This window comes from Hyphococcus lacteus, assembly GCF_041058985.1.
GTDB lineage: Bacteria > Pseudomonadota > Alphaproteobacteria > Caulobacterales > Parvularculaceae > Hyphococcus > Hyphococcus lacteus.
Genome location: NZ_JBEHZE010000001.1, coordinates 1,995,453 through 2,110,795 on the forward strand (window position 1 = coordinate 1,995,453; position 115,343 = coordinate 2,110,795).

General features: G+C 51.4%; 105 protein-coding genes and 1 riboswitch (1 of these 106 only partly in view). Of the genes, 76 read left to right on the forward strand and 29 right to left on the reverse strand.

What is annotated here, in order from left to right; translation table 11 throughout:
- Window positions 1-12: 12 nt before the first annotated feature.
- Entirely contained in the window at window positions 13-489 is a 477-nt protein-coding gene (locus tag ABFZ84_RS09520) for a flavin reductase family protein (protein WP_369313780.1), read from the reverse strand.
- A 315-nt stretch (window positions 490-804) separates the two neighbouring features.
- On the opposite strand from ABFZ84_RS09520, the gene ABFZ84_RS09525 reads away from it, so the two are divergent.
- The 4 genes from ABFZ84_RS09525 (at window position 805) to ABFZ84_RS09540 (ending at window position 4,554) form a co-directional block, all read left to right on the forward strand.
- Window positions 805-2,004 (forward strand): aromatic ring-hydroxylating oxygenase subunit alpha, encoded by a 1,200-nt coding sequence (locus ABFZ84_RS09525; protein WP_369313781.1) that lies wholly within the window; start codon window positions 805-807, stop codon window positions 2,002-2,004.
- Window positions 1,997-2,782, forward strand: coding sequence for a 4,5-DOPA-extradiol-dioxygenase (ygiD, locus tag ABFZ84_RS09530; RefSeq protein WP_369313783.1), 786 nt, complete (start codon window positions 1,997-1,999; stop codon window positions 2,780-2,782). The genes ABFZ84_RS09525 and ygiD overlap by 8 nt, the downstream gene beginning before the upstream one ends.
- 174 nt (window positions 2,783-2,956) lie before the next feature.
- The gene (locus ABFZ84_RS09535; protein ID WP_369313784.1) at window positions 2,957-3,919 is read left to right on the forward strand and encodes a helix-turn-helix domain-containing protein; all 963 of its coding nucleotides are present in this window, start codon (window positions 2,957-2,959) and stop codon (window positions 3,917-3,919) included.
- Window positions 3,920-4,062: 143 nt separating this feature from the next.
- Window positions 4,063-4,554 carry a VOC family protein gene (locus ABFZ84_RS09540; RefSeq protein ID WP_369314561.1) on the forward strand — a complete coding sequence of 164 codons (492 nt, stop codon included), beginning with the start codon at window positions 4,063-4,065 and terminating at the stop codon, window positions 4,552-4,554.
- Window positions 4,555-4,658: 104 nt separating this feature from the next.
- Here ABFZ84_RS09540 and ABFZ84_RS09545 read toward each other — a convergent pair whose 3' ends face one another.
- From ABFZ84_RS09545 to rpsF, 8 genes are all read right to left on the reverse strand, one after another.
- Window positions 4,659-5,912 (reverse strand): D-amino acid dehydrogenase, encoded by a 1,254-nt coding sequence (locus ABFZ84_RS09545; protein ID WP_369313785.1) that lies wholly within the window; start codon window positions 5,910-5,912, stop codon window positions 4,659-4,661.
- 190 nt (window positions 5,913-6,102) lie between these two features.
- Entirely contained in the window at window positions 6,103-6,882 is a 780-nt protein-coding gene (locus ABFZ84_RS09550) for an ABC transporter ATP-binding protein (RefSeq protein WP_369313786.1), read from the reverse strand.
- Window positions 6,883-6,884: 2 nt separating this feature from the next.
- A complete protein-coding gene (locus tag ABFZ84_RS09555) occupies window positions 6,885-7,658 on the reverse strand; it encodes an MlaE family ABC transporter permease (RefSeq protein WP_369313787.1) in 774 nt (257 codons plus the stop codon).
- Between the two features lie 22 nt (window positions 7,659-7,680).
- On the reverse strand, window positions 7,681-8,769 hold the full coding sequence (gene alr / locus ABFZ84_RS09560; protein WP_369313788.1) for an alanine racemase: 1,089 nt from the start codon (window positions 8,767-8,769) through the stop codon (window positions 7,681-7,683).
- A gap of 80 nt (window positions 8,770-8,849) precedes the next feature.
- Window positions 8,850-10,340, reverse strand: a complete 1,491-nt coding sequence (locus ABFZ84_RS09565) for a replicative DNA helicase (RefSeq protein ID WP_369313789.1) — start codon at window positions 10,338-10,340, stop codon at window positions 8,850-8,852.
- A 90-nt stretch (window positions 10,341-10,430) separates the two neighbouring features.
- Window positions 10,431-11,036 (reverse strand): 50S ribosomal protein L9, encoded by a 606-nt coding sequence (gene rplI / locus ABFZ84_RS09570; protein WP_369313790.1) that lies wholly within the window; start codon window positions 11,034-11,036, stop codon window positions 10,431-10,433.
- Between the two features lie 5 nt (window positions 11,037-11,041).
- A complete protein-coding gene (gene rpsR, locus ABFZ84_RS09575) occupies window positions 11,042-11,266 on the reverse strand; it encodes a 30S ribosomal protein S18 (protein WP_369313791.1) in 225 nt (74 codons plus the stop codon).
- 18 nt (window positions 11,267-11,284) lie between these two features.
- Window positions 11,285-11,671, reverse strand: a complete 387-nt coding sequence (rpsF, locus tag ABFZ84_RS09580) for a 30S ribosomal protein S6 (protein WP_369313792.1) — start codon at window positions 11,669-11,671, stop codon at window positions 11,285-11,287.
- Between the two features lie 859 nt (window positions 11,672-12,530).
- On the opposite strand from rpsF, the gene ABFZ84_RS09585 reads away from it, so the two are divergent.
- The 3 genes from ABFZ84_RS09585 to ABFZ84_RS09595 all read left to right on the forward strand — a co-directional run bounded on the left by ABFZ84_RS09585 (window position 12,531) and on the right by ABFZ84_RS09595 (window position 16,981).
- Window positions 12,531-15,032, forward strand: coding sequence for a TonB-dependent receptor (locus tag ABFZ84_RS09585; protein ID WP_369313794.1), 2,502 nt, complete (start codon window positions 12,531-12,533; stop codon window positions 15,030-15,032).
- A gap of 80 nt (window positions 15,033-15,112) precedes the next feature.
- Window positions 15,113-16,042, forward strand: a complete 930-nt coding sequence (locus tag ABFZ84_RS09590) for a hypothetical protein (protein ID WP_369313795.1) — start codon at window positions 15,113-15,115, stop codon at window positions 16,040-16,042.
- Between the two features lie 33 nt (window positions 16,043-16,075).
- The gene (locus tag ABFZ84_RS09595; protein ID WP_369313796.1) at window positions 16,076-16,981 is read left to right on the forward strand and encodes a glycerophosphodiester phosphodiesterase family protein; all 906 of its coding nucleotides are present in this window, start codon (window positions 16,076-16,078) and stop codon (window positions 16,979-16,981) included.
- Here ABFZ84_RS09595 and ABFZ84_RS09600 read toward each other — a convergent pair.
- Window positions 16,978-18,009 carry a glycosyltransferase family 4 protein gene (locus ABFZ84_RS09600; protein ID WP_369313798.1) on the reverse strand — a complete coding sequence of 344 codons (1,032 nt, stop codon included), beginning with the start codon at window positions 18,007-18,009 and terminating at the stop codon, window positions 16,978-16,980. The two genes, ABFZ84_RS09595 and ABFZ84_RS09600, sit on opposite strands and share 4 nt — an antisense overlap.
- A 195-nt stretch (window positions 18,010-18,204) precedes the next feature.
- Between ABFZ84_RS09600 and fabD the strand changes: the two genes are divergently transcribed.
- The 7 genes from fabD (at window position 18,205) to gmk (ending at window position 24,453) form a co-directional block, all read left to right on the forward strand.
- Window positions 18,205-19,140 (forward strand): ACP S-malonyltransferase, encoded by a 936-nt coding sequence (gene fabD / locus ABFZ84_RS09605; RefSeq protein ID WP_369313799.1) that lies wholly within the window; start codon window positions 18,205-18,207, stop codon window positions 19,138-19,140.
- A gap of 44 nt (window positions 19,141-19,184) precedes the next feature.
- A complete protein-coding gene (gene fabG, locus ABFZ84_RS09610) occupies window positions 19,185-19,922 on the forward strand; it encodes a 3-oxoacyl-[acyl-carrier-protein] reductase (protein WP_369313800.1) in 738 nt (245 codons plus the stop codon).
- A 168-nt stretch (window positions 19,923-20,090) separates the two neighbouring features.
- Entirely contained in the window at window positions 20,091-20,327 is a 237-nt protein-coding gene (locus tag ABFZ84_RS09615) for an acyl carrier protein (RefSeq protein WP_369313801.1), read from the forward strand.
- A gap of 139 nt (window positions 20,328-20,466) precedes the next feature.
- Entirely contained in the window at window positions 20,467-21,753 is a 1,287-nt protein-coding gene (fabF, locus tag ABFZ84_RS09620; protein ID WP_369313802.1) for a beta-ketoacyl-ACP synthase II, read from the forward strand.
- Window positions 21,754-21,874: 121 nt separating this feature from the next.
- Entirely contained in the window at window positions 21,875-22,909 is a 1,035-nt protein-coding gene (gene mltG, locus ABFZ84_RS09625; RefSeq protein WP_369313804.1) for an endolytic transglycosylase MltG, read from the forward strand.
- Window positions 22,909-23,799, forward strand: coding sequence for a YicC/YloC family endoribonuclease (locus ABFZ84_RS09630; RefSeq protein WP_369313805.1), 891 nt, complete (start codon window positions 22,909-22,911; stop codon window positions 23,797-23,799). The genes mltG and ABFZ84_RS09630 overlap by 1 nt, the downstream gene beginning before the upstream one ends.
- Window positions 23,800-23,808: 9 nt before the next feature.
- Complete coding sequence (gene gmk / locus ABFZ84_RS09635) at window positions 23,809-24,453, forward strand: guanylate kinase (RefSeq protein ID WP_369313806.1); 645 nt, start codon at window positions 23,809-23,811, stop codon at window positions 24,451-24,453.
- A 100-nt stretch (window positions 24,454-24,553) separates the two neighbouring features.
- Here the strand turns inward: gmk and greA are convergent, their stop codons facing one another.
- Window positions 24,554-25,027 carry a transcription elongation factor GreA gene (gene greA / locus ABFZ84_RS09640; protein ID WP_369313808.1) on the reverse strand — a complete coding sequence of 158 codons (474 nt, stop codon included), beginning with the start codon at window positions 25,025-25,027 and terminating at the stop codon, window positions 24,554-24,556.
- Window positions 25,028-25,230: 203 nt separating this feature from the next.
- Window positions 25,231-28,527: a carbamoyl-phosphate synthase large subunit gene (carB, locus tag ABFZ84_RS09645; RefSeq protein WP_369313810.1), complete on the reverse strand. Its 3,297-nt coding sequence runs from the start codon at window positions 28,525-28,527 to the stop codon at window positions 25,231-25,233.
- A gap of 375 nt (window positions 28,528-28,902) precedes the next feature.
- Here carB and ABFZ84_RS09650 point away from each other — a divergent pair, with 375 nt between their 5' ends.
- The 4 genes from ABFZ84_RS09650 to ABFZ84_RS09665 all read left to right on the forward strand — a co-directional run bounded on the left by ABFZ84_RS09650 (window position 28,903) and on the right by ABFZ84_RS09665 (window position 31,285).
- A complete protein-coding gene (locus ABFZ84_RS09650) occupies window positions 28,903-29,214 on the forward strand; it encodes an ArsR/SmtB family transcription factor (protein WP_369313811.1) in 312 nt (103 codons plus the stop codon).
- 3 nt (window positions 29,215-29,217) lie between these two features.
- Window positions 29,218-29,640, forward strand: a complete 423-nt coding sequence (locus tag ABFZ84_RS09655) for an SRPBCC family protein (RefSeq protein WP_369313812.1) — start codon at window positions 29,218-29,220, stop codon at window positions 29,638-29,640.
- 107 nt (window positions 29,641-29,747) lie between these two features.
- The gene (locus ABFZ84_RS09660; protein ID WP_369313814.1) at window positions 29,748-30,761 is read left to right on the forward strand and encodes a Vgb family protein; all 1,014 of its coding nucleotides are present in this window, start codon (window positions 29,748-29,750) and stop codon (window positions 30,759-30,761) included.
- 50 nt (window positions 30,762-30,811) lie between these two features.
- A complete protein-coding gene (locus ABFZ84_RS09665) occupies window positions 30,812-31,285 on the forward strand; it encodes a choice-of-anchor V domain-containing protein (RefSeq protein ID WP_369313815.1) in 474 nt (157 codons plus the stop codon).
- A 2-nt stretch (window positions 31,286-31,287) separates the two neighbouring features.
- Here ABFZ84_RS09665 and ABFZ84_RS09670 read toward each other — a convergent pair whose 3' ends face one another.
- The 4 genes from ABFZ84_RS09670 to carA are packed head-to-tail and all read right to left on the reverse strand — an operon-like array spanning window position 31,288 to window position 34,039.
- Window positions 31,288-32,022, reverse strand: a complete 735-nt coding sequence (locus ABFZ84_RS09670) for an MBL fold metallo-hydrolase (protein ID WP_369313816.1) — start codon at window positions 32,020-32,022, stop codon at window positions 31,288-31,290.
- 32 nt (window positions 32,023-32,054) lie between these two features.
- Window positions 32,055-32,318 carry a hypothetical protein gene (locus ABFZ84_RS09675; RefSeq protein WP_369313817.1) on the reverse strand — a complete coding sequence of 88 codons (264 nt, stop codon included), beginning with the start codon at window positions 32,316-32,318 and terminating at the stop codon, window positions 32,055-32,057.
- A 9-nt stretch (window positions 32,319-32,327) separates the two neighbouring features.
- Window positions 32,328-32,807 carry a hemerythrin domain-containing protein gene (locus ABFZ84_RS09680; RefSeq protein ID WP_369313818.1) on the reverse strand — a complete coding sequence of 160 codons (480 nt, stop codon included), beginning with the start codon at window positions 32,805-32,807 and terminating at the stop codon, window positions 32,328-32,330.
- A gap of 59 nt (window positions 32,808-32,866) precedes the next feature.
- Window positions 32,867-34,039: a glutamine-hydrolyzing carbamoyl-phosphate synthase small subunit gene (gene carA / locus ABFZ84_RS09685; protein WP_369313820.1), complete on the reverse strand. Its 1,173-nt coding sequence runs from the start codon at window positions 34,037-34,039 to the stop codon at window positions 32,867-32,869.
- 225 nt (window positions 34,040-34,264) lie between these two features.
- Between carA and ABFZ84_RS09690 the strand changes: the two genes are divergently transcribed.
- Both ABFZ84_RS09690 and ABFZ84_RS09695 read left to right on the forward strand, forming a co-directional pair.
- A complete protein-coding gene (locus ABFZ84_RS09690; RefSeq protein WP_369313821.1) occupies window positions 34,265-34,723 on the forward strand; it encodes a GatB/YqeY domain-containing protein in 459 nt (152 codons plus the stop codon).
- A 109-nt stretch (window positions 34,724-34,832) separates the two neighbouring features.
- Window positions 34,833-36,014 (forward strand): acyltransferase family protein, encoded by a 1,182-nt coding sequence (locus ABFZ84_RS09695; RefSeq protein WP_369313822.1) that lies wholly within the window; start codon window positions 34,833-34,835, stop codon window positions 36,012-36,014.
- An 81-nt stretch (window positions 36,015-36,095) separates the two neighbouring features.
- Here ABFZ84_RS09695 and typA read toward each other — a convergent pair whose 3' ends face one another.
- Window positions 36,096-37,946 carry a translational GTPase TypA gene (gene typA / locus ABFZ84_RS09700; RefSeq protein WP_407067081.1) on the reverse strand — a complete coding sequence of 617 codons (1,851 nt, stop codon included), beginning with the start codon at window positions 37,944-37,946 and terminating at the stop codon, window positions 36,096-36,098.
- Between the two features lie 158 nt (window positions 37,947-38,104).
- On the opposite strand from typA, the gene dnaG reads away from it, so the two are divergent.
- From dnaG to ABFZ84_RS09735, 7 genes are all read left to right on the forward strand, one after another.
- Window positions 38,105-40,054, forward strand: a complete 1,950-nt coding sequence (gene dnaG / locus ABFZ84_RS09705; RefSeq protein WP_369313823.1) for a DNA primase — start codon at window positions 38,105-38,107, stop codon at window positions 40,052-40,054.
- Window positions 40,055-40,067: 13 nt separating this feature from the next.
- Window positions 40,068-42,041: an RNA polymerase sigma factor RpoD gene (gene rpoD, locus ABFZ84_RS09710; RefSeq protein ID WP_369313824.1), complete on the forward strand. Its 1,974-nt coding sequence runs from the start codon at window positions 40,068-40,070 to the stop codon at window positions 42,039-42,041.
- Between the two features lie 119 nt (window positions 42,042-42,160).
- Window positions 42,161-42,691 (forward strand): DUF3617 domain-containing protein, encoded by a 531-nt coding sequence (locus tag ABFZ84_RS09715; protein ID WP_369313825.1) that lies wholly within the window; start codon window positions 42,161-42,163, stop codon window positions 42,689-42,691.
- A gap of 94 nt (window positions 42,692-42,785) precedes the next feature.
- Window positions 42,786-43,079, forward strand: coding sequence for an aspartate decarboxylase (locus ABFZ84_RS09720; protein ID WP_369313826.1), 294 nt, complete (start codon window positions 42,786-42,788; stop codon window positions 43,077-43,079).
- Window positions 43,080-43,204: 125 nt separating this feature from the next.
- Window positions 43,205-43,501 (forward strand): hypothetical protein, encoded by a 297-nt coding sequence (locus ABFZ84_RS09725; protein WP_369313827.1) that lies wholly within the window; start codon window positions 43,205-43,207, stop codon window positions 43,499-43,501.
- A gap of 9 nt (window positions 43,502-43,510) precedes the next feature.
- The gene (locus ABFZ84_RS09730) at window positions 43,511-44,863 is read left to right on the forward strand and encodes a hypothetical protein (RefSeq protein ID WP_369313828.1); all 1,353 of its coding nucleotides are present in this window, start codon (window positions 43,511-43,513) and stop codon (window positions 44,861-44,863) included.
- Window positions 44,860-45,630 carry a PepSY domain-containing protein gene (locus ABFZ84_RS09735; RefSeq protein ID WP_369313829.1) on the forward strand — a complete coding sequence of 257 codons (771 nt, stop codon included), beginning with the start codon at window positions 44,860-44,862 and terminating at the stop codon, window positions 45,628-45,630. The genes ABFZ84_RS09730 and ABFZ84_RS09735 overlap by 4 nt, the downstream gene beginning before the upstream one ends.
- Before the next feature lie 55 nt (window positions 45,631-45,685).
- Here the strand turns inward: ABFZ84_RS09735 and ABFZ84_RS09740 are convergent, their stop codons facing one another.
- Window positions 45,686-46,018, reverse strand: a complete 333-nt coding sequence (locus ABFZ84_RS09740) for a hypothetical protein (RefSeq protein ID WP_369313830.1) — start codon at window positions 46,016-46,018, stop codon at window positions 45,686-45,688.
- A gap of 183 nt (window positions 46,019-46,201) precedes the next feature.
- Window positions 46,202-47,311: an alanine dehydrogenase gene (gene ald / locus ABFZ84_RS09745; protein WP_369313831.1), complete on the reverse strand. Its 1,110-nt coding sequence runs from the start codon at window positions 47,309-47,311 to the stop codon at window positions 46,202-46,204.
- Window positions 47,312-47,464: 153 nt separating this feature from the next.
- Here ald and ABFZ84_RS09750 point away from each other — a divergent pair, with 153 nt between their 5' ends.
- The 5 genes from ABFZ84_RS09750 to ABFZ84_RS09770 all read left to right on the forward strand — a co-directional run bounded on the left by ABFZ84_RS09750 (window position 47,465) and on the right by ABFZ84_RS09770 (window position 50,902).
- Window positions 47,465-47,917, forward strand: coding sequence for an Lrp/AsnC family transcriptional regulator (locus ABFZ84_RS09750; protein ID WP_369313832.1), 453 nt, complete (start codon window positions 47,465-47,467; stop codon window positions 47,915-47,917).
- Between the two features lie 112 nt (window positions 47,918-48,029).
- Complete coding sequence (locus tag ABFZ84_RS09755) at window positions 48,030-48,752, forward strand: hypothetical protein (RefSeq protein WP_369313833.1); 723 nt, start codon at window positions 48,030-48,032, stop codon at window positions 48,750-48,752.
- 54 nt (window positions 48,753-48,806) lie between these two features.
- A complete protein-coding gene (lipA, locus tag ABFZ84_RS09760) occupies window positions 48,807-49,760 on the forward strand; it encodes a lipoyl synthase (protein ID WP_369314563.1) in 954 nt (317 codons plus the stop codon).
- A gap of 12 nt (window positions 49,761-49,772) precedes the next feature.
- A complete protein-coding gene (locus ABFZ84_RS09765) occupies window positions 49,773-50,456 on the forward strand; it encodes a glutathione S-transferase family protein (RefSeq protein ID WP_369313834.1) in 684 nt (227 codons plus the stop codon).
- Window positions 50,453-50,902 (forward strand): type II toxin-antitoxin system RatA family toxin, encoded by a 450-nt coding sequence (locus ABFZ84_RS09770; RefSeq protein ID WP_369313835.1) that lies wholly within the window; start codon window positions 50,453-50,455, stop codon window positions 50,900-50,902. The genes ABFZ84_RS09765 and ABFZ84_RS09770 overlap by 4 nt, the downstream gene beginning before the upstream one ends.
- On the opposite strand, the gene ABFZ84_RS09775 is transcribed toward ABFZ84_RS09770, so the two are convergent.
- Together ABFZ84_RS09775 and ABFZ84_RS09780 are read right to left on the reverse strand one after the other, a co-directional pair.
- Complete coding sequence (locus ABFZ84_RS09775; protein ID WP_369313836.1) at window positions 50,899-51,402, reverse strand: CinA family protein; 504 nt, start codon at window positions 51,400-51,402, stop codon at window positions 50,899-50,901. The genes ABFZ84_RS09770 and ABFZ84_RS09775 overlap by 4 nt on opposite strands.
- On the reverse strand, window positions 51,399-52,577 hold the full coding sequence (locus tag ABFZ84_RS09780) for a bifunctional 2-C-methyl-D-erythritol 4-phosphate cytidylyltransferase/2-C-methyl-D-erythritol 2,4-cyclodiphosphate synthase (protein ID WP_369313837.1): 1,179 nt from the start codon (window positions 52,575-52,577) through the stop codon (window positions 51,399-51,401). Before ABFZ84_RS09780 ends, ABFZ84_RS09775 begins: the two co-directional genes overlap by 4 nt.
- Before the next feature lie 73 nt (window positions 52,578-52,650).
- On the opposite strand from ABFZ84_RS09780, the gene dusB reads away from it, so the two are divergent.
- The 10 genes from dusB (at window position 52,651) to ABFZ84_RS09830 (ending at window position 64,747) form a co-directional block, all read left to right on the forward strand.
- Window positions 52,651-53,661: a tRNA dihydrouridine synthase DusB gene (dusB, locus tag ABFZ84_RS09785; protein ID WP_369313838.1), complete on the forward strand. Its 1,011-nt coding sequence runs from the start codon at window positions 52,651-52,653 to the stop codon at window positions 53,659-53,661.
- Between the two features lie 246 nt (window positions 53,662-53,907).
- Window positions 53,908-56,190 carry a sensor histidine kinase gene (locus tag ABFZ84_RS09790; protein WP_369313839.1) on the forward strand — a complete coding sequence of 761 codons (2,283 nt, stop codon included), beginning with the start codon at window positions 53,908-53,910 and terminating at the stop codon, window positions 56,188-56,190.
- A 23-nt stretch (window positions 56,191-56,213) separates the two neighbouring features.
- Window positions 56,214-57,602: a nitrogen assimilation response regulator NtrX gene (gene ntrX / locus ABFZ84_RS09795; RefSeq protein ID WP_369313840.1), complete on the forward strand. Its 1,389-nt coding sequence runs from the start codon at window positions 56,214-56,216 to the stop codon at window positions 57,600-57,602.
- A gap of 58 nt (window positions 57,603-57,660) precedes the next feature.
- Entirely contained in the window at window positions 57,661-59,034 is a 1,374-nt protein-coding gene (gene trkA / locus ABFZ84_RS09800; RefSeq protein ID WP_369313841.1) for a Trk system potassium transporter TrkA, read from the forward strand.
- Window positions 59,035-59,059: 25 nt separating this feature from the next.
- Window positions 59,060-60,451 (forward strand): potassium transporter TrkG, encoded by a 1,392-nt coding sequence (locus tag ABFZ84_RS09805; protein WP_369313842.1) that lies wholly within the window; start codon window positions 59,060-59,062, stop codon window positions 60,449-60,451.
- 6 nt (window positions 60,452-60,457) lie between these two features.
- Window positions 60,458-61,309 (forward strand): D-amino-acid transaminase, encoded by an 852-nt coding sequence (locus ABFZ84_RS09810; protein ID WP_369313843.1) that lies wholly within the window; start codon window positions 60,458-60,460, stop codon window positions 61,307-61,309.
- Window positions 61,310-61,465: 156 nt separating this feature from the next.
- A complete protein-coding gene (gene hfq / locus ABFZ84_RS09815) occupies window positions 61,466-61,708 on the forward strand; it encodes an RNA chaperone Hfq (RefSeq protein ID WP_369313844.1) in 243 nt (80 codons plus the stop codon).
- Between the two features lie 111 nt (window positions 61,709-61,819).
- Window positions 61,820-63,175 (forward strand): GTPase HflX, encoded by a 1,356-nt coding sequence (gene hflX, locus ABFZ84_RS09820; RefSeq protein WP_407067082.1) that lies wholly within the window; start codon window positions 61,820-61,822, stop codon window positions 63,173-63,175.
- Window positions 63,172-63,975, forward strand: a complete 804-nt coding sequence (locus ABFZ84_RS09825) for an inositol monophosphatase family protein (protein WP_369313845.1) — start codon at window positions 63,172-63,174, stop codon at window positions 63,973-63,975. The genes hflX and ABFZ84_RS09825 overlap by 4 nt, the downstream gene beginning before the upstream one ends.
- A 184-nt stretch (window positions 63,976-64,159) precedes the next feature.
- Window positions 64,160-64,747 carry a VPLPA-CTERM sorting domain-containing protein gene (locus ABFZ84_RS09830; RefSeq protein ID WP_369313846.1) on the forward strand — a complete coding sequence of 196 codons (588 nt, stop codon included), beginning with the start codon at window positions 64,160-64,162 and terminating at the stop codon, window positions 64,745-64,747.
- 69 nt (window positions 64,748-64,816) lie between these two features.
- Here ABFZ84_RS09830 and cysN read toward each other — a convergent pair whose 3' ends face one another.
- Both cysN and cysD read right to left on the reverse strand, forming a co-directional pair.
- Entirely contained in the window at window positions 64,817-66,733 is a 1,917-nt protein-coding gene (gene cysN, locus ABFZ84_RS09835; RefSeq protein WP_369313847.1) for a sulfate adenylyltransferase subunit CysN, read from the reverse strand.
- A 1-nt stretch (window position 66,734) separates the two neighbouring features.
- Window positions 66,735-67,640 (reverse strand): sulfate adenylyltransferase subunit CysD, encoded by a 906-nt coding sequence (gene cysD, locus ABFZ84_RS09840; RefSeq protein ID WP_369314565.1) that lies wholly within the window; start codon window positions 67,638-67,640, stop codon window positions 66,735-66,737.
- Window positions 67,641-68,079: 439 nt separating this feature from the next.
- On the opposite strand from cysD, the gene ABFZ84_RS09845 reads away from it, so the two are divergent.
- From ABFZ84_RS09845 to ABFZ84_RS09905, 13 genes are all read left to right on the forward strand, one after another.
- Window positions 68,080-68,835, forward strand: coding sequence for a sulfite exporter TauE/SafE family protein (locus ABFZ84_RS09845; RefSeq protein ID WP_369313848.1), 756 nt, complete (start codon window positions 68,080-68,082; stop codon window positions 68,833-68,835).
- Between the two features lie 328 nt (window positions 68,836-69,163).
- Window positions 69,164-70,696: an MmgE/PrpD family protein gene (locus tag ABFZ84_RS09850; protein ID WP_369313849.1), complete on the forward strand. Its 1,533-nt coding sequence runs from the start codon at window positions 69,164-69,166 to the stop codon at window positions 70,694-70,696.
- Between the two features lie 34 nt (window positions 70,697-70,730).
- A complete protein-coding gene (locus tag ABFZ84_RS09855) occupies window positions 70,731-71,141 on the forward strand; it encodes a nuclear transport factor 2 family protein (RefSeq protein ID WP_369313850.1) in 411 nt (136 codons plus the stop codon).
- An 8-nt stretch (window positions 71,142-71,149) separates the two neighbouring features.
- On the forward strand, window positions 71,150-72,061 hold the full coding sequence (gene prpB, locus ABFZ84_RS09860; RefSeq protein WP_369313851.1) for a methylisocitrate lyase: 912 nt from the start codon (window positions 71,150-71,152) through the stop codon (window positions 72,059-72,061).
- Window positions 72,062-72,260: 199 nt separating this feature from the next.
- The gene (locus ABFZ84_RS09865) at window positions 72,261-72,602 is read left to right on the forward strand and encodes a hypothetical protein (RefSeq protein WP_369313852.1); all 342 of its coding nucleotides are present in this window, start codon (window positions 72,261-72,263) and stop codon (window positions 72,600-72,602) included.
- A gap of 234 nt (window positions 72,603-72,836) precedes the next feature.
- A complete protein-coding gene (locus ABFZ84_RS09870; protein WP_369313853.1) occupies window positions 72,837-73,076 on the forward strand; it encodes an antibiotic biosynthesis monooxygenase family protein in 240 nt (79 codons plus the stop codon).
- 15 nt (window positions 73,077-73,091) lie between these two features.
- Entirely contained in the window at window positions 73,092-74,228 is a 1,137-nt protein-coding gene (locus ABFZ84_RS09875; RefSeq protein WP_369313854.1) for a bifunctional 2-methylcitrate synthase/citrate synthase, read from the forward strand.
- 8 nt (window positions 74,229-74,236) lie between these two features.
- The gene (folE, locus tag ABFZ84_RS09880) at window positions 74,237-74,827 is read left to right on the forward strand and encodes a GTP cyclohydrolase I FolE (RefSeq protein ID WP_369313855.1); all 591 of its coding nucleotides are present in this window, start codon (window positions 74,237-74,239) and stop codon (window positions 74,825-74,827) included.
- Between the two features lie 26 nt (window positions 74,828-74,853).
- Window positions 74,854-75,630 carry an enoyl-CoA hydratase gene (locus tag ABFZ84_RS09885; protein WP_369313856.1) on the forward strand — a complete coding sequence of 259 codons (777 nt, stop codon included), beginning with the start codon at window positions 74,854-74,856 and terminating at the stop codon, window positions 75,628-75,630.
- Between the two features lie 145 nt (window positions 75,631-75,775).
- The gene (locus ABFZ84_RS09890; RefSeq protein WP_369313857.1) at window positions 75,776-77,701 is read left to right on the forward strand and encodes a cation:proton antiporter; all 1,926 of its coding nucleotides are present in this window, start codon (window positions 75,776-75,778) and stop codon (window positions 77,699-77,701) included.
- Between the two features lie 162 nt (window positions 77,702-77,863).
- Window positions 77,864-78,760 (forward strand): sensor histidine kinase, encoded by an 897-nt coding sequence (locus tag ABFZ84_RS09895; protein ID WP_369313858.1) that lies wholly within the window; start codon window positions 77,864-77,866, stop codon window positions 78,758-78,760.
- Window positions 78,747-80,456, forward strand: coding sequence for an ATP-binding protein (locus ABFZ84_RS09900; protein WP_369313859.1), 1,710 nt, complete (start codon window positions 78,747-78,749; stop codon window positions 80,454-80,456). Before ABFZ84_RS09895 ends, ABFZ84_RS09900 begins: the two co-directional genes overlap by 14 nt.
- Before the next feature lie 51 nt (window positions 80,457-80,507).
- Window positions 80,508-81,509, forward strand: coding sequence for an isoaspartyl peptidase/L-asparaginase family protein (locus tag ABFZ84_RS09905; RefSeq protein ID WP_407067083.1), 1,002 nt, complete (start codon window positions 80,508-80,510; stop codon window positions 81,507-81,509).
- On the opposite strand, the gene ABFZ84_RS09910 is transcribed toward ABFZ84_RS09905, so the two are convergent.
- Complete coding sequence (locus ABFZ84_RS09910; RefSeq protein ID WP_369313860.1) at window positions 81,506-82,441, reverse strand: 1-phosphofructokinase family hexose kinase; 936 nt, start codon at window positions 82,439-82,441, stop codon at window positions 81,506-81,508. The genes ABFZ84_RS09905 and ABFZ84_RS09910 overlap by 4 nt on opposite strands.
- A 108-nt stretch (window positions 82,442-82,549) precedes the next feature.
- On the opposite strand from ABFZ84_RS09910, the gene ABFZ84_RS09915 reads away from it, so the two are divergent.
- On the forward strand, window positions 82,550-82,765 hold the full coding sequence (locus ABFZ84_RS09915) for a hypervirulence associated TUDOR domain-containing protein (protein WP_369313861.1): 216 nt from the start codon (window positions 82,550-82,552) through the stop codon (window positions 82,763-82,765).
- Window positions 82,766-82,768: 3 nt separating this feature from the next.
- Here ABFZ84_RS09915 and radC read toward each other — a convergent pair whose 3' ends face one another.
- The 3 genes from radC to sfsA are packed head-to-tail and all read right to left on the reverse strand — an operon-like array spanning window position 82,769 to window position 85,033.
- A complete protein-coding gene (radC, locus tag ABFZ84_RS09920) occupies window positions 82,769-83,467 on the reverse strand; it encodes a RadC family protein (RefSeq protein ID WP_369313862.1) in 699 nt (232 codons plus the stop codon).
- Between the two features lie 10 nt (window positions 83,468-83,477).
- Entirely contained in the window at window positions 83,478-84,323 is an 846-nt protein-coding gene (gene map / locus ABFZ84_RS09925; protein WP_369314567.1) for a type I methionyl aminopeptidase, read from the reverse strand.
- Window positions 84,323-85,033: a DNA/RNA nuclease SfsA gene (sfsA, locus tag ABFZ84_RS09930; RefSeq protein ID WP_369313863.1), complete on the reverse strand. Its 711-nt coding sequence runs from the start codon at window positions 85,031-85,033 to the stop codon at window positions 84,323-84,325. The genes map and sfsA overlap by 1 nt, the downstream gene beginning before the upstream one ends.
- Window positions 85,034-85,230: 197 nt before the next feature.
- On the opposite strand from sfsA, the gene ABFZ84_RS09935 reads away from it, so the two are divergent.
- The 3 genes from ABFZ84_RS09935 to ABFZ84_RS09945 all read left to right on the forward strand — a co-directional run bounded on the left by ABFZ84_RS09935 (window position 85,231) and on the right by ABFZ84_RS09945 (window position 88,953).
- Window positions 85,231-86,598 (forward strand): TadE/TadG family type IV pilus assembly protein, encoded by a 1,368-nt coding sequence (locus tag ABFZ84_RS09935; RefSeq protein WP_369313864.1) that lies wholly within the window; start codon window positions 85,231-85,233, stop codon window positions 86,596-86,598.
- 201 nt (window positions 86,599-86,799) lie between these two features.
- On the forward strand, window positions 86,800-87,573 hold the full coding sequence (locus ABFZ84_RS09940; RefSeq protein WP_369313865.1) for a competence/damage-inducible protein A: 774 nt from the start codon (window positions 86,800-86,802) through the stop codon (window positions 87,571-87,573).
- Window positions 87,574-88,953, forward strand: a complete 1,380-nt coding sequence (locus tag ABFZ84_RS09945; RefSeq protein WP_369313866.1) for an L-serine ammonia-lyase — start codon at window positions 87,574-87,576, stop codon at window positions 88,951-88,953.
- A 157-nt stretch (window positions 88,954-89,110) separates the two neighbouring features.
- Here ABFZ84_RS09945 and uvrB read toward each other — a convergent pair whose 3' ends face one another.
- Together uvrB and ABFZ84_RS09955 are read right to left on the reverse strand one after the other, a co-directional pair.
- Window positions 89,111-91,465, reverse strand: a complete 2,355-nt coding sequence (gene uvrB / locus ABFZ84_RS09950; RefSeq protein WP_369313867.1) for an excinuclease ABC subunit UvrB — start codon at window positions 91,463-91,465, stop codon at window positions 89,111-89,113.
- 142 nt (window positions 91,466-91,607) lie between these two features.
- Complete coding sequence (locus ABFZ84_RS09955) at window positions 91,608-92,378, reverse strand: TorF family putative porin (protein ID WP_369313868.1); 771 nt, start codon at window positions 92,376-92,378, stop codon at window positions 91,608-91,610.
- A 327-nt stretch (window positions 92,379-92,705) separates the two neighbouring features.
- On the opposite strand from ABFZ84_RS09955, the gene ABFZ84_RS09960 reads away from it, so the two are divergent.
- From ABFZ84_RS09960 to leuC, 17 genes are all read left to right on the forward strand, one after another.
- The gene (locus ABFZ84_RS09960) at window positions 92,706-93,044 is read left to right on the forward strand and encodes a P-II family nitrogen regulator (RefSeq protein WP_369313869.1); all 339 of its coding nucleotides are present in this window, start codon (window positions 92,706-92,708) and stop codon (window positions 93,042-93,044) included.
- A gap of 17 nt (window positions 93,045-93,061) precedes the next feature.
- Window positions 93,062-94,387: an ammonium transporter family protein gene (locus tag ABFZ84_RS09965; protein ID WP_369313870.1), complete on the forward strand. Its 1,326-nt coding sequence runs from the start codon at window positions 93,062-93,064 to the stop codon at window positions 94,385-94,387.
- Between the two features lie 47 nt (window positions 94,388-94,434).
- Window positions 94,435-95,865, forward strand: coding sequence for an NAD(P)-dependent oxidoreductase (locus ABFZ84_RS09970; protein WP_369313871.1), 1,431 nt, complete (start codon window positions 94,435-94,437; stop codon window positions 95,863-95,865).
- A 47-nt stretch (window positions 95,866-95,912) separates the two neighbouring features.
- Window positions 95,913-100,427 (forward strand): glutamate synthase large subunit, encoded by a 4,515-nt coding sequence (gene gltB, locus ABFZ84_RS09975; RefSeq protein WP_369313872.1) that lies wholly within the window; start codon window positions 95,913-95,915, stop codon window positions 100,425-100,427.
- 52 nt (window positions 100,428-100,479) lie between these two features.
- On the forward strand, window positions 100,480-101,667 hold the full coding sequence (locus ABFZ84_RS09980) for an LL-diaminopimelate aminotransferase (RefSeq protein ID WP_369313873.1): 1,188 nt from the start codon (window positions 100,480-100,482) through the stop codon (window positions 101,665-101,667).
- Between the two features lie 81 nt (window positions 101,668-101,748).
- A riboswitch (SAM riboswitch) is annotated at window positions 101,749-101,877 on the forward strand.
- 87 nt (window positions 101,878-101,964) lie between these two features.
- Complete coding sequence (gene metX, locus ABFZ84_RS09985; protein WP_369313874.1) at window positions 101,965-102,951, forward strand: homoserine O-succinyltransferase MetX; 987 nt, start codon at window positions 101,965-101,967, stop codon at window positions 102,949-102,951.
- A 2-nt stretch (window positions 102,952-102,953) separates the two neighbouring features.
- The gene (metB, locus tag ABFZ84_RS09990) at window positions 102,954-104,165 is read left to right on the forward strand and encodes a cystathionine gamma-synthase (protein ID WP_369313875.1); all 1,212 of its coding nucleotides are present in this window, start codon (window positions 102,954-102,956) and stop codon (window positions 104,163-104,165) included.
- Window positions 104,156-105,151: a homoserine dehydrogenase gene (locus ABFZ84_RS09995; protein ID WP_369313876.1), complete on the forward strand. Its 996-nt coding sequence runs from the start codon at window positions 104,156-104,158 to the stop codon at window positions 105,149-105,151. Before metB ends, ABFZ84_RS09995 begins: the two co-directional genes overlap by 10 nt.
- 140 nt (window positions 105,152-105,291) lie before the next feature.
- Entirely contained in the window at window positions 105,292-106,449 is a 1,158-nt protein-coding gene (gene proB / locus ABFZ84_RS10000) for a glutamate 5-kinase (RefSeq protein ID WP_369313877.1), read from the forward strand.
- Complete coding sequence (locus tag ABFZ84_RS10005; protein WP_369313878.1) at window positions 106,446-107,714, forward strand: glutamate-5-semialdehyde dehydrogenase; 1,269 nt, start codon at window positions 106,446-106,448, stop codon at window positions 107,712-107,714. Before proB ends, ABFZ84_RS10005 begins: the two co-directional genes overlap by 4 nt.
- A 181-nt stretch (window positions 107,715-107,895) precedes the next feature.
- Window positions 107,896-108,039 (forward strand): hypothetical protein, encoded by a 144-nt coding sequence (locus tag ABFZ84_RS10010; protein ID WP_369313879.1) that lies wholly within the window; start codon window positions 107,896-107,898, stop codon window positions 108,037-108,039.
- Window positions 108,040-108,124: 85 nt separating this feature from the next.
- Window positions 108,125-109,795: a dihydroxy-acid dehydratase gene (gene ilvD / locus ABFZ84_RS10015; RefSeq protein ID WP_369313880.1), complete on the forward strand. Its 1,671-nt coding sequence runs from the start codon at window positions 108,125-108,127 to the stop codon at window positions 109,793-109,795.
- An 18-nt stretch (window positions 109,796-109,813) separates the two neighbouring features.
- Entirely contained in the window at window positions 109,814-110,818 is a 1,005-nt protein-coding gene (gene ilvC, locus ABFZ84_RS10020; RefSeq protein WP_369313881.1) for a ketol-acid reductoisomerase, read from the forward strand.
- A 12-nt stretch (window positions 110,819-110,830) separates the two neighbouring features.
- Window positions 110,831-112,627: an acetolactate synthase 3 large subunit gene (locus ABFZ84_RS10025; RefSeq protein ID WP_369313882.1), complete on the forward strand. Its 1,797-nt coding sequence runs from the start codon at window positions 110,831-110,833 to the stop codon at window positions 112,625-112,627.
- A complete protein-coding gene (gene ilvN, locus ABFZ84_RS10030; RefSeq protein WP_369313883.1) occupies window positions 112,627-113,178 on the forward strand; it encodes an acetolactate synthase small subunit in 552 nt (183 codons plus the stop codon). The genes ABFZ84_RS10025 and ilvN overlap by 1 nt, the downstream gene beginning before the upstream one ends.
- A 118-nt stretch (window positions 113,179-113,296) precedes the next feature.
- Window positions 113,297-114,877, forward strand: coding sequence for a 2-isopropylmalate synthase (locus tag ABFZ84_RS10035; protein ID WP_369313884.1), 1,581 nt, complete (start codon window positions 113,297-113,299; stop codon window positions 114,875-114,877).
- On the forward strand, window positions 114,877-115,343 hold the 5' portion of the coding sequence (leuC, locus tag ABFZ84_RS10040; RefSeq protein ID WP_369313885.1) for a 3-isopropylmalate dehydratase large subunit. It continues 964 nt past the right edge of the window; the window shows 467 of its 1,431 coding nt (coding positions 1-467); it begins with the start codon at window positions 114,877-114,879; its stop codon lies beyond the right edge, outside the window. Before ABFZ84_RS10035 ends, leuC begins: the two co-directional genes overlap by 1 nt.

The window sequence follows — 115,343 nt, forward strand, 5'->3', positions numbered from 1 at the left end:
AAGGTTGAACGGTTAGAGAAAATTGCCTTGATGATAAATCATGGGTTTGGACGTCAGGTCTTTGGCAACAGTCAGACCACGGCCGATTAGAATTTCGTGGTCGCCTACGGTGTAGGAATCGTGCAGGGCGCAATCGATGAATACTGGTGCGCCAGAAAGACGGGGGGCACCGGTCTCATCATGGACAAAGTCAAATCCCTCGAAACGGTTGGTTTCCATAGGTGTCGCAAAACGCATGGCGACGTCCATGCCGTCGGCACCGAGGATGTTGATGCCGAAATGACCCTTGGCTTTGATCGGGGCAAGTGCGGGGTTTTTGTGATCAAGACACACCAAGAGAAGCGGGGGGGTCAATGAGACCGAGCAAAATGCACTGACAGTCGTGCCAACTGGTTCGTTGCCGTCCCAACCGGTGACAACAGTAACGCCAGAGGCGAAATACCCCATAACACTGCGCCAATCGTCGGGGGATACAGTTTGCTCACTCATTCGAAATTCCTTCTTATTCGGCGTCAATTAATCAACGTTTTCATTAGCGCGGGTAGGCGTAAAAAACGTATATACTTATATTTATCTGTGCGGCGACGCTTGCACATGTCCAAAAACGCCCCGCTACATTACCGTAGTTACACGGTAGCGTTATATATTGCGAACGATTCTTACTTTTCGAATATTTACACGATCTCAACTTTAAAGCGATGGCGGGGCAACTCTTGGGGCGTGTTGAGACAAGATCGAAAACGCCGTCAGGGCGAGCTTTACGGTACTGGAATTAAAATGAAATACCCGTGAGGAAAGCACTACATGAAAACCGGCCTGAAAATGAATGACGAATTTTTCCGTTCCTTGGATAGCTCTATTTTGCCGGTCGAAAAGGCAGAAACGCTGCCCCCGGAATGTTACACAGATGATGATTTCTTCGAGTTAGAGAAGGAAGCGTTGTTTAACCATGAATGGTTATGTGTTGGGCGTGAATCGTGGGTCGCAAATCCCGGCGATTATTTTACATCCGCCATCATTGGTGAGCCGCTTGTAATCTCGCGTACACGTAAAAATGAAATCAAAGCGATGTCGTCAGTATGCCAACATCGCGCGATGTTGGTTGCTGAAGGTCGCGGGAATACCCGTGGATTTGTTTGTCCCTATCACCATTGGGTTTATGGCCTTGACGGAAAATTGGTGAATGCGCCGGAGACACAAACAACCTGTGATTTCCATAAAGGTGATGTTCGGTTACCAGAGTTGAAAGTCGAAGTTTGGCTTGGGTTTATTTTTGTGAATTTCGATATGGATGCGCCGCCACTTGCGCCGCGTCTTACCGAAGTTGAAAACGTGCTTAAACCATACGATCTCGAGAACACCGAAGGTCCACACCCAGAAGAAGCGCAATATCTTCCATGGAACTGGAAGGTGATGTTTGAAAATAACAATGACGGCTATCATGCAAGCCGTCTGCACCAAGGGCCACTTCACGATTTTGTGCCCAGTGAAAATGCAGTGTTCCCGAAATTACCAGAAGATACGGCTGGGTATTTTCGGACTAACGGTTCGACCCATAAAGATGCTGCGTTTAACGCGACGCAAAAGGCGCTGTTCCCTGTGTTTCCTGGATTGTCTGATGATGATCGGATGCAAATGGTCTTTGCCAACATTCCGCCAACACTATCACTCGTGATGACGTCGGACATGATCATTTATTTGATCGTCCGCGCTGACACAGCAGAGAAGCATTACATGGATACTGGTGTGCTGTTTGCTAAAGGTACCATGAGCGATGCTGCTTATTCTCATAAACTTGCCATGACGATGGCGGCCGCAGAGGAAATCATGCAGCAGGACCAGCATGTGGATGAGTTGGTTCAGGTTGGTTTGCGTTCTCGTTTTGCTATCCGTGGTCGCTATTCTTGGCAGGAAGGCGCCCAAAGCCAGTTGAATGGCTGGCTGGTTCCACGCTATCAAGAGGCTTGGGAAAAGGCGAAGAAGAACGGAAAAACTAATGGCTGATTCAAGAATGCCCGTGGTGTTTTATGGGCACGGTAGTCCGACTATTGCTCGGGAAACGAACAGCACAACCAAGACTTGGCGTGAAATTGCCAAGTCTCTTCCAAAGCCGAAAGCGATATTGACGATTTCTGCTCATTGGCAGACGCGCGGTGTTGCCGTTACAGCAATGGAACGCCCACAGACGATTCATGATTTTGGCCGGGGGTTGGGTGCAGATTTGTTCCAAATTCAATACCCTGCACCCGGTGATCCTGAGCTTGCAAAACGCGTAAAAGCTCTTTTAGAGCCAAGCGTACCAGTCGCATTGGATCAACGTTGGGGCTTAGATCACGGAACGTGGTCTGTATTGATGAAGGCTTTTCCTGACGCAGATATTCCGGTTGTTCAACTCAGCATGGACGCCACAAAAGAACCTGAATGGCATCTCGAACTCGGGCGCAAGCTTCAACCATTACGTGATGAAGGTATTCTGATTATCGGAACGGGGAATATTGTTCACAATCTGGGCGTCATGGATTGGAACGAGGCTGCAAAACCGTATGACTGGGCAACCCGTTTTAATGACTACGTCAAAGGCTGCGTGGTCAGAAAAGATGGTGATGGTTTGGCCAATTATCTGAATGCAGGCCAGGATGCGGCGCGGTCTGTCCCTTCTGATGATCATTATTTGCCGCTTTTATATGCTGTCGGTGCAGCGGGCGATGATTATAAGGTGAAATTCAACCCAGATTTCATCATCTACAAGTCGCTAAGCATGACGACTATAACTTTCCGCTAGTTTTGTAGTTAAATGGTAGGGAATACAGCGCGGCATCTATTGTCAGCGTGTATTCCCGTTTGCGCTCGTGGGGCAGCGAGGCTTCCGAATAGCGCGCAAACTGGCATTTGACTTTGTTATAGTGCGAAAGGCTGTATAAACCGCTGATTAAGCGCAGCTAGCAGCGATGGTCTTATGAGTGTCTGGAAATATTCCACGTCTGCGGAAAGTGATGCCAATAGCGTCGCCCATTGGCGCGAGGCGATGTCTAGGATCAACCTGCCGGTTGAGTCGGTGGTCAATCCAGCAAACTTCCGTGGATCTATCATCTCAAGAGAATCTCCGTTGGGGATCAAGATTTCCGTGGTCGATGCCGAGCCACAAAAGATTGCCGGGAAGTATGGCAATCAAGCAAACGCGATCTGGCTAGCTGCAATGATAGAGGGCGAAGCGGAACTCGATGCAGAGGCCATGAATCTAAAAATTGGCCCGCGTGATATTGTTTATGGGCGTACTGGCGGGAAGCAAGCGGCGTTGGCTTATGCGACGCCGTATAAGCAGATATTTATCACTGCGCCTCCTTTGGTTATTGACCCGCGATTAATTAGTCCGGTTGCGTTGCAGTTGGGCTGTATCCGAATGGAGTCGAGCATAGCCCGAATTTTTTCGAGCTTGTTGTTGGAAATCGCAAAAGACTTTGAAACAATGGATACCAGTGAGTTGCGACCTATTGAATTGTCACTCGCTGAATTGCTTATTTCTTGTATCATGGCTGAGGGCGGTGAGATCGCGCTTGGTGGTGCCGCGGCCAACAGAACGGCGCATCTCAATCGTATTCAGCAGACCATTGAGACGTTTCTTGGCGATCCAGCGCTCGACACAAAATATATCGCCGATCGCGAAGGCGTTTCCATCCGTTACCTTCAAAAACTGTTTTCATCATCTGGTCAGACGATTGCCACCTATATTCGGATGCGCCGTTTAGAGCGCTGTAAGGATGATCTTCAAAACCCGGCATTCGACAATTTATCGATCACCCAGATATGCTTTCGATGGGGGTTTAGCTCATCTGCGCATTTCAGCCGTGCATTTCGTGATCAATTTGGTGTGTCCCCACGGGAATTTCGTAAGAATATCGCACCTTTAGGCGAAGCCTAATTGGCGAGACGGGCAATGGCGGGAAAGGCAATTTTCCGGTCGCTCCTAGTCAAGACCTAAGGGGCAGGGCTTTTTATCAAGATCATTAACAAGGGAATAGGTGCGCAATGACGTCATTGCCCCCGCGAAAGGTAGAGGAATACATGGCATATCCGAACACGCTAATTTTCGTAGACTTGGCTTCTGATGACCCAAAAGCGGCAGGTGAATTTTACGCCGCAGTATTCGGTTGGGAAAATGATGCCCGTCCTGAAGGTGTGTTCCACCGCATGGTCCCCGGTCAAAACTTCCGTCTTTCGGATGGTTCGCAAAGCGAAGTCGGCAACCTTCATATGGGTATTTTCGACGCCGCTAATGCGCGTCCTAACCCAAACCCAGAAGGCGTAGAGCCGCGCCAACTCGCAGACACCGGACGTAAGGCCCGTATCTGGATTATGGTCAGCGAAGATGACTCAGTTGAGCGCATCATTGGCGAAGCTGAAAAGCGCGGTGCGACCGTTCTTTGGCGTAATCATTATTGGAAAGAGTTTAACGGCTTTAATCACTGCTTCCGTGATCCATGGGGCAATGAAATTCTACTTTGGGTTAAAGGTGGCGAGAACCCACAGATTCCGGACGATTATACTCGCGAATAAATTATTCAGCCTGAGTAGTTCAGAATGAATGATCCGGCTACAAAACATTTTTAGGGTGTCTGTTAAGATGCCCAGAAGCCGCTGGGTTCTCCCAGCGGCTTTTTTTATGAGTAGCGACTGACCGAAAGGTCGTCGTGCTGGATAGCAGGGGCACGGCCGCTGATGATATCAGCAAGCAACTGACCTGAGCCGCAGGCCATCGTCCAACCTAGTGTTCCGTGTCCGGTGTTGAGGTAGAGGTTTTTAACCGGTGTCGCGCCGACAATGGGGGTTCCGTCCGGTGTCATCGGCCGTAGCCCAGACCAATATTTTGCATCCTCAAAGTTGCATGACTTTGGAAAGAGATCGCTCACGGAATGCATGAGTGTGTCACAACGGTTTTTCGGTAAACGGTTGTTATATCCGGAGACCTCAGCCATGCCGCCCACGCGAACACGGTCTCCAAGGCGTGTGATGGCAATTTTGTAGCTTTCGTCCATCAAGGTTGAGACCGGTGCCTGGTCGGCGTCTGTGATCGAAAGGGTAAGGGAATAGCCTTTAATAGGGTAGATAGGCAATTTAACACCCAACGACCGCGCGAGGATTGGCGAATAACTACCGAGGGCCAGAACGAAATTATCGGCTGTGATCAAGCCATCATTTGTTACGACGCTGCGAATATGGTTTCCGGTTTGCTCGATCGCTTCAATTGTTGTGTTGAATTTAAATTCGACACCAAGCGCTTGGGCCATGTCGGCCAGTTTGTTTGTAAATTTAAAACAATCGCCAGTTTCATCATTGGGAAGACGTAGCCCGCCTTTGATCTTGCTTTTGACCTCGTTCAGCGCTGGTTCGGCACGGGCGCAGCCATCAACATCAAGCACTTCGAATGGAATTCCACACTGGCTTAGAACTTCTGTGTCTTTGCTAATGTCGTCGAGCTGCTTCTGTGTACGGAATAGCTGTAATGTGCCTTTCTCGCGGCCGTCGTATGATATCCCAGTTTCCGCACGGAGTTCTTTGAGGCAGTGGTGGCTATATTCTGATAGACGCACCATTCGACTTTTGTTGACGGCGTAGCGTGTGCTCGTGCAATTCCGAAGAATCCCGAAAAGCCATTGCATGACTTCAAGGTTTAATTGTGGCTGTAGGATCAGCGGCGCATTTTTCATCAGCAGCCATTTTACTGCTTTTTGCGGGATGCCGGGCGCAGCCCAAGGTGACGAATATCCAGGCGAAATTTCGCCAGCATTTGCAAAGCTTGTTTCAAGTGCTGGGCCTGGCTGACGATCAATGACGGTGACTTGGTGCCCCGCGCGTGCGAGATAATAAGCAGATGTGACGCCTATTACGCCGCTTCCTAAAACTACAATTTTCATGATGGTCTGATTGTTCTTTGCTTAATGGATCGCTGACCGCAAGGCTATTGTTCCCCCGCGAGTTCACTCAAATTACGCAAAACGCTGATGAAAAACAGCGCGAAAATCGGTAGATTTCGATAGATTATCCACCTTATGGTCGAAATTTGATAATGGAGTGCAGAATTTACACTAAATTGCCGAACGGCGTTCAGGTCTTTCGTAAGGTCATCTGAATGGGCCCTTCGGCTCTTCCATGTACAAATTGGTCAACCATTGGATTACCGGAATTATCGATTTGATCCGGGGTGCCGCGCCAGATGATGCGGCCCTGATACAGCATCGCAATTTCATCGGCGATTTTCCGGGCTGATGCCATATCATGAGTAATAGATATGGCGGTTGCACCGAGCGCTTTGACGCGATCAACGATCAGATTGTTAATGACATCCGCCATGATCGGATCGAGGCCGGTGGTGGGTTCGTCGAAAAACAAAATTTGCGGATCTGATGCGATTGCCCGCGCAAGGCTAACGCGTTTCTGCATTCCGCCAGAAAGTGCAGACGGTTGAAGATCGGCAACCTCTGGTGCCAATCCCACCTGTGTTAGGCAGTCGATAGCTTTTTCGCGGGCAATTTTTCGCGATTTTTTCTCTGCGTTTAGCAGACGAAAGGCGACATTCTCCCATACGCGAAGGCTGTCAAAAAGCGCAGACCCTTGAAACAACATACCGGATTGCCCGGTCATGTATTTTTGGTCGGCGGTGGTTTGTTTTGCAATATTGCGCCCGTTGACTTCGACCGTACCGCGATCGGGTTTTAACAATCCGAGAATACACTTTAGGAGTACAGACTTGCCCGTGCCCGACCCGCCGATAATCACGAGCGAGCGGCCCGTATCGATATCAAAATCGACACCGCGCAAAACCTGTTTGCCGTCAAAGCTTTTGTGTAGATCGCGAACCGATAAGGTATGATTTGCTTTGGTCATGCTCATGTCTCCACGAAAAGCGAAGTCATGAAATAGTTGGATGCAAGAACAGCAACAGCGCCGGCGACGACTGCGGTGCGTGTGGCAGCGCCAACACCTTGTGCGCCACCGCGACTTCGATAGCCGTAATAACACCCCATGACTGCAATCAGGAAGCCGAATACGGCAGCCTTTAATAGTCCGGTGACGACATCGCGGACAGTCAGGAAGTCAGCGAGATTTGTAATGAATACCGGACCCGAAAAATCGAGCGCATAAACGGCCACAAGATATCCGCCATAGATGCCGATGATATTGGCAACCAAAACGAGAATAGGCAGGGCGAGGGTGGTCGCAAGAATTCGCGGTGCGATCAGGTATTTGAATGGATCGACCGCCAGCGTAGACATGGCATCAATTTGTTCGGTGACGCGCATGGTACCGATCTCTGCGGCCATTGCCGAAGAGCATCGACCGGCAACCATCAACGCGGCCAGCACTGGACCCAGCTCGCGGACAATCGACACGCCCAAAATTTGGGGGAGGAATGTTTCGGCGTTAAACCGCAGACTGCCATCATAGATGTTGAGCGCAAGAGCCGCACCCGTGAATACCGCCGTTAGGCCAACAACGGGGAGCGAGGTAAAACCGATGCGCCCTAAGGCCGCAAAAAAAGCACGCCAATAGAATGGGCCAAGCACCCATGATATTGCACTCCGGCCAGAAAAATTGGCCATGCGTCCGGTTTCCCGCAACGCGTCAACAGTCATGCTGCCGATCATGGCAAATAGGTTCATCAGCTAGCCCCCTCAAGGTCAATTAGAGGTAGCGGCGATCAACCCGTCCGCCAAGCCCTGTGAGCAAATCATACGAAACTCGGTTGGTGGTCTGTGCGGCTTCGTGAATGCGCACCGCAGATCCAAAAAACTCCACACTATCACCGAGTTCGGGGCGTTTCTTCAAGTCGCTCACATCAATTGTGATGAAATCCATAGAGATACGTCCGGCAATCGGTGCGCGCTCTCCGTTGATTGATACATTACCGACGGGGCTTCCGTTGCGCGGATAGCCATCACCATAGCCTGCGGCGACGGTGGCAATGACCGACGGTTTTTTGGCGATATAGGTCGCGCCGTAACCAACGGCATCGCCCGGCGCAATATTGCGTAACTGTACGATGGGTGCCCTTAGAGACGCGACGGGTTTGATGCGTGTGTCATCTTCATCAAACGGTGCTCCGCCATAGAGCGCAATACCGGCCCGGACCAGATCGAATTGATACTCTCGGCCCATCAGCGCACCAGCAGACGCGCCGAGACTGAGTGTTGTGTCGGGGAAGTGCGTGGCAGCAGCGATAAATTTTTCGCGCTGGGCGCTGTTCAGTGGATGGTCCGGGTCTGATGCGCAAGCCAGATGTGTCATAACCATTTTGACATTTAGGTTTTTGAGGGACGCTATTTTCGCAAGGTCGCTAAAATCAGCCCCAATACGGTTCATGCCAGTTTCAACATGAATTGATGCCTCGCGGCCACTGCAATGGTCTGCCCAATGCTGCGCTTGTTCAAGTGTATTGAGAACCGGAATCAATTTTGCCTGATCGAAAAGGGCAAGGGTTTGGTCAGTCTGACCGGCAAAGCAAAAAATTCGCGCTTCGCGGTGTCCCAATGCGTTTCTAAGTGCTGCCCCTTCTTCTGGGTAGACCACGAAAAAGGTTTTACATTTCGCGCGATCAGCAAGGGTCTGCGCGATTTTAGCGAGACCTAAGCCATAGGCGTTGCATTTCACCACTGCTGCTACTTCGCTATCGGAAGCGGCGCTGCGGATTAATGAGAAGTTTTCACATAGATTGCCAAGGTCGATATCGACCCACGGGCCTTGCAAGGGTGGGGTAATGTGGTTTGCGCTCATAATGCGCCAGCATTAGGCGTCTTTGATCCGATGGAAAAGAGGCTAAAGCGCGCGGGCCTTATGCGGTGCCAGGTTTCGCCTTAATATTCTTGATCATCCATGTAACGGTCATCAGCAAGATTAGAGAATTTTGTGAACTTCTCTTCAAAATGCAGATCGACTTTGCCGATTGGGCCGTGTCGCTGCTTGCCGATGATGACCTCAGCGGTATCGCCGACTTCACTGAGGCGTGCCATCCATTTTGTGTGCTCTTCGGTGCCTTCGCGCGGTTCGGTTCGGCTAAGGTAGTATTTTTCTCGATACACAAACAAAACCACGTCGGCATCTTGCTCAATCGAACCAGACTCCCGGAGGTCAGACAGTTGTGGGCGTTTGTCTTCTCTGGCTTCGACCTGACGAGAAAGCTGGGAAAGCGCGATCACGGGAACATCAAGTTCCTTGGCGATAGCTTTGAGCCCCATACTGATTTCAGTAATTTCCTGAACGCGGCCATCAGAGGCACGTTTGCCAGATCCAGATAGAAGCTGAAGATAGTCGACGACGATGAGACCGAGACCATGTTGGCGCTTAAGCCGCCGCGCGCGCGCAGCGAGCTGTCCGATGGTAATACCGCCAGTGTCATCAATATAGAGCTTTAGTTTTTCAAGCTCACGCGCAGCATGGTAGATTTGATCGAACTGTTCTTGATCGACTTCCCCACGACGAATTTTTTCAGACGCGACGGTTGCAAATTCTGACAAGATACGTGTCGCAAGCTGTTCGGCCGACATCTCTAGTGAAAAAAAGCCAACGACAGCGCCATCCACGGCTTTCATTGTGCCGTCAGGCTGTTTCTCTTCGCGATAGGCCTTGGCCGCGTTCACCGCAATATTAGTCGCGAGAGAGGTCTTACCCATCGAAGGGCGACCAGCAAGGATAATCAGATCAGAAGGATGGAGGCCGCCCATCATGCGATCAAGATCACGAAGGCCCGAAGAAACACCAGCAAGACCACCATCACGCTTTACGGCGGCGTTTGCCAGTTCAATAGCTTCGGTAATAGCCGTGCGGAAAGATTTGAACCCGCCACCATATTTCCCGGTTTCCGCAAGCTTATAGAGCGCTTGTTCAGCGTCTTGAAGTTGGGCGGACGGGCTATCATCGAGTGTGGCGACCTTGGCGCGATCAGACATCTCTGTGCCGATAGACATCAAGCCGCGACAGACCGAAAGGTCAAAAACGATGCGCGCATAATCGGCAGCACCTGTCGTTGAGGGAACATTCGCAGCTAATTGTTCTAGATAGCGTTTTCCGCCCGCATCTAAATAACCCTGAGCATTTGCGAGATAGGTATCAATCGTGACTGGTGAGGCGAGACGACCACTGTTTACCAAATCTCCGGCGGCTTCAAATATGAGCTGATGGACAGGGTCGAAAAAGTGTTCGCCTTTCAGATAGATAGAGATGCGGTGGTATATTTCGTTGTCGAAAAGGATCGCGCCCAATATTGCCTGTTCGGCATCAAGGCTTGCGGGGATTTTATCCTCCGCACCCGAATTAATTGGTGATACTGCCCCTGATCCATCCGCCATGGATATCTTAGACCAAAAAAAACGCCGGCTGAAAAGTCAGCCAGCGTTTCTATTTTCCCCCATAAAGGGAAACATCTGTATTGCGTAAACTTAAGCTTCGGTTTCGCCTAGGTCTTCGCCTTCTTCAGCATCAATAGCGGCTTGTGCTTGCTCATCGAAGAATTCTGCTTTTGCTTCTTCGTCTTCTGCTGCGACACGGTCGGATTCAGAAGTAAGAACGTTCTCGCCACGTTCCTGACGCTCTGCTTCGTCTTCAGAGCGAGCGATGTTGATGTTGATTTTCGCGTCAACTTCGGGGTGAAGCGCAATGCGAACCGGGAAAACACCAAGTGCTTTCAGCGGCTTGTCGAGGCGAACTTGTGAACGCTCGATATTGAAGCCGCCAGTTGAGGCAACGTCGGCAATGTCACGGGTAGTAGCAGAACCGTATAGTGCACCCATGTCAGATGACTGGCGAATGAGGACATAAGTTGTGCCCTCGATTTTCGCTGCAACGTCTTCGGCTTCTTTTTTGCGTTCAAGGTTGCGTGCTTCGAGCTCTGCACGTTGAGCCTCGAAAACTTTTTTGTTGTCGTCGTTCGCGCGGAGCGCTTTTTTCTGTGCCAACAGATAGTTACGTGCGTAACCTGGACGTACATTGACGACGTCGCCCATTTGGCCGAGGTTTTCGACCCGTTCAAGAAGAATGACTTGCATGGGCCTTACTCCGATACGTAGGGAAGCAGCGCAAGAAAACGAGCGCGTTTAATGGCGCGTGCGAGTTCACGTTGCTTCTTGTGTGAAACGGCTGAAATCCGCGAAGGAACAATCTTGCCGCGCTCTGATACAAAGCGTTGCAACATTTTTGGATCCTTATAGTCAATCTTCGGTGCGTTATCACCGGAGAAAGGACAAGTCTTGCGACGTCTGAAAAATGGTTTAGCCATGATTTATGTCCTTTTCCCTTAACGACGTCCGCCGCGATCACCACGGTCATTACGGTCGCCGCGATCACCACGGTCATTGCGATCACGACGGCTAAGAACCGGTGATGGTTCGGCATCATGCTCTTCAACCCGAACGGTTAGTGAACGCATGACGTCGTCAATGATTTTTTCCTGACGCTCAAGTTCAAAAATCGCTTCGGCTGGCGCTTCGATATTGAACAGGCTGTAGTGGCCCTTGCGGTTTTTCTTAATTTTGTACTGGAGGTTCCGAAGACCCCAATATTCTGACTTTTCGATTTTGCCGCCATTGTCGGTGACGATTTTGGCGAGCGTTTCTGTCAGACCTTCGACTTGCGCAGGGGAAATATCCTGACGCGCAATAAAGATATGTTCGTAAAGCGGCATAGAGCCAGCTCCTCATTTGGCGACGGAGACCCAAGGGGAGGCTGCTGGCGATCCCGACGGGCCTTTGGCTCACAAAGCTAAGGGACCATCCCTTAAACTCGGACATAGCTATCCGAGCGCCTGCGACCATCGCTCGTGAAGCTGCGGGGAATATATGAGGGGGCTGGGGTTTGCAAGTGCGAAACCGCCCGAATGCAAGGCGATTCGGTCTTGAAACACCGAAAAATTCAAACGGAATGGCCGGAAACTCGGTGCAAAGGCTGTTGGGCGCAATATGTGCGCGATTTGGCTGGGGTCGGACTCCCCCGGCATTTACGGCCGCCTTTATTGGTTGTTTCCGGTCAAGATGGGCGTTGTGGTAGGCGGCGGTCCTGTTTGTGGTCGGCGGTGTGATAATCAATTTGCTGTTTACGAATGTGCTCGCTCGCAAGTAATGTGAATATCTAATCTTCACAAAATCATTATACGAATTGATTTGCAACGCTGTATCGAAGGGCACGGATTGCGCAACCCGGCGCGCGTCGTACGCATTTGTAATTGATTTGTCGTATTGGTTATGCCTTCCGTTATATCACATTTTCTTTGTAGCCTTGTGGGCGCAGTTATTAGAAGTCCCTACACGCCATATTCAAAGACTCTGACAAAAGCCATCGATAGATATTTGATCTGTCGCGGGGCTCATTGATGTTACTTCAATATACATTTTCGTAAAAAAACAATCGCAAAACATTCATTAAAAGTCGGTTCACAGATGAAATCCGTTAACGCTAGAAGCGCCCTGCGGGTTGTGGGGAGAGCAGCGCGTAGATTTTTGCTCATTCATCGGCTGTTGGTTGCCGATATATATCTGGGGATACTCATGAAGAAATTATATTTCGTGGCGTCTGTAGCTGCGATTACTGCCGGGTTGGCCGTATCAGGTACTGCAATGGCGCAAGATGCCAATGCCGATGATACAATAGTTGTCACCGGATATCGGCTTCAAACGCGTGAATCGATTGCAGCAAAAGCAAACGATGACCGTATTGCAGATTTCCTAAGCGCTGACGAACTTGGTCGTCAGCCCGACCTGAACGTCGCCGATAGCCTTCGCCGCGTGCCGGGCGTTGTGACTGTATTTGACGAAGATGAAGGTCGCTATGTTGGTCTTCGTGGTCTCGATCAACGTTACACATTCATTTCCATTGATGGCGGACAGATCGCATCAACAGACCGTTCGGATCGCGACATCAATATCGAATCAATTCCGCCAACAGCGGTTAAGCGCTTAGAGGTTTTCAAAGCGGTTACACCTGATCTTGATGGACACAGCGTTGGTGGCGTTATCAATCTTGTGACACGTTCTGCATTCGACGCAGAAGGTCTCTATGCTGTCGCAAATGCTTCGGTTGGGCTTCACAGCAACACGGGTCAATTACCCAACAGTTTTTCAAACCCATCTTACCGATTTGATGGCGCGGTGTCGCAAACATTCTTTGATGACACGATTGGCGTACTTTTCGCGGGTACTTATTTTGATAAAAAGCGCGATCAAGGTCGTTCTATCATTGGCGTAGGTTCAAATGCGACCGGTGATTTTGTAAACGAAGCGCAACCGCTTGATTATGCGAACCAGATTGTTCGTTGGAACGGTCTTGCAAAGTTCGAATACAAGCCAAACGACAATTTCCATGTTTCGCTAACGGCTTCGCGCTTCGATTACCAATATGACGAAGTTCGTACGCAGTTCCGTATCTACGAAGAAGGTTTGACGCAAACTTCTGCGACAACGGGTAACTATTCGGCGGGTGAGGGATTGCTCCGTTTTGATAAATTCCCATTGGGTCAAACGATCGACAACCTTCAGGGCAAAGTTGAATTCCGCCCAACTGAGCGCGGCCTTCTCGAAGTTGCTGCTTATTACTCTCATGGTGTTCAAGGCCACCCATACCCGAATGCGTCTTTCCGCACGGGGAGCCTACCGGGGTTAGGGTATAGCTATGATTTCGACGGTGAAAGTGTGGACGATGGTACGCTAGCAAGCGTGACACTTAATGACCCAACAGTGCTTCAAAATGGTCTCGATCAATTCCAGTTCCAAAACTATTACCATGGAAATTTCCGTAACGAAGAAGACGTCACAGAATTCAAAGCTGATTATAGCTGGAATATGGAAAGCGATGAACCGGGATTTGGTTTCAAGGTTGGTGTAAAATATCGCAATCTTGAAAAAGACCGCTATGACGAAGCCACAAACTTCACATTAGCAGATCCAAGCACAGTTCTTACTGTTCAGGATTTTATCGACGCTGGTTCAGAGTCTTATACAGTTGAAAATCTTGGATTTAACTATCCGCACATTGACGAAGATTTGTTTACCGATTTCCTTTTTGCAAATCCTGGCCTTTTCGATGCGGTCGATGCGTCAAACGCAAACTCGTTTTATGACATTCAAGAAGACGTCACGGCTGGTTACGGTATGTTGTCGTACCGCAATGGACCACATACGCTGATTGGCGGTCTTCGCTATGAACGCACTGAGGTTGCAACGGTTGCGACATTGAACGGCGGACCAGAACAAGTCGCGCGTAAAATCGACTATGGTCACTTCCTTCCATCAGTCGTCTATTCGTTTGAAATTTCACCTCAGATGAAAATTCGTGCTGGCTTTGCTGAGGCATTGGGCCGCCCGAACCACCCTGACCTTGCGGGTGCTGAGACTTTCGATGAAGTGAATTTGACGATCCGTCGGGCGAACACAGACCTAAAACCACGTGAATCCAAGAGCTTCGATCTTGGTTTTGAATGGTATATTGATCGCGGTCAGTTCTTCTCGGTTGCTGCGTTCCACAAGATCATCAAAAACCAGATCACGTCTGTAAGCTCAGAGGAAGTGATCAACGGCGACACTTATACGGTCACGCAGCCAATCAACCTCGATCAAATCGAAGTCTCTGGTCTTGAAATTTCGTACACCGATGACACGTTCGAATTTCTACCAGCGCCGTTTGATGGGTTCGGTGTCGCGGCTAACCTAACGCTTATGAATGGTATCGACGGCCCGGCACCAGATGGTAATCTTCTGTCTCAACCGGATTACCTCTACAATGTGGCTGCGCTCTACGCTAAAGGCCCGTTCTCGGCTAAAGTAACTTATAATTATGTGGATGACCGTCCAACGAGTGCAACGCGCGCTGAGACATCATACGAACAGCTTGATGCGCAGGTTCGCTGGCAGTTGACCGACAATTTCCAAGTTCAGCTCGAAGGCCGCAATTTGCTAAATAATCCACGTACGAACTACTATACCGACACAAACCACCTTCGTGAAATCAATGATTTCGGAAACTCTTACTGGTTCACAATTGCCTACAAATATTAATTCGTAGGTTGTTAATCAAAGGAACGGTTAGCACCCAAGCGCTAGCCGTTCTTTTTCGTATTCAGAAAAGGTGATTGAACATGATCAAAACTTTATTGGCGGGTTTTTGCGCCGGCGCGGCGCTTTGTTCGTCTGTTGCTGCTGAGCCATTGCGCTTTGCAGTTTTTGGCGACATCCAAGAAGAAACCGCAGCGGGTCACGCTAAAGACCTGGCCCTTGCCGAACGTATCAACGAATCTAATCCGGAATTTACAATATTTGTTGGTGATATTCAGGGTGGTGGCCCGTGCACTGATCAACAACGCGAGGAAGCCGCCGAAGTTTTTAGCAAAATTGAAGGCCCGTTGGTTTTTGTCCCCGGTGACAATGCCTGGACTGACTGTAGGCTAAAAGGAAAAGGCGACTGGTATCCTCTTGAGCGTCTTGAAAAATTGCGTGAGACGCTGGTGCCAAAGGGTAAGAGCCTCGGCCAGAACCCAATGCCGCTTAAACAGCAAAAAGGCGAATATCGCGAAAACGCACGTTGGACACGTGACGGGGTTGTGTTTGTGACCCTGCATATGCCCGGTGGGAATAACGGGCTGTATCCTGATCGTTACGCCTTTGATGAATATGAACGCCGCAACGCGGCGAATTTAGAATGGTTACAAGCGGCCTATGACGAAGTGACGGCACAGAAAGCCAAAGCGCTGGTTGTTTTGTTTCATGGTAACCCGCATTGGGAAGACATTTATTGGCGTGCGACGGCTTATCGCGATTTCAAATCTATGCTCGCAAATGAAGGCGCAGAAATTGGAGTGCCAATTCTTGCGGTGCATGGCGACAGCCATATTTTCCGGGTTGATAAACCGCTTAAATTCAATGACGGTCGCACGCGTGCAAATCACGTTACAAGGCTAGAGGTATTCGGATCGCCGGAGCGCGGCTATGTAATGGTCACGGCCGATGAAGCGAACCCGGAAATTTTTTCTTTCACTGCGGTCGAAGTAGAAGGGCATCCGGGTCAGTAAGCGCGGGGATGCAAAAAAGAATTGGCAAACAGTATGTTGATACAATCTCGATGGATCGCTGTGGCATTCTTGGTGACTTTAACAGGGTGTATGGGCTCCAAAGAAGCGTCAAAAATTGGTTGGAATACTGTTTGCCGTTCAGATGCGGTTATAAATTCTATTCGGGATGATCGTAACGGAAGAATATTAGTGACTGCCCATCGGGCGGCTCATGATAGTGCTCCAGAAAATTCAATCGCGTCGATTGAACGCGCGATTGAGTTGGGTGTTGATATCGTTGAGTTAGACGTTCGTCTTTCAAAGGATGGCGTCCCGGTCCTCATGCATGATGCAACGATGGACCGAACGACTTCGGGTACGGGCATTGTCAAAGACAAAACATTGTCAGCGATAAAAACTCTACGGCTTCGTATGGCTGATGGCGCGTTAACCGACGAAAAAATTCCAACGCTGGCGGAAGCGTTATCGGCGGCGCGCGGTAAAATTGCCATCAATGTGGATTTGAAATCCATTGATATTGCGCCGATTGCAAAGGTCATACACGAAAGCGGTGCGGCGTCTGGCGTTTTTTTCTACAACAGTAAAATGAGCGTGCTCGATGAAGTCCGCACCTATCTGCCCGAAGCAGTCGTACAGCCGATTGGTAGCACTGCTGATGAAGTGTTGATGCTCGCAAAGCAAAATCAACTTGAGCTTATTCACTTGCGTGAAAACTATGCGTCACAAGAGCTTTCTGATGCGCTCGATGAAATTGGTGTTTCTGGATATATCAATGCGCTTGGCCTTGCTGATCAAATGCTCGGTTGGGGTGATGATCGGTTAGTCCGAGCGCTCATTGAAACGCAACCGGATGTGATTCAAACCGATGAACCCGAAGCGCTGATTGCTATCCTCGAGGAGTTGAAATTACGCAAATCATTACCGCGCGCTTGCGGCTAATTTTCGTTGAACCATTGGCTGAGGATTTCGCTGAAAAAGCGGATGGTGTTTTCTTCGCTGCAATGGGTTGTTGCATAGTCTTTGGCAGCAGCCCCGATCTCTGCCGCTAACACGGGATTTTCAGCAATCTTAGTGATCGCATCGGCGAGGGCGCCGCTGTCTCTTGGGGGAACTAACAACCCGGTGACGCCATCGGTAATATAGTCCGCCGCGCCAGCGGCATCGGTAACGATTTGCGCTTTCCCCAAATGCATACCGCCAACTAATGTCACCAGCCCACAGGGCGTCTCGCGGCTCCGCAAAGGGATTAGTGCCGCTTCGGCGCGTTGAACGATCCCCCAAGCCTCGTTGAAGGGCAGATTGAACTTTGTCTCAAGATTAGGTGGTGGGTTCAGTCCATCGAAGTTATGGGATCGCGCTACAGCAATGAAACGAATATTGGGCAATGCACGTGCTGCATCACAGAGGACTTCATAATCACGGGCTTCGCCGCCGAGTGCCGCGAAATAAGGCCCTTCGATTGTTCGAGGTTCGAGTCCCTTAAGCGGTGCCGAAACGCCCCACGGTGCGCGCAAAAAGCGGCTCTGGTCGAGACCGAACATATCAGCGTAAAGCCCTTGTTCTGCATCGGTAAATACCGCGAAAGCATCTACTTTGCTGAATGCTTTTTTCATCACGCTTTTTCTGATTCCCGTGGGCAGATCAGTATAGTTAAACGCGAACGCCAGATGCTTTGCTTTGGCTGTCGCCGCTCCTGCGAACCATTCCACCCATGCTGTGGCCCAGGGGCCGTGCGAGACAATCAGGTCAAAGGGGTTTTTGCGGGCATCCGCCGCCAGCACCTGCGCCCCACGTAGCCGTCCCAAAGCCGCTAAACGGCGTGAATTGGTGGCCATCGAATATCCGGTCCATTCCAAGGGCCGACCTGAAATCGTGAAATCCGGCCCCATGAGGTCGCGAAGCCAGACCCACTCCATATCCGGGTTATTTGAAATATTCGCGATGCGGATAGGCGGTTTTTGGGTCATATTGCTCGTTTGTGATGACATTACGCTGTTTAGGCATTGCGTGGGGCAGATTTTGATTTGTTGCGCTAATAACAGGGCCCGCCAAAAGCCGCAAAATATTGTTGAACATCATCAGTAATTTGCGCTGCTTCTTGCCCTAAAGGGTACTGAACGCTATGTCCGCGCTCTCGATTGATTCCAAAGAAGGCAGACCGAATGGCGCGCGCGTATATTTTTCCAGGACAAGGTAGTCAGGCTGTTGGTATGGGTTCGGCCCTGGTTGAGGCCTTTCCAGTTGCCAAAGAAGTCTATCAGGAAGTTGACGACGCACTTGGCCAGAACTTGTCTAAGTTGATGCGCGAAGGCCCGATGGAAGAATTGACGCTGACCACAAATGCGCAACCAGCGTTGATGGCGCATTCAGTAGCGGTTGTGCGCATTCTTGAAGCAGAAGCGGGTCTAGACATTGCTAATGCGATGTTTGTGGCGGGGCATTCGCTCGGTGAATATTCTGCGCTTTGTGCAGCACGCGCGATCAGCCTTTCCGATACCGCAAAATTATTGCGCATTCGTGGTGAAGCGATGCAAGCGGCGGTGCCGGTTGGCCAAGGCGCAATGGCAGCATTAATCGGCGTTGACCTTGAAGGCGCACAAAAAGCAATCGACGCCGCAGCGGGCGAGGGCGTCTGCGAAATTGCAAATGACAATGCGCCGGGGCAGGTCGTTATTTCGGGCGAGAAAAAACGCGTTGAAGCCGTTTGTGCTGGCGCGAAAGAATTTGGTGCGAAGATCGCAAAGCTTTTACCGGTGTCTGCACCATTTCATTCAAGCCTAATGAAACCAGCGGCTGACCGAATGGAAGAGGCGCTGGGAAAAACCGAAATCACCGCACCAGTTACATCTGTGGTTGCCAATGTGACGGCACAAACCACCGTTAGTCCAAGTGAAATTCGCGCACTCTTGGTGAAGCAGGTGACAGGAAGTGTGCGCTGGACGGAAAGCGTCCAATATATGATTACGCAAGGATGCGATAATTTTGTTGAGCTTGGTTCGGGTAAGGTCCTGAGCGGTTTGGTCAAACGCATTGACCGAAGTGTTACAATTTCCAACGTCGGAGAGCCCGGCGATATTGACGGCTTTGTCAAAGCCTGATTGCAATAGTTTAGTTCTTCCGTAGACAGAAAAAGGGATACGGTATGTTTGATCTTTCCGGTAAACGGGCGCTCGTCACTGGTGCCACAGGTGGCATCGGCGAAGCGGTCGCGAAGTCACTTCACAAGCAAGGGGCGACGGTAACGATTTCTGGAACGCGCGCTGAAAAGCTTGAGGCATTGGCCACAGAGCTGAAAGATCGTGTGCATATAGCGCCATGTAACCTTTCCGATCTTGAAGCGGTGGATGCGCTACCCAAGCAAGCGATTGAGAACATGGGCGGTCTCGACATCGTCATTTCAAATGCGGGCGTAACGCGCGATAATCTGATGATGATGTTAAAACCGGACATGTGGGATGACGTCATCAAGATTAATCTGACCGCTTATTTCCGGCTAGCGAAGGCAAGCCTACGGGGTATGGCCAAGCAGCGCTTTGGACGCATCATTGGGGTCACCTCGGTTGTTGGCGTCACCGGGAACGCGGGCCAGGCGAATTATGCAGCTTCGAAGGCCGGCATGATCGGGATGTCGAAATCTCTGGCACAGGAAGTCGCCAGCCGTAATGTGACTGTGAATTGTATTGCGCCCGGTTTTATTGCAACTGCGATGACCGATGCCCTCAATGACCAACAAAAAGAAGCGATTCTGGGGAAAATTCCTGCTGGGGCGATGGGTTCTCCAGATGACATCGCGAGCGCAGCCGTGTACCTCGCATCAGATGAGGCACGCTACGTCACTGGCCAAACCCTTCATGTCAATGGTGGCATGGCGATGGTCTAAACGCGGTGTTGGCGTCAGTTTGAGGTCTTAAATAGGTGGTTTTGGCGTTGCAACAATCTGCAATATGCCGTAATTGCGCCCCGAATAAGATCTTTCTGGCGGCAGTGCCCCCATCTTTAAGTTATCTGTCGGAAAGTATAAATAACTGTTTTTACTAAGGAGCGTTGAATGTCTGATCTTGCGGAACGCGTAAAGAAAATTGTTGTCGAGCACCTCGACGTAGATGCAGCGAAAGTTGAGCCAAAAGCGAGCTTCATCGATGACCTCGGTGCAGACAGCCTCGATATTGTCGAGTTAGTCATGGCGTTTGAGGAAGAGTTCGACGTTGAAATTCCTGATGACGCTGCTGAGACAATTCAGTCTGTTGGCGACGCTATCAAGTTTATCGAAGAGCAAAAAAAGTAACTCGCTCTTTTTGTGTTGACGTGCCGCCGGTGGATTAGCGCCAGCGGTGCCGTTTGCCTGTATTGTTGATGCCTGCATCGGTGCCTGACTCAAGCGCATACCATCTCGGCTCAATTGTTTTTGATCGGAGTTAAATGGCATGCGTCGTGTTGTGGTCACCGGAATAGGAATCGTTTCTCCACTCGGGTTCGGAATTGAGCCCGTGTGGACGCGACTCATCAATGGCGAATCTGGTGCTGGGGTTGTCGAAAAGTTCGACACCTCTGCGCTGCCATGCCGAATCGCAGCGGAAATTCCCAAAACCAATGGTTATGGCGGCGGTGAAAAAGCAGGTGATGCTGCTTTTAATGCTGACGATTGGGTTGAAGCGCGTGAACAACGCCGCATGGACGATTTTATGGTCTATGGCGTTGCTGCTGCGCATATGGCGTTTGACGATTCAGGACTTGAGCTTAAGACCGACGAAGAGCGCGAACGTGCCGGCGTAATGACTGGCTCGGGCATTGGCGGTCTTCAAGGGATTGAACGTGAAGTTCTGGTCTTGAACGAAAAAGGCCCACGCCGGGTCTCGCCATTTTTTATCACCGGCAATTTGATTAATTTGGTTTCTGGCCAGATATCTATCCGTCACGGAATGAAAGGGCCAAATCACGCCGTCGTAACAGCGTGTTCATCTGGTGCGCATTCCATCGGCGATGCTGCTCGGCTCATTGCTTTTGATGATGCCGATGTCATGCTTGCTGGCGGTGCGGAGTCGTCAATTTGCCCGATCGGTTTTGCCGGGTTTGCTTCGTGTAAGGCGCTAACAACGCACTTTAACGATACACCTGAAAAAGCATCGCGTCCCTATGATAAGGACCGCGATGGTTTCATGATGGGTGAGGGGGCAGGCTTTGTGATGCTCGAAGAATATGAGCATGCAAAAGCGCGCGGCGCTAAAATCTATGGCGAGATTATCGGTTACGGCCTTTCGGGCGATGCCCATCACATCACTGCGCCCGCTGACGACGGCAATGGTGGTTATCGCGCTATGCAGATGGCGTTGAAACGCGCCGGCCTGACGCCAAAAGATATTGATTATGTCAATGCGCACGGTACTTCGACGCCGGTGGGCGATGAGATTGAATTGCGCGCTGTAGAGCGGTTGTTCGGTGAGGCCGCTGAAGGTCTGGTTATGTCTTCGACGAAATCGTCAATCGGGCACCTCTTGGGCGCTGCTGGCGCGGTTGAGGCAATTTTCTGCCTTCTGGCCATGCGCGATGGCGTTGCGCCGCCGACCCTTAATCTCGACAATCCGTCGGTGGAGACACCAATCAATCTCGCGCCGAATAAAGCCGTAAAAAAGTCGATCAGTGTCGCGCTTTCCAATTCGTTTGGTTTTGGTGGCACCAATGCGTCGCTTATTATGCGCCGGGTTGATGCTTAGCTGCCAAATACCAACGAAACTTGGTTTCCTCTTCGGGCAAAAACGCTCTAAGCTTGTGGCGCGCATAGGACAACTATGTGCGCAATAAGCGCAATACGGGGAATTTGCGGGGATGGGCAGAATGAATTCGACTAGCAAACTTTCGCGCGGGCAGCGCGGTGGGGCAGTGAAATCCTTTTTTATATTTGCCGTTGTGGTTGGTCTGATCGCTAGCCTTGCGATTGCTGGCGGAGCGTATTTTGGTTATCGCGAGGTAACCAAGCCGGGCCCCAGTGACGAAGACACGCTTGTTTTATTGCCCAGCGGTATCGCGGTCTCGACTATTGCAAAACAACTCGCAGATGACGGCGTTATTGAGCATCCAAAATTATTTGTGGCGGCAGTTAGAATACGCGGTGTACAGAGCGCATTGAAAGCTGGCGAATACCGGATACCCGAGGGTGCCAGCGTTATGGACGTCATTGACCTTCTAATCGAAGGCAAAAGCATCTTACATTTTTTTACAGCGGCTGAGGGCCTGACTACAGCGCAAATCATTCGCCTCGTTGAGGGAAATGAAACTCTCACGGGTGAGATCACATTATCACCAGCCGAGGGGGAGCTACTTCCAGAGACATTTGCCTTTACGCGAGGCGAGACCCGGGATGCTATTATTAAACGGATGATGGATGACCAAGCGGCATTGATCGAGGCGTTGTGGCCTGATCGTGCGATGGAGCTTCCGTTTGCAACACAGGCCGAAGCGATTACTTTGGCTTCGATCGTTGAAAAAGAAACAGGCCTGCCCGAGGAGCGTGCGCAAATTGCGTCTGTCTTTGTCAATCGTTTAAAGCGCGGCATGCGGCTCGAATCTGATCCGACAATTATTTATGGCTTAACTGGCGGCGAGCCATTGGGGCGCGGTATTCGGCTGAGCGAATTGCGCGGCGAAACGCCCTACAATACATATGTGATCAATGGGTTGCCGCCTACACCTATCGCTAATCCGGGCAAGGCATCTATTGAAGCCGTGTTGAACCCGGCGGATACGGACTATATTTTCTTTGTGGCCGACGGGACGGGTGGTCACGCATTTGCTTCAACGCTTCAAGAGCATAATCGTAATGTCGCTGCATGGCGAAAAATTGAGCGCGAGCGTGCTCAACGGGATGGATAGTGAAGAGTAATATTGCATCAATGACCGGATTTGCGCGTAGCGAAGGCGCTCAAGATGGTTGGCGATTTGTGTGGGAATTGCGTAGCGTCAATGGTCGCGGTCTTGAGTGGCGGTGCCGGTTACCGCAAGGTTTTGAATCGCTTGAGCCTGAACTGCGTAAGGCAACAAAAAAACGATTAGCGCGCGGTTCGGTGAATGGTACGGTGAACCTAAGCGCAGATAGTGCGTCTGCGGCCTATCGCGTCAATCAAGAAATGTTGATCGAAGCGGTAAAGATGGTTGAAAAGCTTCGTCTACAGACCGAGTGCGCCCCGCCGCAACCTGAAGGTATTTTGGGGTTGCGCGGCGTGATTGAAACCATTGATGGTGATATGGACGAAGATGCGCGCGCTCGCTTGAGCGAAGCGCTGGCCAAAAGTTACGAGGACGCGCTGGACGGGCTTATGGCTGCACGCCTTAAAGAGGGCGAAGCCATGGCTTTGGTTCTTAAAAATCAGTTCGATGAGATCGAGAAGCTCACGGCTGATGCTGCGGCCCACGCGGCCGTAACACCACATGCTATCCGGCAGCGCATTGAGGCGCAGCTACAAGAGCTTTTGGGCGATAGCGGTATTGCTGAAGAACGTCTCGCTCAAGAGGCGGCATTGCTCGCGATTAAGGCTGACGTTCGCGAGGAGTTGGACAGGCTTCATGCGCATGTGAAAACTGGGCGGGCGTTGCTTGCCAAGGCTGGCCCAGTCGGACGCGACCTTGATTTTCTGATTCAGGAGTGTAATCGCGAAGCGAATACGTTGTGTTCAAAAGCAGCGGATATGGATTTAAAACGTATCGGGCTTGATCTCAAACGGGTGATCGATCAGTTGCGTGAACAAGTGCAGAATATTGAATAGGACTGGCCGATGATTGGTGGCGACCTGAAAGTAGCCCGCAGGGGCCTGATGTTTATCCTCTCCAGCCCATCGGGTGCCGGAAAAACGACCTTGGCCGACAGGCTTCTCACAAAAGATGGCGAGATGGTTTTGTCGGTTTCTGTGACCACGAGACCTCGACGCCCTGGTGAGTCGCATGGAAAAGACTACTTTTTTGTCACCGAAGAAGAATTTTTCCGTATGCGTGATAATAACGAATTTATGGAATGGGCCAATGTTTTTGGCTATTACTACGGCACACCGACATCGTTAGTGCAAGATACGTTGCGTCAGGGCAAAGACGTTTTATTCGACATTGATTGGCAAGGTGCGCAACAGTTAGATGAAGTTGCTGGCGAGGATGTGGTCAAAGTTTTCATCTTGCCGCCATCACGCGAAGAGTTGGAGCGGCGTTTGCGCAAGCGGGCACAAGATCCGGAAGATGTCGTCCAAAAACGTATGGCAAAGGCGGACGCGGAAATGTCCCATTGGGCGGAATATGATTACGTCATCGTCAATTATGACTTGATCGAGTCAGAAGAGTTGCTGCGCTCTATTCTGTTTGCGGAGCGTTTAAAGCGCCGCCGCCAAGTCGGTCTTGCGGCCATCGTAAAAGAAATGATCGGGGACGACTAATTATTCCGCAGCTGTCGAGGCCGCGCATCATTCCAAAATAAGTCCGGCCAGAACAGGTCCGGCCAGAACCGGTCCGGAATGACGCGCGTCATCGTGCTTATTATTTGAATTCGACTTTTGCAATCTCGTATGATCGCGCGCCACCGGGGGCGGCCACTTCGACCATATTGCCTTGGCTTTTGCCAATGAGCGCACGAGCGATTGGTGATGAAATCGAAATACGGCGGAGCTTAATGTCTGCCTCAAGGTCGCCGACAATCTGCCAGACTTTTTCTTCCTCGGTCTCGTCATCAATCAGGGTCACGGTCGCGCCGAATTTGACGGAATCGCCATCAAGCTTCGCAACGTCAATAACCTGCGCGCGGGTATATTTATCCTCAAGGTTCAGGATTTGGCTCTCGATCCATCCCTGACGGTCTTTTGCTGAATGGTACTCAGCATTCTCCGACAGGTCACCATGGGCGCGTGCTTCGGCAATCGCCTGGATAATCGCAGGGCGTTCTTCGTTTTTCAGTTTTTTAAGCTCAGCTTCCAGTTTCTGGTAGCCGTCGAGCGTCATCGGAAATTTTTCCATGGTCGCGCCCTTTCTCTCCTCCGCTCAAGGCTGGTGCCTTGAATTAAAGCTAAAAAAAATAGCGCGGTCGGGCGGATGCCGGACCGTCGCTGATTTAGCAAAAACCGTATTTAAGCCCCCGAAAGGGCAAATTCAAGGTCTGGGGAAAAAGTCGTTTTTCCCCGCAGCACGTTGTTAAACTTGGTGGTTTTCTAATCTAAGGCTTAGAAAAAATCCTGTAGGGGAGCCACTTCCAGGTCACCCGCGCGCATGGCCTCTATCGCCCGGACGGCGGCCCGAGCACCCGCGGCGGTTGTAATGCACGGAATTTTTTGAGCCAAAGCTGTGGTGCGGATCGAGCGCGAGTCCTTGATTGATTGAGCGGCTTCAGTGGTGTTGAAGACCATGTGAACCTCGCCATTCTTTAACGCATCGACGATATGCGGGCGCCCTTCCAAGACTTTGTTCACACGCGAAACATCCAGCCCTTGCTCTTTCAGGAAGTCGGCTGTGCCACCGGTCGCGATGATCGAAAAGCCCATATCGAGCAGCTTACGCGCGGCATTGACCATTAGGGCTTTGTCGGAATCTTTCAGCGAAATAAAGACGCGGCCCGACATGGGGATACGTGCGCCAGCACCAATGAGGCTTTTTGCACGCGCCTTTTCAAAATTGACGTCGATGCCCATAACTTCGCCGGTCGATCGCATCTCAGGTCCCAAAACGGTATCAACACCGGGGAACCGCGAGAATGGAAAGACAACTTCTTTAACGGCGACGTGTTTAAATTCTGGCCATTTCAGATCAAGATCTTTGATTTTAACGCCAGCCATAACCTTGGCAGCAATCCGCGCAACAGGAAGACCGACCGCTTTTGCAACGAATGGAACGGTGCGTGATGCGCGAGGGTTGACTTCGAGTAAGTAGATTACATCATCTTTGATTGCATACTGAACATTCATTAAGCCGATTACGCCAAGAGAGAGCGCAAGCTTTTTTGTCTCGTCTTTCAACGCTTCTATGACTTCATCAGAGAGCGTGTATGGCGGAAGCGAGCACGCGCTATCACCAGAATGAACGCCAGCTTCTTCGATATGTTCCATCACACCGGCAATAAAGACGTCTTCACCGTCGGCAATCGCATCCACATCAACTTCGACAGCGTTCTGTAGATAATGGTCGAGCAACAAAGGTTCGTCTTGATTGATCTCGATTTGTGCGGTTGCGAGGTAGCGTTGAAGTGCGGCTTCGTCGCGTACGATTTCCATGGCGCGACCACCAAGCACATAGGATGGTCGTGTGACGAGCGGGTAGCCAACTTCTTCGGCAATTTTGATAGCGACATCACGGTTCGCGGCCGTCGCATTTTTCGGTTGCGCCAGTCCAAGCTGCTGTACCAATTTTTGGAAACGCTCACGATCTTCTGCGAGGTCGATCGCATCAAAAGGTGTACCCAAAATTGGCACGCCTTCTTCTTCGAGAATGCCTGCGAGTTTTAGAGGTGTTTGGCCACCATATTGAACGATGACGCCCAACAGCTCGCCATTTTCTTGTTCTTTCGCGACAATTTCAAGAACATCTTCGGCTGTGAGTGGCTCGAAATATAATCGATCAGAGGTGTCATAATCGGTGGAGACAGTTTCTGGGTTGCAATTCACCATGATCGATTCAATGCCGATGTCGGCAAGGGCGAATGCGGCGTGGCAACAGCAATAATCAAACTCAATGCCCTGGCCAATACGGTTTGGGCCACCACCAAGGATGATAACTTTCTTGGCATTTGATGGTTTGGACTCGCAAGCAGGTTCGCCAGCAAAATTCGATTCGTAGGCGGAATACATATATGGCGTCTTGGCGGCAAATTCTGCGGCGCAAGTGTCAATGCGTTTGAAAACCGGTTGTACTTTGCGCTCCCGCCGGAATTGTCGAACGACGGTTTCGTTGCTCTCACAAAGCTGCGCAAGGCGCTTGTCGGAAAAGCCCATCGCTTTTAGCGCGCGCAAGCGATCCGGGTCGCTTGGCAGACCGTCACGTTCAACTTGTTTCTCGGCAGCTACGATTTCGGCGATTTGCTCTAGGAACCAAGGGTCATATTGAGTAATCGAACGGACTTGCTCGATTGGTAATTCGTGACGTAACGCCTGTGCCGTTACGCGGAGGCGGTCAGGGGTTGGTGCCGCCAATGCTGCGCGAAATGCGTTAACATCATCGCCTGCGCCGAGGCCGGGGATGTCGATTGGATCAAGGCCGCAAAGCCCGGTCTCGAGCGAGCGAAGCGCTTTTTGCATCGACTCGGCAAAGTTACGGCCAATCGCCATGGCCTCGCCAACGGACTTCATTGCGGTCGAGAGCATTGGTTCTGCGCCGGGGAATTTTTCGAAAGCAAAACGAGGAATTTTTGTAACCACGTAATCAATGGTCGGCTCAAACGAGGCTGGTGTTGCGGCAGTGATGTCGTTTTCAAGTTCGTCGAGGGTGTAACCGACTGCGAGCTTGGCGGCGATGCGCGCAATCGGAAAACCCGTTGCTTTCGATGCAAGTGCGGATGAACGCGATACGCGCGGGTTCATCTCAATGACGATTAACCGGCCCGTTTCTGGATTAACGGCGAACTGAACGTTCGATCCACCGGTTTCAACGCCGATTTCGCGCATAACTGCGATCGACGCATTCCGCATGATCTGGAATTCTTTGTCCGTCAAGGTAAGCGCTGGCGCGACCGTAATTGAATCGCCAGTATGTACGCCCATCGGGTCGACATTTTCGATTGAGCAAATGATGACACAATTGTCCGCCTTGTCGCGAACAACTTCCATCTCGAATTCTTTCCAACCCAGCAAACTCTCATCGATTAGAACTTGCCCGACGGGCGAGGCCTCGATGCCAGTCCGGACAAAATGTTCAAACTCTTCGCGGTTATAGGCGACGCCGCCGCCGGTACCGCCGAGGGTAAAGGCGGGGCGAATAATTGCGGGGAGGCCGATCTCATCTAGGTATTTCATCGCATTGGCGATGCCCGCCGGGCGGTCATAGTCGGTTATTTTACCGTTTGCGTCTTTGATGGCGGGTGATGATGCGATTGCGGCGCGCGGATTCTCAAGGCCAATTTTGTCCATGGCCTTGCGGAATTTTTCGCGATCTTCCGCTTTTTCGATGACATCTGCGCGCGCGCCAATCATCTCGACATTGTATTTTTCAAGAACCCCGGCGGCCACGAGATCAAGTGCGCAGTTCAGTGCGGTCTGGCCGCCCATCGTCGGCAATAATGCGTCGGGGCGTTCTGCGGCAATGACCTTTTCAACGAACTCAGGCGTGATCGGTTCCACATAGGTCGCATCGGCAAGTTCGGGATCAGTCATGATCGTTGCCGGATTGGAATTCACCAGAATGACCCGGTAGCCTTCTTCCTTGAGGGCTTTGACCGCCTGAACACCGGAATAGTCAAATTCACATGCTTGGCCAATCACAATGGGACCGGCACCGATAATAAGAATGGATGAAATGTCTGTACGTTTGGCCATGAATACTCGCGCGCAAACCCACGCAGACGAACGAGCCGTAAAATGGCCGCTGGCCGCGCAGTCAATGAATCAATTGTCGATTAAAGCGGTGTCTTATGTGAAGTGCGCTACGAGGGGAAGCCCGCGAAGCCAACTAAGAGAAATTTTTGCGGGTTTTTTTGTCACGGCCCAATGCCGCGCACCCTAATTAGAGCGATGGGTCCTTATAATGTAATTGAGGAAGCCCTTATGGATATTGCTAAAACTGCTGATCTGGTTTGGTGAATCATGAGGGCTGGCGTGCCGTTTTATTCGGCGCTGTGAAAACGAATTATATGGCGCTTGACATGTAACCATTTGGTTCTGTATTAATTGGGAACCAAAAGGTTACGTAATATGCAAGACCAGTCTCAACCAGTTTTCAGAGCGCTCGCTGATCCGACGCGCCGCGCTATCATCACGATGCTGTCCGAAGGACCACGGGCGACGGGTGAAATTGCTTCTGAATTTGATATGTCGCGCCCCGCAGTGGCGAAACACCTGACCATTTTGCGCGAAGGCGGGGTCATCAGCGTAAAGCCGCGTGGACGAGAACGTATCAACCATCTGAACCCACAGGCACTTAAGCGCGCCGCTATGTGGCTCAACTATTTCGATGAATTCTGGGATGACCGTCTCAGCAATCTTAAAAAGCTCGTGGAGGAATAAACGATGTCGAAAATGCAAATCGTGAAAACACTATTTTTGAAAGCGCCACCCGAGCATGTCTGGAAATTCCTCACCGAGGCTGACCGAATGGCGGAATGGTTTCATCGGGGCGGTAATGATCTCGCTGAAGGGGGAGACTATGTCCTTGAGACGAACACCTATGGCAAAGAGGGGGAGACCCTCTGCTGGGGGCATGTTCTGGAGATGAAAAAACCTGAACGGTTGGTTCATACGTTCACTCATAAATTTATTGATGGTGCGGAAACCAAATGCACCTGGACATTAGAAGCTGTGTCCGGCGGCACTATTCTCACTTTAGTGCATGATGGTTGGGAGAAGGTGGCCCAAGACGCATTCAACGCCGCGGCAGATCACGATATCGGCTGGGACGAACACTTCACGCGATTGCGCCGGGTGGCAAACTAACCAAAATTTTATTCAGAAACTTTGGTTTTGCTATATTTGACCCGACTCTTGGGTCGAACGATATGGTAATATTTAGCGATGGGGTAATTGTTCATTTCGGAGGTGATATGCAATTTACACGGATGATTGCGGCAGGTGCTGTTTGCTTTTCAGCATTATTTGCTGCGAACGCTGTTCGTGCGGAATCAGTTGAAATTCGTGAATGGAAAGTCCCGTTTGAAAACTCCCGTCCTCGAGATCCCTATGCTGAAAGTGATAGCTCAGTTTGGTTTGCGGGCCAGCGCGGCGGCTATCTCGGACATTTGGATGCAAATACAGGCACAATATTTCGGGTTGAACTACGCGAAGGCTCGGGGCCACACAATTTGATTATCGGGTCTGACGGTGTTGTGTGGTATGCGGGTAATCGGCATGGCTTGATTGGCCGATATGATCCGTCCACAAAGGAAATTGAAGAAATTGCAATGCCTGATGAAGCGGCGCGTGACCCGCATACGCTTATATTTGACGAGAACGAGGAGAACATCTGGTTCACGGTCCAGGGCGGAAACTTTATGGGCCGAATGAACATCGAAACCCGGAAAGTGGATTTGATTCCATCAAAAACAGAGCGTTCACGGCCCTATGGTATCAAGATGGCACCTGACGGGTCCGTTTGGGTGGTGTTGTTCGGTACAAACAAGCTGGCACATATCGACCCGGCGACATTAGCGTTGACCGAAATTGACTTGCCGCGGGAAGAGACCAGACCTCGGCGAATGGAAATTACGGCAGATGGCCGTATCTGGTATGTGGACTACGCAACCGGAACTTTAGGGGTGTATAACCCTAAGACCAAAACAACCGATGAATGGCCCATGCCTCAAGGCGAAAATGCGCGGCCCTATGGCACAGCATCTGACACAAGCGGCCGTATTTGGATTGCGGCTAGTGGGGTTAGCCCAAACGTGCTTGTCGGGTTTGACCCATCCTCAGAAGAATTTTTTAGTTCGACTGAGGTGCCTTCTGGTGGCGGTGTAATTCGCCATATGCATTATCATCAACCCACGGGCGCTGTGTGGTTTGGTACAGATACAAACTATATTGGTCGCGCTATCGTTGAGCAGCCGTTGCAGAATTAGGATGCAGAATTAGAATGGTGTTGCGGCTCTTCGCGTGTTTCATAGCGGGTATGGTCATAACCGCCATGCCCGCTGCGGCTAATCCTGGCGGTGCGCCATGGGGCGCATCAGATCCACAATCTATCCAGAATTGCCATTCGTGCCATTTTGACGGCAAGCCGCAAATGAATTCTATGGCGATTTCACTTGATGGGTTACCTGATAGAATTGATCCTGGTGCGACCTATACGCTAAATTTGCGTTTTGCTAAGCCTGCCGGCACGGTTGCGGGGTTTTTGGCTTCCGCTTCAGCCGGTAGATTTTCGGCAACGGACGAAGCGCTAGAGGTCAATAGCGGTCAGATTAGATCGACAGAACCAAAAGCCGGAACGGTGCCCAGACACGTAAAATGGCAATTTGAGTGGAAAGCGCCAGACAACATGGGTGAAGTGATCATTATGATTGCTGTTAACGCTGCAAATGACGATCAATCAAGCTTTGGCGATGAAATTCACTTTCGTACATTTACCGCAAAATCAGATTGAAATTACTGCCAGCGTTTCGATAGCTTCTGATCAATTTCATTAGCAGCAACTTTCTCCGCACCCTGATAGCCAGTGATGTGATCTGCTACAAACGGATTGTTTTGTCGTTCGCGATTAAAACTTGATACGTCGCCATGACCGGGGACAAATTGCAAATCGCCTAGGGGCCATAGTTTTTGCGTGATTGAGTTGATCAATGTCTGATGATCGCCGCGCGGGAAATCTGTCCGGCCAATAGATCCTTGAAACAGAACGTCACCAACAAAAGCGATATTCGCACCTTTATGATAGATCACCACATGACCAGGTGTGTGACCCGGCGTATAGACCACATTAAATTCGATGCCGTCGAGATTCAGCGTGTCGCCGTCATTTAGCCATTTATCCGGCGCGCAATTTTCACCCATGCCTGGGTGGCCATACTTTGCCCAATGGTCAGCAATTTCGTCGAGCCAGAAAGTGTCTTCTTTGTGCGGACCAATAATCTGTGCACCGGTCGTTCGTTTGATGGCTTCTGCGCCGCCCGCGTGATCGAGGTGCCCATGGGTTAGCCAAATCTGTTCGATTGTCGCGTCAAATGCCTTCGCGGCTTCCAGAATTTTTTCCGGCTCTCCACCAGGATCAACCACAGCCGCCTTACCAGAGGCGGCACGAATGATCGAACAGTTCTGTTGGAACGGTGTCACGGGGACGAGGCGGACCTGAAAGGGCGGGTTTTGTGTCTGATCTTTATTCATGCCCGTTTCATAGCCGCTGGGTGTGGTTATGGCTAGCGTTCACTTGGTCGCTGGTCACGAAGCAAATAGCGGTAAATACCGATCAGATTGATCACCGTTAAAACAACATTTTGAAGCAGAAGACCGTTTTCATTTTCGGCAAATGAGAAAGCAACCCATAGAACAGAGGAAACCGTGAAAACGATAAACGCAATGCCCGTGACACGGGTGCTGATATGTGCGGCGACTAGGGTGGCGGCGGCGATCCCGGTGAAGGTCGCCGCCCATTGAATTAAATCTACGGGTGTTTGGGGCATTTTCGAAGGCTAGGCCGCTTCAAACTCTTTTTCGTCCATGGGCATGATTGCGGCTAGCACCACCTTTTTGCGTGCGTCGAAACGCTCGCCCATTAGATCTGCGGTTTCTTTTGATAACAGCTTTTTCGCCGTGGGGAAGAAGTCGTCTTCTTCCTCATCCATGTGGTGTTCGATAATCTCGGAAAGCGCACCGAACTTTACGCCCCATTCTTCTGAGGTCACGGGGAAAGTATCGAGTTCCTCCAAAAGTCCGTTGGCGACATGATGCTCGTTCAAGGCCTCGTACGAATCTTTGCTCATCTTGGTGACATCGCGAAGGAAGTTATAGAAAACGGCCTCTTCGACTTTATGATGTGCCCACATGTCATTTTTAAATGTGGTGAATAGTTCAAGCCGTGTTTTTTCTGCGCGCGCGGTCGTATCCTTTAGTTTGGACATTACCTCGCGCGCTTCGTCATGATCCTTCTTGATACGATCAAAGATATTCATGCTCTTCCTCCATATTTCGGAAAGAGAACACGGTCGCCATGAAAAGAGTTCCGGCAGGTTTAGGCCGCTTTATTTAAGCCCTCAACGAAACGCCGGAAGATGTAAAAGCTGTCTTCTGGGCCGGGTGATGCTTCGGGGTGATGTTGAACCGACATAGCCGGCGCATCTTTTAGGCGGATGCCAGAATTGGAGCCGTCAAAAAGCGAAACGTGGGTTTCTTCGACATTGTCCGGCAAGTTTTCGCCATCTACGGTAAAGCCGTGGTTCATAGAAACGATTTCCACTTTGCCGGTAGAAAGGTCTTTAACCGGATGGTTTGCGCCGTGATGCCCTTGGGCCATTTTTTTAGTTTTCGCTCCGGCGGCAAGTGCCAGCATTTGATGCCCAAGACAAATCCCCAATGTGGGAACTTTATTCGCAATCAGTTGCTTTATAACGCCTACGGAATATTCTCCCGTAGCGGCGGGGTCGCCGGGGCCGTTTGATAGGACGACGCCGTCGGGGTTTTTGTCCATGATGTCTTCGTATGACGCTTGAGCAGAGACGACTGTTACCTGACACCCTTCACTCGCGAGGCGGCGCAGGATGTTGCGCTTTACGCCGTAATCAATCACTACGATATGCGGGCCGGAACCATTCTGATTGCCATAACCGACATTCCACGCCCAACCGGTTTCCGCATGCTGATAGCTTTGTAAAGTGGTGACGTCCTTTGCGAGGTCACGCCCCTCCAGGCCTTCCCACTCCGCGGCGCGTTTCACCATCGCTTCGATGTTGAACTGTCCAGCCGGGCTATGGGCAATGACGGCGTGTGGCATGCCTTTTTCACGAATGAGGGCCGTTAGGGCGCGGGTATCAACACCAGCAATACCGATGATGCCGCGACGGCGCATCCAGACCGAAAGATCGAGCTGTGCGCGATAGTTTGACGGGTTGGTGATGGGTGCGCGCAAAATGGCCCCGCGAGAAGCCGTAGAAGCGGCGGGAGAGGCATTCTCCACATCCTCGCCATTCACACCCACATTGCCGATATGTGGGAAGGTAAAGGTGACCAGTTGGCCTGCGTAAGATGGGTCCGTGAGGATTTCCTCATAGCCCGACATGGCAGTATTGAAGCAAACTTCGCCCACTGCTTCGCCGGTTGCGCCGAGCCCTTGTCCGTAAATCGTTGTTCCATCAGCTAAAACCAGTACGGCGGTTGGTTTTTCGGCAGGTGCTTGACTAATCTTCATTGATGCATATCTCTTCCCGGCTTTATTGCTTCATTCGCCAGCGCGCAGGAGCGGACGAAATTGGTTCACGCGGGCGCGTAAATTGGCCGGAAGCTAAGCGAAGGGCCGAGATGGGTCAACAACGGATAAGAACGAATTTATCCTTAGATAACAACCACCTAAACATTAAAGAGCGCGAGCGGCGCATTTCTTGAATTAAGATGCATGCAAGCGACGGAGAATCAAATGCTCAGAGAGCAAATCGACACGGGTCTAAAAGCGGCAATGAAAGCCAAAGATTCGAAGCTGCGCGTAACAACACTGCGGCTCATCAATGCTGCGATCAAGGATCGGGATATCGCCGCACGCGGTGAAGACCGCTGTGAAGGCGCGACAGAAGAGGAAATTCTGGCGATTCTGACCAAAATGGTCAAACAGCGCGAAGAAAGCGCAAACGCTTTTGAAAAGGGCGGGCGGCCAGAATTAGCCGAGCAGGAACGCGCAGAGATCGAAGTGATTCGTGAGTTTCTGCCGCGTCAGCTATCTGCGGGCGAAATCGAAAATGCCGTGAGCGAAGTCATTAAGGAATATGATGCCTCGGGTCTCAAAGACATGGGCAAGTGCATGGGTGCGCTTAAGGATCGTTATAATGGCTCGATGGATTTCGGCAAAGCCGGTAAGCTCATGAAAGAGAATCTGTCGTAAGATATCTTTATGGCGCTGTCGTTTGCGACAGCGCCATATTTGACCATTCAGCAAAAATCCACCTCTATATTTAAGCTGCCTCTCAGGCGGCTTATTAGTGGTGAATATTATGGCTGCCTCCGACCCTGTAACTGGCGCATTCGCGACCAAAGATGGCCGTCGTTATGACCTCGACTGGTTGCGGGCCATCGCCTTTGGGCTTTTGATTTTCTATCATATCGGAATGTTTTACGTGACTTGGGATTGGCACGTAAAAAGCGTTTATGCGAGCGCGGCAGCCGAACCATTCATGCGTATCGTCAATCCTTGGCGACTGGCGCTTTTGTTTTATATCTCCGGTGTTGCCGTTCGGTTTGCTACAGATAAAATTCAATCCGGCTCCCAATTTGCCGTATCGCGATTGTTACGGCTCGGCCTGCCTATACTTGCTGGCGTGATTGTTCTCGTGGCACCTCAAACCTATTTCGAGCTGCGCCAAGATCGAATAATAGAGCCGGGTTATTTTCCGTTTTATTTGAACTATCTAAGGCTTGATCAGATATACCCGATCATCACACCGACATGGAATCATCTGTGGTATGTCGTATATTTATTAGTGTACATATTATTGATTGTACCGTTTCTGCCATGGTTGCGAAATCTAGCAGAAGGGCGAGCGGTACAAACGTTAGATTGGATCGCTGGTGGTCCTGTTCGGTTGCTTCTTTTGGTGCCGATCCCTTTCATTATCTACGAGTTGTGGCTGTCGCCACAATTTCCGACAACCCATAATTTAGTATTTGATTGGGCTAATCACGCTCATCGGTTTTCTATTTTCATGCTCGGTTATTTTACGGCTAAGCATTTGCGATATTGGAATAGCGTAGGTCGCGCCTTGCCTTTAGCGACCGGCATTGTCGTTAGTGTTTTAGCGCTGCGGATGGTTGAAACATTTCAAATTGTCTCGGCCGATAAAATTGCCCCCGTTGTGGGCGGTATAATCGACGTTTTATATGCGTGGTCGTTTATTGTTTTGTTGATGGCCTTGGCGCAGCGATATCTGAATCGCGCATCGGCGGCGGCGCGATATGTAACCGGCGCGGTGTTCTGTTTTTACATCCTGCACCAGACGATCATCATTGTTGTCGGTTATTACCTAACGCAGATGAAGATAGGTGCAGGAGGTGAGTTTCTTGTCCTGACTTGCTCGACAATTTTGGGATGTATCGCCGGATATGAGGTCGTGCGGCGGGTACCCTTTTTGCGGATTATGCTCGGTATAAAGACGAATAATGAAAGATCTAAAGCTTGAGTGTTACTTCAAAAGTGCTTTTGCGTTAGTCACTGCTTGTGAAATGAAAACGGCACCCGATGGGTGCCGTTTCGTGAGCCCTTAAGCCATGTCTTTCGCACGTTTTTTTCGTAGATGCGGCTTCAGCGCAATTTTCCGAAGGCGAATAGATTTTGGCGTGACCTCGACGAGCTCGTCATCATCGATATAGGCAATCGCTTGTTCGAGCGACATGCGTTTGGGCGGGGTTAGTTTAACCGCATCATCCTTACCGGCGGCACGGATATTGGTCAGCTGTTTTGCTTTTAGCGGGTTCACATCAAGATCATTTGGCTTGGCGTTTTCACCAACGATCATACCTTCATAAATTTGCTCACCGGGCTGAATAAACATCACGCCGCGTTCTTCGAGGTTCCAAATCGCATAAGGAACGGCTGTGCCGTCGCCATTGGAAATAAGAACGCCATTGCGACGCCCTTCGATCGCGCCTTTATAGGGGGCATGTTCAAGATAAGACCGGTTCATGACGCCGGTGCCGCGCGTATCCGTCAGGAATTCGCCGTGATAACCAATCAGCGCGCGCGAAGGTACATGCATAATCAAGCGCGTTTTACCGGCACCTGCGGGTTTCATCTCGACAAGGTCGGCTTTTTTCTGAGACAATTTTTCAATGACGACACCCGAATAGTCATCATCCACATCAATGACGACTTCTTCGATAGGTTCAAGCGCCTGACCATTTTCATCAAGCTGCGTCACTACACGTGGTCGCGATACGGCAAGCTCAAATCCTTCGCGGCGCATGTTTTCGATCAAAACGCCGAGCTGTAGCTCGCCGCGACCGGCCACTTCAAAAGCATCCTTTGCTTCAGTCTCAGAAATAGAAATGGCAACATCGCCTTCGGCCTGACGCATCAGACGTTCGCGGATAACGCGTGATTGTACTTTGTCGCCTTCGCGGCCAGCGAGAGGTGAGTCATTGGGGGCAAGTGTGATGGAAAGCGTTGGGGGGTCAATCGGCTGTGCCGGCAATGGTTCCGTTGCAGTGACATCGCAAAGCGTATCTGACACTGATGCTTTTGAGAAACCGGCAATGGCGATGATGTCACCGGGCGTGGCTTCGTCAACAGGTTGTCGTTTCAGACCACGGAATGCCAGAACTTTGCTGACCCGTGCTTGCTCAATCAAATCGCCGTTACGCGATAGTGCTTTCATGGTAATGCCGGGCTTCGCTTTGCCGGAAATAATTCGGCCCGTTAGAATCCTTCCGAGAAATGGATCCGCTTCGAGCGTGGTTGCCAACATGCGAAACGGCTCTTCATGGGCACCGTCATCAACCGTCGGTGCAGGGATGCGATCAAGGATCGTTTCAAAAAGCGGGATCAGGTTTTCACGTGGACCTTCGAGCGAATGGTCAGCCCAGCCATCACGGCCCGCCGCGTAAACAACAGGGAAATCGAGTTGCTCGTCATTGGCACCAAGAGCGGCGAACAAATCAAAAGCTGCATCAAGGGCGGTATCGGGATCTGCACTTGGGCGATCAACCTTGTTGAGGACCACAATTGGCTTCATGCCGAGAGCGAGCGCTTTTGAAAGAACGAACTTGGTCTGGGGCATCGGCCCTTCGGTAGCGTCGATAAGAAGAAGGCAGCCATCAACCATAGAAAGGATGCGCTCGACTTCGCCACCGAAATCAGCGTGGCCCGGCGTATCGATAATATTGAGACGGACAGGCTCGTCGCCGCCTTCCCAAAGCACGCTTGTGCATTTTGCGAGAATGGTAATCCCGCGCTCTCGTTCGATGTCATTTGAGTCCATCGCCCGTTCAGCCATTTCGGAATTCTCGCGAACGGCACCCGACTGGCGGAGCATTTCATCGACAAGGGTGGTCTTACCATGATCGACATGTGCGATGATGGCGAGATTGCGGAGGGGAATATTGCGTTGCGTCATAGGGCGGGACGTGCGCGTTTTCTAGGAAATTAGCAAGCCCTACTAGGGAGATTTGGCGTAGAAAAGAGGGGTGAAGGCATGCTATGCGCCGCGTTCGGTTGCGCCTATACATCATAGAGTGCTTCGTTTTCGCTAGCGCCAAACCCGATTGAGCCATCATGGTCCGTTTCACGCCTGATTTTTTGGATGAGCTGAAAGCCCGTTTACGGCCTTCGGATGTCATCGGGCGATATGTAAAGCTTAAGAAGCAAGGCAATGAATGGGCAGGGCTTTCGCCCTTTAGCCAAGAAAAATCCCCAAGTTTCTTCGTCAATGACCAAAAGGGTTTTTACCATTGTTTCTCCAGCGGGAAGCATGGCGATGTCATTTCCTTTCTTCAGGAAACCCAGCGCCTGTCGTTTTATGAGGCGGTGGAGCAATTGGCTGAGGAGGCCGGCCTACCACTGCCGGTTGAGACGCCAGTTGAGGCTGCGCGTGCGGAAAAGGCCAAGGGCCTCGCTGAGGCCTGCGGGGCGGCGGCGAAGTTCTATGCCAGTATGTTGCATCGTTCTGATGGACGGGGGGCGATGGAATATTTGCGGGGCCGGGGCGTCACCGACGAACAGATTAATCAGTTCCAAATTGGGTACGGCCCATCCGGGCGGAACGCCGTCAAAGACTATTTAATCAATCAAGGTTTCACCGATGAAATCTTGATCGAGGCGGGGCTTGTTATAAAGCCGGACGATGGATCGGCTAGTTTTGACCGGTTTCGGAACCGCATCATGTTCCCGATCTTTGGCGCGCGCGATCGGGTGATTGCTTTTGGTGGTCGGGCGCTAGATCCGAATGCGCGGGCGAAATATCTAAACTCACCGGAGACACCCTTATTTCATAAAGGCTCGGTGCTTTATAATTTTACGTCGGCACGTATGGCTGCTGCTGAAGATAAAGCGCCGCTTATGGTCTGCGAAGGCTATATGGATGTGATTGCGCTGTGGGGAGCAGGCATCAAACGTGCGGTGGCTCCTTTGGGTACGGCGCTTACGGAAGATCAATTAGCGCTGTTGTGGCGGGCCTCTGACGAGCCGGTTCTTTGTTTCGATGGTGATAAAGCTGGTATTGGGGCGGCCTATCGTTCGGTTGATCGGGCAATGCCATTGCTAAAGCCGGGTAAGTCCCTCAGCTTTGCGTTTTTGCCCCATGGTCAGGACCCTGACGACCTGCTTCGGTCAGAGGGCGTGAGCGCCATGAACGATGTGTTGGAGACTTCACGGCCGTTGGTGGATGTGCTCTGGGAGCGCGAGATCACCACCCGGTCGCTGGAAACGCCAGAACGCCGCGCAGCGCTTCGGTCGCATTTGCGCGATTTGGTCAAGGCCATCACCGACAAAGACGTGCGGAACGCCTATGGCGAGGAACTGAGCCAACGTCTTTCGGCGCAATTCAAGCCGCCACCTCGTGAGCGCTATGATCATGGCGAGCGGAAACAATGGAAGCCGAACCCCCAAGCGAAACGAGGCGGAAAACCGGGGCAGGGCTTCCGTTTTGCGGCTGAGCCACGGCCAACACCGGGTCTGAAAGGGCCATCCCAATGGGTGCGTGAAGCGACATTGTTATTGGCCGCAATTAACCACCCCGCGATCGTTGAGCGGCACGAGAATGCGTTTTTTGGGCTCGATCTTGTGGATTCTGACCTGAAACTGCTGTTGGCAGAGGTTTTAACAGCGATTTCCATTGATCCAGCACTTGACAGCGGTGGGTTGAAAAGCCATCTCAGCCAGACCGGCGCGGCAAGAAGCTTGGAGCGGATCCTTAATGATTCCCAGCTCTCGAAACATAAATTCTTGCGCCCCGACACAGAGATTGACGAGGTAGAACAGGGGTTCATGAACGCCCTGGCGCATCACCTGTTTGAATCGACCCACAAACAGGAGGTCGCCCGCTCGGCGTCTCAGATATTCACAGACGGCGATGATGCATGGAAAGCGGCAACGGCCGCGCGCGAGGAATTGATCAATTCGAGTAAGGGGGCCGGAGACGATAGCACAGACGGGGGATCGTCTGGTGGTCTGGTGGATGCACTCGAACGCATGAAACAAACCGTAGAGAAAAAATTCGGTCGGTAAGGAATTTGGCGAAATGGCGAATAAAGCGGCGGCAAAAAAAGAGGCGGAAACACCGGAATCTGGTGATGGTCCGATCCTCGATCTAACAGACGCGCACGTAAAAAAGCTGATTAAGACAGCGAAAGCGCGTGGATATGTAACCTATGACGAACTGAACAAGGTTCTACCATCCGAAGAAGTCTCTTCTGAACAGATCGAAGATATCATGTCCCAACTTTCTGAGATGGGCATTAATGTTGTCGAAAATGAAGAAGAAGACGACGACGCCGCTGAAGAAGCCGAAGCAGCGCCAGCAAAATCAAAAGCCGTCGCCGTTAAAGACGAAAAGAAAACCGGCGTTGTAACAACCAACACCGGTGCTTCCGCTGACCGTACCGATGATCCGGTGCGGATGTATTTGCGCGAGATGGGCACAGTCGAACTTCTGTCGCGTGAAGGCGAAATCGCCATTGCCAAGCGGATCGAAGCGGGCCGCGAGACGATGATCCGCGCGCTTTGTGAATCGTCGCTGACCTTTGAGGCGATCACGGTTTGGCGTGACGAGCTGCAGGAAGGCCGCGTGTTGCTGCGCGATATTATCGACCTTGATGCGACCTATGGCGGTGGCCCGGAAGCCCGCCCTGACATGACCCAGCCGGAAGTGGCCGAGCGCGTTAATCGCGAAGAGGCCGAGAAAGCTGAGACCGCAGAAGACGACGATGATGATTTCGACGAAGGCGCATTGTCATTGTCGGCAATGGAAGCTGAGCTGCGCGATGGGGTGATGCTCACCTTTGACCAGATTTCCGACGACTATAAAAAGCTGCGTCGTCTTCAGGACATCATGATCGAAGAGCAGTTGAAAGGTGAAGACCTTTCGGCATCTCAGACCCGTCGTTTCAAAAAGCTGCAAAAAGAGATCGTCGAGCGCGTCCGTTCGGTTCGCCTCAACAATCAGCGTATCGAAGCACTGGTCGGCCAGCTTTATGACATCAACCGCCGTTTGATGGCGCTCGAGGGTAAGCTTGTTCGTTTGGCCGATAGCTATGGCGTCAATCGCCAGGAATTCCTCGCCGATTATATTGGCTCTGAGTTGGACCCAGAATGGTTTGATCGGATATCGGCTAAAACCGGCAAGGGCTGGACCAATTTCACCACCAAAGCCATGGACCAAGTCAATTTGATCCGTGACGAGATCGGTGACCTAGCCACAGAAACCGGCCTCACGGTTCAGGATTTCCGCCGCATTGTGTCTATGGTGCAAAAAGGCGAGCGCGAAGCGCGCATTGCCAAAAAAGAAATGGTCGAGGCGAATTTGCGTCTCGTGATTTCGATTGCCAAGAAATACACCAATCGCGGGCTGCAATTCCTTGACCTCATTCAAGAGGGCAATATCGGCCTGATGAAAGCGGTGGATAAGTTCGAATATCGCCGTGGTTATAAATTCTCGACCTATGCCACATGGTGGATCCGTCAGGCGATTACGCGCTCTATTGCTGACCAAGCCCGCACGATCCGTATTCCGGTGCACATGATCGAGACGATCAACAAAATCGTCCGGACGTCGCGCCAGATGCTCCATGAAATCGGTCGTGAGCCAACACCGGAAGAGCTCGCGGAAAAGCTTTCGATGCCGCTCGAAAAAGTCCGTAAAGTGATGAAAATCGCGAAAGAGCCAATTTCGCTCGAAACGCCAATCGGCGACGAGGAAGATTCGCATCTTGGTGACTTCATCGAAGACAAAAACACCATCCTGCCGATTGATGCGGCGATCCAATCGAACCTGCGCGAGACAACAACGCGGGTTCTGGCGTCACTAACGCCACGGGAAGAGCGGGTTCTGCGGATGCGTTTTGGTATTGGTATGAATACGGACCACACGCTCGAAGAGGTTGGTCAACAATTCTCGGTTACGCGCGAACGTATCCGCCAGATCGAAGCCAAAGCCCTGCGTAAGCTGAAACACCCAAGTCGATCACGCAAATTGCGTAGTTTCTTGGATAACTAATCAAAAAAGCCCCGGTCATCCGGGGCTTTTTTTATAGTCGATATTTTTCCGAAGAGTGTAATCTCCCTTTTACCTGACGGCGTTATACTGCACTCGAATTCAGACGATGGGCTATCAGCATGAATATTGTTTTCAAGACGGTGTGGGCATTTATCCTATGTGGTGTCATGACGTTAGTCGTGGGCTGCACCGAAACAACGGACCCCACCACCCAAGAACCTGTTGACCCAAAGCCCGGCCAGTATGAAATCACTTTGTCCGGTGCCGGATTGATGAAAAACATGAAGGAAGAACCGCACAGCTATTGCCTTTATGAAAGCGAGCGCGATGCATTTCCGCATATGCTTGCGAAAAATTATTATGAGCTTCATCCCGGTTGCCGCGCCAAACATGATCCGCGCGAAGGCAATGCAATCAGTGGTGTGATATCTTGTTCCGCCGACCCAAAGATGGCGACGGGCATGAACAGTTTTGTCTATAAGGGCGTGGTCGGTGAGGAGCGGACAAAGGTTGATGTGCAGATTAAGTTCGACGCGCAACTAAAACAAGGCGCAGGCGGCGAGATGAGCGACACGCAGCTAAAGCTAGCCATGAAAGCCATGGAGCGAATGCGCTTTGTGATCAAGGCGGTTCGCACCGGCGATTGTTAGCGGGCATTTTGTTGAATGGTCCATTTGTGATTATCCGCTGACGTAAGCGATGCGAATCACGTAGAGGGATAGGAATTCAACAAAGGATTTTCCCATGACCTCGCCCGTCGGATCAAAAGCCAACAAGTCAAAATTCGATTGCTATGATGACCTTGCTGAGGATGAGCCGTATTTCGTCATCCGCGCTGATGACCCGTTGTCGGATGCGCTGATTGAGCTTCATGCCTATATCGGTGCCGGGCAATCCGGTGCGTCCCACAACAAGCTGGCAGAGATCATGGAGCTAACGCGAGAGCGCCCGCCGCGCCCGTCGGACTCGCCAAAATACCGCGAGACTTTTGCGATTTCACAGGCGATGGAAGTTTGGCGTCGTAACAACAAGCGGTAGTCGCTTTTGTACTCGTGATTTCAATCCACTAGCGGCTGCGATACACTCTTGCGTGTAATTGCGCATTCGCTAAGGTTTGCGACGAATTTAACCCCGGCCTCATAAAGGCTGAAAAGGAGGAAAAAATGGCGGTAGACGGTAAATGGAACATCACGATTAAAACGCCAATGGGCGACCAGACTGCGCTTTTGACGCTAAAGCAAGATGGCGATGCGCTGACCGGTGAAATGTCGGGTTCTGCGGGTCAGTCTGCGATTGAAGACGGCAAAGTTGACGGCGACAAGCTGACTTGGGCAGCGAAAGTGACTTCGCCGATGCCGATCACGCTTGAATTCGAAGCGCTTACCGAAGGCGATGCGATTTCGGGCAACGTAAAATTAGGCGCATTCGGTACCTCGACATTCTCAGGCACTGCGGCCTAAATTCAGCCTATGCAAAGATTCGCCGCCGCCATAGCCGCTGGTTTTGCGCTCGCTGCTTGCGGCGGTGAACAGCCAACTGATGCCGTCATAACGCAAAGCGGTACAGCACCGCCCTCCGATCAAGAGCGTTATGTGGCCGCCGCCGAGAGCGCGGCCAGTCTGGATTCCCTCGGTCAATCATTTGTCAAACTCGCGCTTGCGCTCGGCGAGCATGATCCAGCGTTCGTTGATGCCTATCATGGGCCGACTGAATGGGCGGACGCTACCAAGACAGAGGCTCGTTCGCTTGAACAGCTACAGATGGATGCACAAGGATTATTGATCTCTGTGGCCCGTGCCAATGCTGATGAAGAGACTGTGCGCGGGGCGATGCTTGAAAAATTGATCCGTGCTGCACTCACGCGCATCGAGATGACACAGGGCGAGGCCTTTCCCTTCGATGAAGAAACGCGGCTGCTTTATGATGCGGTCGCGCCGCAATATTCGACCGCAGAATTTGACGCTGCCATAGCCGAGATAGACAGGTTGCTGCCCGGTGAGGGACCTGTTCATGATCGGGTTGATGCGTTTCGCAATTCATTGGCGATTCCGGCGGAAAAGTTGCAGGCGGTCTTTGATGCTGCGATTGATGAATGTCGCGCGCGGACGCTGGCGCATTATGATCTGCCGACAGATGAACAGTTTTCTCTGGAGTTTGTTACCGATAAACCGTGGAGCGGGTATAATTGGTATCAGGGTGAATTTGAGAGCCTCATTCAAGTCAACACAGACTTTCCGATTATCATCGACCGCGCCGTGGATCTTGGGTGCCACGAAGGGTATCCGGGACATCACACTTGGAATGTTATCCTCGAGCGTGACCTGTTGAACGAAAAAGGTTGGATCGAGTATTCGGTGTACCCATTATTTTCGCCGCTGTCCTTAATCGCCGAAGGGTCTGCGAATTTTGGCATTGAACTGGCTTTCCCCGGTGAAGAAAAAATTGCCTTCGAGCGCGATGTTTTGTTTCCCCTTGCGGGATTAGATCCGGCAGATGCAGCGACCCTTGAAGCCCTCAATGCAATGCGCGAAAAGCTTTCGCATTCACGTAATCATGTAGCGCGTGAATATCTTGATGGCCGAATTGATCGTGATCAAGCCATTGAGATGATCATGAAATATCGGTTGGAAGGACGCGACCGGGCTGAACAGACCGTGCGTTTTATAGAAACCTATCGCGGGTATGTGCTCAATTATAATCTGGGCCGGGATTTGGTCGCGGGATATGTTGAGCGAAATAGCAGTGACGATGAAAATGCGTGGGATGCGTTTGAAACATTGCTGAAAACGCCGCTTTCCGCATCGGATATTGCTGCACAATGACATTGAAATCGTTGACCCAGCGAGTCCACCTATGGGCTGGTCTTTTTCTCGGCGTTCAAGTTTTACTTTGGATGTTGAGTGGCGTCGTCATGAGTTGGTTCCCCATAGAGCTGGTGCGTGGGGAAGTGAGTGCCTATTCCGCCCCGGATATCCCCCTTGATGCCCAGACCTATGCGTCGCCCGGTGGGATTATTGCCCAAGCTGACGGTGCGACTTCGATTGAGCTACGGCGTTTTATGGGGAAACCAGTTTATTTGGCACGGGGCGAAAATGGCGCTACGGGCATTTATGATGCGTCGAGTGGTGAACGAATCTCGCCCTTAAACGAAGCGACGGTCCGTAAAATTGCGAAACAGGATTATGTGGGCGAGGGCAACATAGTGCATGCGGCGCTTATGTCGTATCCACCCCATGAATATCGTGCGGAGCGCCCGGTTTGGCGCGTTGATTTCGACGACAAGTATCATACACGCCTTTATATTTTGCCGAACACTGGCGAGGTGAGGTCGCGCCGCAATGACATATGGCGTCTTTATGACTTCTTCTGGATGTTGCACATTATGGATTATGGTGAGCGCGAGGATTTTAATAATCCGCTGATCATGGTGGCGTCGCTAACCGGATTTATTTTTGCGCTTTCAGGCGTGATCATTGTGTTCTATCGCTTGGGTCGAGGGCGATATAAGAACGATCTGTCGTTGCTGACAAAAAAACATCCGCAGAAAAATAGAGATGCAGACGACAAAAATATTGATAGCATTTCGTAATTAAAAAAACGCCGCGCATATGCACGGCGTTTGTTACCGGAGGTGCTTCGCGTTTTTAAAAAGCGAAGTAAACAGGCTCAGGCCCGGAAAGAGATGGTTCTTCCTCGGCGTCTTCATCATCGACCTTAGCCATTTTCTTTTCATCTTCTTCCGGACAGGTCCCATGTTCGGTAGAAGCAGCGGCGCGCGCGTTAGTTGTTCTGGCGCTCGCGTCGAGAAGGAACGATAAAAATGCCCGAGATTTGGATTCGTTCGTTTTCGTCTCTTCACCAATGCTGGAGCCAGCATTAGCGGAAAAATAGACCGAGCCGGGACTGGCGTTAGCCGCGCCCAACATCATAGCGGTCATCGCCGCCAAGCTCGTGGCTGAGTGAATAAATTTGCCCATAATAGATTCCTCTCCACGGAGAATATGCGCGTGTCAGGCTATTGAGCGCAAGAAAATTCATGCGATGAGATAGGGCTAGTTACCTTACGATGAGGTAATATTTTCGCGAGGTGAGGGAAGAAAATGGAAGATTTTTCCGGAAGGTGCCGGTTTGTGGCGACTTCCGGAAAATTGCTCGTTTGCTTAAAGCGCGTCTAACGCGGGTGTAAACGCAGTGTTCAGCGCTTCAGCGACGGCTTTGTAGGTGACTTTGCCGCGGTGCACATTAAGCCCCTCACGAAGATATTGGCTTTCTTTGAGGGCATCTGTGCCCTTATTCGCCAGCATCAAACCATAGGTGAGGGTCGCGTTATTCAGCGCGTGGGACGACGTCAGCGGAACAGCGCCCGGCATGTTTGCAACGCAATAATGGATGACGTCGTCTACCACATAGGTTGGGTCTTGGTGTGTGGTGGCTTTGGACGTTTCAAAACACCCGCCTTGGTCGATCGCGACATCAACAAGGACTGAGCCTTCTTTCATGCCTTTAAGCATTTCACGGGTCACAAGCTTAGGTGCGCTTGCACCAGGAATGAGAACGGCACCAACCACAACATCTGCGACATCGGTTTCTTCGTCGAGTGCTTCGAACGTTGAATAGCGGGTCTTTGCGCGGCCCCCAAATAACTCGTCAACTTCGGCAAGGCGTCGCTGCGAACGATCAAGGATCGTAACGTCAGCACCAAGACCAACGGCCATACGGGCCGCATGAGTACCAACAACACCGCCGCCAATGACAAGGACTTTAGCCGGTAAAACGCCGGGTACGCCGCCCATCAATAATCCGCGCCCGCCCTGGTGCGCCGTTAACGCATAGGCAGCGGCTTGAATTGAAAGACGCCCTGCAACTTCGCTCATTGGTGCCAATAACGGCAATCCGCCATGCGGGTCAGTTACGGTTTCATAGGCAACAGCCGTGACACCAGAATCGATCAGTCCCCGCGCCTGTGTCGGGTCCGGAGCAAGGTGAAGATAGGTGTAAAGAATTTGTCCTTCACGGAGCTGCGCCCATTCGGTGGGTTGGGGCTCCTTAACTTTGACGATCATGTCGGACTGAGCAAAGACCGTTTTTGCGTCTGGGGCAATTTTGGCACCGGCGGCTTGATAATCCGCATCTGACGCTTTGATTCCGGCACCGGCTCCGGTCTCGACCAGAACGTCATGCCCGTTTTGAACATATTCGCGAACGCTCCCTGGTACGAGACCGACGCGGTATTCATGGTTTTTGATTTCCTTAGGCACACCGACGCGCATAAGGCCCTCCTTTCTTTGACTGCTTGAGTTGAAATAATATTCTTATTTTTGAGGATATGATTGATATTTTTTAACTCTATTATTTTTCTGACGAATTATGTTCTAAATACATGTGACTGAAAGAATATGCTTCAAACATCAGGATTGCCCTCTATGGATAAGTTCGACGCCGCCATTCTCAAGATATTACAAGAAGACGGACAGACGCCTTTTTCTGAGCTAGGTGAACGCGTCGGTCTTTCGCCGTCTGCCTGCCACAAGCGTGTAAAAGAGCTTTGGCGCACCGGAATGATTGCCCAACAGGTTGTCATTTTAGACGAGGCCAAGGCGGGCCTAGAGACATCGGTATTTGTGCAGGCGACGCTAAAAAACCAACAGGAAGCGACGCTGACAGCCTTCGAAAAGGCCGTTAAACACCACCGCGAGATTATGGAGTGTTATCTGATGGCCGGGCTATCGGATTATCTGTTGCGGATACTCTGCCGTGATGGGGCGGATTATGAACGCATTCACGCAGATATTCTGACGCGGCTCCCCGGTGTTGATCGGGTCATCACAAATTTTGCCATCAGAAAAGTCTTTCGCCGAACCGCAGTCCCGCTCTAGGGGACGATACCGTTAAGGTTTCAATAATAAGATTAAATTTGCGGTTAACCGATTAAGGTCCCCGCAAATATTCAGGCTCATTCTAGGTGTGCAACAACTGAATGAGGACAAAATGCTGACAACCGCGCGTGTTGATATCCCTGGAACGGTCTCTGCGCGCCTTAAGCAGACGGCGAGCTACTCGGATAACGTCAATGATTATGCCCGCGAAGATCTGTTAGGGTTTCGCCGGCCAGTTGCCGCTGCATTTGCGTTATTGGCGCCGCTAACGCTGGCGTTCATCCATTATTCTGGCGGTTTGGTGATGACGGCCCAAGTGGCCACGATCATCGCTGGTCTGGTCGGCTGTGGCTTGGTCGTGATTGGCCGCGAGGAATGGCCGAACATTGTCGCCAAATTCCAGTCTTGTGTGTCTATGAAACGAAAAGCGATTGCGGACCTCCGTTGCGGATTTGGAGAGGCCTCATTTCTGAGTAACGGACGGGCACCGCGCGTGTTCTCCTATGACCATGGCGTGCTGATTTTTGCTGATGCAGGCGACTTTAAAACGCTATTTTTTGATATCGCGAATGACGGCACGGACCCGCGTTGGGAAACCTATCAACGCGGCGAGATGAACCATCGGGTATGGCGGTGGCTCAGATTGCCCGTATCCCGCGAAATTGTTCAATTCTCGACCGAAGGTTCGCGGCTGGTGCCGTGTGATACGCCGCAGCACATTCGATCAATCGAAGCGTGGGAGGCCATAAATTTGGCGCTGGGCGAGCCTTTGGATGGGGCGATCATCCACCAGCCATTTGATGAGATGGTGGAGGGGGTCGAGCGACTTCTCTGATTGGGGTGAATTTCCCCTCTTACATTTGACCGGGGCCGCTGCTACATGGCCTCTATGGCGACACTTATTGATAATGTTGGCGTGGATGCAAAACCCCGCCACCCCGAAAAACAAAAGCGCGAGGACAGCCCGGTCCTGCGAAAGCCGGAATGGATTCGCGTAAAGGCACCGGTTTCAAAAGGGTTCAATCAAACCCGAGACATTGTCCGCTCAAAGAACCTGACAACCGTGTGTGAAGAAGCGGCCTGCCCAAATATTGGCGAGTGCTGGGACAAGAAACACGCGACCATGATGATCATGGGCGACACCTGCACCCGCGCTTGTGCATTTTGTAACGTCAAAACCGGATTACCTGAAGCGCTAGATGCGCAAGAGCCGCAAAATGTGGCCGCAGCCGTTTTTGAAATGGGGCTTAAACACGTCGTTATCACGTCGGTTGACCGCGATGATTTGAGCGATGGTGGCGGAGAACATTTCGCAGCCGTTGTGCGCGCGATCCGTGAACGCTCGCCAGAAACGACTATTGAGATTTTAACGCCGGACTTCTTGCGTAAAGACGGCGCGGCTGAAATTGTTATCGATTCAAAGCCAGATGTGTTCAATCACAATTTGGAAACCGTGCCGCGTCTCTATTTGTCTATTCGTCCGGGTGCGCGCTATTTTCATAGCTTGCGCCTTTTGGAGAGGGTCAAAGAACGTGATCCGGAAATGTTCACGAAGTCCGGCATCATGGTCGGTCTTGGCGAGACCCGCGAAGAGGTCATGCAGGTGATGGATGATATGCGTTCAGCCGGTATCGATTTTATCACGATTGGTCAGTATCTTCAGCCGACCCGTAAGCATGCGCCAATCGACCGTTTTGTTCATCCTGACGAGTTCAAGTCTTATGAAACCGTAGCACGGGCAAAAGGGTTTTTGATGGTTTCGTCATCGCCTTTGACTCGTTCTTCCCATCACGCTGGTGAAGACTTTGCGCGGCTACAGGCCGCCCGTGCTGCCAAGCGCTAGACGGAGACATTCATGATTAAGCTTTATGATCTCGCTCTCGCGGACGAGGACATACGTCCGAGCCCTTATTGCTGGAAGGTCAAATTTGCGCTTTTGCATAAAGGGCTAGAGTTTGAAACGGTGCCATTGCACTTTGCTGAAAAGGATAATTATCCTGATCAGGAACATGGGTTGCTTCCTGTGCTCGAAGACCGCGATGAAATGATCGCGGACAGCGGTAAGATCATCGCATGGCTTGAGAATACCTTTCCTGAAAAGCCGCTGACATCGACACCCGGCGAACGTGCGGCAGTTGAGTTCTACAATGCGTGGCTGGGGGCAGTTTTGTTGCCAACGCTCGTTCCGTTGTTGTTTGTTCGTATTCACGCGGCGGCCCATGAGGACGACAAAAACCATTACCGAACCACGAGAGAGAAAAAACTCGGTGCTACGTTAGAAGAAGCAGCATCAAAACCGGGACTTAAAGCGGAAGCCGAAGCAGCGTTTAAAACCCTTGCAATGCCGTTGGCTGGATTTCGGTTTTTGGGCGGAGACACGCCAAATTTAAGTGACTATACAGTTTTTAGTTTTGTCATGTGGATGCGTTCGGTTACTGGCGACGATTATCTTGAATTGCCGCAGCCGGTTGTTGCATGGGTTGAACGAATGCTTGATCTTTTTGACGGCTACGCCCGAAAGGCCAAACGGATCTCGTGACGGCTCGTAAGACGACAACCGATGTTCCTTACACGGCAGAACAGATGTTTGATCTGGTCGCCGATGTAAAGCGATACCCCGAATTTCTTCCGTGGTGTAACGCCTTGCGTATTGTGAAAAGTGATGTTGCCAACGGGCAAGGCACCATGACGGCCGATATGGTTGTCGCTTACAAAGTATTTCGTGAGCGTTTTCGTAGTCAGGTCTCGTTGAATCGTTCAGAACAAGAGATCGAAGCAGCCTATCTTGATGGCCCCTTTCGCAACCTCGAAAATCACTGGCGTTTTGAAGATAAACCCGAGGGTGGGTCACGTATCTATTTTGAAATTGATTTCGAGTTCAAAAATTTTCTTTTACAAGCAACCGCGCAAGCTGTCTTCGACAAAGCGTTTGGCCGTATGAGCGACGCTTTTGTTGAGCGCGCACACGAAGTTTACGGCGATTAGTCTGCGTTTCCTAAGCTCGTAAGCACAAGGTGAAGCGCGGTTTCTGTGGCTTTTGCCCGAACAAAGCTGCGAGAGCCATCTGCAAACACTCGGCGTTCCACCCGCGTTACGCCGTTTCGATCACAAAGCCCAAACCAGACAAGCCCAACAGGTTTTCGATCTGTACCACCACCAGGACCGGCGATGCCAGTTACGGAAACCGCCAGATCAGCGCGTGAATTGTTTACCGCGCCCCTTGCCATCGCGCGTGCGACCGGGGCGCTGACAGCGCCATGTTGTTCAATTAAATTCATGGGAACACCGATCATTTCAGCTTTGGCTTCGTTTGAATAAGTAACGAAACCACGCTCAACAATAGCCGAAGATCCCGGTATGTCGGTAAGGGCTGCCGCGATCATTCCGCCGGTGCAAGATTCCGCAGTCGCGATCATCAACCCTTCGGCACCAGCTTTATCGATGACTGACTGGGCGAGGGACCATATTCGGTGGGTCTGGCTCATGATTGCTCAATCGGTAGGGCGATGGTCGCCGTTGCCATGGCTGCGATTCCTTCGCGGCGGCCAGTAAAACCAAGTTGTTCCGTAGTCGTTGCTTTAACCGAAACGCGAGTGTCGCTAATATTTAGGATTAGTGCTATCGCCGCGCGCATTCGATCACGATGGGGACCAATTTTTGGGGCTTCACACATAAGCGTTACATCACAATGGGTGATTTTACCGTCGCGACGTGCCACAAGGTCACGCGCTTTTTCCAGAAAAATGTGGCTCGGCGCACCTTTCCATTTTGCCTCCGAAGGCGGGAAGTGATCACCGATATCTCCTTCGCCGATGGCACCCAATATTGCATCTGTTAAGGCATGCATACCGACATCAGCGTCGGAATGACCTTTGAGCTTTTGTTCATGGGGAATTTCTACGCCGCAAATAAAGACGGCATCACCATCTTCGAAAGCATGTACGTCAAAGCCGTGGCCGGTTCGATATTCCATTTGTTTTGCTTTCCGACCAAGAATGATTTCAGCCATACCAAAATCCTCAGCCTGCGTAATTTTCATATTGTCGGGTGAGCCAGCCACAAGCGCAACTTTCAAGCCAGCGGCTTCGGCGACGGCGGCATCATCGGTGTGTTGCTGGCCTTTAGCGTCGCGATGGGCGCTAAGGATTTTATCAAAGTGAAAGCCTTGCGGTGTTTGTGCTCGCCAAAGCGAGTCGCGTGGTACGGTGGCTTCGATCAAACTGTCGCCACGCTTTATGGTGTCATGTACAGGAAGGGCGGCAATCGCGCCGTCATTTGTATTGAGCGCATTGATTACGCGAGTGATTGTTTTTTCATCAATAAAGGGTCGCGCAGCATCGTGGATCAAAATGCGCGCAGGCTTATCGGCAGTCAGGCTTTCAATCCCCAGCCGTACCGAGTCTTGGCGTTCTTCGCCGCCGGTTACCGGTTCCAACAGCTTTTTGTGTTTTAGCAATTCCCCTAACGCGGCGTCGTATTCATCGCGGTCGTCGCGATGGATAATGACCCGGACTGCGTCGATATCTCGGTGGCTTAAAAAGGCTTCGGCCGTCCACGCTATAACCGCGCGTCCTGCAAGACTACGATATTGTTTGGGTCCGCCTTGTCCGGCGCGGGTGCCGCGTCCGGCGGCGACGATGATGGCGACAGTATTTACCATGTTTTCCTAATGCGATTTGTAAGCCGAGGGTTTAACGGCTAAATAGCCGGTTCGCCAAGGATGCCTATCAATAATGATTCAGATTGCCGATCATAAGCTCAAGAATAATGTCGCTTTGGCACCGATGTCAGGGGTGTCTGACCTGCCTTTTCGGCGGGCGGCTGCGCGTTTCGGGGCTGGGCTTGTGGTGTCGGAAATGGTCGCCAGTGAAGAATTGGCACGGGCAAGGCCTGATGTAGTGCGCCGCGCTGAGGGTGACGGCGAGATTTTCCCATTTGTGGTGCAGCTTGCCGGGCGCGAAGCCCGTTGGATGACCCAAGGTGCAAAACTGGCTGAACAGGCCGGTGCTGACATTATTGATATTAATATGGGGTGTCCGTCGCGCCAGGTGACGGGCGTGCTTTCTGGCTCGGCGCTGATGCGCGATCTTGATCATGCAATGACGTTAGTAGAGGCAACGGTTGCGGCAACTGGCTTGCCGGTTACGCTCAAAATGCGTCTTGGTTGGGACTGGAACAGCCTCAATGCGCCAGAGCTAGCCGCGCGGGCCGAGGGCGCTGGCGTGAAATTGCTCACAGTTCATGGCCGCACGCGCAACGATTTTTACAATGGTCATGCGAATTGGGGGGCTGTGCGCGCCGTTAAGGATGCGGTCTCCATTCCGCTGATTGTCAATGGTGACATTGTGGACGAGACCACAGCGCGAGAGGCCTTGATGCAATCGGGCGCTGACGGTGTGATGATTGGCCGGGCAGCAACAGGTCAGCCGTGGTTGGCCGGGTGTCTTGCAAAAGCGCTTGAAAACGGTGAGGCCGTAATGCCGCCGCCATTGGCAGTGCAAGCTGATGCGGTTTTATCCCATTATCGAGAGACAATTGAGCATTACGGCGTGCCGCTTGGGGTTCGTATGGCGCGGAAGCATTTGGCCGCCTATGTCGACCTTGCGCCCCTAGATATCGCGCCGACGGAGCGACGGGCATTTCGGTCTGCGCTTTGCCGGTTGTTCAACCCTGACCGGGTCGTTGAGGCGCTCGAGGGCTTTTACGCAGGTGATTTTGAGTGCTTAGAGAAATCAGCCGCGTGAGGTATTCACAAGCTTGGTCACGCTGAGTTTTCCACAGGGCAGATTTCCTCCTGTTTCATTTTAGCAACAAATGTGTTGATTTTCGGCAACAACGGACGCAACATCCTCTTCTCTTTCCCGTGGCCTATGGGGTGTAAGCCTTTTGGGGCGAGGAGAGCCGATGCGTAGATCGCGCAGATATAACGACGATGGCAGGAAAATTGCCGTGGATTTGGGGCGAAGCGGCCCTTTAGGATGGCGTCAAGTTTGAGTAACCAACCGAACACTGATCCCAAGACACAACCTTCGACGCGAATGCTTGCGCCGCATTGGGTGTTGTCGAACGCAACAGCGGCAACCGCGCTGATCATTGCGGGTGTGATCGCTTTTCTCACGACTTGGTTTTTGATGTCGCCGCTGGTCGAGCGTGTCGACCGCGCTGTGATGATGTGGATGATCATCGGCAATATCGTCATCGCAGCGGGTTTTGCAACGCTGGTCGGTGTGCGGCTTTTTCATGTTTGGTCGAACCGTCGAAATCAGCTCGCTGGTTCGCGTACGCATATGCAGCTTGTGGGTATGTTCTCATTGCTCGCGGTGGTTCCGGCGATCATCGCATTTTTGTTTGCGTTTACGATTCTGCGCGCGAGCCTAAATGACGTCTTCAGTGAACGGATTGATAAATACCAAGACACTGCGCGCGGTCTTGCGAATTCGCTTGTGGGTCTTAAAGCCGCCGATATGGAACAGCGCATGCGCCTGATCGCACAGGATGTAGCGCGCCAAGAAGAAGCAGGCGTGGGATTTGAAGAAACACCCATTAGCTTTCGGCAATATTTATATGCTCAAGCGCAAGTGCGCGGACTGTCTGCGCTTTATCTTGTTGACGGGGCGGGGCGTATCATTGTTCGTGCAGAGGTGGCACCCGGCCAGTATGGCTTGCCGAGCGAAGACCGTTTGACTGAGCTTCGTAGCAGTGATCCTGGCGAACTATTTGTCTTTGGCGTGAACAATGATGTCACGCTCGATACCTTCCGCGGGGCGCTGCCGCTTGGTTATTATGATGGCGGGTTTTTGATCGGCTATCAGCCTATTGACCCCGCAACGACGAAACAACTTTTTGCGGTGACGGATGTACGGGCAGATTGGCGCGAGGCTGAATTGGGCCGCGCACGGTTAGAACGTGTGTTTTTGGCGGGTTACGTGGTTCTCGCGATTATCATTCTTTTTGGCGCGATCTGGCTGGCCCTCTGGGCGGCGACGCGTTTGGTTCAACCGATCGGACGGCTTGTGAACATGGCGGAGCGGGTTTCCGGTGGGGAACTGGATGCGCGGGTGGAGGTCTATAACGAAGATGGCGAGCTTGGTGTGTTGGCGCGTTCCATGAACCACATGACAGCGCAACTTCAGACCCAGCGCGACGACCTTATTGATACTAACCGTGAATTTGATGAGCGCCGCCGTTTTACCGAGGCTGTGCTTTCAGGTGTTACCGCTGGTGTGATTGGTTTGGCGGACGATGGCGTCATTACCATTGCGAATAAATCTGCGGTCGAATTGATGGGTGAAGAACCGGGCCGTGTCACCGGGCGCAACATTGCCGAAATAATGCCTGAACTTAGGTCCTTACTGGAACGCTCGTCGAATTCGCCTTTCACCGAAGTTGGTGACCAAATTGATGTTACCCGTAGCGGACAGACCAAAACCTTAAATGTACGTTTAGTGAAAGACGCGACGGGCGGCGACACAAACTATGTCGCGACGTTTGATGATATTACGCAATTAATCTCCGCTCAGCGTAATGCAGCGTGGGGTGATGTGGCCCGCCGCATCGCACATGAAATCAAAAACCCTTTGACCCCAATTCAGCTTTCAGCCGAACGTCTGCGACGCAAATATCTAAGCGAGATTACCTCCAACCCCGAAGTCTTTGAGCGGTGTACAGAAACAATTATCCGCCAGGTAAGTGATATTGGCCGGATGGTTGATGAGTTTTCTTCTTTTGCGCGGATGCCGAAACCAGTAATCGGTAGCGAAGATGTGCGTGAGTTGGTCAAAGCCGCGATCTTCCCGCAAAAAGTGGCTTTCCCGGAAATTGAATTTTCATTCACCGCACCTGATGAGCCAGTGGTTGCGCAATGTGATGGTCGTTTGATCGTACAAGCCTTTTCAAATCTTTTGAAAAACGCAGCCGAGTCAATTGGTGCGCGGCTTGCCGAAGAAGAAAATGGCGCACCCGGACGGATCGATGTACGGGTTGAGACGAAAGGTGCGCTGTCGGTTGTGCAGATCATTGACAATGGCATCGGTCTTCCAAATGCCGAGCGCCACCGTTTGGCCGAACCCTATATGACAACCCGTGCCAAAGGGACGGGGCTTGGTCTCGCCATAGTTAAAAAAGTCGCCGAAGAACATGGCGGTTCACTACAATTTGCGGATGATCATTCGTTGGGCGTCACCGGCGCGCGGATGACTGTCACGCTTCAACGCGAACTTGCCCCCGCGGCACTGACTGACGGCAAGTCGCATATCACTGCTGCGGCGGAATAGTGCGTAGAAGGAAAAGGTAGCATATGAGTATTGATGTTTTGGTCGTTGACGATGAAGAAGACATTCGTGAACTCATTTCTGGGATCCTAGAAGATGAGGGGTTCAGCCCGCGTATGGCGGCGGATTCTAAATCTGCACTGGGGGCGGTGAGCGATCGCTGTCCTTCGCTCGTTATTCTTGATGTTTGGCTCCAAAATTCGGAAATGGACGGCATTGAAATTCTCGAAGCGCTCAAAAAGCTTCATCCCGCACTGCCAATTGTGATTATTTCCGGACACGGAACGATTGAAACAGCGGTCGCTGCGATCAAAAAAGGTGCGTATGACTTTGTTGAAAAGCCTTTCAACGCAGATCGCCTGATCCTTGCTGCCAATAGAGCGCTTGAAGCTGCGCGTTTGACCCGCGAGAATAACGAGCTGCGTGAGCGCGCGCCGGATTGGGGGCTGATAGGGGCTTCGGCGGCGGTTTCGTCATTGCGCAATGTAATCGAGCGCGTTGCCGATGCGCGTTCGCGTGTTTTGATCTCTGGCCCTCCGGGGTCTGGCAAAGAGATGATCGCGCGCCTGTTGCATACGCGGTCTAGTCGTCAAGACAGACCCTTTGTCGTCGTAAGTGCTGCGTCTATCGCGCCTGAACGGATGGAAGAAGAGCTTTTCGGCATTGAGGGTGACGACGGTCAGATGCGCATGATCGGCCTTATGGAAAAAGCCCATGGCGGGACATTGATGTTCGATGAGATCAGTGACATGCCGCTGGAAACCCAAGGCAAAATTTTGCGGGTTTTAGTTGAGCAACGCTTCAAACGGGTGGGCGGACAAAAGCCCGTAGAAGTTGATGTACGGATAGTATCAACAACGTCTGCTGACTTGCTGGAACTTTCTGGCGCAGGCCGTTTTCGTGAAGATCTTTACCACCGGTTGAATGTGGTATCGATTAACGCGCCGGGTCTTGATGAGCGTCGCGAAGACATTCCGGCGCTTGTGGCCTATTTTGTTGATCGTATCGCAAAGGCATCTGGCTTGCCTAAACGGCGCTTGTCGTCTGAGGCATTGGCCGCGTTGCAAGCGTGTGCATGGCCGGGGAATGTCCGGCAGCTTCGTAACGTGCTTGAGCGGACATTGATCTTGATGGGCCGTGATGCGGAAATTGAGATTACGTGCGAGCATTTGCCGACCGAGGTGATGGATTCAGGGCTTTCAATCCCTGCTGGCGAAGGGCTGGAACAGATCATTACGCTGCCGTTACGGGATGCCCGTGAACGGTTTGAGCGTGAATATCTGATTGCGCAGATCAACCGTTTTGGCGGAAATATCTCGCGAACGGCGGCTTTTATCGGCATGGAGCGCTCAGCGTTGCATAGAAAATTGAAAGCACTTGGCGTTAATGGGCAGCCGCGCGTAGAAAGCGCCTGAGCGGCATTAGCCGGGCAGAGTTTTAGCCCCGAACGGGGTAGATAAGGAATTATTGGTCATGCGCGTGATCGTTTGCGGTGCAGGCCGCGTTGGCGTCGGTATTGCGCGACGGCTGTCGCGAGAAGACAACGAAGTCACCGTTGTTGATCAATCAAAAGCATTGATCCGCGATGTGGCCGAGCGGCTTGATGTGCGCGGGGTGGTCGGAAACGGCGCCTATCCCGAAACCTTAGAGGAAGCAGGCGCGCGCGAAGCCGATATGATTATTGCGGTCACATTCTCCGATGAGGTGAACATGGTGGCCTGTCAGATCGCCCATTCGCTTTTCAAAGTTCCCACGAAAATTGCCCGCGTACGCGCCCAAGGATATCTCGATCCGCGCTATTCCGATATTTTCTCGCGCAATCATTTGCCTATTGATGTTGTGATCTCTCCAGAACGCGAAGTCTCCGAGGCGATTATCCAGCGGATGTCGACGCCGGGCGCATTTGAAATCAAGTCATTTGTGGATGGCCGCGTTTGGGCCGTTGGCGTAAAGCTGCGCGAAGATTGTCCCATCGTGAATACGCCTTTGCGGCAAGTGGCAGAGCTGTTTCCTGATTTGAAAATTACAATCGTTGCGATTAAGCGCGGCGATAATATCTGGCGGGCGCATTCGGGCGATCAGCTAGAGCCGGGTGATCAGGTTTATTTTATCTCTGACCGGCAGGATGTAACGCGTGCGCTGGAGATTATGGGCGAGGCCGCCCAACAGGCCCGGCGGGTCATTATCGTGGGTGGCGGTAATGTCGGATTATTCGTCGCGAAGGGGCTAGAGAAAATGGGCTCCATGAAGATCCGCATCATTGAGCGCGATCGCAAACGCGCGGAATATATCGCAGAGGAACTAGAGCGTACAATCGTACTTCAAGGCGACGGTTTAGATCGTAGTGTTTTGAATGAGGCCGGCGTAACAGATGCGGAAACCGTGGTCTCTGTTACTGATAATGATCAGGCAAATATCCTCACATCTGTTGTTGCGAAGCGCGAAGGCGCGCGCCGGTCAATGGCGCTGATCAACGATCTTGATTATGGCCCCATTACCGAATCCGTTGGGGTGGACCGGTATGTGGACCCGCGCGCCATTACGATCTCAACAATTCTACAACACATCCGTCGTGGACGGATCAAAGGGGTCTATTCATTGTCGGATGGTGCGGCAGAGTTGATTGATGCGATTGCGCTTGAAACGTCGCCATTGGTCAATAAACCACTGCGCGAAGCAAATCTGCCCGAAGGCGTCATGATTGGCGCAGTTTTTCGCGATAACGAAGTTCAGATGCCGACTGGGGACACGATCATCAACGCCGGCGACCGGATCGTTTTGATGTCGACTCGTGAAAATGTCAAAGACGTAGAACAAATGTTCCGCGTCAGCATCGAGTATTTCTAATCTCCCTAAAGGGTAGGATAACCGCATGGCCTTAGGGAACATTCTTCGCTCTTTTGCGATCATGCTCTTGGTCATCGCTGTTGCGATGATTGCACCTATGCTGTTGTCGCTAGCCGAGCATCAGGCAGCTACGGGCGCTTATGTCTTTGGCGCAGTGGCGGCTGTTCTGTGTGGCGGCGGGGCATTCGCTGCATCATTGGGAAAACGCGCGCCGACAAGTTTTCGCGGTGCACTGATAATTGTTTTGCTCTGGTGGGCGGTGATACCCGTTTTTGCTGCGATTCCGTTTATGGGCGAGGGGCTAAGCTTTTCAGATGCCTATTTTGAATCGGTCTCTGCGCTGACAACGACCGGCGCTTGGCTATCGAACGAAGCCGCGTTCGCAAGCCATGCGCGCGCGTTGTGGCGGGCGGAGCTTGAATGGCTTGGTGGTCTTGCGTCACTGGCGATTGCTGCGGCGATTTTTATCCGGCCCGCCTTTATCGGTATCGATACCTTGTTGCCACCTTTTTCGCGCGGTGATCGCGGTTCGCACCTTCGACCGCTACGCAACGCCGTTGTTTCGTTTGTGGGAGTTTATACGGTTTTAACGCTGGCGGCGTTTTCACTGATCGCTTTTGCGGGTGCGCCGACGCTTGAAGCGTTGATCATGGCGATGACCACGGTGTCTTCGGGTGGGTTCATTCCCAATGCGGCGGGACTATCGGCCTATCCCACGCCTGTCCTGTTGCCGATATTTGTTTTCACTTTGCTGGGCGGCGTCAATTTCATTTTGATTGCGCGGGTCATGAAGGGCAAACGAGAGCGGTTGCAAGATATTGAAACGGGCGCTTACTTTCTGATTGTGCTTTGGGCGGCAATGTTGTTCTGGGTGACGGCGGGTGCTGGCGACCTTAAACTCATGGTGCCGCAACTATTTAATGCGGCTTCTTTGGTCACTACGAACGGGTATCTGATCGGTGAAGCGCCGCCACTTTTGGTCGCGCTTGTCACCGCAATTATTGGCGGAGCAGCGATTTCAACGGCGGGCGGCTTTAAGGTCTTGCGCTGGCTCGTGATCATGCGCCGGGCAAAAGAAGAGCTTCGTCGTCTTATTGATCCCAGTGCCGTATTCGGGGCGCGACGGGTCGCTAATGAATTGGGCGTGTGGATGCATTTTCTGGTCTTCACCTTCACGCTTTCGGGATTATTGCTTGCTGTAACCTTGGCTGGACACAACTTTGAACTCGCGGCAGCGGCGGCGACGGCGGCACTAAGTAACGCAGGTCCTTTAATTGGGCTTGCGAGCGGCGGGGCAGAGGGCTACGCCGTTTTTCAATCGCCGCTGCGTTGGTTGTTACTGGCGGGTATGATTTTGGGCCGACTTGAGGCCGCTGTGGCGTTGGCGCTGATCAATCGCGCCTTTTGGAGATGGTAGAATACGATGTCGCGGATTGCTTATGTGAACGGCCAATATGTGCCTCATGCGTTGGCACAGGTTCATATCGAAGATCGCGGTTATCAGTTCGCTGACGGTGTTTATGAAGTTTGCCTTGTCGTCGATGGTAAATATTGGGATCTCGACGGACATCTCGCGCGCCTGAAACGATCATTGGACGAGCTACAAATCGCGATGCCAATGAGCGAGAATGCGCTTCGGGTTGTGATGGATAATGTCCGCAAGCGAAATCACCTTCCAAGTGCGATGATTTATATTCAGGTGACGCGCGGTGTCGCCCCCCGGAATCATATCTTCCCTGTGGGACTTAAACCGTCTTTGGTCATGACGGTGAAGCCCTTTGATCTTGATCAGAGTGATGCCAAGGCAGCAAAAGGTATTCGTGTGATCACCCAGCCAGACATCCGCTGGGGGCGCACCGATATAAAAAGTACGGGGCTATTGGCGAACGCAATGGCAAAGCATGCGGCGAGCGAAGTGGGGGCTGGTGAGGCCTTATTGATCCGCGATGGACATATAACAGAGTGTTCCTCATCGAATGCGTGGATTATTGATAAAGATGGCGTATTGATCACCCACCCCAAGAGCCATGAAATTCTGAGCGGCATCACCCGCGAAACCGCAAAGGCCTGCGCACAGGAACTTCAGCTGAATGTGGTTGAGCGGCCTTTCACCCTCGACGAGGTCAAAGCCGCTTCGGAGATGTTTTTAACCTCAGCATCGTCCGTTGTGATGCCAGTAATCGGGGTGGATTCTTTCAAAATTGGAGACGGTACGCCGGGTCCGATAACGAAGCGATTGCGTGAATCCTATAAGGCCCGGGCCCGCGCGCTTTGATTTTCTGGTTGCTGATACCTTGTAATTACCTGAATTTATGCCGATTTTGATGACAAATCAGCGTAATCCGCGCAAACAGGTTGCAAGGATCGAGTTTCCGCGCCAAACTGATTGTTGCGATGCAGCATACTTAACCGACTCGGAGAAGCGGGACCAATGAGCGAAAAAAAACAAAACCTTCAAGACACCTTCCTAAACCACGTTCGTAAAACCAAAATTCCTGTCACGATCTTCTTGGTTAATGGCGTGAAATTACAGGGCATCGTCAGTTGGTTTGATAATTTCTGTGTTTTGCTAAAGCGCGATGGTCAGTCGCAACTGGTTTATAAACACGCTATTTCCACCGTTATGCCTCAAGGACCGGTAACCCTTTGGGACGGTGAGGAAGAAGCGGAATAACAACGCCTTCTGATTTCAGAAATTCCGTTGCGTTTCTTTGTCCACGCCATCGCGCTGGATGGTTTTGCTGTGTTATAGCTGTTTAACCTATTTACGTTTTCAGAGTTTAATTTGTCAGAGTCCACGCTACCCGACCGTCTTTCCGCTATTGTCATTCACCCCGCGCTAAAGGGTGGGGCTGGCGCACGCGCGCCCGAAGCTAGGTTGGAAGAGGCCGTGGGCCTCGCGGTTGCGATTGACCTTGATATCGCGACGTCGTTTGTGGTTTCCGTGAATAACCCCAACCCGGCGACGTTGATCGGTTCGGGCAAGGTCGAAGATATCAATCAATTACTTGATAGTTATGAGCCGCGTCCTGCGCTTGTGATTATTGATAGCGCGCTGACGCCCGTGCAGCACCGTAATCTTGAAAAAGAGTGGAATGCAAAGGTCCTTGATCGTACCGCTTTGATCCTGGAGATTTTTGGTGATCGCGCCCAAACCGCAGAGGGCCGTTTACAAGTTGATCTCGCGCATCTTGACTATCAGCGATCACGCCTCGTGCGGTCGTGGACGCACCTTGAACGACAGCGCGGCGGCGCAGGCTTTCTCGGTGGTCCCGGTGAACGCCAAATTGAGTCAGACCGGCGGGCGCTTGATGACCGTATCGTTCGACTAAAGCGCAAGCTCGAAGAGGTACGCCGTACACGGACATTGCAGCGAGCCAAACGCAAACGCGCGCCGCACCCGGTCGTGGCACTTGTGGGTTATACCAATGCGGGCAAATCAACGCTTTTTAATCGGCTGACCAAGTCTACGGTTATGGCCGAGGATTTATTGTTTGCGACGCTTGATCCAACCATGCGGTCAATAGATTTGCCGTCAGGTATTCGGACAATTCTCTCAGATACGGTTGGGTTTATCTCTGATCTACCGACCCAGCTTGTGGCGGCATTTCGCGCGACCCTCGAAGAAGTGTTAGAGGCCGATATCATCGTTCATGTGCGCGATATTGCCCACGAAGATACTGATGCGCAGCGTTCTGATGTTTTGAGCGTGCTTGCAGAGTTAGGGGTCAAAGACGACGACGAACGTCCAATCATCGAAGCTCTTAATAAAATCGACCTACTGTCCCAAGATGACCGCCTTGATATTCAGGCGATCGCAAGACACAGCCAAGATAACCCCGATGGTGCGCTGCGTGTTGCGATGTCAGCACAGACGGGCGAGGGCGTTGAGCAGCTCATGACGCTGGTTGAGCAGTCTTTAACCGCCGCGCATGAGATCATTACAGTTCAAATGCCGTCGCCATTTGGTGCTGCGCGAGCGTGGCTTCATGCGAGAGCAGAAGTTATCGAAGAGACCGCCGAAGACGAGAATCTCGTTTTGGTTGTTCGGCTATCTAAAAAAACCGAAGGACAATTTTTCAAACTTTATCCGAATGCGCAGATTGCAGCGGAAGAAGGGGTTTCCGTTAAAAGCGCATGATTATTGACCCGTCTAAAGTTGAAACGGTAATCGCTGAGATTGCCGAAGAAGAAATTTCGTCGCGTTTTGGCGCGTTAAAAGAATCTGAGGTCACGACAAAGTCGGGTCCCAATGACTTTGTTACTGCCGCTGATCATGCCGCTGAGGCGCGATTGGAAAAAGCGCTGCTTGGTCTTTATCCGGGCGCAGCTTTTATTGGCGAGGAAGCCGCAGCTGCAGACCCCGAGCTCGTCAAACGCCTTGATCATGAGCGCGGGGCATTTTGGATTGTTGATCCGCTCGACGGTACTCGGAATTTTGTGCAAAAGCGCGACGAGTTCGGTACCATTATTGCGCTCGTTGAAAATGGTGAGACTCGGCAAGGGTGGATCTATGCAATTCCGGAAAAATCATTTGCGACTGGTTCGTTGGGTGATGGTGTTACCTGGCAGGGCGACCGGTTGAGTGCGGTCGGTGCGGCGGTGGGCACGCCGGTTGGTTATCGATCGGTAGGAAGCCTCGGGCAGGAATGGCAAGAGACGATGGTGCCGGCCTTGCGCGCAAAAACTGAGACTGGCCCCGCACGTTGTTCCGCATACGCCTATATCAACCTTGTGCTGGGGAAGCGTGATTTCGCGCTTTATTCCCGCGTGCACCCATGGGACCACGCAGCGGGCGCAATGATGTTAGGGGAAATTGGTGGCCGCGCAGCCTATCTTGATGACCTTGGCGCTTATGCACCGCGCCTGACTGTTGGGCGTCCATTATTGGCGGCAGGGAATGTTGATAGCTGGGAAAAGATCCGATCCGCGATTTCCTGACGTCATTAACCATAAGTCGCGCCAGATAGAGCCAGCCTTCAAGTCAAAACATGCTTAGGTTGTTTCCAGATGGTTAATTTCGCATGTTAAAATTGTCAGGTAACTATAAGAATTCATTGACTGAGTTAAAAACTGGACTATGAATTGCTGCTTAGCAACACAGCTTTCATAGTAAGGGGTTTTTATGCGTTCAGTTTTGACAATGATGATTGCAGCAGCGGGTACCGTAATCGGTGCGCTGGCAATGCCAATGGCTGCAAATGCCGCAACAGTTACCGTCAATGGTGACACAACTGGTAACGCAACGTGGAACCGTCCTTACACTACGGGTGGTACATTGTCTGGTATTGGAAACGACACCCCTTTTGAGGTGATTGAATTTAGTGTCGATACCGCTGGTGATTATGAATTTGAAATTACTTCGGCGAATTTCGACAGCTATATCTTTCTATACAATGAAGCAGGGTTTGACCCGTTTAATCAGGCACTTGGCCTTCAGGCGTTGGATGATGATGGTGGCCCTAGTCTTTTATCGCTAATCGCTTCGGCAAATGGGGACAATGCAACGCTAGCGGCGAACCTCGTCTATTACATCGTTGTATCTGGCTTCAATAATGCAGATTTTGGCGCGTTCGCGCTTGATATTAGCGGTAACGGCAACATCGCGCTTGGCGCGACAGAGGTTCCGCTTCCTGCGGCGCTTCCGCTTTTCCTTGCTGGTATTGCAGGGCTCGGTGCTGCTGGTCGTCGCCGTAAGGCACGCACTAACTAAGCGCTATTTTCCATACAGATTAAAAGCCGGCCCTCGCAATGCGAAGGCCGGTTTTTTTTATTCGCGGCTTTACCCTTTGAGGTAACCGTTGGCCTCTAGGTAATCGACGATTTTGGTGGCGGCGACTTCGGCAGAAATTTCAGCGGTATTGAGGTCTAGCTCGGCGCGTTCCGGCGCTTCATAGGCGCTATCAATGCCAGTGAAGTTTTTAATCTCACCCCGGCGGGCGCGGGCATAAAGCCCTTTGACGTCGCGTTGTTCGCATACGGCAAGCGGGGTTGAGATGTAGACCTCGATGAACTCACCTTCGGGCAAAAGCTCACGCGCCATCCTGCGTTCGCTTTGGAATGGCGATATAAACGAAACCAGCGTGATTAACCCCGCATCGGCCATAAGGCGCGCAGCTTCGCCCACGCGCCGGATGTTCTCGACCCGGTCTGCATCGGTAAACCCAAGGTCTTTGTTGAGGCCATGACGCACATTATCGCCATCAAGCGTATAGGTATGACGCCCAAGATCATGAAGGCGTTTTTCAACCAGATTAGCAACGGTCGATTTTCCGGACCCTGAAAGGCCGGTGAACCAAAGGACGACCGGCTTTTGATTTTTAGCGCTTGCGCGTTCAGTTTTGTTTACGTCCAAATCTTGCCAGTGCACGTTCTTCGCGCGCCGCAAGGAGAAATCAATCATCCCTGCGCCGATGGTTGCGTTGGTACGTCGATCAATCAGAATGAAAGACCCTGTGCGGCGATTTTCATTATAGGCATCAAAGGCAATGGGGGTGGCGAGATTGAAATTACAAAAACCAACCTCGTTAAGCTCGAGCGTTTTTCCTGACATATGCTCAAGCGTATTCACATTGATTTTATGCTTTAACTCGGTAACCGTCACCGGAACAATTCGGTTCGCGGTTTTCAAAAGATATTGCCGACCGGGAAATAATTTTTCTTCCGACATCCATAATAGATGCGCTGCGAATTGGTCACTTTGTTCCGCTGGCGCTTTGCCCGCGCAAATGACGTCGCCTCTCGAAATGTCAATTTCATCTTCTAGCGTGATCGTTACCGCTCTGTCCGGCTGGGCCTCATCAAGCTCGCCATCCATCGTAACGATGGACTGAACCGTAGACCGCTTGGCCGAGGGCAGGACAACGATTTCTTCGCCGGGCTTTATGGTGCCGCTTGCGACGGTGCCAGAGAATCCGCGAAAATCGAGGTTAGGGCGGTTCACCCACTGTACTGGCATGCGGAAAGGTTTATCGGCTAAATCTCCCCGTACACTGATCGTTTCAAGATAGGGCAGTAGCGCGGCACCTTTGAACCATGGGGTCTCGCGGCTTTTGGTGGTGATGTTCACGCCTTCGAGCGCCGAAACGGGAATGCAAGTAATGGATTCAAACCCAAGGTCTTTGGCAAATTTTCGGTAATCAGCCTCGATCTTGTCAAACGTAGTCTGGGCGTAATCCACCAGATCCATTTTATTGATTGCGATGACGACGTGACGAATGCCGAGCAAAGACGCAATGTAACTGTGACGATAGGTTTGGGTCAAAAGCCCCTTGCGTGCATCCACAAGGATGATCGCGAGATCTGCGGTCGATGCGCCCGTTGCCATATTGCGGGTATATTGTTCGTGCCCCGGCGTGTCGGCGACAATGAACTTTCGCTTGGCGGTCGAGAAAAACCGATAGGCCACATCGATCGTGATGCCTTGTTCGCGTTCGGCGGCAAGGCCATCAACGAGCAGCGCAAAGTCAATTTTCTCGCCTTGTGTGCCGTGCTTTTTTGTGTCGCTTTCCAGCGCTGACATTTGATCGTCATAAAGCAGTTTTGAGTCGTAAAGCAGGCGGCCAATCAGCGTCGATTTTCCGTCATCAACGCTGCCGCACGTAATAAAGCGCAACATTGATTTGCGCTCGTGGGCTGAAAGATAAGCGACAACGTCGTCATTGATAAGTTGGTGTTCGGCTTCGGTTCTGGCGGACATTTTAGAAATACCCTTCCTGCTTTTTCTTTTCCATTGACGCCGCTTGATCGTGGTCGATCACGCGTCCTTGACGCTCTGATGTGCGGGCCACCAACATTTCTTGAATGATTTCGGGAAGGGTCGTGGCGGTCGAACGTACGGCACCAGTCAACGGATAACAGCCAAGCGTTCTAAACCGGACCATGTCTTCGGTTGGTTTCGTACCGTTCAATGGCATGCGGTCATCATCAACCATGATCAGCGCGCCATCGCGATCAACCACGGGCCGTTGAGCAGCAAAATAGAGCGGCACAATCGGAATATTCTCACGATAGATATATTGCCAGATATCAAGCTCAGTCCAATTTGAAAGCGGGAACACCCGGATCGATTCATCTTTAGCGATACGAGTGTTGTAGATATTCCAAAGCTCAGGACGCTGATTTTTGGGGTCCCAGCGATGTTCTGCGGACCGGAAGGAGAAAATGCGTTCTTTGGCACGGGATTTTTCTTCGTCTCTGCGCGCACCGCCAAATGCCGCATCGAATTTATGTTTATCTAACGCCTGCTTAAGGGCTTGTGTTTTCATGACGTCCGTATGGAGCTGGCTGCCGTGGGTAAATGGGCCAATTCCTTGTTCGACACCGTCTTGGTTGATGTGCACAATTAAATCTAAGCCGAGGCGCTTTACAGTATCGTCCCGAAATTTAATCATTTCACGGAACTTCCATGTGGTGTCCACATGCATCAACGGGAAGGGCGGCTTCGACGGATAAAATGCTTTCATAGCGAGATGCAGCATCACCGCCGAGTCTTTGCCGACGGAATAAAGCATCACGGGGTTTTCCGCTTCGGCTGCAACCTCTCGCATGATGTGAATTGATTCCGCTTCGAGCCGGTCAAGATGGGTCATCGCCGTCGGCGAAATAATTTGCGGATCGATTGGCGCTGCCGTTTTGGCGGAAGTGTCGCCCTCTAACGCCGCGAGCCGCGTCTGCGCCGTTTCCAGTGTTTTAAGGGTGCACTGGCCGCCTGCTTCTAGTCGGGCAACGGCCTTGCCATCATTGAACAGCTTGCGCGACACCGTTGAGAGGGTCAGGCCGGAACGCTCAGCGGCGGTTTTTGCTCGAGTAAGGAGGGATTCTATTTCTGACATTTGGGAATTGTCCCACGATTTAAGTGCGAATTTTGGAAAACTTTGTCGAAAGGTGCAAAAAATAGCAAGCCATTCTATCTAATAACGTCATTAGATGGGGTTAATCCCACGATTGTGATCAGAAAAACCGCCGCGAGGAATGGTTTAGGCGTTTTTGATCATTCCCTTTCGGCGTGGTTTCGCCCATGACCAGCCGGAAAGGAATAAAGCGTTGATTGAAGTTGAATTGTGGAAAGTTGGCCTGTTGTTCGTGGCGGGTGTGGCATCTGGCTGGATCAATGTGCTGGCCGGGGGCGGTTCGATGTTGGTTGTGCCGGTCATGTTATTTATGGGCATGCCGGGCCCAGTCGCGAACGGCACCAACCGAATTGGTGTCATTGCCCAAAACGTTGCAGCGATTGGCGGTTTCTTCCGGCGCGGTTTTTCCGACTTTCGGCTAAGCGCCACGTTAGCAGCTTGTGGTGGGTTTGGCGCATTTTTTGGTGCTCAGGTCGGGGTAAAGTTAGATGGTATCTGGTTTGACCGAACGCTAGCGATCATCATGATCTGTATTCTCGTCATTATGCTGACGGGCCTCGGGCAAAAGCCTAAACAGACTGATGGAAAACCAAAAAACCTGCTGCTGGGGCATTTTTTGTTTGTCATCGCGGGGTTTTATGGCGGGTTTATCCAAATTGGTGTGGGCCTGATCCAGTTACCGATTCTTAACCGTGTGATGGGGCTCGATCTCGTACGGGCCAATATGCACAAAGTCTTTGTGGCGATGGTATTCTCGTTCGTCTCGCTTGGGGTATTCGCGTCACAAGTCAAAATTGAATGGGCGCTTGGACTTGCGCTAGCGGCTGGCTATGCGATTGGGGGGTGGCTAGGTGCCAATTCAGCCGTATCAAAAGGCGAGGCGCTGATCAAAAAAGTATTCTATCTGGCGCTCGCGGGGATGGCGATTAAGCTTCTGTTCTTCCGGTGAAGAATATTTCTAACGATTGACGAACAGGTTAGAAAACGCCGAAATCGGCTATTTACAAACAACCTTGGTCGGCTCGCAGCCCTCGCTGCCTATGGCCTTGTGGCGCTTGGGGCGGTTGGCGGAATCGCGATCTTTGTTGCTCGCCTTTAAATTGTGAAAACTTCTAACTACTTGAAAAATCAGTAAAAGTTTTCCAGAGGCGTTATGACGCCGTTTTCCCCAATGGACAGTCTGTCGCAGTTGCGCCATTGAAGGCTCATCGAATTCGGGCGTGGTCCGACGCGCCATCGAGTTTTTAATATGCACAATTAACAACGAGGTTTATTCCATGGAAATCCATGACGTTCGCGCACACCGGTCGAAAGATGAGTTAAAGCGCGAAGACCAACTGGCGTGGAAAATCGCCAGCGTTGCTGCCGACTCAGTCGAAGTCGATGCCGAAGCAACGGACATGATCATCAACCGCATTATCGACAACGCGTCTGTTGCGATTGCATCGCTCAATCGCGGCCCGATCAAATCAGCCCGTGCAATGGCGAATGCGCATCTACGCTCTGGTGGCGCGACATTGTTTGGTATGCCAGCCGGCCACACTGTATGTGCTGAATGGGCCGCATGGGCAAACGGTACGGCTGTTCGCGAACTTGACTTCCACGATACGTTTTTGGCCGCCGATTATTCGCACCCAGGCGACAATATTCCGCCAGTTCTGGCCGTTGCTCAGCAATGCGGAAAGAACGGTAGCGATCTGGTTCGCGGTATTGCGACGGGTTATGAAATTCAGGTCAATCTCGTGAAGGCGATTTGTCTTCACGAACATAAAATCGACCACATCGCTCATATCGGCCCGTCGGCTTCTGCGGCTGTGGGTACGCTTCTTGGTCTGCCTACGGAAGTTATCTTCCAATCGGTTCAACAAGGCTTACATACAACGGTGACCACACGTCAGTCACGCAAAGGTGAAATTTCTTCATGGAAAGCTTTCGCACCAGCTTATGCGGGTAAACTCGCGATTGAAGCCGTTGACCGTTGCATGCGCGGCGAGGGTGCACCAAGCCCGATTTACGAAGGCGAAGACAGTGTCATCTCGTTTATCCTGAATGGCCGTACGGCGCGCGATCAGGGCAAAAGCCCTTATGATCCGACGTATCAGGTGCCATTGCCGGGTGCGGGTGAGGCCAAGCGCGCGATCCTTGAGACTTATACCAAAGAACACTCAGCCGAGTATCAGTCACAAGCGTTGATCGATCTTGCGTTCCGCATGGGCAAAGAAATTGATGATTTCGATAAAGTGAAGTCTATCGTTCTTCATACCTCGCACCACACTCACTATGTGATCGGTACCGGCGCAGGTGATCCGCAGAAAATGGATCCGAATGCGTCTCGTGAAACACTCGATCATTCGATCATGTATATCTTTGCGGTCGCACTTCAGGATGGTGAATGGCACCACGTTAAATCATATGCGCCAGAACGCGCACAACGCCCAGACACGGTTCGTTTGTGGCACAAAATTTCGACGCTCGAAGATCCGGAATGGACGCGTCGTTATCACAGCCATGATCCAAGCGAAAAAGCGTTTGGGGCAAAGGTTGTGATCACCATGGAAGATGGTCGCGTGATCGAAGACGAGTTGGGCATTGCGAACGCGCACCCATTTGGCGCACGTCCGTTTGGCCGTGATGAATATATCAAGAAGTTCCGTACCCTTACGGATGAAATTCTTGAGAAATCAGAATCAGAACGCTTCCTTGATCTGGTTCAACAGTTACCAAACCTGACTGCCGAACAGGTGCGTGTGCTTAATCCAGTGGCACCGAACGGATATTTGGTCGAAAACCCAGCGAAAGGGATTTTTTAATCCGTTATTCGCAATCTTTAGGAGATAGGTGACGATGAAAGCGGAAGTGAAAACAACATTGGCGCGTTGGCATGATATGATTGTGGCGCGAGATCTCAGCACCCTCAAAGAGATCATTCATCCGGATGCTGTCTTCCGCTCTCCCGTTGCGCATAGTCCCTATCACGGTCGAGACGCCTTGGTTTTGGCGCTCTCGACCGTCATCACGGTGTTCGAAGATTTTACCTATCACCGTGAATTCGTTGAGCCGGGCGGCAAAGATGTCGTTCTGGAATTCAGCGCACATGTTGATGGTAAACAATTAAAAGGTGTCGATCTCATCAAGTTTGATGATGACGGCCAGATTATAGAATTTGAAGTCATGATCCGTCCGGTCAGTGGCCTCATGGCGCTGGGCCAGCGCATGGGCGAGGCGATTGGCGGAAAAATTGGCGAGTACAAATAGGAGTTAGTATGCTTTTTACTAAAAAATCAGCCGCAGAAAAACGAGCCGACTTTCGTAAAGGGCTTTCTTCCGGCAAGCTTTTACAGTTTCCGGGTGCGTTTAATCCACTCTGTGCACAGATGATCGAGCGGAAAGAGTTTGATGGTGTTTACATCTCCGGCGCTGTTATGGCCGCCGATTTGTGTTTGCCGGATATTGGCATTGCGACAATGACAGAGTTTGTTGAGCGCGGTCGGCAGATTGCACGCGTAACCGACCTTCCTTCGTTCATTGATATTGATACTGGCTTTGGTGAACCAATGGCCGCTGCGCGTACGATCATGATGATGGAAGACGCGGGTCTTTCTGGTTGTCATATCGAAGACCAAGTTATGCCAAAGCGTTGTGGTCATCTCGATGGCAAAGAAATCGTTTCAACGGATATAATGATCCAACGGGTTCGTGCGGCGGCTGATGCTAAGCGCGATCCGAATTTCGTTCTTATCGCTCGCTCTGATGCGCGCGCTGTAGAAGGCCTTGAAGCATCGATCGACCGCATGAGAGCCTATGTTGATGCGGGCGCGGATATGATTTTTCCCGAAGCGATGAAATCAGAAAAAGAATTCGAAGCCGTCCGTGAAGCAATCAATGTTCCTATCCTCGCGAATATGACAGAATTCGGAAAATCGCGTTTGCTCAATAAAAAGGAACTTGAGGATATCGGCTTTAATGTTGTGATCTATCCCGTAACAACATTGCGCTTGGCGATGGGAGCTTGCGATCGTGGTCTTGATGCTATTCTAAAAGACGGCGACCAAAATGGCATCCTCGATCAGATGCAACACCGTCGCGATCTGTATGATTTGTTGCGCTATCACGAATACAATAAGTTCGATGAGTCGATTTATAATTTCCAAGTTAGCGATACACCAACCAAATAATATCCGTACAGGGAACATTGTGACGTTATCGGATGACATGTGTAGCGGAGGGAATTTGCGAGACGTTTCGAGCAAATTGCGCTGTAAGCATTTGTTTCCACTCGTGTTTTGATTTGATTGACATGGAAACTATGTCTGTCCATCCTATTTGTCTGCAATCACCACCTTTGGTGCTTTGCAGCTTTTGATAGGGAGGATAATGATGAAGCGGAGCTTGTTCAGTATCTTGGTAGGATTGGCCCTGGTCGTTGGGTGTGCGACGACCGGTTCAACCGATGGAAACGTTCAGTCGAGTGCCCTTACGGCGGAGGCGGCGTCGGATAGTAATGCGGCGACCGCGGATGAACAATCCGAGGTCGATGATGGCGATAAAGTAATTTGCAGACGAGAGCGTGTGACAGGGTCTCGAATTGCAATGCAAAAGGTCTGTTTGACCGGTAAGGAATGGGATGCGCGATTACGCCGAACACAAGATGGTTTGCGCGACGTGGGGCGTGGCGGTGCAGCTGCTCCATCTCCAGAAATGGGCGGTGGAGACTAATAACAATCGATTGAAAAATTTTTAGCGTAATTATCGCGGCGCTGACCTTGTTATGCAGCGCCGCGATTATATTTTAAAACAAGCGTGGAAAAGAGCTTTTTAAGTTGTTGAACTGGCGGGGTGAAACGCATAAAACAGGCGCAAATGGTAACACCACCAAACAGAAGTTCTGGCTACTACGCAGTCATATTTTCTAGCGAGCGCACAGAGCAAAATGAACAAAGCTATAGTGATATGGCCAACCATATGGAAACGTTGGCCGCGACCATGCCAGGTTTTCTGGGCGTAGAGTCTGCACGGAATGATGATGGATTTGGCATTACGGTTTCTTACTGGGAGACCGAAGCCGCCATCGCAAACTGGAAGAAGAATGTCGATCATATAGAGGCTCAACGTCTCGGGCGATCAGATTGGTACAAAGACTATTCGGTTCGTGTCACCAAGGTTGAACGAACTTACGGAATGAAGAAGTAAAATAGGCAGGTAAAAATGACAAATACTGACGTAAAATATGGTCTCGCAGGCGTAATGGCCGATGACACCGCAGTGTCTAAAGTGATGCCAGAGACAAATTCGCTGACCTATCGCGGTTACGCGGTGCAGGATCTTGCGACGCAGTGCCGATTTGAAGAAACTGCTTATTTGATCTGGAATAAAGAATTACCGACCCAAAAACAACTAGATGATTTTATCGCACTGGAAAAAAGCCAGCGTGGCATTTCTAAAGAGTTGATCGATGTCATGCGCAAGTTCCCTAAGGGCGCGCATCCGATGGCAACGTTGCGCACAGCCGTTAGTTTTCTGGGTCTGGAAGACAAAGAAATACATGATCATGCTACGGATAAACTATACGAACGTGCGATCAGCCTTTATGCTAAAATTCCGGAAATCGTAGCTGTCGATTTCCGTTTGCGGAACGGCAAAGACCCTATCGCGCCGAATAATGATCTCGGGTTTTCGGAGAACTTCTTCCATATGTGTTTTGGCGAAGTGCCCGCCGCTGAAACAGTTAAGTGTTTTGATACATCGATGACGCTTTATGCGGAACATTCGTTCAATGCATCAACCTTTACGGGGCGGGTTATTGCTTCGTCATTGTCCGGAATTTACTCATCAATCACTGGTGCTATTGGCTCGCTCAAGGGGCCGCTCCACGGCGGCGCAAACGAAGCTGTTATGTATATGCTCAAAGAAGTGGGTACGGCAGAAAACGCAAAAGCGTGGATGCTGGATGCACTTGCCACGAAGAAGAAAATTATGGGCTTTGGCCACCGGGTCTATCGCTCTGGCGATAGCCGCGTACCGACAATGACGGCTGCATATAAAGATATGGTCGAGATCATCGGAACCGACGAAGCCAAAATGTATTGGGAAATGAGTAAAGCACTCGACGAGACCATGGTGTCAGAAAAGGGGATTTATCCAAACCTCGATTTCCCGGCTGGGCCTGCTTATTATCTGATGGGCTTTGAGATTCCGATGTTTACTCCCATTTTTGTGATGAGCCGTATCACTGGATGGACGGCGCATATTATGGAACAACTTGGCGATAATAAGTTGATCCGGCCACTCTCAAATTATACTGGTCCGGATCAGCGAGAGGTTACACCGATCGACAAGAGATAGGATCTACAATGGCGGCAACGCATAGAGAGCGAACCGAAGAAGAGCGCGAACGGGCGAAAGAGGCCGTTCGCGAGCTTATTCGTTGGGTGGGCGACGATCCAGAGCGTGAAGGGCTTCTCGATACGCCTCGCCGTGTGGTTGACGCATATCTGGAGTATTTTCAAGGGTATGAACAATGCCCTGAAGAATATTTGACTCGCACCTTTGAACAGGTCGGGGGCTATGACGAGATTGTTCTTTTGCGGGACATTCCGTTTCATTCCCATTGCGAACACCACATGGCACCGATTATTGGTAAGGCGCATGTGGGATATCTTCCGACTGATCGCGTTGTCGGAATTTCTAAATTGGCACGTGTTGTTCAGGCCTATGCAAAGCGTCTACAGGTGCAAGAGCGCCTGACCGCTGAGATCGCTGATTGCATCCAAAAAGTATTGGAACCGCAAGGGGTGGCCGTTGTTGTTGAGGCGACACATGCCTGTATGACCTGCCGCGGTGTTGAAACGCCGGGTGTTACAATGACGACAAGCCGAATGATGGGTGTTTTCCGCGAAGACGATAAAGCGCGATCAGAGGTCATCAAGTTGATCGGCTTTTAGTAAATTAAAGGCAATAGGATTTTCTCATGGCATATGAATGCATTCTAACTGAGAGCGATGGCGGCGTAGGTATTATTACATTGAACCGCCCGGACGCACTGAACGCGTTTAACCAAAAATTGATGAACGAAGTCACGGACGCCGTTCATAAGTTCGAAGCGGATGATTCCATTGGTTGCATGGTGATCACAGGTTCTGAAAAGGCCTTTGCCGCTGGTGCTGACATCAAAGAGATGGCTTCGAAAAACTATATCGACGTACTAAAAGAAGATTTCATCACCGCGAACTGGGAAGAGGTTTCGAAAACCCGGAAACCGGTAATAGCCGCAGTTGCTGGTTACGCCCTTGGTGGCGGATGCGAACTGGCGCTGATGTGTGATTTCATTTTGGCGGGCGATAATGCGAAATTCGGCCAGCCGGAAATTTCTATTGGTGCGTTACCGGGGGCGGGCGGTACCCAGCGTCTTGCCCGCTTTATCGGTAAATCAAAAGCCATGGAAATGTGCCTTACCGGGCGCATGATGGATGCCGAAGAGGCCGAGCGTTGTGGTTTGGTCAGCCGGATTGTCCCCGTGGGTGAATTGCGCGCTGAGGCCATCGAGGTTGCAAAGAAAATCGCTAACTTCTCACGCCCGATTACGACGCTCACCAAAGAGTCGGTGAACCGTGCATTTGAAACTACGCTATCTGAGGGCGTCCGTTTTGAGCGCCGGGTGTTCCATTCTGTATTTGCTTTCGAAGATCAGAAAGAAGGCATGGCCGCCTTTACGGAAAAACGTAAACCGGTCTTTAAACACCGCTAATCCCTCATGGTGCGTTGTTTCTTGCAAGGCACCGTGACACTCCATATAAGCTAGCTTCCCCTTTGGTGGCTGTGAACCTGTTGGTTTGCTGCCACCGAAAGGCCGTTAAATTTAGCGGGGATCATATTTGAGGAGCCGAGCGCCGATGGATAATCTCGTACTGGCCTTTGCGATCATCGGCGTTTTAGGCATCGGGGCGCAATGGCTTGCGTGGCGCTTTAACCTTCCTGCGATTGTTCTGATGGCCATTGCCGGTGTGATCGCCGGCCCAGTCTTGAATATTTTTGCTGCCGCTGGTGCAGGTCCCGGTGACCCGCCGATGGAGGCCCTGTTCGGCGAGTTCTATCGCCCGATCATTGCGGTGGCTGTCGCGGTGATATTGTTTGAGGGCGGATTACAGCTCAATATTTCCGAATTGCGTGGCTTAGGGCGCGGTGTTCGCCAGCTGGTTTTTCCGGGCGTTCTGATTGCCTGGTTTCTTGGTGCAGCCGCCGCCTATTTGATTGCGGGTTTATCGTGGCAGGTGGCCTTGCTTTTTGGCGGGATTATGGTGGTCACTGGGCCGACCGTTATTATTCCGTTATTGCGACAATCGAAATTGAATTCGCGGCCAGCGACACTCCTGAAATGGGAGGGGATCGTAAACGACCCCATTGGGGCGTTGCTGGCGGTCGTTGTTTTCGAGTTTTTGGTGATCGGCGATCATGGCGCATCGTCTACTGACATCATCAGCTCGCTGATCGTGGCCGCTATTCTTGCTGCTGGTGCCGGTTATGGATTTGGAAAGTTAACAGCAGTTTCGTTCCGTCGTGGGTGGGTTCCGGAATATTTGAAACCGCCAGTTCTTTTGGCGCTGGTTTTGGTTTGTTTTGAATTGGCCAACCTGTTGCAACATGAAGCCGGCCTTCTTTCGGTGACGGCCATGGGCGTAACGCTCGCGAATTCAAAAATCGCATCAATCAATGATTTGCGCCTCTTCAAAGAGAACATCACCATCATGTTGGTGTCGGGCGTGTTCATTATCCTGACGGCAAACTTAACCATGGACTCTATTCGCTCGCTTGATTGGTCGAGTGCGCTTTTCTTGCTTGCGATGTTGTTTGTCGTGCGGCCACTTACGGTTTTTATTGCCACGATCGGTTCGGGTCTGCCGTGGAAAGAGCGGTTGCTCGTTGGGTGGATAGCGCCGCGCGGGATCGTTGCTGTGGCGGTTTCTAGTTTCTTCGGCGCATCATTGGTCGCCGAAGGCTATGCGGATGGGGCAAAGCTCATCCCGCTCGCATTTGGTATGGTCTTCGCAACGGTCGTTCTACATGGGTTCACGATCTCGCCTTTGGCTAAAGCATTGGGACTGGCCTCCCGTGAACGGCCGGGTGTGTTGATTGTTGGAGCATCACCATTCTCGGCAGCACTCGCGGCAAAGTTGAAAGACATGGAGGTTCCGGTAACGGTTGCGGACACGAGTTGGCGACGGCTCAAACCAGTGCGACTTGCAAATGTGCCAACTTATTATGGCGAGATCCTCTCGGAGGTGACTGAACACCATATGGACCTCAACCGCTTTGGCTATTTGTTGGCGTTAGGTGGTAACGAAGCGCATAATGCTTTGGTGGCAACGGACCTTGCCCCAGAGTTAAGCCGCGCCGCGATTTTTCAGGTGAATGCGCGCGGCAAGGACGAGGAAGACCGCAAGGCGCTTTCCTATACTTTGCAGGGGCAGACCTTCCTTCATTCTGCGGTTGCGCTCGACGAGTTAATGCGTCGGCACTATTCCGGTTGGGTTTTTCAGCGCACACGTTTGTCGGAGGAATATCCGCCAGAGCAATACAAAAAAGACCTGCACCCTGAGGCCGAAATCGTTCTGGTTATGCGCAAAGGTGGGCTGACATTTGCGTCGCGCGAAGCCGAGGTAAAGCCAGAGATTGGTGATGTGGTTCTGGCCTATATTCCCAAGCCACCTGATGTAAAAGCTGAAAAAGCTAAGGAAAACGGCGGGAAAGACGCAAAAGATACAAAAGAAAATGCGAAACCTGCGGCAGAAAAAGAAAACCTGAAATCCAAATTGGTTTAAGATGACCAGCGCAACATCTTAATCAGAAGTAAACAGCATACGGTGTTTTTTACTGATGATTATGCCATCGCTTTGTTGAAATCGCGAGAATGCTTAACGGCGCATTAGCCCTTGCTACCTATGGTTTTGGTGGGCCACCAATCCGAGGTGGGGTTGAGGAATATGCGTACGTTGAAACCATTTACACAGTCACAAGGCATGATGCTCGCTGATTATAACGCACGCATGACGGAAACTCTTGTCCGCCGCCGGGCAGAAATTGCAATTCGTGCGGCACGCGTTGAGGCCGATTTGGCGATCAAAGCGCGTTCAGAATTCCTCGCCAACATGAATCATGAATTGCGCACACCCTTAAACGCGATCATCGGCTTTGCGACGATGCTACGCGATAGCGAAGAATATGGCATTGGTCCGGAACAACGCACAAACTATTCAGAATATATCCTGCAATCGGCAGATCTATTGCTCGGGCATATCAACACGGTCCTTGAGGTTGCATCGCTCGAAAGTGGACAAGTTGAAGTCCATGACGGGCCTATTGACGCTGGTGAGGTTCTGACCGAAGCGATGGAGCGCGCCAAGATTCGCGCCGACGCCGCTGAGGTTGAAATTGTCCGTAGAGATACCGTTTCAGAGCTTTGTGGCTGGGGTGATGTGGCGAGATTTGCGCAGGCGACAGACCATCTGTTGCATACGGCGATCAAGCTCAGTGACAAGGGCGGAAAAGTTCATGTCAAGGTTTCAAGAATCCAAAATGATTGGGTCGAGATTGTTGTTCGTGACGAGGGCGACGGCTTGAGTGCAAGCGAACTTGAAGAAGCGCTTGACGCGTTCAGTCATGCCAATCGAGGGTTGGATAGGTCATTTTTAGGGCCGGGCGTTGGTTACGCTGTTGCGAAAACCTTTATCGAGTTGCAAGGCGGTCGTTTTTCAATTGAAAGTCGAAAGGGACAGGGCACGTTGGCCCGCATATCACTGCCTCCTGTGAAGGAAGAGCGCGCACCTAGTCCCCAACAAGCTGAAAACTTCACTGCGGAGAAAAAGCATGACGCCGCGTAATCAAACCGGTTCTACATTTTCACGCAAAGGGGCCGCGGCACCAACCGCAGAAGCCTTTGACATGGCGTTTCAAGACAAGCCCCGCGTCGGTAGTGTTGTCTCGGTTACGGGTTCTCATGCTCTTGTTATGCTTGATGCGGATAAACCGGACGCCGATCGCGCGTCGCGTCCGCAATTAGGCGCGATCATGAGTGTCGATGCCGGGTCGTCGATTGTACTGGGGCTGGTGTCGGCGATGAGTATGCCAGCGCCGAGCCTTGATGTTGCGACGGCTGAGATGCGCATCATCGAGATTGAATTAATCGGCGAATTTATGAAACCGACAATCAATGCGCCCGCGCGTTTTCGGCGTGGCGTTTCGTCTTATCCGACGTTGGGCGATAATGTTCATGTGGCGACCCGGGATGAATTGACGGCGCTGTTTGCGGTCAATGGCGCGGCGAGTGTTCGGGTTGGCGTGGTCAAGCAAGATGTGCAAATTCCGGCGACCGTGAATGTTGATGAGATATTTTCCCGTCATTGTGCAATTTTGGGCACGACGGGCGCAGGGAAATCCTGTGCGATCACGTTGTTGCTGCGGGCGGTGTTACAGCGCTTCCCCCATGCACATGTGGTTGTTCTTGATCCGCATAATGAATATTCGAAAAGCTTTGGTGATGGGGCTGTGATTTTCGACCCCACGAACTTTAATCTGCCATATTGGATGCTGACCTTCGACGAATTAGTTGAGGTTCTTTATCCGGGGCGCCCGCGAGATTCCGAAGAGATTGAAATCCTCGCTGACCTTTTGCCGGCGGCCAAGAAAATGAACCTCACGGGTTCGGGCCGGGCGGGGCGGCTTCGCACTGACATGACAGCGATTACCGTTGATACGCCGACGCCATATCGAATTTCTGAGTTGCTCGGACTGATTGATCGTGCGCTTGGCGGTCTTGATGGAACGCGAAACGTTGCGCCTTATAAGCGCCTGCGTAGCCGCATTTACACGATTAGTCAGGATGCCCGTTACGCATTTATGTTTGGCGGTCTGACTGTTCAGGACACCCTGAAAGATTTGTTGAGTGATCTGTTCCGTATCCCGGTTGATGGTCGCCCGGTTAGCGTGATTGAACTTGGCGGGTTGCCGGCTGAGGTCGTTCAGGTTGTGGTTTCTGTCGTTTCACGGTTGGCGTTTGAATTTGGTTTATGGAGCAATGGCGCAGCGCCGATCGCGCTTGTTTGCGAAGATGCGCATCGATATGCACCCGCAAATCCGAATGAAGGATTTGGTCCGACACGTCGCTCACTCGTGCGGATTGCCAAGGAAGGTCGCAAAACCGGCGTGTCGCTTTGGATTGCGTCGCAGCGCCCGACGGAACTTGACCCGACTATTCTGTCGCAATGTAACACGATTTTTGCCATGCGACTTGCAAACCAGGCCGATCAGGATGCACTACGTGCTGCTGTGCCTGATGCTTCGACAAGCCTGATGAGTTGCTTGCCGTCATTGGGATTAGGTGAGGCGATTGCCGTTGGTGAGGGCGTGCCGATGCCAACGCGCATTCGGTTTGATGCCTTGCCAAGTGGCGCGGTGCCCCGCAGCCTGACCGCATGTTTCACCGACGGTTGGTCAGTCGATATTGAAGACAACAGCTTTATTGACCGCATCGTCGAACAATGGCGCGCCCAGCGGATGTTGACGCCCGATATAGAGTAATGGTTTGATCTGCCTGCTGGCTCTTTGATAGAGCGTATAGGAGGCAAATCGATGCGGCTGTTCTTTAGTTTGTTGGCGATGGTGTTTGTGAGTGCGCCCGCTTTTGCGGAACATCACGAAGCGCCAATCACCATTGTTATTCATGGTGGTGCGGGTGCGCTTGGGCCGGGGCGTTACACGCCTGAGCAAGAAATCGCCTACAAAGCCAAGCTGACCGAAGCATTGAATGCCGGTTATGATGTCCTTGAAAATGGGGGCGCGGCGCTAGATGCGATTGAGGCGGCCATCATCATCATGGAAGACTCGCCGTTATTTAATGCTGGCAAAGGGGCTGTTTTTACCCGCGAGGGCAAGAACGAACTCGACTCGTCTGTGATGGATGGGGCGACACTCAATGCCGGTGCCGTCGCAGGCGTCACGCGTATTAAAAATCCGATTAAACTGGCGCGGGCCGTGATGGAAAATTCAGAACACGTCATGTTTGCCCGTGAAGGCGCAGAAGAATTTGCAAAAGAGCAGGGGCTAGAGTTTGTAAAACCCAGATATTTCAAAACCGATGCCCGCTGGCGGTCATATAAAGCCGCGCTTGAAAAAGAAAAGCACGATAAAGACAGCGCGCTGCCTCATGATTTTAAATACGGTACGGTTGGTGCCGTTGCACTTGATATAAACGGTAATGTTGCGGCGGGCACATCAACCGGCGGTATGACCTTGAAGCGCTATGGCCGGGTTGGTGATGCGCCGATTATCGGGGCTGGAACATTTGCCGACAACAAATCATGTGCTGTCTCCGCGACTGGCTGGGGCGAATATTTTATTCGACTGACCATTGCGCGTGATATTTGTGCACAAGTTGAATATGGCGGCGCGACCGTGGCTGATGCGGCCAATGACGTTATTTATAATCGCCTGGATGGCATGGGCGCAGATGGTGGTGTAATTGTCGTTGCGCCAGATGGAACTTTTGCAACGGTGTTCAATTCGGCCGGAATGTTCCGAGGCGTGAAAAATGCAACTGTGGAATCGGTCGCAATTTATGGCGATGAAGATTAGCCGCCACGCACTGAACCCGTTTCATAAAGTCGAATAACATCGGCGGTTTTAAACAGTGCGGTGCCTTCGCTCATGCGTGTAGCACCGGCTGCGGCCATCCCGAATTTAAGGGCGTTTTCATTGCTCTCTCCGCGAGATAGGGCCGTTAATAGTCCGCCAACGAATGAATCACCCGCGCCAACAGCGCTGTTTGCACGTACTTTATAAGATGGTGCAAAGTCTAACCCATCTTTGGTTGCCATGATTGACCCATCGGCACCGTGGCTGATGACCATGGCTTCGGCTAGCCCGTCCGCAACCGCTTTTTGGGCGAATGCATTGATTTCATCCGGCCATGAAAGGGTTTCCCCGGATAGGGCTGGGTATTCAAATTCGTTCTGCCGCAACATATAAACACCTTCGGCAAGTGCGGCCTCAAGGCCCGAGATTGAATCAAGTACAAAGCGTGCTTTTTTCTCTTTCACGATGCGGGCAATCTGCGCCCAGAAATCTTCGGGGGTACCGGGGGGCAAGCTGCCGCTGGCAACCACAAAATCATCGGGGTCAGTTTCTTCACGAACCGCATCAAAAAACCGATTGAGTTCTGCGTCGCTCATTTCTGCACCGGGCAGGTTGAACCGGTATTCATTGTTATCGCGATGATTGCTGACGTGAAAAGCCAGTCTCGTACCACCGGTTATCGGGATCATTCGCATAGGAACATTCTCGGTGGCGATTGCCTTTACTAGCGCGTCACCATAAACGCCGCCAGCCGTAAAAATCGCTAACGCATGTGCCCCAAGCCGAGAGGCCGCCCGCGCGACATTAATGCCGCCGCCGCCCGGATGCGTTTGTGGGTCGCGGCACCGTAATTTGCGATTTGGGTCAACAAAATCAGCATGAACAGCGTAATCAAGCGCAGGATTAGGAGTAAGGGTGATAATACGTGGCATAAAAACAGCTTTCGTAGAACTAACACTTTTTTATGAGTTCAGTTTAGCGCCGGAACTGGGTTTCCTCAATTTGTGTTGCTTCATTACATGATGGCATGGAGGTAGGAAATGTCTACGAAATTTCAGGTAGGTGATCACGTTTGCTGGAACTCCGAGGCTGGAAAAGTGAGCGGCCATATTACAACGGTGCACTGTTCTGACTTTGATTACAAAGGGTACACGCATCATGCCTCAGAGGATGAACCGCAATATGAGATTAAAAGCGACAAAACCGACCACATCGCGGCCCATAAGGAAAATGCGCTTCAGAAAATCTCTGACTAAATCCTAGATAAGGCCCAAGCTTTTAAAACTCGCATGGTGTTTGTGACCAATTACAAGGTGGTCATGCACGCGAATGTTAAGCGCGCCCGCGGCTTTTATAATTAGATTGGTCATGTCGATGTCTGCGCGTGATGGCGTCGGGTCACCCGAGGGGTGGTTGTGCACCAAAATAATAGATGATGCGCCAAGTTCGAGTGCGCGTTTTACGACCTCGCGCGGATATACCGGCGTATGATCTATAGTGCCGCGTTGTTGTACTTCATCCGCTATCAGAATGTTTTTCTTATCAAGAAATAAAATCCGAAACAATTCGGTTTTTTCGTCGGCCATCGCGGCGCGACAATAAGAGAGAAGATCATTCCACGACGAGATCACTGGTCGATTTAACACGCGCGCTTGGGCGAGTTTAAGCGCGGAAGCCTGGACGATTTTTAGCTCTTGGGCGACATTCTCCGAGACGCCTTTGATCTCGGTTAGGCGTTCTATGGGAGCGGCGATAACTTGGGGGAAGCCACCAAAGGTTGCGATCAACTGTTTGGCGAGCGGCTTTACATCGCGGCGCGGAATGGCGCGAAACAAAATCAGTTCCAAAAGCTCATAGTCCTGAACGCCATCTACGCCGGCTTTGCGGAAACGCGCGCGCAAGCGCTCTCTGTGTCCAGCCGCATGGTTGTTTTCAACCGTTTCTTTTTGCTGGCTCATAGGGCGAAAATCAGTAAGGCGGTTTGTCGAGGCCCTTGGGCGATTTGGTAAATAGCTCAACGCCATCTTCGGTAACGCCGATGGAATGTTCGAACTGCGCAGATAGCGACTTGTCACGCGAAACGGCTGTCCAGCCGTCTTTAAGCAACTTTACGTCGGGTTTCCCGTCATTGATCATAGGCTCTACGGTGAAGAACATGCCGGTTTTTAGTTCTGTGTCGTCCGCTTGGTGAACATTACCCCAGCGGTCTTTATATTCTGCGTAATGAACAACATTCGGCGAGTCATGAAACACGCGCCCCAACCCGTGGCCGCAAAAATCACGAACAACCGAAAAGCCTTCGCTTTCGGCAAGGGTTTGAATCGCGCGGCCAATATCGCGCAATGTCGATCCGGGTTTGACCGAATTGATACCGGCCATCATGGCATCATAGGTTGTATCAACAAGGCGTCGCGCTTTTACTTTGGGCTCTCCCGCATAGAACATACGGCTGGTGTCGCCATGCCATCCATCAACGATTACCGTCACGTCGATATTCATGATGTCACCGTTTTTGAGTACCTTCGAGCCGGGAATGCCATGACAAATCACATGGTTCAGCGAGATACAGCTTGAATGGCGATAACCGCGATAACCAACCGTCGCGGGCGTGCCGCCATGATCGAGCATATATTCGCGAACAAGCTCATCAAGTGAAAGCGTGGTGACGCCGGGCTTTACATGCTCGGTCAACATATCGAGGCAAGACGCAGCGAGTTGCCCAGCTTTGCGCATACCATCGAAATCTTCGGGCGTGTGCAGTTTTATCTGCCCGGTTCGGACTTCGATTTCGTCATCGAGTGAAATGTCGTTCATCATGGTTCCATTTGTATCTCTAGCGCTTTACGCAGGACTACCTCGCTGTGGGTTACTTCGCAATCATAGCACAATAGTTCAACCCTTTGGTTACTGGCCGCTTTTAATGCGGCGGCATATGTGGGGTCGAGGTCGGCGGCGGGTGAAAACCGGTAACAATCGCCCCGCTGGACGATGAATAGCATCACGGCCCGCGCTCCGGTTTCGGTAATTTTTATGAGCTCCGTCAAATGTTTGGCACCGCGCGCGGTAACGCTATCGGGAAATTCCGCAAGGCCCGATTGGCGTGAAAGGTGGACATTTTTGATTTCCACATAACAGGGCTGACCTCGCCGGCCACCCTCAAGCAATAGGTCAATCCGGCTGCCGGTGCCGTATTTAACTTCGCGGCGGATATCACCATAGCCAGTTAGTTCGGGAATAATGCCAGCGCTTACGGCCTCAAAACCGATCTTATTCGGGTTCGTTGTATTGATCGGGACCAAGGTATTGCCAAGCTCAATCAGCTCCCATGAAAACGCCAGTTTACGTTTTGGGTTGCCATGTTCATGGACCCACACCCGCGCCCCTTCGATTGCGACCGCAAGCATCGAGCCGGGGTTTGCGCAATGGGCTGTTATTTCGCGCCCGTCATCAAGTTTGATGTCGGCGAGAAATCTCTTGTAACGCTTTTCAAGTCGTCCGGGCAGAAGCGGCGAGGGAAGTCGCATAATTAAAATTCACCTTAGGTCCTGACCGCGTTAACGAGTTTTGGCTATAATTTCTACGGATTGCCTCGCGAAATGCCGAGTTTTGTAACAAAACGAGCTTAAGGCGTTAACCGCATTTTCTAATACATTTTTATCGTATTCGACCGATACCTAGAGGGAGGCAGAAAGCCTCTGGATGGGAAGAACTCTTGAGATCAATGTTCAGGGATAGGTCAGGCAATATCGCCATTATCAGCGCGCTCGTGCTGCCTGTGATCCTGGGTTTTGTCGGGGGCGCGATCGATTTCTATCGGTGGCACAGCGAGCGCGGAAACCTGAAAGAACTTGCCGATACCTTAGCCACGCGGGGCGCACGTGAATTTCTGTTGGCGAATGCCACCGGGTCACAAGTGAAAGCCGTTATAGATAATATTATCGATAACGGATTTGCCGAGGAATATGGCTTTGACAACGTAAAATCAGACGTTTCGATCAACGCTGATGCCGGGCAGGTGAGTGTTCGTCTTGTGGTGCCGCCTTCAGATGGTTTGATCTTGACGAACTTCATGCCATTCATGGCTGATATCGACATCACGTCCGTTGCGGTTGCGCTTGGCGGTATGAACGTTTGTATCGTTGCGCTTGAGAAAGCTGACCCCGGTGCTGTTTCTATTCAGGTCAATTCAAAACTAATCGCTGATGAATGTTCACTGATGTCAAATTCGACATCGACACAGGGCGTTATCGCAACAGGACTTTCGGATGTTGAGGCTGGCCTGATCTGCTCTGCCGGTGGGGCATTTGGCGGATCACAGAATTTTAACCCTACACCGACCCTGGATTGTCCTGTCTATGATGACCCATTGTCCGAACGCGTAGCACCCGCAGTTGGTCCGTGCACACATTATGATGCAGCCTACGGGGATCGTATCGGCGAGATTGCGACGGCTGCGGCAGCAGCAGCGGTGACCGGCGTGACTGAAACGCTCGACGATTTAACCGGAGGACTTACGGGTGGCCTCACGGGCGGTTTGGTCGAAGGCGTCGTGGGAAGTATAACTAAAAAATATTATTTAACCCCGGGGGTTTATTGCGGCGGTCTTGCGACCGGGCAATTCGCCGATGTGAATCTCGCGCCGGGCACATACATCATCAAAGATGGGCCGTTGCTTGTTGGGCTTGGCGGTAAGTTCCACGGAGAAAACGTGTCGTTCTATATGGAAGGGGACGATTCAACGTTCTATTTCGGACCAGAAGCAATCATAGAGCTAACGGCGCAAAAAGCGGGTCCGCTTGCGGGTATTTTGTTTTTTGAAGATCGTAACGCGCCCGCCGGAAGACTTCATAATATCATGAGTGATGACGCACGAACATTGCTTGGTACGTTCTATCTCCCGCGCGGTACATTAAACGTCGCCTCGCTTTTGCCGGTTGCTGACCGATCTGCCTATACAGCGATTGTCGCGCGTAAAATGCAAATGACAGGCAGCCCAACCCTCGTTCTCAATGTAGATTATAATGCGACAGATGTTCCTGTACCCCAAGGTATCGGTCCAGTGGGCGGTACGACCTATCTGCGTGAATAATTTAGGTTGTGCGGCGCGGGTCTTATGCCCGTTTGCGACGATTTCTTCCACGAATCCCGCTATTGGTGAATAGATATCCCCCGTCACTCAAAACGGGCTAGTGTGTTATCCAAAATTATTTGCACCCTCAGCTCGAACTCTACATAAGCATTGAGTAAGACCGCGAAAATATTGCGGCGAACGGGAAACGGCGAGATTGTTATGACGAAACAGAAAACGGCAGCCATTCTTGCGATTGGCGACGAACTTTTGTCAGGCCGGACCCAAGATGCGAATATGCACTATCTCGCCGGATGGCTGACAGAGCGCGGGGTCGCCCTAAAAGAAGCGCGGTTCGTCACCGACGACATGGACGATATCGGTGCGGCGCTAAACGCCCTGCGGGGGCGTTATGATTATGTGTTCACATCAGGCGGTATCGGCCCAACCCACGACGACATTACAGTCGATGCAATCGCCAAAGCATTTGGTGTCCCGGTGATTATTCATCCAACCGCGCGCAAGATGATTGAGAAGTTTTATACGGCCCAAGGTAAAGAGGTGACCGAAGCGCGTATGCGTATGGCGCGCACACCAGAAGGCGCAAAGTTAATCGTGAACAAACTTTCTGGCGCGCCCGGTGTTTGTATCGACAATGTTTTTGTCATGGCCGGCGTGCCCGGCATTTTCCGGGTAATGGTGAATGCGGTCGAGGACGAGATCGAGCGTGGCGAGGTCATTCATTCGCGTGCGGCGACGGCCTATTGCTTGCCCGAGTCCGTGATCTCTGATCCGTTGCGCGATATACAAACGGCGCTCAAGGGTGTGTCCATCGGAAGCTATCCGATTGATGGCGATGACAAGGGCGTCACCGTCGTTGCGCGATCAGCCGACGCGACATTGGCGGAAAAGGCGATTGATGCCGTTGCTGCTGCAATGCGGGCCAAAGGGTTTGAGCCGGAAATGGAAGACCGTAAAGAAAGCGAAAAAAAGTAAATGCTCAGTGTTTTTGACATTTTCAAAATCGGCATTGGTCCGTCATCATCACATACGGTCGGGCCAATGCGTATCGCCCGGCGTTTTCTCGAAGAAGCCAATAATCATGGTGCGCTGGATAAGACCGTTCGCGTGCGCATAGATCTTCACGGGTCACTGGCCTTAACCGGCGTCGGGCATGGAACCGACAAAGCCGCGATTTTAGGGCTTATGGGGTTTTCGCCGGAAACCACTGACCCGGACGAGGCCGAAGCCGCTTTTCAAAACTCAAAAACAGCAAACAAGATTACGCTACATGGCGGTAAAACAATTTCGTTTGATGCAAAGCGCGATATAGAATTGCGCGGTGACATTACGCCAACGGTCCATCCGAACGAGATGCACCTAACGGTGTTTGACGCGTCGGAGAAACCGCTTTTTGAACAGACTTATTACTCCGTGGGCGGTGGTTTCATCGCTAGCGAGAAACAACTCTCAACCCCCGCTGAAGACGACCTTATTGCGCGCTCGCGTGAGGGGCGGCATTTTTTTGGATCTGCGGCTGAGTTGCTTAAACTATGCAACGAGAACAACCTCTCGATTGATGAAGTAATTCTTGAGAACGAAGACGACCGGCGTGGCCGCGTAGAGACCGAAGCTATGCTTGACCAGATTTGGTTCGCCATGCGCGATTGTATTGATCGCGGACTAAAGACCCACGGTACTTTGCCCGGTGGATTGCAAGTAAAACGACGGGCTCCGGCGCTTTTTCACAAACTCCAAGAGGCACCCCTCGCCAATGAACGAGAACAGCTCTTTGATTGGCTGAATGTCTATGCCATGGCAGTCAACGAAGAAAATGCAGCCGGTGGTCGCGTGGTGACTGCGCCAACGAACGGGGCGGCGGGTATTGTTCCGTCTGTACTCAAACATTATTGCGCCAGTGATGGCACGATGAATCTAAAGCATATTCGCATATTCCTGCTGACTGCCGCTGGTATCGGTATTCTTTATAAACAACGGGCGTCTATTTCTGGTGCGGAGATGGGTTGTCAGGGCGAGGTCGGGGTCGCTTGCTCTATGGCGGCTGGTGGCCTTGCGGCTGTTTGGGGCGGTACGCCTGCGCAGGTGGAACACGCCGCCGAGATTGGCATGGAGCACAATCTTGGACTTACATGTGATCCTGTCGGCGGGTTAGTCCAAATTCCGTGTATCGAGCGCAATGCTATCGGCGCGGTAAAGGCCGTTAACGCGGCGCGGCTGGCATTACGCGCATCTGAGGAGCACAAAGTCTCGCTCGATCAAGTGATCGAAACCATGCGCCAGACTGGCATCGACATGTCTCGCAAATACAAAGAAACATCCGAGGGCGGATTAGCCGTAAACGTGGTTGAGTGTTGATTGACTGACCGGACTTGATCCGAGATCCACCGGCAGGTGATTGGCCGCAAGAAAAGTGCAGAAGGCTGGATTGCGGGTCAAGCCCGCAATGACGTTTGTGGAAAGGACGGAGACTGTCACCGCCGTCATCCCGGCCTTTAGCCGGGATCCATTGACCCTATCGCTTTTTCCTTTTGGTGCCGCGTGGCTTGCTACGGATATTGCTTACTGTCCCTTCGGATTTCTTAATCCGGCCTTCTGAGGCCGCCTCGACCCGAGCCTCGACGGTGGACTGGCGAGCGAGGGGATCGTCGGCGATGGCTAGCTCAACTTCCTGAAGGCGTTTGATTTCATCACGCAGTCGCCCGGCGGTTTCAAACTCCAGGTTAGACGCTGCCTCGCGCATTTCTTTTTCAAGATGGTTCAAATGCGCTTTTAGATTGTGGCCGGGGCCATCAAATTCGGCTTGGTCTTCGGCAAAGCCTGAACGGTTTGACACGACGCGGAAGCCTTTGTCGCCAACAAAGGTTTGCCCCATGGCGGCTTTCGTGCCTTCGTCATCGCTTGTTGCGATTTCTGCGATCTTGGCTTTGGTGCTTGCCGGCGTTATGCCGTGGGCTTTGTTATGAGCGATTTGTTTTTCGCGGCGGCGGTCAGTTTCGCCCATCGCGCGTTCCATCGATCCGGTAATTTTATCGGCATAAAGAATAACCCGGCCATCCACATTTCGCGCAGCCCGTCCGATGGTTTGAATAAGCGATGTTTCTGACCGCAAGAAACCTTCCTTGTCGGCGTCGAGGATTGCTACCAGCTGACATTCGGGAATATCCAAGCCCTCACGCAAGAGGTTGATGCCGACCAAAACGTCAAATGCACCGAGGCGAAGATCGCGAATAATTTCGATCCGCTCAAGCGTATCAATGTCGGAATGCATATAGCGAACACGTATGCCCTGTTCGTGCATATATTCTGTCAGGTCTTCGGACATGCGCTTGGTCAGTGTCGTGACCAATACGCGACCACCTTTTTTTGCGATGGCCTGACATTCGGCGATAACGTCGTCAACCTGATTGGCTTTCTCGCTGGTGACCGGGCGAACTTCCACGACGGGATCAATAAGGCCCGTGGGGCGGATGACCTGTTCTGTAAATACGCCGTCGGTTTTCTCAAGCTCCCATTTACCCGGCGTGGCCGATACATGTACCGTTTGTGGCCGCATCTTCTCCCACTCTTCGAACTTAAGGGGGCGATTGTCGAGGCATGACGGTAGGCGAAACCCAAACTCGGCCAGCGTTTTTTTGCGCGCGAAGTCACCCCGGAACATCGCACCGATTTGCGATACGGTTACGTGACTCTCGTCGCAAAAAACGAGCGCGTTTTCGGGGAGGTACTCAAACAGGGTGGGTGGCGGTTCCCCGGGAAGGCGCCCGGTTAGGTAGCGTGAATAGTTTTCGATACCGGCGCAAGCGCCCGTTGCGGCCATCATCTCCAGGTCAAACTGGACACGTTGTTCAAGCCGCTGCGCTTCAAGGAGGCGGCCTTCGTCGCGCATGATCGGCAGGGTTTGGTTCAGTTCTTTTTTGATGCCGGTTATGGCCTGATTGAGGGTCGGGCGTGGTGTCACATAGTGAGAGTTCGCATAGAGCGTAACTTCTTCGAGGTCGCCTGTCTTTTTGCCGGTCAGCGGATCAAATTCGGTGATGTTTTCAATCTCATCACCGAACATGGAAATGCGCCATGCGCGATCTTCGTAGTGAGCCGGGAAGACTTCGATTGTATCGCCGCGGGCACGAAAACACCCGCGCGCAAAGGCATTGTCATTGCGTTTATATTGAAGCGCGACTAGGTCGGTGAGTAGTTTTTTACGCTCAAGCATTTGTCCGGCTTTGAGCGAGAAGGTCATGGCCGTATATGTTTCTACGGACCCGATACCATAAATACAGGAAACTGAAGCAACGATGATTACATCATCTCGTTCTAATAAGGCGCGGGTCGCCGCATGGCGCATGCGATCAATCTGTTCGTTGATCGTGCTTTCTTTTTCGATATAGGTATCAGTTCGCGGCACATAGGCTTCGGGTTGATAATAGTCGTAATATGAAACGAAATACTCAACCGCGTTGTCAGGGAAAAATGCTTTGAACTCGCCATAGAGTTGGGCAGCCAGCGTTTTGTTGGGCGCGAGAATTAAGGCAGGGCGCTGGGTCGCCTCGATCACCTTTGCCATTGTAAAGGTTTTACCGGTTCCGGTGGCCCCTAAGAGCACTTGATCCCATTCATTTTCGCGGAGGCCACGTGTCAGCTCGGGAATAGCGGTGACCTGATCACCAGCGGGTTCATAGTCGGAGACTACCCGGAGCGGTCGTGATGGTCCTCTTTTACTCGGACGTTCGGGGCGATGTGGTGTCCAATCAGCCAATGGCTGGGCTAATCGGTCGTGGTAATTAGCAACCGCTTCCGAAAAACCGTGGTTGGTTATTTCAGATTTTGGGGTTGTCGGTTGGCTTGTCGGTTTATTCTTGGGCGCTGGCATAGATGCGAACATAATGCGAACGGATTAAAATGGAAGGGGTGCGCGATCGCGCCGATGATAAATTGACGACCTCGCCAAAAAAGAGGGGCCGGGTTTTCAGCTATACCCCAAAAGCCCGGCTAGATTAGGTCTTCGTGAACCATCAAAATGAAGCGTTGAAGCCGACGCCCCACCATATAGCGCTGCTTTTTGTCGTGCCAGCAATGGAATCGTCGATAACTGAGCCGCCTGGAATGTCAGAGCCGCCATAACGAACACCAGTATAAATAGAGCCGTTATCGCTAATTGCATATGTAACGTTAGCTGACGCAGTACCGTAGACATAATCGGTACCGCCCGTGTCGTCGACAACGTAGCCAATGTAACCACCTAAATCGAAACTCGTTTTTTCGGCAAGCTGTATTGAGTGGGATGCGTTCATCTGGAAGGTTGTCGTGTCGAAGTTAAAATCGTGGTAGACGTAAACAGACGGTGAGAGCGGAATGGCAAATGATAAGCCGATATAGGGCTCTATCGTGTTTGCCCCTAGGCCGTCACCGTCTTCCTCATACAGATCGAAAAAACCACTCGCGAGATCGGGGAAGGTGTAATAGGTAACGCCAATATCAGCGGTAACAACACTGCTTACTGGAAAGTTGTATCCGGCGACGAGGTCTAACTCTTCTCCGCCAGGGGTAACAACTAAATCATCATCGCCAATCGGCAGGTTTAGCCACGCGTTAAGATAGAAATTGCCATAGCTTAAATTGATTGCGGGTTGAAAGCTTGTCTCCGCGAACTGAACACCGCGGAACAGGTATCGGGATTCAAACCCGATTGTTGTTGAGGCTTGCAGTGTTTCGGCGTTGGCTGAGGTGGAGATCACCGTTGTTGCTAGTGCTGCTGTGAGAAGTCCGTTTAGGTTTCGGAACATACAGTCCTCCTTTCACCCCGCTCAGTTTTTTACAAAACGGTGTGTGCTGATGAAAAATATTTGTTTACAGATCAACTCTGTTTGAACGCATTGCGCTGCACAATAACAAAAATGCAACAATCGCATTTTTTCGCATAAAACGCGATATATTGTTATAAATATGGAGTTAAATAGCGAAACAAGACAATAATCGGTCAATATTGCTTAAATTGAATTCGCATACGCAGCAATTTTCTTGTTGCGCATCATTTGAAGCGTTGATAGCGTAAAGCGAATCTTCAATCGCGCATGTTGCGTATTGCTATGTGTGCTGAAGGAGGGAAGGCAATGAAATATATAATCGCGGTCGTGAAGCCACATAAGCTTGAGGATGTTCGAGCGGCGCTAACCGGCATTAATGTGGATGGTATGACGGTTTCCGAGGTCAAGGGATTTGGTCGCCAAAAGGGGCATAGCGAAGTTTATCGTGGTGCGGAGTATAGTGTGGACTTTGTGCCTAAGGTGAAAATCGAAATCGCCATCGAAGCAAGCCGCGTTACGGAAGTCATGGAGGCAATTTGCGGATCGGCTAAGACTGAAAGGATTGGGGACGGAAAAATTTTCGTACTCGATCTTGAAGAGGCAGTGCGGGTCCGTACGGGCGAGCATGGCGCAGCGGCACTATAGAAAGCGCAGGAAAATTCATGAAAATTAGTAAGAAGAAAATGGTGTTGCTATTGTTGGGAGTTATTCCGGCAATTGCAATGAGTGTGGTTCCGGCATTTGCTCAAGGGGCCGTGACTGAGGTTCCTGTGGCGTCTGATACGTCAATTTTTGTCTTCAACACCTTATTGTTTCTTATCTCGGGGATGGTTGTCATGTTTATGGCGGCCGGTTTCTCGATGTTAGAAGTGGGGTTGGTGCGTTCAAAAAATGCAGCGACGATCTGTCTAAAGAATATTGCATTATATTCGATCGCCGGGATTATGGTGTATTTGTTCGGTTATAACCTTGTTTATACCGTGCCTCCGGGCGGTGTGATTGCGCCTCTGGACATGTTCTGGGGAGCCGATGATAGTGCACCGTTTGAGATCGGCTATTCGTCTCATTCAGATTGGTTTTTCCAGATGGTATTTGTCGCAACGGCGGCGTCAATTGTGTCTGGGACTTTGGCGGAGCGTATCAAGCTTTGGCCGTTTATGATCTTTGTCGCGATTCTAACCGGGTTCATCTATCCTATCCAAGCATCATGGGAGTGGGGAGCCGGTTGGTTGGATGCGCTCGGTTTCTCCGATTTCGCGGGTTCTACCTTGGTGCATTCGACCGGGGGATGGGCCGCGTTAGCTGGTGCTATTGTTCTTGGGCCACGTGTTGGCAAGTACGTGAATGGCCGGGTCGCGCCAATTCCTGGTTCATCATTGCCAATGGCTACGCTTGGGACTTTTATTCTTTGGCTCGGTTGGTTCGGCTTTAACGGTGGTTCGCAGTTGGCGTTGGGAACGATTGAAGATTCAATTTCGGTTGCGCGAATTTTCGTCAATACGAATATGGCGGCTTGTGCAGGTGTCGTTGCCGCGATGGCATTGACGCAGGTTCTCTACAAAAAAGTCGATCTTACGATTGTGCTTAACGGTGCGATTGGGGGGCTAGTGTCAATCACCGCTGAGCCGTTGACGCCAGTGATCGGTCAGGCATTGTTTATTGGTGCTGTCGGTGGCGCAATCGTTACGCTAGCTGTTCCGGTGTTGGATCGGTTTAAAATCGATGATGTTGTCGGTGCGATTCCCGCACACCTCCTCTGCGGCATATGGGGTACGCTCATTGTTCCGTTAACCAACCCTGATGCCAAAATTTTTGTTCAAGCAATAGGTGTGCTCGCGATTGGCATATTCGTCTTTGTTATGAGCTTATTATGCTGGCTCGCGCTTAAATATACCGTTGGAATTCGCGCAAGTGAAGAAGATGAGCGTTTAGGCCTAGATAAAGTAGAATTGGGTCTGGAAGCTTATCCAGAATTCGCTAAAAGCTGATTTGAATAGCTGACATTGTATGGTTGGAGGCTGACATTTCAGAGCGGATGTTGAAATTTGTCTCGCGTGATCGCGAGACTCCACAAAAGAGAAATCCTGGCGATCGACGCCAGGATTTTGATGAAATATATTTGCGTTTTGTGGATCAGAAAGCGCAGGAACAAGCGTCACGTTGTAGCCAATGTGGCGTCCCATTTTGTCAAAACCATTGCCCGCTGGGTAACGATATTCCTGATTGGCTAAAGCTCGTCACTGAAGGCCGGATGGAAGAGGCGTATGCGGTATCTTCGGCGACGAATAATATGCCCGAGATATGTGGGCGAATATGCCCTCAGGACCGGTTGTGTGAAGGTTCGTGCGTGATCGAACAATCCGGGCACGGTACAGTCACAATTGGCTCTGTTGAGCAATATATTACAGAAACGGCGTGGGAAAATGGTTGGATTAAACCGCTGACACCGTCTCGCGAGCGTCCACAATCTGTGGGCATTATCGGGGCTGGACCGGGCGGTCTTGCGGCGGCCGAGGAGCTTCGGCGCGAAGGCTTTCAGGTGAAAGTCTATGACCGATATGACCGTACTGGTGGTCTGTTGGTGTATGGTATTCCCAATTTCAAATTGGAGAAAGATGTTGTCGCGCGCCGTACGAAATATCTGGAAGACAGCGGTGTGGAGTTTGTACGTAACTTTGATGTCGGCAGAGACGCGACATTCGCCGATCTTAGAAAAGAACATGACGCTATTGTCGTTGCGACTGGCGTTTACAAGGCGCGTGACCTTGCGTGTCCGGGGGCCGGGAATAAGGGCGTAATCGCAGCGCTAGATTATCTGACAGCCTCAAACCGCGTTGGTCTGGGTGATAGCGTACCGCGATACGATAGCGGCGAATTGGACGCGAAAGACAAAAACATCGTTGTCATTGGCGGCGGTGATACTGCGATGGACTGTGTTCGGACGGCTGTTCGTCAGGGTGCAAAATCTGTGACGTGTCTTTATCGTCGTGATCGGGCGAACATGCCCGGATCAGTTCGTGAGACGGCGAATGCTGAAGAGGAAGGTGTTATTTTTGAATGGCTCGCTTCTCCAAAGGCTGTGCGCGGCGATGCCGCTAAGGCGAACGGCATTCGTATTTCTCGTATGGAATTAGGTGTTCCGGATGAATCTGGTCGCCGTTCTCCGGTTGAGATCCCGGGCGCAGAATTTGATCAAGATGCGGATTTGATCATTAAGGCTCTTGGTTTTGAGCCGGAAGATCATCCGGCTATGTTTGGTGAACCAGAGTTGAAGACTACGGCTCGAGGAACGTTGCGGGTTAACCCTACAACGCTCGAGACAAGCATCCCCGGTGTGTACGCGGCTGGTGATATTGTTCGCGGAGCTTCTCTCGTCGTATGGGCGATTGTTGACGGTCGGCAGGTTGCTGCGGCGATTACGAAGCGGTTTACGGCCGCCGAGGCTCGCCCAATTGCTGCGGAATAACGCAACAATTCTTCGCCGAAAGAACATTTTAGATAAAGTAGAATATTATGACTGAATGGGTATCAAAATATCTGCGCGAGCGTGACGCCTTAATAGAGGCGAATGCTTATGAAGCATCGTCAGAGCGTGACGCATGTGGTGTCGGTCTGGTTGCTGCGATGGATGCGGAGCCGCGGCGCGAAATTGTTGAAATGGCAATTGAAGCGCTCAAGGCCGTTTGGCATCGTGGCGCGGTAGACGCCGACGGTAAAACCGGTGACGGCGCTGGAATTCGGCTTAATGTTCCGCAAGATTTGTTCAAAGCCTTTGTTGCTCGGACGGGTCACACAGCAGCTGAATCTGATATCTGCGTAGGCATGGTGTTCCTTCCACGGACAAACTTTGCTGCGCAGGACGCTGCGCGGGCTATTGTTGAATCAGAGATTCTCAATCGCGGTTTTTACATTTACGGCTGGCGTCAGGTTCCTGTGCAATCGCGTTGTCTCGGTGCAAAAGCCAACGCTACGCGTCCTGATATTGAACAGATTCTTTTTACGGATCCTAAGGGCCGTCCGCAAGAAGAGTTAGACCGCATTTTATATGCAGTGCGTCGCCGGATTGAAAAGCGGGCTCGCGTTCAAGGTATCCACGAGCTTTATATTTGTTCGCTCTCGTCACAAGATATCGTCTACAAAGGCATGTTCCTTGCGGAAGAGATCGATAATTTCTACCCTGATCTTCAAGATGAGCGGTTTGTCTCACGGGTTGCAATTTTTCACCAGCGCTATTCAACAAATACCTTCCCTGAATGGCGGTTAGCACAACCGTTCCGCATGTTGGCGCATAACGGTGAGATCAATACCTTAAAAGGCAATGTCAACTGGATGAAGAGCCATGAAATTCCGATGGCATCGGAAATTTTTGGATCTGACGGCGATGATATCAAGCCGGTTATTCAGCCGGGATCATCTGATTCAGCAACGCTTGATCAGGTGTTTGAGTTGCTCGTTCGCGCGGGGCGTTCCGCGCCTATGGCCAAAGCACTGTTGATCCCAGAGGCGTGGTCGAAACGCTTGTCAGTAATGCCCGCTAAGTGGCGAGCGCTCTATGAATATTGTAACGCTGTAATGGAGCCGTGGGACGGCCCGGCAGCGATTGCGGCTTATGATGGCCAATGGGCGATCGCAGGGCTTGATCGCAATGGCCTGCGTCCATTGCGTTATGCGATTACTGAAGACGGCATTCTCGCGGTTGGATCAGAGACCGGAATGTGCCCATTGGAGGGCCGTGAAGTCAAAGTACGTGGCGCGATTGAGCCGGGCCGTATGATCGCCGTCGATATGCAGAATGCGCGGTTTTATAATTCTGAAGAAATTCTCAATCTGTTGGCGGAAAAACATCCCTATACTGAGTGGCTCGGGAATATAACCGAACTTGAACCGCAGATAGGCCCAGGGCCGGAAGATCGCCTTTTTGACGGTGAGGAATTGCTTCGGCGTCAGGGCGCTGCTGGATATAATCTCGAAAATCTTGAGATTATCCTTCGCCCGATGGTTGAGGATGGAAAAGAGGCCATCGGTTCAATGGGTGATGACTCACCGATTGCTGTTTTGTCGGAAAACTACCGCCCGCTGTCTCATTTCTTCCGACAGAATTTTAGCCAGGTGACGAATCCGCCGATCGATCCATTACGTGAAGACGGTGTGATGAGTTTGAAAACAAGGTTTAAAAACCTTGGAAACATTCTTGTTACAGATAAAACACAGACGGATGTGTTTGTTCTTGAAAGTCCCATTTTATCGAACGGAATGTTTTCTCGTTTGCGCGGGTATCTTGACCAGAAGATTGTTGAAATTGACTGTACCTACGATGTTGTTGATGTCACGAATAATGGTGAGGCACTGAAGGCCGCGCTGGACAGAATACGCAAAGAAGCGGAAGTCGCTGTGCGTGACGGTGCTGGGCATGTTGTCCTGAGCGATGAGCATCAGGGGCCGGGCCGTGTTGCTGTACCCATGATTCTTGCTGCCGGTGGTGTTCATGCTCACCTCACGAAAGCTGGTGTACGGACTTATTGTTCAATTATCGTGCGATCCGCTGAGTGTGTTGATGCGCATTATGCTGCTGTTTTGGTTGGTGTGGGCGCGACGGCGGTTAACCCCTATTTGGCATTTGATTCAATCGGGCAGGCCCATGCGCTCGGTCGTTTTGGTGATATGCCAATTGGCAAATGTGCTTTTAATTATAAAGCTGCTTTAGAGGCGGGGCTACTGAAAATCATCTCAAAAATGGGAATTTCAGTTATCTCAGCTTATCGCGGTGGATGTAATTTTGAAGCGTTAGGCCTTTCCCGAACATTGGTGGAGGAATTCTTCCCCGGCATGACGAGCCGCATTTCCGGTATCGGTCTTGCTGGCTTGGAGATGAAAACAGCAATGCTTCATGCTGAGGCATGGGATAGCGCGGCGGCGCGATTGCCTGTCGGTGGTTTTTATCGCCATCGCCGCAGCGGCGAGCATCATATTCTTGAAGCTGAGTTGGTCAGCAATCTTCAATCGGCTGTGCGTGATGATGATCCGGCGGCGTTTGCCCGTTATTCAACCGCCTTGCATAATCAACCACCCGCGCAAATTCGTGACTTGCTGCGCGCGCGGCCGATGGGGGAAGCTATTGGTCTTGATAAGGTTGAAAATGCGAATGATATCCGTCGGCGATTTATTACGCCGGGTATGTCGCTTGGCGCACTTTCACCAGAAGCGCATGGTGCACTGAACATTGCAATGAATCGCATTGGTGCCAAATCAGTTTCTGGTGAAGGGGGAGAGGTGCCAGAACGCTATGTCCCTATGGCAAATGGCGATAATGCTAATTCCGCCATTAAACAGGTTGCATCTGGCCGCTTTGGCGTCACGGCAGAATACCTAAACCAGTGCCGTGAGCTTGAAATTAAAGTGGCCCAAGGGGCAAAGCCGGGAGAGGGCGGTCAACTTCCGGGATTCAAAGTCACTGAGTTTATCGCGCGTATGCGTCACGCAACGCCCGGTGTTACGCTTATATCTCCGCCGCCGCATCACGATATTTATTCTATCGAGGATCTGGCGCAGCTCATTTATGATTTGAAACAAATTAATCCTGATGCCCGCGTTTGCGTGAAACTGGTTTCTGCATCTGGAATCGGTGCCATTGCGGCCGGTGTCGCGAAGGCGAAAGCGGACGTAATTCTTATCTCGGGGAATGTTGGCGGTACCGGTGCTAGTCCACAGACTTCAATTAAGTTTGCCGGTGCGCCGTGGGAGCTTGGTCTAGCGGAAGCGCATCAAGTTCTTACACTGAATAATTTGCGTGAAAGCGTTACGCTTCGTACTGACGGTGGTATTCGAACGGGCCGTGACGTTGTGATCGCAGCGATGTTGGGTGCCGAGGAATATGGAATTGGCACGATTTCGCTAGTAGCGATGGGCTGTCTTATGGTGCGTCAGTGCCATTCGAATACTTGTCCCGTCGGTGTTTGTACCCAAGATGATGAACTGCGAAAGCGCTTTCCGGGATTGCCTGATCATGTCGTTCATCTGATGACGTTCATTGCTGAGGAAGCGCGACAGATTTTGGCATCACTGGGCGCGAATTCACTTGAAGACGTGATCGGTCGGGCCGACCTTCTTGACCAGGTCAGTCGCGGTGCAGCGCATCTTGATGATCTGGATCTAAACCCGATCTTGACGCTGGTTGATGCGGGGGAGCGGCCGAAACGCTCTACGCGCAAAGGCCGAAAAGAGGTTGTGGATACACTTGATCAACGGATCATGCCTGACCTTGAACCGTTTCTAGCGCGACGTGAGAAGGTTCAAATTTCGTATCCGGTCAAAAATACTGATCGTGCGATTGGTGCACGAATTTCATCCCACATCGTGCGCCAATACAAAAAGGATGATCTGACCGAGGATCATGTAACGATGCGTCTCAAAGGGTCTGCGGGGCAGTCACTTGGTGTGTTTTCGGCATTTGGCCTTAAGATCATCGTCGATGGCGACGCTAATGATTACGTCGGCAAAGGGCTTTCTGGCGCAACAATCGTTGTTCGACCTGTTGACGTTCAAGCGAGCGCCAATGATGCGATCATTGGCAACACTTGTCTTTACGGTGCAACCGCCGGGGCATTGTTTGCGGCCGGTCGTGCAGGGGGGCGTTTTGCCGTTCGTAACTCTGGCGCGAACGCCGTTATCGAAGGGTGTTCGGCCAATGGATGCGAATATATGACGGGCGGCGCCGTTGTAATACTCGGAGCAACTGGCAACAATTTTGGTGCGGGCATGACGGGTGGATTGGCCTTTGTTTATGACGAGACGGGAAGCTTCGAGGGCGCTGTAAACCCGGAGAGTATCGCTATTCGTGGCTTTGAAGATGGCGAAGACGATTTTGAATGTCATTCTTTGATTGAGCAGCATTGGCTGGAAACTAAATCACCTAAGGCGCGACGCATTCTCGATGATTGGAAGAATGCGCGTTCGAAATTCTGGGTGGTTGAACCGCGAGAGACGCTTGCTCGGAAACAGAAAATTGCAGATTCCGCCAAAATCGCGTGACTTTAAGCATTGGGCTCGTTAGAGGTATTGTCGAAATTTGGCAGTATCTAATATGACGAATACGGAAGAGTTTTATAGAATTAAGCAGCTTCCTCCCTATGTATTTGAGGAAGTGAACAAGCTTAAGGCGAAGCTGCGAGCCGAAGGGCGTGATATTATTGATCTCGGCATGGGCAATCCTGACATGCCGACACCGACGCATATTGTTGATAAGCTCGTGGAAACAGCCCGGAACCCAAAGGCACACCGTTATTCTGTGTCGCGCGGAATCATTGGTCTGCGCCGAGCGATGGCCCGGTATTACGAGCGCCGCTTTAATGTAAAGCTCAATCCTGAAACCGAAATTGTTGCAACGATTGGATCGAAAGAGGGGTTTGCAAACCTCGCACAAGCCATAACCGGCCCTGGCGATGTGATCCTTTCACCAAATCCAGCCTATCCGATCCACGCTTATGGATTCATTATTGCGGGCGGCGTGATTGCTGCGGTGCCTGCGCCATCACCGGAGGCTTATCTTTCCGGTGTGGCCGAGGCGATCAAAGTCTCGCACGTGAAGCCGCGGGCGATGGTTCTAAACTATCCGTCGAACCCAACGGCACAAACGGTTGACCTTGATTTTTACAAAGATGCCGTGGCACTCGCAAAGAAACACGACGTCATTATCTTGTCCGACCTTGCTTACGGCGAGATCTATTTTGGTGATACGCCGCCGCCATCCATTCTTGAGGTTGAGGGCGCTAAGGACGTTGCGGTTGAAATTAACTCGCTTTCGAAAACATATGCCATGGCGGGGTGGCGTATAGGGATGGCGGTCGGCAACGAACGCCTGATAAATGCTCTCGCGCGCGTGAAATCCTATCTTGACTACGGTGCGTTTACGCCAATTCAGGTCGCTGCCGTTGCGGCCCTTGATGGCCCTACGGAATGTGTAGAAACCATTCGCGCGACATACAAAGCGCGCCGAGATGTCATGATTGAACATTTTACAATGGCCGGCTGGGATATTCCGTGTCCGGAAGCATCGATGTTTGCGTGGGCACCAATACCAGAGAAGTTCCGCGAAATGGGATCCGTAGAATTTGCGAAACTGCTGATGGAAAAGGCCGATGTAGCTGTCGCGCCAGGCCTGGGGTTTGGTGAATTTGGCGATACCCATGTGCGGATTGGCTTGGTTGAAAACCAACAGCGGATCCGTCAGGCGGCGCGAAATCTCAAAAAAGTCTTTGGAACCGCATCATAAAATTAGCATGATCGGCTAATTCTTGGAAAATAACGATACACCCTGTTGACCTGTTCGCATTTGCAAACTATCAACGCCATTAACTCATCTAGACCAGCCGAGGGATAGGCCCTTTGACGCTGGGGCAACCGTCGATAAGACCGTGACCGGTTTTTTCGGAAAGGTGCCAATTCCTACGAGAATGGATTTTCCTTTCTCGAGAGATGAGTCGGACGAAGCACGACGTTTATGTCGTCCGATTCAGGTCTCATGTGAATTACTAGTCGAGTTGTTGACGAGTGATGCAAGAGACCAAACATGAGTGTATCGACCAAAGAAAACTCGGCAGACTGTACGCAAAAGGCAGAAGCTTTTTGCGATGTCACTGTTTTTCTGCCTAAAGAATTTACGCTAGACAGCGGTGAAAGCCTTAGCCGGCCTGAACTTCGGGTGCGTGTTTATGGCGATCTTGAAAAGCCAGCTGTGGTTGTAACGGGCGGCATTTCTGCGGGTCGCAAGGTGGCTGACGCGAAAGATGGTAAGGGGTGGTGGCGCGATCTCGTCCATTCGGGCGGCCCAATTAATCTCGACAAATTCTGTGTCATTGGTTTTGATTTTATTCCGAACGTTGGCGAAACGGCGCGTACCGTTTCCACGGTCGATCACGCTAAGGCGCTTGTTGATGCGCTCAACGTGCTTGATGTAAAAAAAGTTTATGCCTTTGTTGGCGCTTCTTATGGCGGCATGATCGGTCTTGCGTTTGCGCAACATTTCCCCGAACGCCTAGAAAAACTATGTGCTATCTCCGCGCCAGGCAAACCGCATCCATCGGCGACGGCATTGCGCGGTGTACAGCGCCGGATCATCGATTTTGCACTTAAAAATAATGACCCTAAGGCGGGCGTGGCGTTGGCTCGCCAACTAGCAATGGTCACCTATCGTACCGCTGAGGAATTCGGTGAGCGCTTTGACAGTGTTGCAGGCGAGGCCGCTGGTGATCCATACGACGTGTGTGAATATCTAATCTCGCGCGGGAACGCATATGATATGGATGCGACGCGTTATTTGACGCTTTCCGATTCCATTGATCGCCATCGCGTTGACCCTGCTGATGTTAGTGTAAATAGCCTAATTATCGCTGCTACGAGTGATCGCTTAGCGCCCATTGATGATATGCGCCGCCTTGCAAGCGAGATTGCGAAAAGCAAATTCGTAGAAATCGATTCCCTATATGGCCACGACACTTTCCTAAAAGAAGTGTCGGTTATTGGGCCCCATATCAGTTCATTCCTTGAGGAGAAATAACCATGAGCGAGTCCGTTCAACTTGAAACTATTGCGGCGACCGCTGGCGTTGGTACTGATCCTGCTTTCCGTTCTGTCGCGCCACCTCTGCACCTTTCGGCGAATTATGCTTGGAATGATCCGCTCGATAAACCGCAATATGATTATGCGCGTTCGGGCAATCCCACACGTTCGCAACTCGAAGAAGCGCTTTGTGCGCTTGAAGGGGCAGCGAAAGGTGTCGTCGTGTCTTCAGGGATGGCCGCGGTCGATTTGGTTCTTAACCTCGTCAATCCTGGTGAGTTAGTGATCGCGCCGCATGATTGTTACGGTGGCACGCACCGTTTGCTTACGGCGCGCGGTAAGCGCGGACAATTCGATATCGAATATGTCAATCAGACGGACATTGAGGCGCTACGGACTGCGTTTACGCGCAAGCCAAAGCTTGTCCTGATTGAAACACCGAGCAATCCGTTATTACGAATTACTGACATTGCAGCAGTGGTTGAATTGGCAAAAGAATGTGGTGCCATCACCGTTGCGGACAACACGTTCTTGTCTCCTGCACTTCAGCGACCGTTGGAACTTGGTTGCGATATTGTCATTCATTCGACCACGAAATTTCTGAATGGTCATTCAGATGTTGTTGGCGGCGCGGCACTCGCAAAAGACCAAAAGCTTGGTGATGATTTGGCGTGGTGGGCGAATTGCACAGGCGTAACTGGCGCGCCATTTGACAGCTTCATGACTCTGCGCGGTATTCGTACATTGTTCCCGCGTATTGAGCGTCAGCAAAAAACGGCTGAAGATGTCGTGAATGCGCTGAGCGAAAATAAGCGTGTCGTGGCGGTGAATTATCCAGGGCTTAAAGCGCATCCGGGCCACGAAATTGCGAAGCGTCAGCAAAAAGGCTTTGGCTCGATGTTTTCAGTTGAGTTTGATGAGAGCGTTGATGTGATCGAATTTCTGCGCAAGCTTCAAACATTCACAATTGCCGAATCTCTAGGCGGCTTTGAAAGCTTGGTTTGCCTGCCAGCTGAGATGACCCACGCCGCGATGACGCCAGAGGCGAGAGAAACGGCCGGAATTTCCAATCGGTTGGTTCGTTTTTCGATTGGGCTTGAGCATACTGATGATCTTGTGCGAGATATCTTTTCTGCGCTTGAACAGGCGGCTGCGGCAGGCGACGAAAAAGTAGCATTCTTACCAAATAAGGCAGCAAGCAAATGTGCCTAGATGTAAAAGATAAAGTGAATATGGTTGAATCTGACGAACAATTAGCGACTAGACGCCTACGTGTAGCGGTCGCAGGTCTTGGCGTAATTGGTGAGGGGGCTGCGTTACGCCTGACTGATGCGTCGGAACCATATGCACTTTGTGCGGCGTTGGTTCGTGACCCAGATAAAGCGCGCGCGAATGATTTAGCGCAATTACGAATTTATACGGACCCCGAAGTTCTTTTGGTCGAACACCCGGATGTTGTGATTGATGCGCTGCCGACGGGCGAAGCCGGGCGACGATTGATCGAGGCTGCGCTTTCACGCGGAATTAGCGTTGTAACGGCGAATAAACAGGCAATTGCTGGCGCAATGTCTCCGCTCAATATGTTGGCATCACAGAATAAAGCGACGTTTGCATATTCGGCGTCTGTTGGTGGGGGTGCGCCAATGGTTGAAACTGCGCGCAAAGCCAGAGCCGCGGGCGAAGTTCGTTCAATTACGGCAATTCTCAATGGCACTGTAAATTATATTCTTTCTTCTATGAAGGATGGCGCAAGCTTTCTTGATGCCGTGAAGCAAGCGCAAGATGCTGGATTCGCAGAACCTGATCCGACTGCGGATCTTTCAGGCGAAGATGCCCGCGCAAAGATTTCAATTCTTACCTATGAAGCCTTTGGGCGTGAAATTGAAAATAGCGCAATTAAAGTTGAAGCGCTTGATTCGATGTTAGCCCAGAGTTTTGTGGAAAAGGGAGGCAGTTGGAAACAGCTTTCTGTCATCAACAAGAAATCTGATGGTGGAATTACAGCGCGTGTTGGGTTTGCACGGGTCGATGATGACGCCTTCTTCAGCAGCATTGGCGGCGAAGGAAATGCCCTTCGCATCATCAATATGGATGGTCGCGATTTCACCTGTGAGGGGAAAGGTGCCGGACGCGCGCCTACGGTCGGCAGCATTTTTTCAGATCTAGAGGCCATAGCCCGCCAACCGGTGGGGCGCTAACGCGCAGCCGTAATGCGGCCCGAAAACTTTCGCCATTTTCGCTTTTAAGGAGCAAAAGTGGCGATTTCGATGAATTGTGGCTGCTTGGTCGCAACCCGTCAGCGTTTTACCTTTTGCAAAAACGCACTAGAAGTCAGCCGATGTCTGAACTCGCGGATATATCAACGATGAATGCTGCATCCGAAATGCGCATTGCCAAGCGCCTTGTGATCAAGGTTGGCTCAGCGATTTTATGTGGCGCGGACGGCGTAACGCGAACCGCATGGCTCGCGAGCCTCGCCGCAGATATTTCTGCCCTTCGCGAAAACGGGTGTGAGGTTGTTGTTGTAACATCAGGCGCGATCGCATTGGGTCGTCAAAAGCTTGGATTGTCAGGCGTTTTACGTCTTGATGAAAAGCAAGCGGCATCGGCCGCGGGGCAGGTTGCCCTGGCTGAGGCGTGGCAGACCGCGTTTGCACCATACCAGATAAATATCGCACAAATACTGCTGACGCTTGATGATACCGAGGGACGGCGACGATACCTCAATGCGCGCGCGACATTTCGTACGCTCCTCGACCTCGGTGCATTGCCGCTGGTGAACGAGAACGACACAATCGCCACAAGTGAAATTCGTTATGGCGACAATGACCGCTTGGCGGCCCATGCAGCGCAGTTGGTTGAGAGTGACCTTCTTGTTATTTTGTCAGATATTGATGGTCTTTATACGGCGGACCCCAGAAAAAATCCGGCGGCCAAACATATTTCGGTCGTTGAAAATATAACGCCGGAAATCGAAAAATCGGCAGGAGGGGCAAATGCGTCGGCGGGCGTCGGATCGGGCGGCATGGCGTCGAAAATTGCGGCGGCAAAGATTGCAGGCGGTGCCGGCTGTGCCTCCATCATTGCGCCGGGTATGGTCAATAATCCGCTTCAGGCCATTCTAAATGGCGGTGCAGCCACGTTGTTTCGACCCGCAACGACACCCGCTAGCGCACGGCGTTTGTGGATTGGTGGCCGTCTTAAGCCCGCGGGACAGATTGTAATTGATGACGGTGCAGTCAAGGCATTGGCTGGTGGCGCGAGCCTGTTACCGGCTGGGGTTTTAGCGGTGCGCGGAAGTTTCATGCGGGGTGATGCCGTCGAATTGGTCACTAAACGCGGACAAATTATAGGACAAGGATTGTCTGCTTACTACGCTGATGAAATTCGAAAGATTGCAGGCTGTAAATCCGATCAGCTCGAAGCAAAGCTAGGTTACAAACGTAGGCCCGCTGTGGTGGAAAAAGATGACCTCGTGTTGAGGACAGACACATGAAAATTGATAAAGTCGAAGATTATATGGAAACACTGGCGCAATCAGCGCGCGAGGCTGCGCGGGCGATGGCGACCATTCCTAGTGATAAAAAGAACGAAGCACTTTTAAAAGCTGCGGAGAACATCCTCGCGAACGCAGGGGACATTTTGCGGGTCAACAAATTTGAGTGTGACGCTGCAATTAAGCGCGGGCAAGACGCGGCGTTTATCGACCGAATGTCGCTCAGCCAGGACAGAATTGCCGGGATAGCGCAAGCATTACGTGAGATTGCTTCGCTTGATGACCCGGTGGGTAAATCTATTCGCACATGGTCTCGGCCAAATGGGTTGGAATTTGAGCGAGTACGCACGCCGATTGGCGTTATCGCAATCATTTATGAAAGTCGCCCGAATGTTACGGTAGATGCAGCCGCAATCGCTGTAAAAGCGGGAAACGCGGTCATTTTGCGTGGTGGGTCAGAATGCATCGAAACATCGAAAGCGCTATTTGACTGTTTTCAAAATGCGCTGCGTGAATGCGGACTACCTGAAGCTGCGGCGCAATTCGTCGAGACAACAGACAGGGCTGCCGTTGGTGCAATTCTGTCGGGAATGAATGGCCGAATTGATTTGGTTATTCCGCGCGGAGGCAAGTCACTCGTTGGTCGAGTTCAGTCAGAAGCGCGGGCACCCGTCTTGAGCCACCTTGATGGTATTTGTCATGTTTATGTAGACGGTGAAGCGGATCACGAAAAAGCAGTCGCGATAACACTAAACGCCAAGATGCGTCGCACTGGTGTTTGTGGTGCCGCTGAGACTTTGCTGATCGATAAAGCTTGTATAGCGGAAATTTGGCCGGCTATTGCGGAAGTTCTTCGGGATGCTGACTGTGAGTTGCGTGGAGACGCGGCGTTGGTGGCGATTGACCCTTCGGTTTCGCCAGCGACTGAGATTGATTGGTCAACGGAATATCTTGCACCGATCCTTTCGGTCGCAGTCGTTGACGGTGTTGAAGGTGCGATTGCTCATATCGCGAAATACTCCTCCGGCCATACTGAAGCGATCATTACCGAGAATGAGGTTACGGCGGCGCGCTTCCTTTCGGCAGTGGATAGTGCCATCGTCATGCACAATGCTTCGACCCAATTTGCTGATGGGGGCGAGTTTGGGTTTGGCGGCGAGATCGGCATAGCGACTGGGCGATTGCACGCTCGTGGACCCGCCGGTGTCGAGGAATTGACCACTTATAAAAACCTTGTGCGTGGTACGGCGCACGTGCGTCCCTGAGTGGCTATAACTATGCGTTAAGGCGTGATTAGAGGAATATGCTAAAGAATATGGCGTTGAGATTGAAGTTTGGCGAAAAAATTTGAGAAATCTGATTTTTTTTCCTTGTTAATTAAGCATGGTCTATTGTATTCGCGTATCGCGCACCGCACAAAAGGCAGCGCAAATCAGAGTCGGAATTATGGATAGCATCTACAATGCAGGAATTACGCAAGTCAGCGCAGAGTTCGCAAACTCTGTGATCGTTGCTGTGGGCCTCCTTCTTGTGGTGGTCGTACTCCTTATTAGCCCCATTCGGGGAGCGGCTGTGGAGCCCGCGCGCTAACGAAAAGTAGCACGGACCTCCAACACCCCGCTCCCGAAAGGAAGCGGGTTTTTTGTTGCCCGGAGGTTCGATCAGAAAAGAACGGATGAGCATGTCAAAACGATCAGACGCAATAACCAAAGGCCCCGCCAAGGCACCAGCTCGCGCGATGTTACGTGCTGCCGGTTATGGTGACAAAGATTTCGATCAACCGATGGTCGCGGTGGTGAATACGTGGTCCACGGTGACCCCTTGTAATATGCACCTTGCAGAGTTGGCTGAGCCAGTTCGTGAGGGTGTACGCGCTGGTGGGGCGACACCAATCGATTTCAATACGATTGTTGTCTCGGATGGTATCACCATGGGCGGTGAGGGGATGCGGGCGTCGCTGATCTCTCGTGAGGTCATTGCTGACTCGATCGAGCTTGCAGTGCGTGGGCATTCACTTGATGCGGCCGTTATCCTTGTGGGCTGCGATAAAACACTGCCTGCCGCGGCGATGGCGTTGGCGCGGATGGATATTCCTGGCGTTATTTTCTATGGCGGGACGATTATGCCGGGTAAATGCGACGGCAAGGATGTTTCAATCCAAGATGTGTTCGAGGCGGTTGGTGCCCATGCTATGGGCAATATGTCCGACCAAGAACTGGATACAGTTGAACGCGCGGCGTGCCCCGGCGCGGGGGCGTGCGGTGGTCAGTTCACAGCCAACACAATGGCAATGGCGTTAGCATTTTTGGGTCTTGCGCCAATCGGGGCTGGTGATCCACCAGCGGTAGATGGTGCGAAGAACGTGCAAGGCGTTCGATGCGGTGAATTGGTCGCAAAACTTGCTAAAGAAGGCAAAACAGCCCGGACATTTATCAATGAAACCAGCTTGCGCAATGCGGCTACGTCAGTTGTGGCGAGTGGCGGATCGACAAATGCGGTTTTGCACCTTGCCGCTATCGCAGCTGAAGCCGGTGTAGAGTTTTCTATTGATCTTTTTGATGAACTGTCACGGACAACGCCAGTTATCACGAATTTGAAACCGGGTGGTCGGTTCTTGGCCCGTGACCTCTATGCGGCGGGTGGTGTGCGGCTGTTTGGCCAACGCCTGATGGAGGCGGCAAAAATTGAAGACGCACCAACGGTTAGCGGTGAAAGCCTGTTTGAAGAATTTAAGAAAGCGGAAGAGACCAATGGGCAAGAGGTTGTCCATACAGTCGATAATCCATTCAAGGCTACGGGTGGACTGCGGGTACTTTATGGTGATGTCGCGCCTGAAGGGTCAGTTTTGAAAACTGCCGGATATAGCGATGGGGCTTTCACTGGCCGTGCGCGAGTTTTTGATGGCGAGGAAGCCGCATTCAAAGCTGTGACGGATCACGACATCAAAGAGGGTGACGTGGTTGTCATCCGCTATGAGGGGCCGCGCGGCGGCCCGGGGATGCGCGAGATGTTGGCCGTCACCGCCGCTGTCGCAGGTCAAGGGTTAGCCGGAAAAGTCGCACTGATCACAGACGGACGGTTCTCAGGTGCGTCCCATGGGTTCGTTATCGGCCATGTCGCACCAGAAGCAGCGCTTGGCGGCCCAATCGGCCTGATCGAAGAGGGCGACACTATTAGTATTGATGCGGAAGGACGCCGGATCGACGCCAATGTCGACTGGGAAGCGCGCCGAGCCGCATTTAAACCCAGAGCGCAAAACCGCATGGGCGGTGTGTTCGACAAATACGCAAAATTAGTCTCAACCGCATCAAAAGGCGCGGTCACCATTCAAACATTTAACGAGTAAGGCAAAAGGAATTCCACGATGAGAGTCTACACTGAAGATGATGCGAGCCCAGAATTGGTTCAATCAGGCCCAGTAGCCGTAATTGGTTATGGTAGCCAAGGCCGCGCCCATGCGCTCAACCTGAAAAATTCCGGTTGCGACGTTGTTGTCGGTGTTCGTGAAGGAGGCCCGGGTGCAAAACGCGCAGCCGAGGATGGTCTTGAAGTGGCGAGCGTTGCTAAAGCAACTGAAGGCGCAAAATTAATTGCGATGCTAACGCCAGACATGACGCATGAAAAAATCTTCAACGAAGAAGTTTTGCCTAATTTGAAAGATGGCGACGCGCTTTTGTTTGCGCACGGTTTTACGGTGCTTTATGGCCGCGTGAACCCGCCAAAGAACGTTGACGTTATCATGGTTGCTCCAAAAGGCCCTGGCGGTCTTGTGCGCAGTGAATATGAGCGCGGTCGCGGTGTACCGTGTTTGTTTGCGGTTCATCAGGACGCATCAGGTAAGGCAAAGGAAAAAGCACTTGCCTATACGAGCCTAATTGGTGGCGCGACTGCGGGTGCGATCGAAACAACGTTCCGTGAAGAAACGGAAACCGACCTCTTTGGTGAACAAGCGGTTTTGTGTGGTGGTGCGTCAGAGTTGGTTATTGCCGGTTTTGAAACACTGGTTGAAGCAGGTTACCAGCCAGAGATTGCGTATTACGAGTGTCTGCATGAGCTAAAGCTTATTGTGGACCTATTCTACGAGGGCGGCATTAGCCGGATGCATGACTTTATCTCCGAGACTGCGAAATATGGTGATTTCGTATCTGGGCCACGCGTGATTAATGCTGAAACCAAAGAGCGCATGCGAGAAGTTCTGACGGATATTCAGAACGGCAAATTTGCCCGTAATTGGATTTTGGAAAACCAAGCTGGCAAGCCGCATTACCAACAAATGCTACAGGCTGATTTAGATCACCCTATTGAGAAAACAGGCGCAGAATTGCGCGAGCGTATGTCGTGGTTGAAGCCCGGCGCGAACACAAAATAAGTTGAGGACATCATGACTTCTCCAGAGGCGACACAGATAAGCAAGCCATCGGCAACCATCGTTAAGGCGGGTGCTGAACTTCTTCTTGATGCGCTGGAGGAGCAGGGTGTCGAGGTGATCTTCGGCTATCCCGGTGGCGCGGTCCTACCAATTTATGACGCATTGTTTCAGCGCGATTCTATTCGCCATATAATGATGCGTCATGAACAGGGCGCGTTGCATGCTGCTGAAGGTTATGCTCGATCAACCGGTAAGGTTGGTGTGGCATTGGTGACCTCTGGTCCCGGTGCCACCAATGCCGTTACTGGATTGGCCGACGCATTGCTCGATTCAATTCCCGTGATTTGTATCTCTGGGCAGGTTGCACGACCATTGATCGGGACTGATGCATTCCAAGAGTGTGATACGACCGGAATTACCCGTTCGTGCACAAAGCATAACTACCTCGTAGAATCAGCACACGCACTTTCTAATATTGTACATGAGGCTTTTCATATTGCACGTCGTGGCCGGCCAGGACCGGTTTTGATTGATATTCCGAAGGATGTTCAGTTCGAAGAAGCGCAATATACGACACGTGAAAATTCTAAAAACCGAAATTGTATCGTACTTCCTGACGTTAATAAAAACCAAATTGATCAAGTCGTTGATTTGATGCGCTATGCTCGCCGTCCAGTTTTCTACACGGGGGGCGGTGTAATTAATGCTGGGGTTGAAGCAAGTGAAAGTTTGCGTGCATTAGCGCACGAAACGGGATTTCCCGTTACATCGACATTGATGGGGTTAGGGGCGTTTCCAGCCTCTGATCAACAATGGCTTGGCATGTTAGGGATGCATGGTAGTTTAGAGGCAAATAACGTCATGCATGATTGCGATTTGATGATCGCGATCGGTGCGCGTTTTGATGACCGGGTTACAGGTCGCCTTGATGCGTTCTCGCCAAATTCGCGCAAGATCCATATTGATATTGACCCATCATCTATCAACAAGAACGTGCCCGTAGATATCGGAATAGTCGGCGATGCACGCGAGATTATGGATGCGATGCTAACAGAATGGCGTGCGCGTGAGAAACAGGAAAAGCACGAGCGCGAGAGAATTACGGATTGGTGGAGCCAGATAGAACAATGGCGCAGCAAGAAATCATTTGCTTATGTACCGCATAAGGAAGTTATCAAACCTCAATATGCGATAGAGCGGCTTTTTGCGTTAACGCGTGAAAAGGACGTCTATATTTCGACTGAAGTTGGCCAGCACCAAATGTGGGCGGCGCAACACTTCCATTTTGATGAACCTAATCGTTGGATGACTTCTGGCGGTTTAGGGACAATGGGCTACGGTCTGCCCGCCGCGCTTGGCGTTCAGGCCGCGTACCCTGATGCGCTTGTTATTGATATTGCTGGTGATGCGTCTGTTCAAATGACGATGCAGGAAATTTCAGCGGCCGTTCAATATGACTTACCCATTAAGATTTTTATTCTGAATAACGCTTATCTTGGGATGGTTCGCCAGTGGCAGCAATTATTGCATGGCGGTCGGTATTCCCATTCCTATTCTGATAGCTTGCCTGACTTTGTAAAATTGGCCGAAGCTTATGGCGGTGTTGGGCTAAGAGCCGAAACACCTGACGAATTGGATGACAAAATCATTCAAATGATTGATTCGAGGAAGCCGGTACTTTTTGACTGCGTCGTGACACAAGAAGAAAACGTGTTTCCGATGATCCCATCCGGTGCTGCTCACAACGAAATGTTATTGGGCGAAATGAAGGGTGACGAAGTCAGCGACGAAGGGAAGGTTCTCGTCTAATGGCAAGTAATGTTACATCGCAATCGGTTTATCCGGTCACACGCGAAGAGGGTGACGTTCAAGAGGTGATCTTGGCCGTAATCGTCGATAACGAGCCGGGTGTTCTTTCGCGCGTTGTCGGAATGATTTCTGCACGCGGTTATAATATCGAAAGCTTGACGGTTGCTGAGACTGACGTCGAAAAACATACATCGCGCGTCACCATTGTGACCCGCGGTAGCCCTGGCAAGATTGCACAGATTAAGTCACAGCTCGGCCGTTTAGTGCCCGTAAGACGCGTTATTGATGTGACGAGCGAGAAAGATGCACTTGAGCGCGAACTGGCACTGGTGAAGGTTGTGAATTCTGGTGAAAATCGACTTGAGGCGATGCGCGTGAGTGATATTTTTCGCGCAAAAGCGCTCGATACAACGCATACATCCTTTGTTTTTGAAATCACGGGTACACGAGAAAAGATCAACGCATTTATTGATCTGATGAAACCGTTGGGCTTATCCGAGGTTTCTCGCACCGGCGTGTTGTCAATTCGACGTGGCGGTAACAAGGATTAACGAAATGAACTGTCAGAGTCAGAGAACAAATTTCCTACTGCTCCTTAGCCCCGCGCGGTGAAATCTCCGCGCGCTACAAGTTGGCAAACAGGTAAGTAAAGTACATTTAGGAATTTGAATGATGACGACGGAAACTAAAACGACTGATGATGACCACGTAAAGATTTTTGATACAACCTTAAGAGACGGTGAACAGGCCCCAGGCTTTTCAATGTCTACCGACGCGAAATTGATTGTCGCGCGCGCGCTGCAAGAATTGAATGTCGATATTATTGAAGCCGGGTTCGCAGCGGCGTCGCCCGGTGATTCAGCATCGGTTAGCGCTGTTGCTTCAGAAATCGAAGGACCGACCATCTGTTCTTTATCACGCCTAAACGTGGCTGATATTGAAGCGTCAGCACGCGCGCTAGAGCCTGCAAAAAAGAAACGTATTCACACATTTATTGGCACAAGCCCAACGCACCGCGATGCCAAACTAAAAATGTCGAAAATTCAGATTCTCGATAAGATATCTGATGTCGTGAAGTTTGCGGTTTCTGTATGTGATGATGTTGAATTTTCGCCAGAGGACGCGATCAGAACTGAGCGTGATTATTTGATCGAAGCCATTGAAGCGGCAATTGATGCTGGTGCAAAAACGATCAATATTCCTGATACGGTTGGGTACACGACCACCGAAGAAATTTTGGACCTTTTCAGTTTCTTGAAAGAAAATGCAAAGGGTGCGGAGGATGTCACGTTCTCGACGCATTGCCATGATGACCTTGGTATGGCGGTTGCAAACAGCCTAGCTGCGGTTCGTGGCGGCGCACGCCAAATAGAGTGCGCTATTAATGGTATTGGTGAGCGTGCAGGCAATTGCTCCATGGAAGAGGCGGTTATGGCGCTTGCGACCCGCCGTGATTTTTATAAGCTGGAAACGCAAGTTAAAACGACAAAAATTTATCAGGCGAGCGTGGCGTTGGCTCGGGTCACGCATAACCCTATTCCACGCAACAAAGCGATTGTCGGAAAAAACGCATTTGCGCATGAGGCCGGAATTCACCAGCACGGCATTTTAGCGGACCGGCGGACATATGAAATCATGGATGCTGAATCAGTAGGTATGCCGTCGAATTCAATCGTTCTTGGTAAACATTCTGGAAAACATGCCGTCGCATCACGGGTTGAAGCTTTGGGCTTTAAAGTTTCCAAACAAAAAGTAGAGGACATTTTTCCGGCATTTAAAAGTCTTGCGGACACATGCCGCGAAGTTACCGATGCCGATCTCGTCAAATTGGTTACTGGTAACGGAAAAACCGATGGCCGCGCCGGTCCATGGCGAATGCGTAAAACAGAACTACATGTAGATTTCGAAGATGATACGCGACCTCATGCCAGAATTACGATGGAACACGATAATGGCGATCGCCGGACTGTTACCCATGAAGGAGAGGGGCCGATTGATGCGGCGTTCGCCGCCGTTTGTACTATTGCGGACGTACCGGGGCGTATTCACGTCCTAGATTTGCATCACGTTGCAGCGGAGGGCGTGGTTCGTGCCGAAGCGGTGATCGATGTAGAGGGTAAGCATTTTTCGGGTAAATCCGAAGAGGTTGATATTGCTGATGCGGCTGTTGCGGCATTTGTTGCAGCGGTGAATCAAGCCGTAGCTATCCGAGTAAGTTCGGTACCAATTAATAATGAGGCAGTAATATAATGAGCGACAATAATAATCCAAAATCTTTATTCGATAAACTGTGGGAACGACATATAGTCGTTCCGGAGACTGATGAATCACCTGCCGTCTTATACATCGACCTACATTTGGTTCATGAGGTTACATCGCCTCAGGCATTTTCGGTTCTAAACGAACGAGGGCTTAAAGTTCGCCGTGCGGACCGTACTATTGCTACGTTGGATCATTCGACGCCGACCTTACCCGCGGATAAGAACGGGGAGCTTCCATACTTCACCGCAGAAGCAAAAAGCCAAGTTGAGACTTTGATAAAAAATACCGCTGAACACGGTATTGAACTTTTCGGAATGGGTGATCCGCGCCGGGGAATTGTGCATGTCATCGGTCCGGAACTTGGTGCAACCCAACCCGGAAAAACAATCGTATGTGGTGATAGCCATACTTCAACGCATGGTGCATTCGGGGCGCTTGCTTTTGGAATCGGTAC

Coding starts and splice junctions, on each gene's coding strand:
- ABFZ84_RS09520 (WP_369313780.1), bottom strand. CDS start 489: ATGAGTGAGCAAACTGTATCCCCCGACGATTGGCGCAGTGTTATGGGG.
- ABFZ84_RS09525 (WP_369313781.1), top strand. CDS start 805: ATGAAAACCGGCCTGAAAATGAATGACGAATTTTTCCGTTCCTTGGAT.
- ygiD (WP_369313783.1), top strand. CDS start 1,997: ATGGCTGATTCAAGAATGCCCGTGGTGTTTTATGGGCACGGTAGTCCG.
- ABFZ84_RS09535 (WP_369313784.1), top strand. CDS start 2,957: ATGAGTGTCTGGAAATATTCCACGTCTGCGGAAAGTGATGCCAATAGC.
- ABFZ84_RS09540 (WP_369314561.1), top strand. CDS start 4,063: ATGGCATATCCGAACACGCTAATTTTCGTAGACTTGGCTTCTGATGAC.
- ABFZ84_RS09545 (WP_369313785.1), bottom strand. CDS start 5,912: ATGAAAATTGTAGTTTTAGGAAGCGGCGTAATAGGCGTCACATCTGCT.
- ABFZ84_RS09550 (WP_369313786.1), bottom strand. CDS start 6,882: ATGACCAAAGCAAATCATACCTTATCGGTTCGCGATCTACACAAAAGC.
- ABFZ84_RS09555 (WP_369313787.1), bottom strand. CDS start 7,658: ATGAACCTATTTGCCATGATCGGCAGCATGACTGTTGACGCGTTGCGG.
- alr (WP_369313788.1), bottom strand. CDS start 8,769: ATGAGCGCAAACCACATTACCCCACCCTTGCAAGGCCCGTGGGTCGAT.
- ABFZ84_RS09565 (WP_369313789.1), bottom strand. CDS start 10,340: ATGGCGGATGGATCAGGGGCAGTATCACCAATTAATTCGGGTGCGGAG.
- rplI (WP_369313790.1), bottom strand. CDS start 11,036: ATGCAAGTCATTCTTCTTGAACGGGTCGAAAACCTCGGCCAAATGGGC.
- rpsR (WP_369313791.1), bottom strand. CDS start 11,266: ATGGCTAAACCATTTTTCAGACGTCGCAAGACTTGTCCTTTCTCCGGT.
- rpsF (WP_369313792.1), bottom strand. CDS start 11,671: ATGCCGCTTTACGAACATATCTTTATTGCGCGTCAGGATATTTCCCCT.
- ABFZ84_RS09585 (WP_369313794.1), top strand. CDS start 12,531: ATGAAGAAATTATATTTCGTGGCGTCTGTAGCTGCGATTACTGCCGGG.
- ABFZ84_RS09590 (WP_369313795.1), top strand. CDS start 15,113: ATGATCAAAACTTTATTGGCGGGTTTTTGCGCCGGCGCGGCGCTTTGT.
- ABFZ84_RS09595 (WP_369313796.1), top strand. CDS start 16,076: ATGTTGATACAATCTCGATGGATCGCTGTGGCATTCTTGGTGACTTTA.
- ABFZ84_RS09600 (WP_369313798.1), bottom strand. CDS start 18,009: ATGACCCAAAAACCGCCTATCCGCATCGCGAATATTTCAAATAACCCG.
- fabD (WP_369313799.1), top strand. CDS start 18,205: ATGGCGCGCGCGTATATTTTTCCAGGACAAGGTAGTCAGGCTGTTGGT.
- fabG (WP_369313800.1), top strand. CDS start 19,185: ATGTTTGATCTTTCCGGTAAACGGGCGCTCGTCACTGGTGCCACAGGT.
- ABFZ84_RS09615 (WP_369313801.1), top strand. CDS start 20,091: ATGTCTGATCTTGCGGAACGCGTAAAGAAAATTGTTGTCGAGCACCTC.
- fabF (WP_369313802.1), top strand. CDS start 20,467: ATGCGTCGTGTTGTGGTCACCGGAATAGGAATCGTTTCTCCACTCGGG.
- mltG (WP_369313804.1), top strand. CDS start 21,875: ATGAATTCGACTAGCAAACTTTCGCGCGGGCAGCGCGGTGGGGCAGTG.
- gmk (WP_369313806.1), top strand. CDS start 23,809: ATGATTGGTGGCGACCTGAAAGTAGCCCGCAGGGGCCTGATGTTTATC.
- greA (WP_369313808.1), bottom strand. CDS start 25,027: ATGGAAAAATTTCCGATGACGCTCGACGGCTACCAGAAACTGGAAGCT.
- carB (WP_369313810.1), bottom strand. CDS start 28,527: ATGGCCAAACGTACAGACATTTCATCCATTCTTATTATCGGTGCCGGT.
- ABFZ84_RS09650 (WP_369313811.1), top strand. CDS start 28,903: ATGCAAGACCAGTCTCAACCAGTTTTCAGAGCGCTCGCTGATCCGACG.
- ABFZ84_RS09655 (WP_369313812.1), top strand. CDS start 29,218: ATGTCGAAAATGCAAATCGTGAAAACACTATTTTTGAAAGCGCCACCC.
- ABFZ84_RS09660 (WP_369313814.1), top strand. CDS start 29,748: ATGCAATTTACACGGATGATTGCGGCAGGTGCTGTTTGCTTTTCAGCA.
- ABFZ84_RS09665 (WP_369313815.1), top strand. CDS start 30,812: ATGGTCATAACCGCCATGCCCGCTGCGGCTAATCCTGGCGGTGCGCCA.
- ABFZ84_RS09670 (WP_369313816.1), bottom strand. CDS start 32,022: ATGAATAAAGATCAGACACAAAACCCGCCCTTTCAGGTCCGCCTCGTC.
- ABFZ84_RS09675 (WP_369313817.1), bottom strand. CDS start 32,318: ATGCCCCAAACACCCGTAGATTTAATTCAATGGGCGGCGACCTTCACC.
- ABFZ84_RS09680 (WP_369313818.1), bottom strand. CDS start 32,807: ATGAATATCTTTGATCGTATCAAGAAGGATCATGACGAAGCGCGCGAG.
- carA (WP_369313820.1), bottom strand. CDS start 34,039: ATGAAGATTAGTCAAGCACCTGCCGAAAAACCAACCGCCGTACTGGTT.
- ABFZ84_RS09690 (WP_369313821.1), top strand. CDS start 34,265: ATGCTCAGAGAGCAAATCGACACGGGTCTAAAAGCGGCAATGAAAGCC.
- ABFZ84_RS09695 (WP_369313822.1), top strand. CDS start 34,833: ATGGCTGCCTCCGACCCTGTAACTGGCGCATTCGCGACCAAAGATGGC.
- typA (WP_407067081.1), bottom strand. CDS start 37,946: ATGACGCAACGCAATATTCCCCTCCGCAATCTCGCCATCATCGCACAT.
- dnaG (WP_369313823.1), top strand. CDS start 38,105: ATGGTCCGTTTCACGCCTGATTTTTTGGATGAGCTGAAAGCCCGTTTA.
- rpoD (WP_369313824.1), top strand. CDS start 40,068: ATGGCGAATAAAGCGGCGGCAAAAAAAGAGGCGGAAACACCGGAATCT.
- ABFZ84_RS09715 (WP_369313825.1), top strand. CDS start 42,161: ATGAATATTGTTTTCAAGACGGTGTGGGCATTTATCCTATGTGGTGTC.
- ABFZ84_RS09720 (WP_369313826.1), top strand. CDS start 42,786: ATGACCTCGCCCGTCGGATCAAAAGCCAACAAGTCAAAATTCGATTGC.
- ABFZ84_RS09725 (WP_369313827.1), top strand. CDS start 43,205: ATGGCGGTAGACGGTAAATGGAACATCACGATTAAAACGCCAATGGGC.
- ABFZ84_RS09730 (WP_369313828.1), top strand. CDS start 43,511: ATGCAAAGATTCGCCGCCGCCATAGCCGCTGGTTTTGCGCTCGCTGCT.
- ABFZ84_RS09735 (WP_369313829.1), top strand. CDS start 44,860: ATGACATTGAAATCGTTGACCCAGCGAGTCCACCTATGGGCTGGTCTT.
- ABFZ84_RS09740 (WP_369313830.1), bottom strand. CDS start 46,018: ATGGGCAAATTTATTCACTCAGCCACGAGCTTGGCGGCGATGACCGCT.
- ald (WP_369313831.1), bottom strand. CDS start 47,311: ATGCGCGTCGGTGTGCCTAAGGAAATCAAAAACCATGAATACCGCGTC.
- ABFZ84_RS09750 (WP_369313832.1), top strand. CDS start 47,465: ATGGATAAGTTCGACGCCGCCATTCTCAAGATATTACAAGAAGACGGA.
- ABFZ84_RS09755 (WP_369313833.1), top strand. CDS start 48,030: ATGCTGACAACCGCGCGTGTTGATATCCCTGGAACGGTCTCTGCGCGC.
- lipA (WP_369314563.1), top strand. CDS start 48,807: ATGGCGACACTTATTGATAATGTTGGCGTGGATGCAAAACCCCGCCAC.
- ABFZ84_RS09765 (WP_369313834.1), top strand. CDS start 49,773: ATGATTAAGCTTTATGATCTCGCTCTCGCGGACGAGGACATACGTCCG.
- ABFZ84_RS09775 (WP_369313836.1), bottom strand. CDS start 51,402: ATGAGCCAGACCCACCGAATATGGTCCCTCGCCCAGTCAGTCATCGAT.
- ABFZ84_RS09780 (WP_369313837.1), bottom strand. CDS start 52,577: ATGGTAAATACTGTCGCCATCATCGTCGCCGCCGGACGCGGCACCCGC.
- dusB (WP_369313838.1), top strand. CDS start 52,651: ATGATTCAGATTGCCGATCATAAGCTCAAGAATAATGTCGCTTTGGCA.
- ntrX (WP_369313840.1), top strand. CDS start 56,214: ATGAGTATTGATGTTTTGGTCGTTGACGATGAAGAAGACATTCGTGAA.
- trkA (WP_369313841.1), top strand. CDS start 57,661: ATGCGCGTGATCGTTTGCGGTGCAGGCCGCGTTGGCGTCGGTATTGCG.
- ABFZ84_RS09805 (WP_369313842.1), top strand. CDS start 59,060: ATGGCCTTAGGGAACATTCTTCGCTCTTTTGCGATCATGCTCTTGGTC.
- ABFZ84_RS09810 (WP_369313843.1), top strand. CDS start 60,458: ATGTCGCGGATTGCTTATGTGAACGGCCAATATGTGCCTCATGCGTTG.
- hfq (WP_369313844.1), top strand. CDS start 61,466: ATGAGCGAAAAAAAACAAAACCTTCAAGACACCTTCCTAAACCACGTT.
- ABFZ84_RS09825 (WP_369313845.1), top strand. CDS start 63,172: ATGATTATTGACCCGTCTAAAGTTGAAACGGTAATCGCTGAGATTGCC.
- ABFZ84_RS09830 (WP_369313846.1), top strand. CDS start 64,160: ATGCGTTCAGTTTTGACAATGATGATTGCAGCAGCGGGTACCGTAATC.
- cysN (WP_369313847.1), bottom strand. CDS start 66,733: ATGTCCGCCAGAACCGAAGCCGAACACCAACTTATCAATGACGACGTT.
- ABFZ84_RS09850 (WP_369313849.1), top strand. CDS start 69,164: ATGGAAATCCATGACGTTCGCGCACACCGGTCGAAAGATGAGTTAAAG.
- ABFZ84_RS09855 (WP_369313850.1), top strand. CDS start 70,731: ATGAAAGCGGAAGTGAAAACAACATTGGCGCGTTGGCATGATATGATT.
- prpB (WP_369313851.1), top strand. CDS start 71,150: ATGCTTTTTACTAAAAAATCAGCCGCAGAAAAACGAGCCGACTTTCGT.
- ABFZ84_RS09865 (WP_369313852.1), top strand. CDS start 72,261: ATGATGAAGCGGAGCTTGTTCAGTATCTTGGTAGGATTGGCCCTGGTC.
- ABFZ84_RS09870 (WP_369313853.1), top strand. CDS start 72,837: ATGGCCAACCATATGGAAACGTTGGCCGCGACCATGCCAGGTTTTCTG.
- ABFZ84_RS09875 (WP_369313854.1), top strand. CDS start 73,092: ATGACAAATACTGACGTAAAATATGGTCTCGCAGGCGTAATGGCCGAT.
- folE (WP_369313855.1), top strand. CDS start 74,237: ATGGCGGCAACGCATAGAGAGCGAACCGAAGAAGAGCGCGAACGGGCG.
- ABFZ84_RS09885 (WP_369313856.1), top strand. CDS start 74,854: ATGGCATATGAATGCATTCTAACTGAGAGCGATGGCGGCGTAGGTATT.
- ABFZ84_RS09890 (WP_369313857.1), top strand. CDS start 75,776: ATGGATAATCTCGTACTGGCCTTTGCGATCATCGGCGTTTTAGGCATC.
- ABFZ84_RS09895 (WP_369313858.1), top strand. CDS start 77,864: ATGCGTACGTTGAAACCATTTACACAGTCACAAGGCATGATGCTCGCT.
- ABFZ84_RS09900 (WP_369313859.1), top strand. CDS start 78,747: ATGACGCCGCGTAATCAAACCGGTTCTACATTTTCACGCAAAGGGGCC.
- ABFZ84_RS09905 (WP_407067083.1), top strand. CDS start 80,508: ATGCGGCTGTTCTTTAGTTTGTTGGCGATGGTGTTTGTGAGTGCGCCC.
- ABFZ84_RS09910 (WP_369313860.1), bottom strand. CDS start 82,441: ATGCCACGTATTATCACCCTTACTCCTAATCCTGCGCTTGATTACGCT.
- ABFZ84_RS09915 (WP_369313861.1), top strand. CDS start 82,550: ATGTCTACGAAATTTCAGGTAGGTGATCACGTTTGCTGGAACTCCGAG.
- radC (WP_369313862.1), bottom strand. CDS start 83,467: ATGAGCCAGCAAAAAGAAACGGTTGAAAACAACCATGCGGCTGGACAC.
- map (WP_369314567.1), bottom strand. CDS start 84,323: ATGAACGACATTTCACTCGATGACGAAATCGAAGTCCGAACCGGGCAG.
- sfsA (WP_369313863.1), bottom strand. CDS start 85,033: ATGCGACTTCCCTCGCCGCTTCTGCCCGGACGACTTGAAAAGCGTTAC.
- ABFZ84_RS09935 (WP_369313864.1), top strand. CDS start 85,231: ATGTTCAGGGATAGGTCAGGCAATATCGCCATTATCAGCGCGCTCGTG.
- ABFZ84_RS09940 (WP_369313865.1), top strand. CDS start 86,800: ATGACGAAACAGAAAACGGCAGCCATTCTTGCGATTGGCGACGAACTT.
- ABFZ84_RS09945 (WP_369313866.1), top strand. CDS start 87,574: ATGCTCAGTGTTTTTGACATTTTCAAAATCGGCATTGGTCCGTCATCA.
- uvrB (WP_369313867.1), bottom strand. CDS start 91,465: ATGCCAGCGCCCAAGAATAAACCGACAAGCCAACCGACAACCCCAAAA.
- ABFZ84_RS09955 (WP_369313868.1), bottom strand. CDS start 92,378: ATGTTCCGAAACCTAAACGGACTTCTCACAGCAGCACTAGCAACAACG.
- ABFZ84_RS09960 (WP_369313869.1), top strand. CDS start 92,706: ATGAAATATATAATCGCGGTCGTGAAGCCACATAAGCTTGAGGATGTT.
- ABFZ84_RS09965 (WP_369313870.1), top strand. CDS start 93,062: ATGAAAATTAGTAAGAAGAAAATGGTGTTGCTATTGTTGGGAGTTATT.
- ABFZ84_RS09970 (WP_369313871.1), top strand. CDS start 94,435: ATGTTGAAATTTGTCTCGCGTGATCGCGAGACTCCACAAAAGAGAAAT.
- gltB (WP_369313872.1), top strand. CDS start 95,913: ATGACTGAATGGGTATCAAAATATCTGCGCGAGCGTGACGCCTTAATA.
- ABFZ84_RS09980 (WP_369313873.1), top strand. CDS start 100,480: ATGACGAATACGGAAGAGTTTTATAGAATTAAGCAGCTTCCTCCCTAT.
- metX (WP_369313874.1), top strand. CDS start 101,965: ATGAGTGTATCGACCAAAGAAAACTCGGCAGACTGTACGCAAAAGGCA.
- metB (WP_369313875.1), top strand. CDS start 102,954: ATGAGCGAGTCCGTTCAACTTGAAACTATTGCGGCGACCGCTGGCGTT.
- ABFZ84_RS09995 (WP_369313876.1), top strand. CDS start 104,156: ATGTGCCTAGATGTAAAAGATAAAGTGAATATGGTTGAATCTGACGAA.
- proB (WP_369313877.1), top strand. CDS start 105,292: ATGTCTGAACTCGCGGATATATCAACGATGAATGCTGCATCCGAAATG.
- ABFZ84_RS10005 (WP_369313878.1), top strand. CDS start 106,446: ATGAAAATTGATAAAGTCGAAGATTATATGGAAACACTGGCGCAATCA.
- ABFZ84_RS10010 (WP_369313879.1), top strand. CDS start 107,896: ATGGATAGCATCTACAATGCAGGAATTACGCAAGTCAGCGCAGAGTTC.
- ilvD (WP_369313880.1), top strand. CDS start 108,125: ATGAGCATGTCAAAACGATCAGACGCAATAACCAAAGGCCCCGCCAAG.
- ilvC (WP_369313881.1), top strand. CDS start 109,814: ATGAGAGTCTACACTGAAGATGATGCGAGCCCAGAATTGGTTCAATCA.
- ABFZ84_RS10025 (WP_369313882.1), top strand. CDS start 110,831: ATGACTTCTCCAGAGGCGACACAGATAAGCAAGCCATCGGCAACCATC.
- ilvN (WP_369313883.1), top strand. CDS start 112,627: ATGGCAAGTAATGTTACATCGCAATCGGTTTATCCGGTCACACGCGAA.
- ABFZ84_RS10035 (WP_369313884.1), top strand. CDS start 113,297: ATGATGACGACGGAAACTAAAACGACTGATGATGACCACGTAAAGATT.